The sequence below is a fragment of the Paenibacillus sp. FSL W8-0187 genome, from assembly GCF_037969755.1.
In the GTDB taxonomy this organism is placed as follows: domain Bacteria; phylum Bacillota; class Bacilli; order Paenibacillales; family Paenibacillaceae; genus Paenibacillus_AQ.
On sequence record NZ_CP150206.1, the window covers coordinates 606372 to 721714 of the forward strand.

Annotated in this window: 102 protein-coding genes and 1 pseudogene (2 of these 103 cut by a window edge); 68 read left to right on the forward strand and 35 right to left on the reverse strand. The window is 50.9% G+C overall.

The window, feature by feature from the left end:
- The 11 genes from MKY48_RS02655 to MKY48_RS02705 form a co-directional block, all read left to right on the forward strand.
- Window positions 1-1838 carry the 3' portion of an amylo-alpha-1,6-glucosidase gene (locus MKY48_RS02655; protein ID WP_339292237.1) on the forward strand. It extends 235 nt beyond the left edge of the window, so only the last 1838 of its 2073 coding nucleotides appear in the window; its start codon lies off the left edge, out of view; the stop codon is at window positions 1836-1838.
- 151 nt (window positions 1839-1989) lie between these two features.
- The gene (locus tag MKY48_RS02660; protein WP_339292238.1) at window positions 1990-2460 is read left to right on the forward strand and encodes a DinB family protein; all 471 of its coding nucleotides are present in this window, start codon (window positions 1990-1992) and stop codon (window positions 2458-2460) included.
- A gap of 546 nt (window positions 2461-3006) precedes the next feature.
- Window positions 3007-4527: a discoidin domain-containing protein gene (locus MKY48_RS02665; protein WP_339292239.1), complete on the forward strand. Its 1521-nt coding sequence runs from the start codon at window positions 3007-3009 to the stop codon at window positions 4525-4527.
- A gap of 452 nt (window positions 4528-4979) precedes the next feature.
- Window positions 4980-5534, forward strand: coding sequence for a glycerol-3-phosphate responsive antiterminator (locus MKY48_RS02670; RefSeq protein ID WP_076322389.1), 555 nt, complete (start codon window positions 4980-4982; stop codon window positions 5532-5534).
- 296 nt (window positions 5535-5830) lie between these two features.
- Window positions 5831-7174 (forward strand): ABC transporter substrate-binding protein, encoded by a 1344-nt coding sequence (locus MKY48_RS02675; RefSeq protein WP_339292240.1) that lies wholly within the window; start codon window positions 5831-5833, stop codon window positions 7172-7174.
- A 5-nt stretch (window positions 7175-7179) separates the two neighbouring features.
- The gene (locus tag MKY48_RS02680) at window positions 7180-8130 is read left to right on the forward strand and encodes a sugar ABC transporter permease (RefSeq protein WP_339292241.1); all 951 of its coding nucleotides are present in this window, start codon (window positions 7180-7182) and stop codon (window positions 8128-8130) included.
- On the forward strand, window positions 8120-8980 hold the full coding sequence (locus MKY48_RS02685; protein ID WP_339292242.1) for a carbohydrate ABC transporter permease: 861 nt from the start codon (window positions 8120-8122) through the stop codon (window positions 8978-8980). Before MKY48_RS02680 ends, MKY48_RS02685 begins: the two co-directional genes overlap by 11 nt.
- Before the next feature lie 248 nt (window positions 8981-9228).
- Complete coding sequence (locus tag MKY48_RS02690) at window positions 9229-9948, forward strand: glycerophosphodiester phosphodiesterase family protein (protein ID WP_339292243.1); 720 nt, start codon at window positions 9229-9231, stop codon at window positions 9946-9948.
- A gap of 280 nt (window positions 9949-10228) precedes the next feature.
- Window positions 10229-11683: an MDR family MFS transporter gene (locus MKY48_RS02695; RefSeq protein WP_215156746.1), complete on the forward strand. Its 1455-nt coding sequence runs from the start codon at window positions 10229-10231 to the stop codon at window positions 11681-11683.
- Window positions 11684-11711: 28 nt separating this feature from the next.
- Entirely contained in the window at window positions 11712-12311 is a 600-nt protein-coding gene (locus MKY48_RS02700) for a TetR/AcrR family transcriptional regulator (protein WP_339269848.1), read from the forward strand.
- 166 nt (window positions 12312-12477) lie between these two features.
- Entirely contained in the window at window positions 12478-13509 is a 1032-nt protein-coding gene (locus MKY48_RS02705; protein WP_339292244.1) for a copper amine oxidase N-terminal domain-containing protein, read from the forward strand.
- A gap of 49 nt (window positions 13510-13558) precedes the next feature.
- Here MKY48_RS02705 and MKY48_RS02710 read toward each other — a convergent pair.
- Window positions 13559-14274, reverse strand: a pseudogene (locus MKY48_RS02710) (DUF421 domain-containing protein).
- A 214-nt stretch (window positions 14275-14488) separates the two neighbouring features.
- Between MKY48_RS02710 and MKY48_RS02715 the strand changes: the two are divergent.
- Complete coding sequence (locus MKY48_RS02715; RefSeq protein ID WP_339292245.1) at window positions 14489-15811, forward strand: MFS transporter; 1323 nt, start codon at window positions 14489-14491, stop codon at window positions 15809-15811.
- Complete coding sequence (locus MKY48_RS02720; protein WP_339269856.1) at window positions 15783-16700, forward strand: polysaccharide deacetylase family protein; 918 nt, start codon at window positions 15783-15785, stop codon at window positions 16698-16700. The genes MKY48_RS02715 and MKY48_RS02720 overlap by 29 nt, the downstream gene beginning before the upstream one ends.
- 103 nt (window positions 16701-16803) lie before the next feature.
- Here MKY48_RS02720 and MKY48_RS02725 read toward each other — a convergent pair whose 3' ends face one another.
- Window positions 16804-17532 carry a hypothetical protein gene (locus MKY48_RS02725; protein WP_339292246.1) on the reverse strand — a complete coding sequence of 243 codons (729 nt, stop codon included), beginning with the start codon at window positions 17530-17532 and terminating at the stop codon, window positions 16804-16806.
- A gap of 160 nt (window positions 17533-17692) precedes the next feature.
- Here MKY48_RS02725 and MKY48_RS02730 point away from each other — a divergent pair, with 160 nt between their 5' ends.
- The 3 genes from MKY48_RS02730 to MKY48_RS02740 all read left to right on the forward strand — a co-directional run bounded on the left by MKY48_RS02730 (window position 17693) and on the right by MKY48_RS02740 (window position 21453).
- Window positions 17693-18412, forward strand: a complete 720-nt coding sequence (locus MKY48_RS02730) for a response regulator transcription factor (RefSeq protein WP_076322377.1) — start codon at window positions 17693-17695, stop codon at window positions 18410-18412.
- Window positions 18409-19773 carry a HAMP domain-containing sensor histidine kinase gene (locus MKY48_RS02735; RefSeq protein WP_339292247.1) on the forward strand — a complete coding sequence of 455 codons (1365 nt, stop codon included), beginning with the start codon at window positions 18409-18411 and terminating at the stop codon, window positions 19771-19773. The genes MKY48_RS02730 and MKY48_RS02735 overlap by 4 nt, the downstream gene beginning before the upstream one ends.
- A gap of 219 nt (window positions 19774-19992) precedes the next feature.
- Window positions 19993-21453 (forward strand): aspartate ammonia-lyase, encoded by a 1461-nt coding sequence (locus MKY48_RS02740; RefSeq protein WP_326093559.1) that lies wholly within the window; start codon window positions 19993-19995, stop codon window positions 21451-21453.
- A gap of 165 nt (window positions 21454-21618) precedes the next feature.
- On the opposite strand, the gene MKY48_RS02745 is transcribed toward MKY48_RS02740, so the two are convergent.
- Window positions 21619-22230 (reverse strand): hypothetical protein, encoded by a 612-nt coding sequence (locus tag MKY48_RS02745; RefSeq protein ID WP_339292248.1) that lies wholly within the window; start codon window positions 22228-22230, stop codon window positions 21619-21621.
- A gap of 237 nt (window positions 22231-22467) precedes the next feature.
- Here MKY48_RS02745 and MKY48_RS02750 point away from each other — a divergent pair, with 237 nt between their 5' ends.
- Window positions 22468-24099 (forward strand): ATP-binding protein, encoded by a 1632-nt coding sequence (locus tag MKY48_RS02750; RefSeq protein WP_339269866.1) that lies wholly within the window; start codon window positions 22468-22470, stop codon window positions 24097-24099.
- A gap of 128 nt (window positions 24100-24227) precedes the next feature.
- Here MKY48_RS02750 and MKY48_RS02755 read toward each other — a convergent pair whose 3' ends face one another.
- Window positions 24228-24686: an SAM-dependent methyltransferase gene (locus tag MKY48_RS02755; protein ID WP_339292249.1), complete on the reverse strand. Its 459-nt coding sequence runs from the start codon at window positions 24684-24686 to the stop codon at window positions 24228-24230.
- An 18-nt stretch (window positions 24687-24704) separates the two neighbouring features.
- Window positions 24705-25511, reverse strand: a complete 807-nt coding sequence (locus MKY48_RS02760) for a helix-turn-helix domain-containing protein (protein WP_339292250.1) — start codon at window positions 25509-25511, stop codon at window positions 24705-24707.
- Between the two features lie 203 nt (window positions 25512-25714).
- Between MKY48_RS02760 and MKY48_RS02765 the strand changes: the two genes are divergently transcribed.
- The 18 genes from MKY48_RS02765 (at window position 25715) to MKY48_RS02850 (ending at window position 47906) form a co-directional block, all read left to right on the forward strand.
- On the forward strand, window positions 25715-26167 hold the full coding sequence (locus MKY48_RS02765) for an SRPBCC family protein (RefSeq protein WP_076322371.1): 453 nt from the start codon (window positions 25715-25717) through the stop codon (window positions 26165-26167).
- A gap of 297 nt (window positions 26168-26464) precedes the next feature.
- Window positions 26465-27796 carry a hypothetical protein gene (locus MKY48_RS02770; RefSeq protein ID WP_339292251.1) on the forward strand — a complete coding sequence of 444 codons (1332 nt, stop codon included), beginning with the start codon at window positions 26465-26467 and terminating at the stop codon, window positions 27794-27796.
- A gap of 411 nt (window positions 27797-28207) precedes the next feature.
- Window positions 28208-29302 carry a DUF4349 domain-containing protein gene (locus MKY48_RS02775; protein WP_339292252.1) on the forward strand — a complete coding sequence of 365 codons (1095 nt, stop codon included), beginning with the start codon at window positions 28208-28210 and terminating at the stop codon, window positions 29300-29302.
- 131 nt (window positions 29303-29433) lie between these two features.
- Complete coding sequence (locus MKY48_RS02780; RefSeq protein WP_256720511.1) at window positions 29434-29568, forward strand: hypothetical protein; 135 nt, start codon at window positions 29434-29436, stop codon at window positions 29566-29568.
- A 309-nt stretch (window positions 29569-29877) separates the two neighbouring features.
- Window positions 29878-30894 carry an NAD(P)-dependent oxidoreductase gene (locus MKY48_RS02785; protein WP_339292253.1) on the forward strand — a complete coding sequence of 339 codons (1017 nt, stop codon included), beginning with the start codon at window positions 29878-29880 and terminating at the stop codon, window positions 30892-30894.
- Window positions 30894-31976: a dihydrodipicolinate synthase family protein gene (locus MKY48_RS02790; protein ID WP_339292254.1), complete on the forward strand. Its 1083-nt coding sequence runs from the start codon at window positions 30894-30896 to the stop codon at window positions 31974-31976. Before MKY48_RS02785 ends, MKY48_RS02790 begins: the two co-directional genes overlap by 1 nt.
- A gap of 39 nt (window positions 31977-32015) precedes the next feature.
- On the forward strand, window positions 32016-32699 hold the full coding sequence (sdaAB, locus tag MKY48_RS02795) for an L-serine ammonia-lyase, iron-sulfur-dependent subunit beta (protein ID WP_339292255.1): 684 nt from the start codon (window positions 32016-32018) through the stop codon (window positions 32697-32699).
- Window positions 32696-33628, forward strand: a complete 933-nt coding sequence (sdaAA, locus tag MKY48_RS02800) for an L-serine ammonia-lyase, iron-sulfur-dependent, subunit alpha (RefSeq protein ID WP_339269880.1) — start codon at window positions 32696-32698, stop codon at window positions 33626-33628. The genes sdaAB and sdaAA overlap by 4 nt, the downstream gene beginning before the upstream one ends.
- A gap of 510 nt (window positions 33629-34138) precedes the next feature.
- Entirely contained in the window at window positions 34139-35746 is a 1608-nt protein-coding gene (locus MKY48_RS02805; RefSeq protein ID WP_339292256.1) for an extracellular solute-binding protein, read from the forward strand.
- Window positions 35747-35825: 79 nt separating this feature from the next.
- Window positions 35826-36791, forward strand: a complete 966-nt coding sequence (locus MKY48_RS02810; RefSeq protein WP_339269882.1) for an ABC transporter permease subunit — start codon at window positions 35826-35828, stop codon at window positions 36789-36791.
- A complete protein-coding gene (locus MKY48_RS02815) occupies window positions 36785-37666 on the forward strand; it encodes a carbohydrate ABC transporter permease (RefSeq protein ID WP_339269884.1) in 882 nt (293 codons plus the stop codon). The genes MKY48_RS02810 and MKY48_RS02815 overlap by 7 nt, the downstream gene beginning before the upstream one ends.
- Window positions 37667-37731: 65 nt before the next feature.
- Window positions 37732-39972: an AraC family transcriptional regulator gene (locus MKY48_RS02820; RefSeq protein ID WP_339292257.1), complete on the forward strand. Its 2241-nt coding sequence runs from the start codon at window positions 37732-37734 to the stop codon at window positions 39970-39972.
- Window positions 39973-39993: 21 nt separating this feature from the next.
- Window positions 39994-41001 carry a zinc-binding alcohol dehydrogenase gene (locus MKY48_RS02825; RefSeq protein WP_339292258.1) on the forward strand — a complete coding sequence of 336 codons (1008 nt, stop codon included), beginning with the start codon at window positions 39994-39996 and terminating at the stop codon, window positions 40999-41001.
- A gap of 348 nt (window positions 41002-41349) precedes the next feature.
- The gene (locus tag MKY48_RS02830; RefSeq protein ID WP_339292259.1) at window positions 41350-42573 is read left to right on the forward strand and encodes a glycosyl hydrolase family 8; all 1224 of its coding nucleotides are present in this window, start codon (window positions 41350-41352) and stop codon (window positions 42571-42573) included.
- 285 nt (window positions 42574-42858) lie between these two features.
- Window positions 42859-45264 (forward strand): LamG-like jellyroll fold domain-containing protein, encoded by a 2406-nt coding sequence (locus MKY48_RS02835; RefSeq protein ID WP_339292260.1) that lies wholly within the window; start codon window positions 42859-42861, stop codon window positions 45262-45264.
- Between the two features lie 304 nt (window positions 45265-45568).
- Window positions 45569-45973, forward strand: a complete 405-nt coding sequence (locus MKY48_RS02840; protein ID WP_339292261.1) for a DoxX family protein — start codon at window positions 45569-45571, stop codon at window positions 45971-45973.
- 22 nt (window positions 45974-45995) lie between these two features.
- Window positions 45996-46622: a nitroreductase family protein gene (locus MKY48_RS02845; RefSeq protein ID WP_213646390.1), complete on the forward strand. Its 627-nt coding sequence runs from the start codon at window positions 45996-45998 to the stop codon at window positions 46620-46622.
- Between the two features lie 174 nt (window positions 46623-46796).
- The gene (locus MKY48_RS02850; protein WP_339292262.1) at window positions 46797-47906 is read left to right on the forward strand and encodes a hypothetical protein; all 1110 of its coding nucleotides are present in this window, start codon (window positions 46797-46799) and stop codon (window positions 47904-47906) included.
- 123 nt (window positions 47907-48029) lie between these two features.
- On the opposite strand, the gene MKY48_RS02855 is transcribed toward MKY48_RS02850, so the two are convergent.
- The 6 genes from MKY48_RS02855 to MKY48_RS02880 form a co-directional block, all read right to left on the reverse strand.
- Window positions 48030-48464 carry a DUF6376 family protein gene (locus tag MKY48_RS02855; protein ID WP_076322354.1) on the reverse strand — a complete coding sequence of 145 codons (435 nt, stop codon included), beginning with the start codon at window positions 48462-48464 and terminating at the stop codon, window positions 48030-48032.
- An 81-nt stretch (window positions 48465-48545) separates the two neighbouring features.
- A complete protein-coding gene (locus MKY48_RS02860) occupies window positions 48546-49043 on the reverse strand; it encodes a hypothetical protein (protein ID WP_339292263.1) in 498 nt (165 codons plus the stop codon).
- 260 nt (window positions 49044-49303) lie between these two features.
- Entirely contained in the window at window positions 49304-49954 is a 651-nt protein-coding gene (locus MKY48_RS02865) for an amino acid ABC transporter permease (protein ID WP_076322351.1), read from the reverse strand.
- Window positions 49955-49996: 42 nt separating this feature from the next.
- Window positions 49997-50650 (reverse strand): amino acid ABC transporter permease, encoded by a 654-nt coding sequence (locus MKY48_RS02870; RefSeq protein ID WP_179090632.1) that lies wholly within the window; start codon window positions 50648-50650, stop codon window positions 49997-49999.
- Window positions 50651-50791: 141 nt separating this feature from the next.
- Window positions 50792-51601, reverse strand: coding sequence for a glutamate ABC transporter substrate-binding protein (locus tag MKY48_RS02875; protein WP_076322350.1), 810 nt, complete (start codon window positions 51599-51601; stop codon window positions 50792-50794).
- Between the two features lie 157 nt (window positions 51602-51758).
- Entirely contained in the window at window positions 51759-52532 is a 774-nt protein-coding gene (locus MKY48_RS02880) for an amino acid ABC transporter ATP-binding protein (protein ID WP_339292264.1), read from the reverse strand.
- Window positions 52533-52679: 147 nt separating this feature from the next.
- On the opposite strand from MKY48_RS02880, the gene MKY48_RS02885 reads away from it, so the two are divergent.
- The 12 genes from MKY48_RS02885 to MKY48_RS02940 all read left to right on the forward strand — a co-directional run bounded on the left by MKY48_RS02885 (window position 52680) and on the right by MKY48_RS02940 (window position 65830).
- Window positions 52680-53861 carry an acyltransferase gene (locus MKY48_RS02885; protein ID WP_339292265.1) on the forward strand — a complete coding sequence of 394 codons (1182 nt, stop codon included), beginning with the start codon at window positions 52680-52682 and terminating at the stop codon, window positions 53859-53861.
- Window positions 53862-54088: 227 nt separating this feature from the next.
- Window positions 54089-55744 carry a cellulase family glycosylhydrolase gene (locus MKY48_RS02890; protein ID WP_339292266.1) on the forward strand — a complete coding sequence of 552 codons (1656 nt, stop codon included), beginning with the start codon at window positions 54089-54091 and terminating at the stop codon, window positions 55742-55744.
- Between the two features lie 20 nt (window positions 55745-55764).
- Window positions 55765-56229 (forward strand): pyridoxamine 5'-phosphate oxidase family protein, encoded by a 465-nt coding sequence (locus MKY48_RS02895; protein WP_339292267.1) that lies wholly within the window; start codon window positions 55765-55767, stop codon window positions 56227-56229.
- Window positions 56230-56533: 304 nt separating this feature from the next.
- The gene (gene cspD / locus MKY48_RS02900) at window positions 56534-56734 is read left to right on the forward strand and encodes a cold-shock protein CspD (RefSeq protein WP_006207896.1); all 201 of its coding nucleotides are present in this window, start codon (window positions 56534-56536) and stop codon (window positions 56732-56734) included.
- A gap of 96 nt (window positions 56735-56830) precedes the next feature.
- Window positions 56831-57067: a cold-shock protein gene (locus tag MKY48_RS02905; protein ID WP_071222231.1), complete on the forward strand. Its 237-nt coding sequence runs from the start codon at window positions 56831-56833 to the stop codon at window positions 57065-57067.
- Window positions 57068-57254: 187 nt separating this feature from the next.
- Entirely contained in the window at window positions 57255-57428 is a 174-nt protein-coding gene (locus tag MKY48_RS02910) for a hypothetical protein (protein ID WP_179090623.1), read from the forward strand.
- Window positions 57429-57769: 341 nt separating this feature from the next.
- Window positions 57770-58759: an ABC transporter permease subunit gene (locus MKY48_RS02915; protein ID WP_339292268.1), complete on the forward strand. Its 990-nt coding sequence runs from the start codon at window positions 57770-57772 to the stop codon at window positions 58757-58759.
- A 31-nt stretch (window positions 58760-58790) separates the two neighbouring features.
- Window positions 58791-59672 (forward strand): carbohydrate ABC transporter permease, encoded by an 882-nt coding sequence (locus MKY48_RS02920; RefSeq protein WP_339269909.1) that lies wholly within the window; start codon window positions 58791-58793, stop codon window positions 59670-59672.
- A 128-nt stretch (window positions 59673-59800) separates the two neighbouring features.
- Window positions 59801-61474, forward strand: coding sequence for an extracellular solute-binding protein (locus tag MKY48_RS02925; RefSeq protein ID WP_339292269.1), 1674 nt, complete (start codon window positions 59801-59803; stop codon window positions 61472-61474).
- A 182-nt stretch (window positions 61475-61656) separates the two neighbouring features.
- Window positions 61657-63582: a sensor histidine kinase gene (locus MKY48_RS02930; RefSeq protein ID WP_339292270.1), complete on the forward strand. Its 1926-nt coding sequence runs from the start codon at window positions 61657-61659 to the stop codon at window positions 63580-63582.
- On the forward strand, window positions 63557-65140 hold the full coding sequence (locus MKY48_RS02935; RefSeq protein ID WP_339292271.1) for a helix-turn-helix domain-containing protein: 1584 nt from the start codon (window positions 63557-63559) through the stop codon (window positions 65138-65140). The genes MKY48_RS02930 and MKY48_RS02935 overlap by 26 nt, the downstream gene beginning before the upstream one ends.
- A 135-nt stretch (window positions 65141-65275) precedes the next feature.
- Window positions 65276-65830, forward strand: coding sequence for a hypothetical protein (locus MKY48_RS02940; RefSeq protein WP_339269917.1), 555 nt, complete (start codon window positions 65276-65278; stop codon window positions 65828-65830).
- Between the two features lie 139 nt (window positions 65831-65969).
- Here the strand turns inward: MKY48_RS02940 and MKY48_RS02945 are convergent, their stop codons facing one another.
- Together MKY48_RS02945 and MKY48_RS02950 are read right to left on the reverse strand one after the other, a co-directional pair.
- On the reverse strand, window positions 65970-66122 hold the full coding sequence (locus tag MKY48_RS02945; protein ID WP_179090620.1) for a hypothetical protein: 153 nt from the start codon (window positions 66120-66122) through the stop codon (window positions 65970-65972).
- A gap of 184 nt (window positions 66123-66306) precedes the next feature.
- Complete coding sequence (locus MKY48_RS02950; RefSeq protein WP_339292272.1) at window positions 66307-67176, reverse strand: AraC family transcriptional regulator; 870 nt, start codon at window positions 67174-67176, stop codon at window positions 66307-66309.
- Window positions 67177-67332: 156 nt separating this feature from the next.
- Between MKY48_RS02950 and MKY48_RS02955 the strand changes: the two genes are divergently transcribed.
- The 13 genes from MKY48_RS02955 (at window position 67333) to MKY48_RS03015 (ending at window position 83250) form a co-directional block, all read left to right on the forward strand.
- On the forward strand, window positions 67333-68724 hold the full coding sequence (locus MKY48_RS02955; RefSeq protein ID WP_339292273.1) for an MATE family efflux transporter: 1392 nt from the start codon (window positions 67333-67335) through the stop codon (window positions 68722-68724).
- A gap of 154 nt (window positions 68725-68878) precedes the next feature.
- Window positions 68879-69421: a sigma-70 family RNA polymerase sigma factor gene (locus MKY48_RS02960; protein WP_339269923.1), complete on the forward strand. Its 543-nt coding sequence runs from the start codon at window positions 68879-68881 to the stop codon at window positions 69419-69421.
- Window positions 69411-70226, forward strand: coding sequence for a hypothetical protein (locus MKY48_RS02965; RefSeq protein WP_339292274.1), 816 nt, complete (start codon window positions 69411-69413; stop codon window positions 70224-70226). The genes MKY48_RS02960 and MKY48_RS02965 overlap by 11 nt, the downstream gene beginning before the upstream one ends.
- A gap of 345 nt (window positions 70227-70571) precedes the next feature.
- Window positions 70572-71792: an asparaginase gene (locus MKY48_RS02970; RefSeq protein WP_339293468.1), complete on the forward strand. Its 1221-nt coding sequence runs from the start codon at window positions 70572-70574 to the stop codon at window positions 71790-71792.
- 317 nt (window positions 71793-72109) lie between these two features.
- Window positions 72110-73150 carry a LacI family DNA-binding transcriptional regulator gene (locus MKY48_RS02975; RefSeq protein ID WP_339269926.1) on the forward strand — a complete coding sequence of 347 codons (1041 nt, stop codon included), beginning with the start codon at window positions 72110-72112 and terminating at the stop codon, window positions 73148-73150.
- A gap of 332 nt (window positions 73151-73482) precedes the next feature.
- On the forward strand, window positions 73483-74796 hold the full coding sequence (locus MKY48_RS02980) for a sugar ABC transporter substrate-binding protein (RefSeq protein ID WP_339292275.1): 1314 nt from the start codon (window positions 73483-73485) through the stop codon (window positions 74794-74796).
- Window positions 74797-74876: 80 nt separating this feature from the next.
- The gene (locus MKY48_RS02985; protein ID WP_339292276.1) at window positions 74877-75758 is read left to right on the forward strand and encodes a sugar ABC transporter permease; all 882 of its coding nucleotides are present in this window, start codon (window positions 74877-74879) and stop codon (window positions 75756-75758) included.
- Complete coding sequence (locus MKY48_RS02990; protein WP_339292277.1) at window positions 75751-76581, forward strand: carbohydrate ABC transporter permease; 831 nt, start codon at window positions 75751-75753, stop codon at window positions 76579-76581. Before MKY48_RS02985 ends, MKY48_RS02990 begins: the two co-directional genes overlap by 8 nt.
- 16 nt (window positions 76582-76597) lie before the next feature.
- Window positions 76598-77839, forward strand: a complete 1242-nt coding sequence (locus MKY48_RS02995) for a Gfo/Idh/MocA family oxidoreductase (RefSeq protein WP_339292278.1) — start codon at window positions 76598-76600, stop codon at window positions 77837-77839.
- Window positions 77836-80034, forward strand: coding sequence for an acetylxylan esterase (locus MKY48_RS03000; protein ID WP_339292279.1), 2199 nt, complete (start codon window positions 77836-77838; stop codon window positions 80032-80034). The genes MKY48_RS02995 and MKY48_RS03000 overlap by 4 nt, the downstream gene beginning before the upstream one ends.
- On the forward strand, window positions 80027-81301 hold the full coding sequence (locus MKY48_RS03005; RefSeq protein WP_339292280.1) for a Gfo/Idh/MocA family oxidoreductase: 1275 nt from the start codon (window positions 80027-80029) through the stop codon (window positions 81299-81301). Before MKY48_RS03000 ends, MKY48_RS03005 begins: the two co-directional genes overlap by 8 nt.
- A 36-nt stretch (window positions 81302-81337) precedes the next feature.
- Entirely contained in the window at window positions 81338-82075 is a 738-nt protein-coding gene (locus tag MKY48_RS03010) for a glucosamine-6-phosphate deaminase (RefSeq protein ID WP_339269936.1), read from the forward strand.
- Between the two features lie 14 nt (window positions 82076-82089).
- Window positions 82090-83250, forward strand: a complete 1161-nt coding sequence (locus tag MKY48_RS03015; RefSeq protein WP_339292281.1) for an amidohydrolase family protein — start codon at window positions 82090-82092, stop codon at window positions 83248-83250.
- A gap of 262 nt (window positions 83251-83512) precedes the next feature.
- Here MKY48_RS03015 and MKY48_RS03020 read toward each other — a convergent pair whose 3' ends face one another.
- On the reverse strand, window positions 83513-85513 hold the full coding sequence (locus MKY48_RS03020; protein WP_339292282.1) for a S9 family peptidase: 2001 nt from the start codon (window positions 85511-85513) through the stop codon (window positions 83513-83515).
- A 303-nt stretch (window positions 85514-85816) separates the two neighbouring features.
- On the opposite strand from MKY48_RS03020, the gene MKY48_RS03025 reads away from it, so the two are divergent.
- Both MKY48_RS03025 and MKY48_RS03030 read left to right on the forward strand, forming a co-directional pair.
- Window positions 85817-86401 carry a nitroreductase gene (locus tag MKY48_RS03025; protein ID WP_076322325.1) on the forward strand — a complete coding sequence of 195 codons (585 nt, stop codon included), beginning with the start codon at window positions 85817-85819 and terminating at the stop codon, window positions 86399-86401.
- Between the two features lie 101 nt (window positions 86402-86502).
- Window positions 86503-86874: a hypothetical protein gene (locus MKY48_RS03030; RefSeq protein ID WP_213646409.1), complete on the forward strand. Its 372-nt coding sequence runs from the start codon at window positions 86503-86505 to the stop codon at window positions 86872-86874.
- Between the two features lie 104 nt (window positions 86875-86978).
- Here the strand turns inward: MKY48_RS03030 and MKY48_RS03035 are convergent, their stop codons facing one another.
- Window positions 86979-87170: a hypothetical protein gene (locus MKY48_RS03035; RefSeq protein ID WP_339269944.1), complete on the reverse strand. Its 192-nt coding sequence runs from the start codon at window positions 87168-87170 to the stop codon at window positions 86979-86981.
- A 208-nt stretch (window positions 87171-87378) separates the two neighbouring features.
- Between MKY48_RS03035 and MKY48_RS03040 the strand changes: the two genes are divergently transcribed.
- Window positions 87379-88209: an aldo/keto reductase gene (locus MKY48_RS03040; protein ID WP_076322322.1), complete on the forward strand. Its 831-nt coding sequence runs from the start codon at window positions 87379-87381 to the stop codon at window positions 88207-88209.
- A gap of 96 nt (window positions 88210-88305) precedes the next feature.
- On the opposite strand, the gene MKY48_RS03045 is transcribed toward MKY48_RS03040, so the two are convergent.
- The 9 genes from MKY48_RS03045 to MKY48_RS03085 form a co-directional block, all read right to left on the reverse strand.
- Window positions 88306-88887, reverse strand: coding sequence for a PadR family transcriptional regulator (locus MKY48_RS03045; protein ID WP_339292283.1), 582 nt, complete (start codon window positions 88885-88887; stop codon window positions 88306-88308).
- A gap of 4 nt (window positions 88888-88891) precedes the next feature.
- Window positions 88892-90394, reverse strand: a complete 1503-nt coding sequence (locus MKY48_RS03050) for an MDR family MFS transporter (protein ID WP_339292284.1) — start codon at window positions 90392-90394, stop codon at window positions 88892-88894.
- A 247-nt stretch (window positions 90395-90641) separates the two neighbouring features.
- Complete coding sequence (locus MKY48_RS03055) at window positions 90642-91049, reverse strand: VOC family protein (protein ID WP_339269950.1); 408 nt, start codon at window positions 91047-91049, stop codon at window positions 90642-90644.
- A 299-nt stretch (window positions 91050-91348) separates the two neighbouring features.
- Complete coding sequence (locus tag MKY48_RS03060; protein WP_339269952.1) at window positions 91349-92410, reverse strand: glycoside hydrolase family 130 protein; 1062 nt, start codon at window positions 92408-92410, stop codon at window positions 91349-91351.
- 83 nt (window positions 92411-92493) lie between these two features.
- Window positions 92494-93438 carry a DUF1861 family protein gene (locus tag MKY48_RS03065; protein WP_339269953.1) on the reverse strand — a complete coding sequence of 315 codons (945 nt, stop codon included), beginning with the start codon at window positions 93436-93438 and terminating at the stop codon, window positions 92494-92496.
- 40 nt (window positions 93439-93478) lie between these two features.
- Window positions 93479-95119: an alpha-glucosidase gene (locus tag MKY48_RS03070; protein ID WP_339269955.1), complete on the reverse strand. Its 1641-nt coding sequence runs from the start codon at window positions 95117-95119 to the stop codon at window positions 93479-93481.
- A gap of 136 nt (window positions 95120-95255) precedes the next feature.
- Window positions 95256-96095, reverse strand: a complete 840-nt coding sequence (locus MKY48_RS03075; RefSeq protein ID WP_339269956.1) for a carbohydrate ABC transporter permease — start codon at window positions 96093-96095, stop codon at window positions 95256-95258.
- Window positions 96082-96960 (reverse strand): sugar ABC transporter permease, encoded by an 879-nt coding sequence (locus MKY48_RS03080; protein WP_235201867.1) that lies wholly within the window; start codon window positions 96958-96960, stop codon window positions 96082-96084. Before MKY48_RS03080 ends, MKY48_RS03075 begins: the two co-directional genes overlap by 14 nt.
- 5 nt (window positions 96961-96965) lie before the next feature.
- Window positions 96966-98285, reverse strand: coding sequence for an ABC transporter substrate-binding protein (locus MKY48_RS03085; RefSeq protein ID WP_339269957.1), 1320 nt, complete (start codon window positions 98283-98285; stop codon window positions 96966-96968).
- A gap of 346 nt (window positions 98286-98631) precedes the next feature.
- Here MKY48_RS03085 and MKY48_RS03090 point away from each other — a divergent pair, with 346 nt between their 5' ends.
- Window positions 98632-99663, forward strand: coding sequence for a LacI family DNA-binding transcriptional regulator (locus MKY48_RS03090; protein ID WP_339292285.1), 1032 nt, complete (start codon window positions 98632-98634; stop codon window positions 99661-99663).
- Between the two features lie 41 nt (window positions 99664-99704).
- Complete coding sequence (locus MKY48_RS03095) at window positions 99705-101432, forward strand: phospho-sugar mutase (RefSeq protein ID WP_339269959.1); 1728 nt, start codon at window positions 99705-99707, stop codon at window positions 101430-101432.
- 159 nt (window positions 101433-101591) lie between these two features.
- Here MKY48_RS03095 and MKY48_RS03100 read toward each other — a convergent pair whose 3' ends face one another.
- Entirely contained in the window at window positions 101592-104054 is a 2463-nt protein-coding gene (locus tag MKY48_RS03100) for a UvrD-helicase domain-containing protein (RefSeq protein WP_339269960.1), read from the reverse strand.
- A 290-nt stretch (window positions 104055-104344) separates the two neighbouring features.
- On the opposite strand from MKY48_RS03100, the gene MKY48_RS03105 reads away from it, so the two are divergent.
- On the forward strand, window positions 104345-104539 hold the full coding sequence (locus tag MKY48_RS03105) for a hypothetical protein (RefSeq protein ID WP_339269961.1): 195 nt from the start codon (window positions 104345-104347) through the stop codon (window positions 104537-104539).
- A 202-nt stretch (window positions 104540-104741) separates the two neighbouring features.
- Here MKY48_RS03105 and MKY48_RS03110 read toward each other — a convergent pair whose 3' ends face one another.
- The 8 genes from MKY48_RS03110 to MKY48_RS03145 all read right to left on the reverse strand — a co-directional run bounded on the left by MKY48_RS03110 (window position 104742) and on the right by MKY48_RS03145 (window position 112656).
- Window positions 104742-105992: an anti-sigma factor gene (locus MKY48_RS03110; protein WP_339269962.1), complete on the reverse strand. Its 1251-nt coding sequence runs from the start codon at window positions 105990-105992 to the stop codon at window positions 104742-104744.
- Window positions 105989-106390 (reverse strand): sigma-70 family RNA polymerase sigma factor, encoded by a 402-nt coding sequence (locus MKY48_RS03115; protein WP_339273378.1) that lies wholly within the window; start codon window positions 106388-106390, stop codon window positions 105989-105991. The genes MKY48_RS03110 and MKY48_RS03115 overlap by 4 nt, the downstream gene beginning before the upstream one ends.
- Window positions 106391-106693: 303 nt before the next feature.
- Window positions 106694-107455, reverse strand: coding sequence for a stalk domain-containing protein (locus MKY48_RS03120; RefSeq protein ID WP_339269963.1), 762 nt, complete (start codon window positions 107453-107455; stop codon window positions 106694-106696).
- Between the two features lie 55 nt (window positions 107456-107510).
- Window positions 107511-108137: a hypothetical protein gene (locus MKY48_RS03125; protein ID WP_339269965.1), complete on the reverse strand. Its 627-nt coding sequence runs from the start codon at window positions 108135-108137 to the stop codon at window positions 107511-107513.
- 170 nt (window positions 108138-108307) lie between these two features.
- Window positions 108308-109435, reverse strand: a complete 1128-nt coding sequence (locus MKY48_RS03130; protein WP_339269967.1) for a glycosyltransferase family 39 protein — start codon at window positions 109433-109435, stop codon at window positions 108308-108310.
- Window positions 109436-109586: 151 nt separating this feature from the next.
- Window positions 109587-109817, reverse strand: coding sequence for a hypothetical protein (locus tag MKY48_RS03135; RefSeq protein WP_098741711.1), 231 nt, complete (start codon window positions 109815-109817; stop codon window positions 109587-109589).
- A 99-nt stretch (window positions 109818-109916) separates the two neighbouring features.
- Entirely contained in the window at window positions 109917-111773 is a 1857-nt protein-coding gene (locus MKY48_RS03140) for a diguanylate cyclase (protein ID WP_339269969.1), read from the reverse strand.
- 265 nt (window positions 111774-112038) lie between these two features.
- On the reverse strand, window positions 112039-112656 hold the full coding sequence (locus MKY48_RS03145; protein WP_076322309.1) for a DUF5317 domain-containing protein: 618 nt from the start codon (window positions 112654-112656) through the stop codon (window positions 112039-112041).
- A 297-nt stretch (window positions 112657-112953) separates the two neighbouring features.
- Between MKY48_RS03145 and MKY48_RS03150 the strand changes: the two genes are divergently transcribed.
- The gene (locus MKY48_RS03150) at window positions 112954-113157 is read left to right on the forward strand and encodes a cation transporter (RefSeq protein WP_076322308.1); all 204 of its coding nucleotides are present in this window, start codon (window positions 112954-112956) and stop codon (window positions 113155-113157) included.
- 187 nt (window positions 113158-113344) lie between these two features.
- On the forward strand, window positions 113345-114085 hold the full coding sequence (nfsA, locus tag MKY48_RS03155; RefSeq protein WP_339269971.1) for an oxygen-insensitive NADPH nitroreductase: 741 nt from the start codon (window positions 113345-113347) through the stop codon (window positions 114083-114085).
- Between the two features lie 102 nt (window positions 114086-114187).
- On the opposite strand, the gene MKY48_RS03160 is transcribed toward nfsA, so the two are convergent.
- Both MKY48_RS03160 and MKY48_RS03165 read right to left on the reverse strand, forming a co-directional pair.
- A complete protein-coding gene (locus MKY48_RS03160) occupies window positions 114188-114664 on the reverse strand; it encodes a hypothetical protein (RefSeq protein ID WP_339269972.1) in 477 nt (158 codons plus the stop codon).
- A gap of 248 nt (window positions 114665-114912) precedes the next feature.
- A protein-coding gene (locus MKY48_RS03165; RefSeq protein WP_339269974.1) for a helix-turn-helix domain-containing protein crosses the window boundary here: on the reverse strand, window positions 114913-115343 show its final stretch. The gene runs 1888 nt beyond the window's last position; 431 of the gene's 2319 nt are visible here — the last part of the coding sequence; its start codon lies off the right edge, out of view; the stop codon is at window positions 114913-114915.

Genomic DNA, 115343 nt, shown 5'->3' on the forward strand with positions numbered 1-115343 from the left:
AAGTGCTTCGGGAGCGTTTTATCTATAATGGCATCCTGTACGAGCGCTGCACCTTGACCAATTATTTTGTGACGGATTCGAATATCGAGTTCACGGTTTCCTTTGATGCCGATTTTCAGGATATGTTCCTGGTGCGTAAATATCGTACCGGGGAAGTTGGCAAGATGGAGGGTATACGGACAGGCGATCAAGATATGACGCTGGCCTATGTCGGCGCCGACAACCTGAAAAGGCAGACACGCATTACTTGGGATGCGGATGGCGGCCAAGCGGATGAATCCGGGAATGTTTCGTTCCCTTTGTCCCTGAAAGCCAAAGAGCAGAAGGTTATTACGTTCTTTGTTTCGCCGATGACGGAGCAGCATTCCGCAGCGGAGCCTTTGACCTACGAAGAGGGGCTGAAGAAGCTCGAAGCCTCCTATGAAGCTTGGTACGCGAACAGCTCGCAGGTCCAGTCGGATTCCGCGCTGTTCAGCGGCTTGTACCAGAGAGGACTGCAGGATCTGCGCATGCTGACGACCGATGTAGGCTTCGGCGATACAACGGTCGCGGGGCTGCCGTGGTTCGCGGTTCCATTCGGCAGAGACAGCTTGATCACGGCCCTGTTCATGCTTCCGGTGAATCCGCTCCATGCCAAGGGGACCCTGAGAACGCTCGCAGCTTATCAAGGTGAAAAGACCGATCCTTGGCGGGATGAGCAGCCGGGCAAAATCATGCATGAGATTCGCTATGGTGAGCTGGTCACGACGAACCAATCCCCGTTCACGCCGTACTACGGCACCATCGACTCCACACCGCTGTTTCTGGCACTGATCGGCGAATATTACCGCTGGACGGGCGATCTTTCCTTGGCGGAGGAGCTTAAGCCAAACATGCTGCGGGCATTAGATTACATCGATGCCGCGCTTGAAGCGGGCTCCGGCTTCATGGCCTACAAACAGGAAGCGGAGAAAGGCTTTCCGAACCAGGGCTGGAAGGATTCCGCCAACTCGATCATTCATGAGAACGGGGAGTACGCGGAATCTCCGATCGCGCTGTCGGAGGTTCAGGGTTACGTGTATCAAGCGAAGAAATCGCTGGCACCCGTCTTCGCAGAGCTGGGCGAGCCGGATCTGGCCCGCAAGCTGGAGACGGAAGCCGAGGAGCTTCGCGCCCGTTTCGAAGCGGCCTTCTGGATGGAGGATCAGCAGTGTTATGCCATCGCTTTGGATAAGGACCTGCGTCAGGTCCGAAGCGTCACCTCGAACCCGGGGCATCTGCTCATGAGCGGACTGCCGGAAGAGAGCCGGGCGAAAGCCCAGTCCGAGCGGATGCTCCGAAACGATATGTTTAACGGATACGGTATCCGTACGATGAGCACAGACTCCACCGGATATTATCCGGCGAGCTATCACAATGGCAGCGTATGGCCGCATGACAATGCCATGATCCTGCTGGGTCTCGGCAAGCAAGGATTCAAAGCTGAGGCAGGCAAGGTGATCTCCGGCCTGCTGCAGGCTTCCGCACATTTTGAATATCAGCGTCTGCCGGAGCTGTTCTGCGGACATGATGCGAAGCTGGGCCATCCTGTTCCGTACCCGACAACCTGCTCGCCGCAGGCATGGGCGGCCGGAACCTCGATTGTCTTCTTACAGGCAATGCTCGGATTGTATCCGAATGCGGTGACCAAGGAAATCGCATTGTCCCCGTTCCTTCCGGAAGGGATGAATGAACTGAAGGCCGAACGGATTGCGATCGGAAGCGGCCATCTGTCCGTCAGCGTCGTGCGTGAAGCTGACGGCAGCACGTTCCGCGTGGAAGTGCTTGAGAATACAACCGGATTTAATCTCGTCGGCTGATCGGTCATAAGATGTATGGCGGAACAACCTGCCTCTTAGCATTTAAGGGGCAGGTTGTTTTTTTGTTGAAATATCAGGAACATATGTTCTATAATAATGAAGCGAGTTCGAACAACATATTAGTGTATACATATTGGATTGGAGAGAACATATGAATTCCTATTGTACATATGCATTACATCAGATTGAGGTTGCTATCGTTTCCATTGTTGCGATTATCGACAAGCTCGATGAAGCGGATTTGCTCGTTAAGCCGACAGAGGGTAAATATTCTGTCGGGGAACTGCTTAAGCATATCGCCGTCATCTGCCGAGCCGATTTCCACATATCCGGAGGAGCCACGCAAGAGGAGATGAGCACCTATTATGCAGGTGTATCGTTAAATAACCTGAAGGATTTACAGGCTGAATTATTAAGCAGCTATTCCTATCTGGAGCAGGCGTTTCGAGAGATGACAGAAGAAGAGCTCCATCAGGAGATGACGTCCTACTGGGGTGTCACCTATTCGAGGTATGAATGGCTGCTCGAAATCGTGGCGCATTTGTATCACCACAGAGGACAACTGCATGCGATGCTGGTTCATTGTAACGGGAAGGACCCGAAGGTACCGTTATTCGAGTAGCAATTGCGTGGAGGATTATCAGCCCTGGCCGGACAAGGATTTATTCTTGGTCGGCTTTTTTTCAGCATTTGAAAGCTCCTTCCTTTCCTCGCATAGAAATTCACATAAAAAACATACAATCGCGCATCGTCAATCCTTCTGGGAATCCTTTATAGTAATGACACAGCATGGAATGTGCTTGTCACCCACCGTTAACCCCCCGCAGATTTACTCACGGCAATATCGTGTTACTTATCTTACAGCAGCGCGTGAACCAACATACCCATTCATTATATTTTCCGGATGATTCACTACAAACATTGCCAGTACTCAAGATTTTACCTTTGTTAGGGCTAACCAACAAGGTTATTCGCGTTTGCGGCGTGACGTGGAGTACTGCGGCGACGGTTGACCGACACAGGGCACATAGGAGTTCGAAGGGAGGTGATCGGCACGAACGGAACATAAATGTAAGCGCATACTTTTTTCTTTTAACATGCGGCCAAGAAGGCGAGATTATGTATGCAATGTACAGAAGGAAAGCATTTGATATCGGGAGGTTGGATAATGAAATCCAGAAGGTTGATGAATACAATCAAGCCTGCTGTAATGAGCTTACTCGCATGGATGCTGATATGGACACAGCTGATCATCGTGCCTGACCCGGGCTTTGCGGAACAATCCCATACCGATTCGCACCCAGCCACTCAGATTGGAGATTGGCAGCAAGATGGCGATCCGGCGACGGGGGAACCCGTTGGTGATAATCCGGACACAGGGCAGCCTGGTTCAGGTCATGAGGAGGTGCCTGGAGATGGCTCAGGTAATGAAGGCACTCCCGGCAGTGGATCCGGAGAAGGTAAAGCTCCTGCATCCGGGGATGCCGTAATCGCGGTGGAGCCCGGCAATCTGGCGGCGGGCAAGAATATGACAGCCAGCTCCTATAACCAGACTTATGTTGCCGGGAATGCCAATGACTCTAACCAGGCCACCTACTGGGAAAGCAATAACAATGCCTTTCCACAGTGGCTTCAGGTGGATCTGGATGGCTCCTACAATGTCAACAAAGTGATATTGAAGCTGCCCGCGAGCGGGTGGGAGACGAGATCCCAGACCTTGACCGTACAGGCCAGCAGCAACGGCTCGACGTTCATTAACCTGGCTTCATCCGCTGCCTATACATTTAATCCGGCAGACGGCAATAAGGTTACGATCAATCTGACGGCACAATCGGCGCGATATGTGCGGCTGCTCTTCACGGCCAATACGGAATGGCCTGCCGGTCAGATTTCCGAGTTCGAAGTATACGGCCAGGCTCCAACCGGGGATACAGAGGCTCCGGCTGCCCCGGGTAACCTCGCTTATACTGAGCCTGCTTCTGGTCAGATTAAGCTGACTTGGTCGGCATCAGCCGACAATGTCGGTGTATCGGGGTACGATGTTTATGCCGATCATGCGGTGAGGGCAAGTGTAGCCGGCAATGTGCTGACGTATACGGATAATCAGCCTGCTGCTGCCACTGTCAGTTACTATGTGAAGGCCAAAGATGCTGCCGGTAATGTATCTGCCGCTAGCAACACGGTGACCCGCACGGGCAGTGGCAGCGGAGGCACCGGAACCAATCTCGCACTGAACAAACCGATCACAGCTTCATCGAACGAGTACATTTATGCCGCTTCCAATGCCAATGATGGCAGCTTGAGCACGTATTGGGAAGGTGGGGCAAACAGCTATCCGCATACGCTGACCATCGACTTAGGCTCAAATTCGGACATCTCCTCGGTCGTACTGAAACTGAATCCGGATAGCCAGTGGGGAACGCGGACACAGACTATTCAGGTGCTGGGTCATGATCAGAACAGTACCACCTTCACGAATCTGGTATCCGCTGCGCAGTATACCTTTAACCCGGCTTTGGGAAATACCGTGATCATTCCGGTTGCTGCGAAGGTTAGCGCTACGTGCAGAGCAGACCCGAATGGTGCATTTGAAGCATGGAACCGTATGCCGTCCGAACTTTTCGGGCGGCCTGTTCCATGTTCGATCTTAGCTTACGCTGCAGGAGACCTTTTTCTAGATGCACCGTAACTGCGGACGGGTGAAACATGATCACACCTTTTTACTCTCGTAAATCTCCAACAAGAGCATGCTCTATTGGGGTGTAGCGGTGTCATAGTATCGTCGTTCGCGCCATGATATTTGTTACATTGAGTTGATATTCTTTTAAATTCGACAAAATAATACAAATTTCGCTATAGACTATGGCTAAATCATTCCTCTATGATAGATATTAAATAGTTTGGCGAGCTATTCTGAAAGCGCTATCCTAACCTCTTCGCTGAACCGAATGATCCTAAGTCTAGGGGGAATCCAACAAACCAGGGATATAGCAGAATCTGTTGTTAACTGAATAGTAAGCGTATACATGATATATCGAAGCCTTGATGAGTGCCGTTAACACAGATTTTACATATCGTTAATACTGTCATGATCTTATCGCTTTATCATAAGAGTGTTCGGTAGAAGGGGGACACGCACTTATGGCAGATCAAAGGACACGGCGTCTTCCCGTAATCGCTTCGATTACCAAGCTGGAACAGATCGATGCAGCTGTGAACAGCACGGTGGAGCGTGTGAACCTGATGACAGGCGATATCATAAAACTCAGGGATATCGTTAATCGACTTCACTCCTCAGGAAAAAAAGTGTTTGTTCATCTGGAGATGGTAAGCGGCATTGGCCGGGATAATTCGGCTGTGCAGTATTTGGCGGATTCGTACAAGATCGACGGGATTATTACGACGAAGACGAATACGGTATTGGCTTCGCGCCAAGCGGGCATTAGCTCGATACAGCGAGTGTTTGCCATTGATACTACAGCTTTAAGAACCGCAGTGAAAATGATCGGACAAGCCCGTCCGGATGAGGTGGAATTAATGCCGGGACTCATACCCCGCGTGATCCGCGACCTGAAGAAGGAAATTCACTGTCCGCTTATTGTGGGAGGTTTTTTACGAAGCGAGGAAGAAATCGATGAGGCGCTGGCAAATGGTGCAGACCTCGTATCTACAGGAGATACGCGTTTTTGGACGTAAGATTCCCTGTACGGTTGATGGATTAACTATAATTACATATTTGCTAGGGGTGGAGACGATGAGATAACCCGAGTAGCAGCTACTTTAGCTTTTATAGGAGGTGGTGGCTCTTAGGTTGCGCTCTTTTGACGTCTCTATTTTTGTGCGCTTTTTAAGGGGTAGACGGGTTGATTGGATGGGGGAATCCCCCCATCTTAGGATCCGCGTGCCGTTGAACCGGCCATTTGATGAAGTGGATAGACAGCAGTGATGAAGATGAATGATGAATAGATTCGAGAGGGGACAACAGATCATCTATGAAAAAGAAATCATGGTTGTTAATGTTACTGACCATATTTATGGTTATTACCACGGCTTGCGGAGGCGGCGGTGGAAGTGAAAGTGAAAGTGCCGGAGGAGAGGTTTCGCTCGACGATGTGGAAGCTGCTTCGATGGATATGAAGAATGATACAACGCCTGTCAAAATCCAGTACTGGCATGCCCATGCGGATGCTCAACTGGAAGGTTTGAACTACATGATCGCAGAGTTCCAGAAGAAGTACCCACATATTACGGTAGAACCGGTGTTCCAAGGCGGCTATCCTGATCTTCACAAAAAATTATCGGCTGCAGTAGCAGCGAACGATGTACCGGCCGTTACTAATGTTGAGGTATCTTCACTCGCTAACTTTGCGGATAGCGGCGTTTTTGCCGATCTGGGTCCGTGGATTAAGCGCGACGAAGTGAAGATGGACGATTTCGCTCAAGGTATGCTGAACGCTTATGCATACAACGGGAAACAATTCGGATTCCCTCTGATCGTCAGCACCAGCGTATTCGTCTACAACAAAACGATGCTGGACGAGCTGGGCGTAGAGCCTCCTGCGAAATGGGATGAGATCGAGGATTTCAATGCGAAAGTAACGAAAAAGGAAGGCGACAAAACGACGCGTTATGCTTTCTCTGTTCCAGGTTGGGACACATGGTACTATGACCCGTGGAACATTAACGGCGGTGGACAAATTCTGACGGAGGACCTGAGTGCCTCGGCTGTCGAGAATGAGGATTCTCTCCGTTACCTCCAGAATTTCTACAAGTGGCAAAATGACGGCAGCATGCATATGGGCTTCGGTAAAGGGGCCTCCGATAATATGCGTCAAATGTTCCTGAACGGTGAAATCGCGATGGTACAGCATACTTCCGCGATGCTGAAAATGTACCGCGAGAATGCGAACTTCGAGGTTGGCGTATCCTTCATCCCTGGTGATAAAGTACGGACCTCCAACATCGGCGGTGCGGGGATCGTCATGATGGACGGTGCCGAGGATCTGGAGAAGGAAGCGGCTTGGAAATTCATCGAGTTCATGACTTCGGCGGAGCAAAACATTAAGTGGGCTGAATCCGTTGGATACCTGCCGACAAGAAAATCCGCAATCGAGTCTGAGGAAGGCGATCAATATTTCGAAAGATGGCCGCAATACAGAGCGGTATACGAGCACTTTGACGAAGTGACACCGCGCATGCAGCACCCGGCTTACCCTGAATTCAGCGAAGTTTACAAAGAAGTCGTAGGGGAAATGGTGCTGAACAAAAAAGATCCGACACCACTTATGCAGGATGCAGCCAAGAAGATCAACGATATTCTGGCTGACTATGAGTGATGCCTATGGAGACCAATAAACATATGACAAAGGCGGCGTCCAATCGGGCGACCGCTTCGGTCTCTAAACGGATCTCCCATACGTTGATCGAGAAGTGGAAGGACTTCTCGTTCGCGGTCCCGGCGTTGTTATTCATGGGCGTGTTCCTGTATTATCCTCTGGGTTATTCCGTGTACATCAGCTTTACGAACTGGAATATGACGCGGCCCATGAAGAAGTTCGTGGGCGTCGATAACTATACGCGCTTGCTGTCAAACCCGGATTTCTATCACTCCTTGAAGGTCACGTTCTTGTACACCGTTATGGACGTAGTGTTCACGCTTGTCATCGGGCTGCTGCTGGCGCTGCTGCTCAACGTGTCATCCTCACGGTTGTTCGGTTTCATGCGCGGCGTTATTTTCATGCCGTATTATGTCTCGATGGTTGTCGCCGCCATGGTATTTACCTGGATTTACAACGGGCAATATGGGCTGCTGAATTCCATTGTCTCCTGGTTCGGCATGGAACCGGTCGAATGGCTGAACAACCCTTCGACGGCATTGCCGGCGCTGGTTGCCGTTTCGGTCTGGAAGGGCGTCGGTTTTGCGATGATCCTCTTTATCGCGGGCATGCGCGGGATTCCGGCCGAGTATTATGAGGCGGCTTCGATTGATGGAGCCAGCAAGTTCCGGCAGTTCCGCAACATTACGCTGCCGCTCTTGTCGCCTATGACACTGTTTCTTGTCATCACGAGCTTTATCTCCTCCATGCAGGTGTTCCAGTCCATCGACGTCATGACGGACGGCGGCCCGCTCAAGGCAACAAACGCGATTGTGTACTGGATCTATACGATGGCCTTTGATGAATTCAAAACAGGAAGAGCCTCGGCGCTTGTCATGATTCTGTTTGTAATCATATTGCTGTTAACATTGGTACAATGGGTGGTCAGCAGGAAGAAGGTGCACTATGAAGGATAATTATATGGCTGGATCCGCCAAATACCGAAAGACCATGATGACGCTCCGCATCATCGGAGCCGTGATCGTGACGCTCGTCATGTTCTTTCCGGTGTATTGGCTGCTGATCAGCGCGCTCAAGACACAGTCTGAGATGCGGATGGCCGTACCTACATTCTGGCCGGAAACCTTTGCCTGGCAGAACTTTGCCGAAGCCTTCCGAGTTATCCCATATGCGCGATTTTTCGGCAATACGCTGCTGATGGCTGTCGGAACGATTATTCTGCAGCTGAACGTGGCGCTTATGGCGGCGTATGCATTTGCGAAGGGGAAATTCTGGGGACGGGACGCTCTATTCTTGCTCGTTCTCGCCGCATTGATCGTGCCGGAGCAGGTTATTTTCGTTCCGGTATACGTCATGATGTCCAAGCTGGATTGGCTGAATACGTTCTGGGCGCTCATCGTGCCTCACGGGGCTTCCGCCTACGCGATATTCCTGCTCAGGCAGGCGTTCAAATCGATTAACAACGACGTGCTGGAAGCGGCACGCGTGGATGGAGCCGGTCGTTTCTCCATACTGTACAAGCTTTTATTCCCGATGGCGATGCCGACGATCGTTACCATGGGCGTGTTGATCTTCATCTCGTCCTGGAACTCGTATTTCTGGCCGCTAATCATGACTAATAACAACGACATGCGCGTGCTAACGGTAGGTATTGCGATGCTGAGGGATTCCATCGCTGGAAATGAAGCCATGTTCTTCAATGTCATTATGGCGTCCAGCGTTATGGCGATTATCCCGATCGTGCTGGTCTTTACGGTCATGCAGAAGCATATCGTGGCCGCGATGGCGAATTCGACGTTTAAATAACCACATAACCGGATGATGCAGGTATTCTAGACGGTATGGATATGGTGGGTAAGCATACACCGCCATGCCGTCTCTCTGTTTTCTCCCGAAGGTTATGATCCGCTGCAGACAGCAGGGATCGGAAGGTTCATGGCGAACAGTCCTATAGAGCTTCAAATGGCATCCCGATTACGTAACTCAGTCCGTTAACGTACGGTATTGGCCGTGATCGAGGCCATCAATCGACTTAAGTTTGGAGGGAATGGTACATGGAAGTACGGGGATTGGCTCATAGAGGGTATCCGCTGAAATACCCGGAGAACACGATGCTGGGCTTTCGGAAAGCGCTGGAGCTTGGCTTCTCGCACCTGGAGCTGGATGTCCAGCTGACGAAGGACGGCGTGCCTGTTGTGATCCATGATCCAACGGTAAACCGGACGACCAACGGAACAGGGGCAATCAATGCCTTCACGCTGGATGAAATACGCAAACTGGATGCAGGTTCAGGAGAGGTCATTCCCACGCTGGAGGAAGCTCTGCGCTTTGCCAAGGATCGGATGATCGTTGACATTGAGCTGAAGCAGATGGGGGATACCTATCCCGGCCTGGAACAAAAGGTTGTTGACGTGATCAAGGATACAGGCATGGAGAAGCAGGTATTCCTCACCTCCTTTGATCATTATTCCATTGAACGAGCACGTTCCCTGGACCCTGAAATCGAGCTGGGCCTGGTGATATATGGAGCTACGCCATCGGTATTCCCTTACCTGGAGGAGATCGGCGCTCGTTATGTGTCCGTTAAATATGTGTACGTGACCCCTTCATTTATGGAGGAAGCGCGCAAGCGGGGGGTTCAGCTCATTGTCTGGACGCCGGATGATGAGGCTGTACTGGCATCTCTTGCCCAATACCCTGAGCTCTTGATCGTTACGAACAATCTGGAGGGCTGGGCCAGAGTATACAAAGAGAAGATTGCGCTGAACGCGTAACGGCTCACGAAGCCGACGTGCGTGAATACTAAAATCGAAGGATCTGTCCTAAGTTGCGGCGTAGGGCGGATCCTTTTTTTGTGAAGAAGATAACAACCCGTAATTCTATGTGTGTCCACTGTTATGACCCAGCGGATTCGTACCATGGACGGCATCGATTTTTCTTTTATTGAAAATTTAATGAAAATTTTCAGTTGACCTGCGGACAATTGTCCGTTACAATAAAAAACGCATTACCGGACAATTGTCCGTGTATACAGAGATAAGGGAGGATAAGCTCTTGGATATGGGAGTGGGGCCAAGTTCGGCCAAGATTGATTTAAGCAAAATAAAGAGAGGGCCGATTGTTGCCGCGCTGATTATTGGCGCGTTCGTTTCCATCTTGAATGAGACACTGCTGAACATCGCTTTCCCAAGCTTGATGGTGCAGTTTGGTATTGGAGAGTCTACGGTGCAGTGGCTTTCAACATCCTATATGCTGGTTGTCGGTATCTTGGTGCCGGTCACGGCGCTGCTGCAGCTGTGGTTCACGACAAGACAGATGTTTATAGGCGCCATGACGCTATTTCTTATAGGTACGATTATTTGCGGCTTTTCACCGGTATTTGGGGTGCTGCTGGTAGGGCGTATCCTGCAAGCGGTCGGAACGGGGCTTATGCTGCCGGTACTGATGAACACGATACTTAGTATTTATCCGCCTCAGAATCGCGGAGCCGCCATGGGGATGATCGGTCTTGTCATCATGACTGCCCCGGCGATCGGACCGACGCTGTCCGGCTTGATCGTGGACGCGCTGAACTGGCGCTGGTTGTTCTATCTGGTCATTCCGCTTGCTGCGTTCTCCATTGCATTTGCAGCGGTTTTCCTGAAGAACGTATCGATACTGACTAAGCCGAAGGTCGATTATATCTCGATTATTCTGTCTACTATCGGTTTTGGGGGTATCGTATATGGATTCAGCAGTGCCGGAGAAGGCACTTGGTCTGATCCGAAGGTCGTATGGTGCATTACGGCAGGGGCTATCAGCTTGCTGCTCTTCGTATGGCGCCAACTGAAGATGAAGGAACCGATGCTGGATCTGCGTACCTTCAAATTTCCGATGTTCTCGCTCGTGACCGTGCTGATGCTGGTGCTGATGATGAGCATGTTCTCCACTATGATCATGCTGCCATTGTTCCTGCAGAACGCACTGGGCTTAACTGCGCTTGCAGCAGGCTTGGTCATGATGCCGGGCGGTATCATCAACGGATTGATGGCGCCGATTACAGGAAAGCTGTTCGATAAATTCGGACCGAGAGTTCTGATTATCCCAGGTCTTGCTCTCTTGAGCGTCGCCATCTTCCTGTTCTCGGGCATCGACTCTTCATGGACCGGTGGTTATGTCATCTTCCTTCATGTTATGATGATGATAGGGATTTCGATGGTTATGATGCCGGCCCAGACTACAGCCTTGAATCAGCTGCCGCGCTTGCTGTATCCGCATGGAACAGCCATCATGAATACACTGCAGCAGGTAGCAGGAGCCGTAGGTATGGCGCTCTTTATCAGCATCATGACAGCAGGTGCTAAAAATTACGTTGAAACAACCGGGGATCTCAATCCGGTAGAGAGCATGGTTGCCGGTCTTCATAATGCTTTTGTCATCGGACTTGTTCTTGCAATCATCGCTTTAGTACTGGGCTTATTTGTTAAACGTACAACTTCACCCGTTGAAGAAGAACAGTCTGCTGCATAAGGTTCCCGTGTGTTCAAATTAGAAAGGGATGCGTGCATTGCCGAAAGAGAATGACGAGTTGGGTCAAAAGATTTTGGATACGGCTCAGGCTTTATTTAATAAATACGGAGTCGAGGACGTCTCCATGCATCAAGTGGCGAAAACGGCCGGGATCGGGCAAGGCACCTTGTACCGCCGTTACCCCAGCAAGAGCAAGATTTGCTTCACGTTGATGGAAGCCAAGATCGATCGGTTTATGGAGGGGCTGGACGTTTACCTTCAGAGCAGCGAAGGTGAACCGGTGGCTCATCGGCTGCGGACGGTGATGACAAAGGTCATTCTGCATTTCAATGAAGATTTGGAGTGGCTAAGGGTGATGCTGACCTCTGACCGTCTGGAGGAAACCAAGAACATTATGTGCGAGAACCCGCCCTTCACGTTTTTACGGTTTCAGATTAAGCGCCTGCTGGAGCGTGCGGCGGAGCAGGGAGTACTGATGCCGCTTGACCCTCAGTTTACCTCTGTGATGCTCGCATCTCTGCCGCGCGCGGATATCATTCTCTACATGCGTGATATGGGGTACAGCGCGGAGCAGATTGCGGAGGAATATTGCAGAAGCTTTGTTGACCCGCTATTTATCCATCGCTAAGTCAGATAAAGAGGCCGTTTCGGAAGACTTGATAAGTCTATCCCGGAACGGCCTTTCTGCGTACTATCTTGCACATTCGCTTATCATTTCATTGCAACATTTGGCTAATACGCCCGTCAGTATAGTAGTACATGATAATTTAAGGCACCTAGAAAGGATGATGAGCATGAATAAACAATGGAAGAAGCAAGCGGCGACATTGATGGTTGCGGCCATCGCTGTCTCTGGTGGCGCAGCGGCTTATGCAGCACCCCAGGCTGGAGGCAACCAGGAACAACAACCGGTCGTGATATCGGCTGTAATTGATTATGGGGTTCTGGTTAACGGTAAGAAAGTGGCCGGCGCCGGTTATATGAACGCCGATGCGAAGCAGGTCATGATCCCGCTGCGGAGCGTATCCGAGGCGCTCGGATTTGAACTGGGCTGGAATCAACAGGACCGCTCTGCGGAGCTGACTAAACCGGGATCCCCGATCTGGACCCTCGTGCAAACGGGGAAAGACCAGTATACGGTTAACAAAATGTACAAGTCCCTCGGCGCTGCGCCAGTAAATGTGAAGGGCACGCTTTATGTTCCGGCTAATTTCTTCAGCGAAGTGCTCCAAGCTAACGTATCGGTTGATGGCACGAAGGTGAGCATCTCGTCCGAAGAAGATGTTAAGAAGGAAACCGTGAGTGGTACAATCAGTGAAATTATTAATAATGAGGATCGTAAAGCCGTTCACATTAACGGCACGGGAACCGAAGGAATTGTTCTGAATGTGGATGAGAGCACCATCATCCGCGATGCGGAAGGCACGAAGATTGAGCTTAAGGATCTTGCGGAAGGGATGAAGATCGAAGCGGTTCATAGCTTGGCGATGACCATGAGCCTGCCTCCTCAGACCTATGCATTTGAAATCAGCGTTAAATTGGACAAGGAAGAGACGGACCAGCTCGCTACAGCTGGCGCCATCTCGGACATCAATGCCGATGGCGGCAATCTACGGGTAACGATTAAGGGTAAAGGGTTAACGGAACAATCGCCGAGCGAAGTGATCCTGAATCTGACACCCGAGACGGTCGTCGTGAATAAAGACGGTAAAACCTTGAAAGCTACCGAATTGACCGACGATGCGGAGATTATCGGTTATTACAGCCCCGTGCTGACCAAGAGCCTGCCTCCGATAGGCAATGCCATTAAAATCGTTCTTCAATAAGTCACGAACACAACAAGCCTGGCGGCAGCGCCAGGCTTGTTGTGGATCATTAATGATACAGGGGAGGGATCGGGATCTCCTTATCGTAGACGGTGATGTTTAAACGCTTCTGTTCATCGAGTGAAGCAAAGAACACCTGATCGAGCGGGATTCCCCGCTAATCCAGCTGAGTCTCCAGCCATTTCCCGGTAAGGTTTAATTTTTGGAGGGTGATCGTCTGAATGCGTCCTTCTTTGACGACGGCGTAAGACAGCCCGGAATTGGGCCGTTTTAACTTCAGGTCCTCCAGCGTGACGGCAGTCTTCTCCATCTTTTTCAGTATGGATAAGACGCCACTCGGCTCCAATACCGCCATATCGACTTCAGCTATGTCAAATATCTGCTCCTCGGGCAGCATTTGCAAAATGTTATCGATGGAGTATCGGGCTTTTTTCAAATTCGGATAAATGAACTGCCCGTCTTTAACGACAATCATCGGTTCGAACGTATCCACTTGCCGATGCGCCGGCTCTTCACATGAAGGACAGAGGCTATCTTCTGTAACACGCCGATGGCGACGATCGCGAAGGCGGTATGGATATGTTCGATTTTTGGATCTGCGATGTCTGCTCCGATCACGGAACCGAGCGACAGGATGATGATGTAGTCAAACACGGGAAGCTCGCCGATGGAACGGCGGCCCATGAATAAGGTAACGCCCAAGAGCAGCGGGTAGATGGTATAAATTCTTCCAAGCACTAACAGAAGATCTTTAAGGAGTTCCATGGCACAGACCCTTTCAGAAAATTTTACGGTCTTATTTAGAAGGGTTGGCCGATGCCATGAAAAATATGTATGCTCATCCAATTCTATGATCCCATCGTGGCTATTGTCCGGTTCCGTAGGCGTAATCAACTTAGCCTTCGCATAGGCAGGTATATTCGTGCCATCCGCAGAATACTGTACAACAAAATCGTCCATGACGGATGGAGGGAAACGGATGAAGCGCAGTTGGGTGAATTCGCCGTATTCATTTTCGCTTGGCATGTTTGCCATGATGGTCCCGAGCCAGGCGTTCAGCTCCTTTTACATCTTTTTCTACGTGGATACATTGGGTCTAGGCATTGGGCTTGCATCCCTGGCACGTACCGTATTTCTGATCTGGGATGCGGTTAACAATCCGCTCATGGGGTATTGGTCCGATCGAACCAATACCCGGCTGGGACGGCGCAGGCCGTGGGTGTTCGGCGCCATTCCGCTGTTCATGCTGACCTTCGTGCTGGTGTTCTCGCCGCCGGAAGGGTTGTCGCAGAACGGACTATTTATGTGGTTTTTGGTTGCCCTTATCCTGTACGAAGCTGTTGCAACCGTATTATGGGTCAATTATGGAGCGCTGTTCCCCGAGCTGTTCCGCGGAGACCGCATCCGGGCGAAGGCCTCGGCCATCCAACAGGGCTACCAGGTCGTGGCACTATTGATCGGTACCGCGTTGACCCCGATTATTTATGACGCCATGGGGTTCTCGAATATGGCGATTCTGTACGCACTGCTGTTCGGCGTGTTCATGTTTCTCTGCATGATGAGCGTCCGAGAGCAGGAGGCGTACACCGCAAGCGAGCCGCTCAAGCTCGTCCAGGCGTTTCGCGAAACCTTGCGCAATAAGAAGTTTTGGGTGTTTAACATCTCCAATTCATTTGCCCAGACGGTAAATGGACTGATAAGCTCGACGATCCCATTTTATGCAAAATACGTACTCAGCATCCCTGACAATCAAGTATCCATTCTGCTGGCAGCCGTGTTTGTATCAGTCATTCCGCTGGTATTTGTCTGGTATTGGATGATCCGAAGAATGGACGGTGTGAGAGCATGGCGGTTGTCGCTCGGCGTGTATGGCCTTTCGGTCATTCCGCTCTGGTTTGGTTACGATCTGATCAGCGGGATTCTGGCAGGCATCGGCGTTGGGTTCGGTCTGGCGGGATTTCTGGTAACGCCGGCCATGGTTAGCGGCAACATCATCGACGAGGATGCGGAGCGGACGGGGCTGCGCAGAGAGGGGATCTATACGGCTGTCAGCGGATTTATTACGCGTTCCAGCGGATTGATCTCTGCCCTGGCATTTTTTGTGGTAGGCATGATATTCGGATATGAAAGCGGTGACAATCCGGGAAGTGATCCGGAATCGACCTTCAGGTATTTGATCAGTGTCGTTCCATTGTGCTTGCTGGCTATTTCCTTTCTGTTATCGTTTGCAACCAAAATCGAATTTTCAAAAACTATAGGAGGCGGACACGACCATGGAGCGAAGACTGATCATCAACTGTGACGATTTCGGGCAAAGCAAGGCCATGAATGAGGCGATTCGCCATCTGCTGGAGGAGAACAAAGTCTCCTCAGCAACCATCATGACCGTGGCTCCCGGCTTTGAAGAGGCGGCCTCCTGGGCCGCACGCCGACGCCAATCCAATGTGGGGCTGCATCTAACCTTGACGAGCGAATTTGAGGCTCTGCGATGGCGCAGCTTGACGGGGCACTCCTCCCTTCATGACGCCAGCGGTCATCAATACCGGACCGTTCCGGAGTTTGAACGGGGGGCAGAGACAGGCGCCGTGTTAAAAGAGCTTGAGGCGCAGTACCGGCTGGCGAGCAAGGCCGGCATTCGGATCAGTCATGTGGATAATCATATGGGCAGCCTGTACGGGATGGAAACGGGGCGAAGCCTCATTCCGCAGATGCTGTGGAAGACTTCGCGTTGGCGCCTCCCCGCACGATTGTTCCGCTATATCTACCCGGAGGATCCGCTGCTCAGCTCGCTGCCGAATATCGAGCGTCCGGTTGCGCTCGCCTCAGGCCTTGCTGATACGTTTGGCGTGCCAATCCCGGATTATCTGCTCTCCCATCCGTTTCCCGTTGTCGAGGGAGAGACCTACGACAGCTTCAAGCAATCGCTCATCGATAAGCTGTACAGACTTCCTGAAGGAGTCAGCGAAACCTATGTCCATCCAGGAGCGGAAGATGAATGGATGTTGGCGAATATTCCAAATTGGGAGAAGCGGGTATGGGAGTATCGGCTGCTGTTCGATGACGATTTTGCTTACGGACTACGGGATGCCAAAGTGATCCTGACGGATTACCGCTATGTGGAAGAGCACTTAAAGCGGCCCCGCGTGCGCTCGGCTGTTAAGCTGATGAAGGTCATGACGAAAAAATCGTGATATAGGCCTATACAGAAGAACAACCCCTGCCGCGGCACCGGCAAGGGTTGTTTGTGCTTTAAGTAGGATCGGCTTGCGCCGACATATGCTGCTCCGTATAACCTTACTTCGCTTCAGCTTCCAGCTTGGCGATCTGTTCCTTGTATTGGTCCAGCAATTTCGTCAGCGCCTTTTTGATAGAGTCGGAGTCCTTGGAATCCACCGCTTTGAAGAGATCGATTTTGGCATGGATGAACGCCAGATCCTCCTCGTTGATCTTCACTTCCAAACTTGCTGCATCACTGATCTTCACTGCCGCGAAACTTGCTGCCTCGCCTTGGATCACGTCGTATTTCACTTCACCGGACTCTGCATTCACCAGTTCGGCCCTTTCCAGCGTTATGCCTTCAAGCGGCGTGATAACGTCCTTAATCTGGGTTGCTTTGAATTCCTTGATGTCCCCGCTGTCTATTAATTCCTGGATATCTTTTGCCGGAGAAGTCTTCATAGCAACGGAAACCTCGAATTCGCCTTCAGCCACAACCGGCTTCATCTCTCCGGCAACGGCAGTTGTAGCGTCGGAGAAAAAGAATGCTCCCTCAGCTCCGGCAAGCTTGCCGTACTTCTCAAGCGTCTCCTTCCAATCCTGTACCGTTTCCGGTGCGTATTTCTCAGCCAATTCCAGCGGATTCGGCAGAATGGAGATGGTTGCAGTAGTTTGAAGAGGCGCGCTTTTGCCTGTTTGACTCGGTACGTCACTTGGTGTATCAGCACCAGAGGCATGTACGGGCAGGGCGGCTGATCCCAGCAGGGCAGCGGATAGGGCAAGTTTACCAAACAGCTTGTGTTTCATCGTATAACACTCCTTATCGGGTTGGTTTGTCTTACAGTACCCAGTGTACGAATCAGCATTGGCAGAACATTGGTGTATTTGTGGAAAAATAATGGCATTCCCCTTCATCATCCCGGAGCTTGGTATACTGGGAGGAGACGAAGCTCGGAGGTACATGGATATGAACCAAAATTATCTCATCGCCGTGATTGACGATGATCAGCATATACGAAATTTAGTGGAGGCTTATTTGCGCAAGGAAGGCTATCGAACCGTGGGCCTTGGCACGGCTGAGGAAGGGTGGGAGATGTGGAGAACGAACCCGCCGGATATGTGGGTGCTGGATATTATGCTGCCCGGCATGGACGGTTTCGAATTGTGCCGGCGGATCCGTGCGGAAGCCGAGGTCCCGATCATCATGATCTCTGCCAAGGATAGCGAAGTGGATAAAATACTGGGGCTTGAGCTGGGAAGCGACGACTATATGGTCAAGCCATTCAGTCCCCGCGAGCTGGTTGCCCGAATCAAACGGCAGCTAAATCGATGGTACAAATTCAATCAGGCGGAGAGCGTTCCGCGGCTTGCGGCCGCTTCCCCGGAGCTTAGCAATGGACGGCTTCAGTTAATGCTGGAGGAGCGGCGCGTATTCTGGAACGGGGAAGAAGTGGATATGACGAACAAGGAATTCGAGATGCTAAAAGTGTTTGCCGAGCATCCGAACCGTGCGTTTACCAGGGACGAACTGCTGACCTCCGTATGGGGGGACGACTATTTTGGAAGCGACCGGGCGGTCGACCATCTCATCAAACGGCTGCGAAAGAAAGTGGAGCAGCTGCCGATCGAGGCCATATGGGGACATGGATACCGAATGAGAACGGATGGGGAGGAAACGTTGATATGAAGCTGGTGCATCAGATCAATCTTGCTTTTGCTTTATCGCTAATACTCGTGCTCTCGGTAACCGCGGTCGTGATTCATTATGTGCTGATGGACCATTTTATCGGTACGCAGAGAAAGGACATGCAGACCATAGGGGCAGAGCTGACGGCAAAACTCGAAACCGCCGCCGCCCAGAGCATTCCTATTGAGAGTGCGCCTTTGGCCGTTAGCGGCTTGACCTCGGCACAGGTTGCGGAGGTAGGCGTGATCATCCAGGACAACGAAGGGAATGTGGTCAGCTCGAGTCCGGTAACTCCCTCCGCCCAATTCATGGTAAGTCAGGCGATCCGTCCGGACTATGTGGCTTCATACTCATCCGCAGCGGGGAGCAGTCAATTCCTCACCGAGGTGACGGCGGTTCCCCAAGGAACGATGACACTGATCACTCCGATCAGCAAAATCAAGGCCATTGAGCAGGCGCTGCTGGGGCGCTTGATGCTCGTATTTGGCGTAGGGGCCGTGATCATGGTGATCTTAAGCCTGTTCATTACCAAGAGGCTGATTAAGCCGCTTATGCATCTGCGCGAAGAATTGAAGAAGGTGAAGGAGCGCCAGTTCTCCGAAGTCCGGCGTGTGTCCGCAAGCGGGGAGATCGGCGCAGTTGCAGAGTCCGTCTACGAAATGGCGGGTGAGCTGGAGCGGTACAATCATGTGCAGAAGCAATTCTTCCAGAACGCATCCCACGAACTGAAGTCACCGCTCATGTCCATCTCCGGATATGCGGAGGGAATTCGGGACGGGGTATTCGAAGGGGAAGAGATCCGGAAAGGGCTGGATATTATTATGAGTGAGAGCAGCCGCATGAAGAATATCGTAACCGAGATGACGCTGCTTGCGAAGCTGGATAGCGAGGATGATATATTTAAGGCAACGGCGGTCAATTTGAAGGAACTCGTGGAAGAAACGATCGAAAGAGTCAATCCGGTCTTGGTGAAAAAAGGACTGTTCGTGCATCCTTCATACGGCGATAACGAATCGTTAATGGTGTATGCTGACCGGGATAAGCTGCTGCAAGCGCTCCTGAACATCGTATCGAATGGAGCAAGGCACGCGAGCAAGCATATCTACATTCAAGCCGGTATCCAAAATGGCCGGGTATTGCTCACCGTTTCCGATGATGGCGAAGGCATATCCGAGGAGCTGCTTCCGTATTTGTTCCACCGTTTCGTGAAGGGCAAGAACGGGGAATCCGGCCTGGGCTTGGCGATTGCCCGCGCCATCGTGGAACGCTGTGGAGGGCTGATCACGGCGGGAAATCGGAAAGAGGGAGGAGCCGTCATCTCGTTAGGTTTTCCTCCGTATAGGAAGACAACCATGGTCTAGTTCATGTGTGCCCCAATCGGTGTCCATAGACGGAATCACCCTGGTTGGGTAAGAGGGACTTTTTCTGGGTATTTATACTTAAAGGAAGTCTCTTTTTTTGCGCATTCGCACATATCAATCAATATTCTCTAACAAAACGCGTAAGCTATAGAGGATTTCACGTGGGAAGGCAGAATTCTGTATATATCCGGGCAAGCTGGATGATAACAGGTGACAAGCATGATACAAAATAATCAAAAGGCGATGGTGATGTTGTCCATGGATATGCAGTATCGAATTGAAAAAGATTTTCTGGGGGAAAAACAGCTTCCTGTAGAAGCCTATTACGGCATTAATACGGTTAGGGCGGTAGAGAACTTTCCGATCAGCGGGGTACCCATTCATGCAGAATTGATTTCTGCACTGGGCGAGGTTAAGAAAGCCGCGGCGCTGGCGAACATGGAGCTTGGCCTGCTGCCGAAAAAGATAGGCAGTGCCATTATAGAGGCGGCAGACGAGATCATCGCGGGCAATCTCCGTTCCGAATTCATTGTCGATTCCATCCAGGGCGGAGCAGGCACTTCGATCAATATGAATATGAATGAGGTCTTGGCGAACCGAGCGCTGGAGATTTTGGGAAAACAGAAGGCCGAGTATTTCTACTGTAATCCTAATAATCATGTCAATATGTCGCAATCTACGAACGATGCCATTCCGACGGCGATCCGCATTGCGTCTTACCGTCTGACACAGGATCTGCTTGAGGTGTTCCGGACCTTGGTTGCCGGCATTCAGGAGAAGGCCAAGGAATTTGACGATGTCATCAAGATGGGGCGCACACATCTGCAGGATGCGGTACCGATTCGACTCGGACAAGAGTTCGGGGCTTATGCCAATGTTCTGACGCGTGACATCAATCGCATCGAGCGGGCGGCGCAAGGTTTGTTAGTCGTTAATATGGGGGCGACGGCCGTAGGTACGGGGCTTAATGCAACGCCTGACTATATGCACAGCGTTGTTCAGCATTTGATTGAGCAGACAGGCTTCTCCTTGAAGCAAGCCGAAGATTTGGTCGATGCCACCCAGAACACCGACGCGTATATGGAATTGTCGGCTGCGCTCAAAGTGTGTGCCGTGAACTTCTCGAAAATGTGCAACGATATCCGCTTGATGGCTTCCGGCCCGAGAGCGGGCTTGAACGAATTGAACGTACCGGCGAGACAACCGGGTTCGTCGATTATGCCGGGCAAGGTCAATCCGGTGATGGCCGAGGTCATGAACCAGGTGTCGTTTCAAGTTATCGGCAATGACCATACGATCAGTTTGGCATGCGAAGCCGGGCAATTCGAACTTAACGTCATGGTTCCGGTCGCAGCGAACAACTTGATGCATTCCCTCAAAATTCTGAAGAACGGTATGGATGTGTTCTACAAGAATCTGATGGTCGATCTTACAGCGAATAAGGAACGCTGCAAGTACTTCGTGGATAACAGCTACGGCATTATTACGGCGTTGAACCCGCATCTGGGTTATGACGTAGCCTCCAGACTGGTGAAGGAAGCCCAGAAGACAGGCCAAAGCATCAAGGAGATTATTCTGGAGCAAGGTCTTTTGACAGAGGAACAGATCCAGGTCATCCTGGACCCTTACCATATGACATCCCCAGGCATTGCCGGAGAAGAGTTTCTGCTAAACCAATAAGGTGTACCATTGTTTTATCGATACAAAGAGCCGACTAAGATGTAGATCTTGGTCGGCTTTTTTTGCGTTGTCGGTTATCTCGAATTGATGACATAGATAAGGTTTGTAAACCGTTTGAATCCGGTCGCAAGATGTTACCGGCAGGATAAGGGTGGTGTGTTGGTATTATGGATTGTTGAGTGCGTCTATAAGGGAGGCGATGACGTTCTTCTCGCGATCATCCAGCCCCTTATTCGTTTGCCATTGTTCGAGCTCTTGTTTCACCTGTGAAACATCCTGGTAACCAAGATGGTAAGCAATACTGGAAATGACACTTTGCCTGTTAGCATCGTCACTCAAATCAGCGAGTGCTTGAACCACGCCTTCCGTGTCTTTGGTAAACAATTCTCCTGCGATGGCGGCATATTGCTCGGCAGAGGCGCCGTCGAGATTTGTTGTTGCCAGGAACAGGCTTCTGTAATGCTCGGGTGTGATAAGGGAGCGGTAGGTATACAGCAGCTCAAGAGTCGCCAATGTTTGGCTATTACTCAGGCGGTTATATTCTGCCCAGTCTATGCCTTCCAATTGAGCAAGCATGTTCGTGACTTTATTCTCGGTACTCATGTCCTCCCCTTTATATAATGAAAATACGTTCTCCGCCGGACTGTTGTGGTCAATCACTGCAGTTGTCGCAGGTTCGGATGATGAAGTCGGCGCTTCAGCTTGATTGCTCGAGCAGGCTGTTACAAGAAATAGAACGGCCATGAGGAATAGGTAAGCAATATTGGGTTTGAACATGGATTCTCATCTCCTTTACATCCTAAACGGATATTTCCTGTAAAGAGTTACATAACGGGAGAAGAATAAAAGAATATGTTTCCAAAGTTCTGCTTATCCCGTATATATTCATAAATGTTAAGATGAAGGCTGCCAGTTCACTTTCTATTAAGTTTACCGGCAGGCTCCATCTGCCGATAAAAGTGATAGAATAAACGTTAGGTTACATTAAAGTGGCAGTATGATAAAAAGGGGTATGTGATTTTGGATAATCAATGTGGTGAAATAACTGATCTGGAGATCATTCAGCAAACTAAGCAGCAGTGTATAGACAAGGGGATGGACCCGGAGCTTGTTCCAACACATACGAATCGATTGAATGATGAGGTATTGGCCGCAAGGCGTGCAAAATATAAAGAGTACATTGAAGTGATACAAGTTTTCGTGAATAAGTTCCTTTCCTCCGGATCAGGAAACCCTGTCGTGATTACAATTACGGATAACGAGGGATTCATTCTTGATATGGAAGGGGACCCGACCATTATAGAAACAGCCCGGTATTTGGGTATTGCCGAAGGCAACGGCTATTCCCAAGTAGACGGTCCGAGCTCAATTGATCTGTGTCTCCGGTACGAACGGCCATTTACGTTGATAGGAGAGGACCATTTTCATCATATTCTTCATCGCATGGCATGTTATTCGGCTCCCTTTCACGGCGAGGATGGGAAGGCGATTATAGGAACGATCTCTCTAATGACGAACAGGGAGTTTGTTCACCCGCATTTGCATGCCTTGCTGTGCACGATGGCCGATTCCCTGGAACGGGAGATGGTTACCCGCAAACAGAACACGCAGTTGCAAACCCTGAATCAGGTGCTCCTCGGAACGAATCATTATGGCGTAATCATTACCGATGCAACGGGTCAAATTCTGGAGATGAACGAAACCAGCTTAAGCCTGCTGTGCAAAGGCGGCAGCGACCGAAACCGAGCCCAATATGTGGGTCGATCGGTCTTCGGAATTAAGCCGATTGGCGAGTTTTATGAGCGGGTGATACACCGGCAGCAAATCTGCATCGGAGAAGAGCTTTCGCTTGAGATTTCTGGAAACATGAATCACTATATACTTGATGTTCAGCCTGCTTATGACCGTGAGGGACAGCTCATGCGGGTGGTAGGTTTTCTTCGTGATATTACAGAGCTGAAGCGGACGGAGGAAGTGCTGCGGAATACGGAAAAGCTGGTATTTGCCGGTCAGGTTGCCGTAAGCATCGCTCATGAAGTGCGCAATCCTCTCACCACAGTGAAGGGAATGCTCCAGTTAGCGAATAAGGACGCCTGCCTTCGGCACTATGACCTGATTATGTCGGAGCTGGAGCGGGCTAATCTGATGGTAGGGGAATTTATGATTCTGGGAAAGCCCCAGGCTGCGGTTTTTAAGCTAGAGGACTGCGGTGAAATTCTGACAGAGGTGCTCCACTTGTTTGCCATTCAGGCGGAGCTTAGCGGGATCGACATGACCCAATGCATCGGGCAGCATGCAACGATTCTATGTGACCGGAATCAGATTAAGCAGGTATTTCTTAATATTCTGAAGAATGCGATGGAAGCCTTGCCGCATGGCGGGAACATTCACATTCATCTGGATGTGCAGGAAGGATATCAACGCGTCATTTTTACGGATAACGGCTCCGGCATGACGGATGACGTGCTTCAGCGGATTGGGGAGCCTTTTCATACGACCAAGCCGGACGGCAATGGCCTTGGTATTATGATCGTCCACCGGATCATGGAGAGCCACAATGGCCGGATTGTCATCCGGAGCGAGGAAGAGCGGGGAACATCGGTTGAGATAAGTCTGCCGATATCGAGTCAGAGCCCGTCTAGTTAAGCTGATTAACGATTAAGGTTATGCAGAATTATGCGGATCAACAGAAACAGCGCTGGCCACGCCGGTCCTTGAACCTCACAGGACTGGGCGCGGCAGCGCTGTTTGTTGTACGATGGATTGCTCAATCATTATTCCCAGTAACGGGACATGATGTCCGTAGCCCATTCGGGCTGCTTGGTCTTTGTCTTCGGCAAAAATTCCTCCATGACAGGCTTGATATCAACGACGGGAGTCCCGTCTATGGCATCCAGCCCTTTCACGAAAACGGACCGGCCCTCTCTGCTTACCAACTCCACCATGGTGGCTCCCAGCTTGTTGGGGCGGTTCTTGCCGCGCTGGGCGAAGATACCGACCTTAGGAAAGCTCGGATTATTTCGCGGATGTCTCGCCGCGTACTGGATGCTGTCGTCCTGGACGAGATGGAATACATAGATGATTTCAAGGTGGCTGAACGTTTCAATCCCATCCAGGGAGCATTCATCCCATTCTTTGCCCAGCTTGATCTCCGAGATAACATCCCCCCAGTAATCATCCTGAATCACCTTTCTTTCGTTATGGATCGTTCCGATCGCCTGTATCGTATACATGCTGTTTCCTCCTTCAGGTTATCGTTCCTTTATATAAACTTCCGGTGTTTTACCGATCACCGCTTTAAAATCCCGGATAAAATGCGACTGGTCATAATAACCCATATCCATGGCCAGCTCCAGCACATCCTGATGATCAAGGCCTTCAAGCATCTCGGCGACATTCTGCAGCCGGTACAGGCGAATCACCCATTTAGGGCTTACCCCGACGTATTGCTTGAACAGGCGCTGAAGTGATCTCGGGCTCATCTGGAACCATTCGCAAACCTGCTCGACCCGAATGATGTCCCGGATGTGATGAATCCGATTAATGATGGTATGAATCCGTTCGATCTGTTCGTCTTCTTCGGGGAGAACGCGGCGAATAAGCTCCTCCATGTACCTAACCTTTTGCTCCGGTTCCTCTGCGGTCAATAGCTGCTGCTCCAGCGTATAGGGCTCGATTTGGAGAACCTCCATGGTCCCTATGGAGGAATCCGTCAGACGGTCCATGGACGTGTTCACGAACGGATAGAATCCGCCGGGTCTGAACTTGATTCCGAATACTTGCCCTCTGCCCTCCAGATGGTGGGAGTGCCTGGTGCTGGATACGCCATAGAAAGCGGTTCGATGAGGCTGAACAACCAAGTTGGCGCAAGGATTAGGAACAACATCCTGCAGATGAGGCTCCTGATCGGTTAAATCCCAATGAATGATCCAGTAATGCTTGATGAAATAGGAAAGGTCCCTGGATGGGGGAACTCGCAGGAGCTGGAACTTCTCTTCGGCTCTTTTCATGTTCAAGATGCCGAGACTGGGCTGATGAGGATGCTGAATCATGGACATAAACACCTCCGATATCTCCGTAGCAGATCTAAATCGATGGACCGCTAGCCCTCGTATGGGACTTGAGCTTGAAGTGATTCTACAGGTTGCAGACTGTCGCATTTTTACAATACTTTGATCTCAGCTTCTTGATAACATCATCATATCACAGGAGGACAAGCCGGTCTTACTGCGTATTTCATGGATGGTAGGAGGAAACTAAAATGGAGCCGTTACATTATGAGTTCTATATCGGTGCTTCGCCGGAGAAGGTATGGGATGTCTTAACTTTGCCGGAGGGAACTCGGGCCACCTTTTTCGGGAGCGAGCTGAGATCTTCATTTGAAATCGGGGAGCCTTACGCTTATGTGGGTCCGGGGAATGACGGAGAGGAGACGGTTCATGTCTATGGGAAGGTTCTGGCTTATGAGCCGCAGAAGAGGCTGAGTCTGTCCGAACATCCGGGTCCGTCGTATTACGCGAATCATGAGGAGCTGGAGTCTCGGATTACGTTCACCCTCGAGCCGGTAGGGAATTGTACCAAACTGACGCTCGTCAATGATCAATACACGCCGGATCATCCGTCCCGCGCCAAGGCGGCGGACAGCTGGTGGATGGTCATGAGCATTCTGAAGACCTATGCGGAGACGGGGGAGACCCTGGATCTGGGCTGGTAGCCTCATGGTGAATAATCGGCATATGGTCGATCGCATCCAAGCATGCCCGGACCGCGCACTGTGCGCATGATTTATGGATTCGTTATATATTAAAGAAAGCCTATTAAAGAGCCGTAATGGCTCTTTTTTTTGTAGGGAATTATAGGTGGCAGGCAGCAGGGGTGGAATTGAAAAGTAATGAATCCCGCTGGCCAATTTCACTTGCCAAATATTCGATAGCGGGTATGATTTAAGTATCCATGCCGGCTTGCCGATAAGCGGCTTCTCGGCAATGGGAAAGATGGGAGTGAAGGAAACATGACGGAGCGGAGGCAACTCCCTGTCCAGCAAATTCGTATCGGTATTATCGGAACCCAGACGATCGTTGATAAAATCATGAAGGTCATTGAAACCTTTCCTTCCTTTGACCCCGTGCCGCTTGTTTTTCAGGATGATGACGAAGCGCCGGCACTGGCTGAGCGGATCGGAGGCGAGGTTGAGGTATTGTTCCTCTCGGATCCGCTGTCCCAGCGCAAGGTGAAGGAGCTCGGACAGGTCACAATCCCTGTGCATTATGTCCCCGTCACGGACGCGGGTTTATATAAAGCGCTGTTCCATGCCGGGCAGCGGGGAAGACTGGCTGGTGGCATATCGGTGGATACTTTAACCGAGACGATGGTGGTCCGGACGATAAGGGATCTGGGTATCCCGGCTGTACAAGCTGTTATTTACGATGGACCGGCTTATGCCCCGAAGAGGAATTTGATTGATTTTCACCGTCTTCAATATGAATCCGGCGGTTGCTCTGCTGCGTTCACGGGCGTAGAATCGGTGGCCCATGAGCTGACGAGGCTTGGGGTCCCTAATGAATGGCTGCTGCCTTCCGATCAGGATATCGTGGTATCGCTCGAGCGGGCTTTGCTGTCCACGGCATCCCGCCGTAGCCGGGAAGGCCAGATCGTGGTCGGGATGATTAATATAGACGATTTCGGAACCCAGGCGTTAAGACGGAATAATGAGCACGAGGTGCAGAAGCTGAAGCTGGATATTCACCGGATGGTGCTCGATTATGTGGAATCGCTGGATGGCTATCTGACCCATCTGGGCGGTGACGAGTATCTGTTCTTCACGACGCGCGGCATCTTTGAACGGGAAACCGGAGGTTACAAAACGATTCCCTTGGCTAAAGACGTGAACAAAACCTATGGTATTTCGCTCAGCATCGGCATGGGATTCGGCCAGTCGGCCAGCATGGCGGGAACCAATGCGCGCATCGCGATGCGGAAATCCAAGGAAGTTGGCGGCAACGCCTGCTTTATTGTCCGGGAGGATGGAACGCTGATAGGACCGCTGGAGATGGCCGACCCTGTGCAGGAGGTGCTGTCCTTTACAGATGCAGAGCTGATCAAGCGGGCAGAGGACGCGGGGATGACGAGTGCCTATTTGAGCAAGCTGCTGAACCAGCGTGCCCGTTCGGGTAAATATGAATACAAGGTCCACGAGCTCGCTCACCTGCTGGACATTACCGTCCGCAGTGCACATCGGCTGCTCCAGCTGTGGACCGACAACGACTTGGTCGAGATTGCCGGAATCGAGAAGGTGCCGAGGGGGAGACCAAGGCAGATTTTCAGATTTACGTTTTTGGAATAGCGCTGTGAAATTGCTTTGGAACGGGCGCCCCTTTCGTTACGCGACGAAAGGAGGCGCTTTTTCTGCGCTGTTTTGAACGAAAAGGGCAAGATGGTGCCATACGACATGGCGAATACGGTCCAGGTTCCACAATGCGGGGATATAAAGTGACTTTTTAAGGTATTCCGCGAAATGACAGGCTATCTGCCGGGAGAGTTCCGGAAAAGCAGCAGGCCAGATTGAACCTACCGGTGTGCATTGACAATGACGTTCGTACTTACCGTGTGCGGCGAAGCGATGCATGGAGAGGGCAAAGGTTTCTCGGAGCAAAGGCCCCGCCTTGATAAATTTCTTTAGCGCGCCCGCAACCTTCCAGATGATGGAGCCGTTAGTAGATAAAACGGAAAATATTTATCTTCAGGGGGTTGAAGTATGAGAAAGCGGGGTTCATGGATTGCTGCTTTGATGCTTATCGTATTGCTGGTCAGCGGCTGCTCTTCGGGTTCTCAAGACAAAGGCGCTGGAGGTGCCGCGGCCGTCGAATCGCAAGAAACAACGACGGATCAAGCCTCAAACAAAACAGATGGAGGTGAGGCGGAAGCCAAAAACGAAATGGCGGTGACGAGCAAGAAGAGCGTCGAGGAGCCGGCATCGGCGGATGCCGAGCTTCCGAATATGCCATCGCCTGCCCAGGCTTCCGGCGCAGGGTTTAATTCGCAGGATTTATCAGCCGGGCTCAACCAAAAGCTAATGTACAAAGCGAATATCGTGATGGAGATTCAGGACTATGGAAAAGCGCAGTCGGAAGTCCGGAACACAGTGACGCTTTCTGGCGGTTATATTGTTAATTTCAGCGAAACCCAGTCCAGCAGCGAAAAAGGCGGCACGTTTATTGTGAAAGTTCCTGCAAACGATTTCTCCTCCTTTTTAAACCGTTTGGAGAACATTGCGCATGAAAACCTGCAGCGAAGCATCGAAGGGCAGGACGTGACTGAGGAATACGTCGATTTGGAATCCAGGCTCAAGGCCAAGCAAATCATGGAGGAGCAGTACGTCGCCTTCATGAAAAAAGCGACCAAAACGGCCGACCTTGTCGCTTTTGCCAACGAGCTGGAGCGCATCCAATCGGAAATCGAGCAGATGAAAGGCCGAATGCGTTACATTGACCAAAACGTGTCTTATTCCACGGTAGAAATTAGGCTTTACGAGATGCCACAAAAAAAGGATGATCCCAAAACGTCCGCCATTCAGGCACCGCTCGGGCAGCGGATTTCCCAAGCTTTTCAGGGCAGCATCGACGTGATCACCATCATCGTCCAATGGATTATCGTCATCCTTTCCGGCTCGCTTCCCGTATTGTTCATCGCGGTCTTTGTTATGCTCATCCTATGGCTGGCGCGAAGATCGGGGCAGCGGAAACGGGAAGAGGTAGTCCGTAAACGAAAGCTGCTCAATAACGGGCCGGCATCTGAGCAAGGGCATCCGGAAGACCAAAAGGGCAAGGAAAAACGAATGAAAGACGAATAACGGCAGGAGCAGACCCGGATGCATCAAAAAACGCACATAAAATCCAGAGGAAGGCCAAGGCAAATCTTCAGATTTATGTTTCTGGAATAGAGTATCATATTTGTACTATAATGGAAGTCGAGGTGATTGTGATGAATAAAACGAAGGTCAAATTTACTCGCGTTGAGAAAATCGTCATCTTCACGATGCTGGGGCTGGCAGCCTCCTTTATCATTGCCTTCCTCGTGCTTCGACACATCGTGCTGAACGTTTCGTTTGCTCCCTGAGATCAGGGGGCTTTTTTTTAAGAGATAAGAAAGTATAAACATTCAAGGCTTAGCATCCTTATCACGCAAGAAAAACTTCCTCTAAACGCGGTCTGTCTACTGAGAAAGTACGTCGATAGACGTTTTTTCTTATGCTGTCATGAAGATGGTTGCAGACCGCCGGGGGGTGAAAGTCCCCGTTTCCCGGAAGCAAGTCTGCGAGTATAATGGCACATCGCTGCCTATTTAAAGACGATTTAAAGATTTGTCTTTATATCAAGCGAGGCCGTATGATGAGGATGAATCATCAATCGGAGGAGGAGATTGTTCATGTTAACCGTTGCAGAATTAGAAGCGAAGCTGGCTGAGCCTTCAGCACAGCTTGTTGCCGACCTGGCGTCTTTGGAGGGGGATATCCTTGTGCTGGGTGTCGGCGGGAAGATGGGTCCCAGCCTTGCAAGGCTGGCAGCGAACGCCGTACGTGAAGGCGGTGGTGGCAAACGGATCATCGGAGTATCCCGGTTCTCGAACCAAGAGGCCAGACGCGAGCTGGAGGAGGCGGGCGTCCAAACGATTTCGTGCGACCTGCTGAACGATGGGGAGCTGCAGCAGCTGCCCGAGACTCCTAATGTGATCTATATGGCGGGCAATAAATTCGGCACGACCGGTCGTGAATATTTTACTTGGGCAATGAATTCGTATTTGCCGGGCCGGGTGGCCGAGAAATTCAAGCAATCTCGCATGGTGGTGTTCTCGTCAGGAAATGTGTATCCGTTCTCATCGGTGGGCAGCGGCGGAGTCAACGAATCGGTAGCGCCGGAGCCGGTCGGAGAGTATGCGCAGTCCTGTCTCGGCAGAGAGCGCGTCTTTGAATATTTCTCCCACCAGAATGGTACGCCGATGGCGATCTACCGCCTGAATTATGCTATCGACATGCGTTACGGCGTTCTGCATGAGCTGGCCAGATCGATCCACGAGGACCGGCCGATTCACCTGGCGATGGGGCATGCGAATATCATATGGCAAGGGGATGCCAACGAGATGGCGCTCCGTTCGCTCCTGCACTGCAGCTCGCCTCCTGAAATCATCAACATTACGGGACCGGAGACGATGTCGATCCGCTGGGCGGCACAGGAATTGGCGGTACGGATGGGCAAGGAAGTGACCTTTACGGGTACGGAATCCGAGACTGCACTCCTGAACAATGCTGCGAAATCCCACCAGCTGTTCGGTTATCCGAAGGTGTCTCTGCTGCAGATGCTCGACTGGACCGCAGCATGGGTACAATCCGGCGGCGAGAGCTGGAATAAGCCGACTCACTTCCAAGAGAGAAAGGGGAAATTCTAATGAGCGGACAGGTTCCTACAACTCAACGTTTGGCCCCCGAGAAGCTTAAAGCTCTGCATGAAGGGCTCGTTATACCGGCTCACCCGCTGGCATTGGATGAGAATCGGAAGCTGGACGAACGACGCCAGCGGGCATTAACGCGTTATTATGCGGCATCCGGTGCAGGCGGTATTGCGGTCGGCGTTCATTCGACTCAATTCGAAATCCGCGACAAGGGCATCGACTTGTATGAACCCGTGTTGCGACTTGCGGCAGAAGAGGTTCGCAGGGCGGAGCTCGATCGGCCGTTCATGATGGTGGCCGGTGTCTGCGGCCCCACGGAGCAGGCTGTGGAGGAAACAGAGATTGCCCGCAAGCTTGGCTATGACGCCGTCCTTCTCAGCATGGGCGGTTTAAGCGGCTGGAGCGAAGAAGACATTCTAAAGCGCACGGAGGAGATTGCACAAAGGATGCCGGTGATCGGTTTCTATCTTCAACCGTCGGTTGGCGGTAATATCTTCTCCTTCGATTTCTGGCGGACCTTCGCCGAAATTCCGAATATCGTGGCGATCAAGATGGCTCCCTTCAACCGCTACCAGACGATGGACGTCGTTCGTGCCGTCTGTTATTCGAGCCGTAGAGATGATATTGCGCTGTACACGGGGAACGACGATAACATCGTCAATGATTTGCTGACGACGTATCAATTCCAGGTGGACGGGACGCTGGTCACCAAGCCTATCGTCGGCGGTCTGCTTGGTCATTGGGCAGTCTGGACGAAGAAAGCGGTGGAGTTGCTGGAAGAGATCAAGGAGGCACGCAAGCAGGATCGATTCGCGAAGGAATGGCTGACACGCAACGTGGAGATTACTGACTCCAATGCAGCCTTCTTCGATCCTGCACATCAGTTTGCAGGCTGTATTCCGGGTATCCATGAGGTGCTCCGCAGGCAGGGACTGCTGCAAGGCATATGGTGCCTGAATCCGCATGAGACGCTGTCTCCCGGCCAATCCGAAGAGATTGACAGAGTCTACAGAGACTATCCGCATCTGAACGATGACGATTTTATTCAAGAGCACTTGGAAAGATGGCTGGCGGACTGATACAATGAGGGCAGAATAGTTGAAAGTGGGGAATCGCGCATGCGGTTTAAAGATGTGTTTTCTATTATTGGGCCCAGTATGGTGGGGCCGTCGAGCTCTCATACCGCTGGGGCCGTGCGGATCGGAAGGGCTGCGCGGCGCATATTTGGAGCATTCCCCGATCAAGCGGAAATTGTGTTCTACGGTTCTTTTGCTGAAACCTACCGCGGCCACGGCACCGATCTGGCTGTCGTGGGCGGATTGCTCGATTTTGCCACGGATGATATGCGTATCCGGAATTCGATCGAGCTTGCCGAAGCGGCAGGCATTGAACTTAAATTTAAGACGGCACAGAATGTGGCCTTTCACCCCAATACCGTGGAGTTGAAGCTGACGGACGGCGATCATACCGATGTCATTGCAGGCGCTTCCATTGGCGGAGGCAGCGTGGAAATGCTGCGCGTGAACGGCTTCGACGTCAAGTTTACGATGAATTATCCGGTGCTGCTGGTCTTCCATGACGATACGCCGGGCATGGTCGCGCATATCACCCGGCTCCTGGAGGCCGGCGGCGTCAATATTGCCTATATGGATGTCGACCGCAAGGGAAGAGGCGGTGATGCCATGACGGTGGTGGAGTCGGATGAAGCGGTTCCGGCTGAGTTGATGAAGCATATCGAAGGGTTGCCGAGCGTGCACCGTGTCGTCGTTGCGGATTTGACAGTAGAGGAGGCGCAGTCATGAAGTTTTCTACGTTGGAGCAGATCATCGCATGTTGCCGGGAGGATCAGGTTACGATTGGCCAGCTGATGCTGAATGAACAGATCAAGGAAACGGGGAAAAGCCGGGACGAGACGTTCAAGCAAATGGCCGATTACTACGGCATCATGAAGGAAGCTGTGCACCGGGGGATCCATGAACCCGTCCCTTCCAAAAGCGGCCTGACCGGCGGCGATGCCGTACGCGTCCATCAATACATGAGCAGCGGGATACCCGCGCTCGGTACGGACGCCTGCACGGCACTGGCCTACGCCCTGTCCGTGTCTGAAGTGAATGCCTCTATGGGGCGCATCGTGGCAACGCCGACGGCAGGCTCCTGCGGCATTATCCCCGGGGTGTTCGTCAGCACGCAGGAACGCTTCGGCTGGGAAGACGAGCATTTGGTGATGGGGCTGTTCAGCGCAGGCGCGATCGGCTATGTTATCGCCAACAACTCGTTTATTTCCGGTGCGGAGGGCGGCTGTCAAGCCGAAGTTGGCTCAGCCATCGGTATGGCGGCAGGCGCTTTGACTGAACTTCGAGGCGGCACGCCGGAGCAGGCAGTTCATGCTGTTGGACTTGCACTGAAAAACTCTTTGGGGCTCATCTGCGATCCGGTTGGCGGACTGGTTGAGATCCCTTGCATCGTGCGCAACGGCTTTGGGGCCGTGACAGCACTGGCGGCATCGGATATGGCGCTTGCCGGCGTGCGCAGCGTCATTCCATCGGATGAAGTGATTGACGTGATGCTGGAAGTCGGCACGGCCATGCCGTCCAAGCACAGGGAAACAGCGAAGGGTGGTCTTGCGCAGACGCCGACCGGCAAGAAAATCCTGAAGGACTTGTACGGTAAGGAAGGCAAGAAATTGCGGGAAAAGGGTGCCAAAGCAAGGAAAGACGAAATGGGTGAATGAGTTCACACTCGTTTTCATAAAAGCCCAAGGCGTCAGGCTTCTCTAATGTACGATGAGGAGGAGAAGAAATTTAACATGCTCCGTGAGGGATTTCATTATGAAATCCCTCATTTTTTTTAGATATTTCTACCGCTTTAGCATTTTCCACATGTCTGAAAAGCCTGATACTACGCGGTTTTTTGGCATTTTAATGGCTTGGGTGAGAAAAAACAGCATCTCGCCGAAATACGCTTCTTTACGAAACGTGAAAGCGTTTTTATGATGTGGATGGATAGAAAAATCCGTGCCGGAGGATCGGTATCGGCTGCCGAGTGATTTTAGAATATTCCCTGCGCTGAGCTAGGGATCGTCGCCAACAAGGAGGAGTGGTAGGGAGCATCTTGCTATTTGAAACGTAGTCCAGATGAATAAACCAACACGCACAGATGAGAAGAAATAACGGGGGTAGAGTAGCGATTACACAGATTCAGTCAGCAGCATGTAAATGATCTTTTTAAAGGAGGAACGAAAATGATAAAAAAGTGGTTTCGTATGGCACTCGCATTCACACTGATAGTTTCGATCCTGGCTGCATGCAGCGGAGGGGGTAAAGAGGCAGCTCCCAAAACGGACGGAGACAAAGCCCCTCCAACGGCACCGGCAGATCCGGATCAATATGGGGATACTGGGGGTCTCGCGCTTCCTTTGGTTGATAAACCGACAACGATCAATTGGATGGTCGTCAGCGAGAAAACCAACCTGAATGATTCCCTGCTTGCAAAGGAAATCGAGAAGCGAACCGGCATCAAGGTGAATTTCCAAGCCTATTCTTCGGCTACCTTTCAAGACAAACTGAAAGTAACCGTTGCTTCCGGCAAGCTCCCGGACATTATCCACGGGCTAACGCCTCCGGAGCTGAAGAAGATCGGCAAGCAGAAAGCGGTCGTTGCCATCAACGAATATCTCGACATGCTGCCGAATTTTAAAAAGATGTATGTCGATGAGAATCCGTGGGTCATTCCGTCCTACGGAGACGAATCCGGAAACATCTATACCTGGCCCGTTGCGAACATCAACCGTGATGTGAACCACGGCTTCCTGTACCGCAAAGACATCTTCGATGAGCTGGGCATCAAGGAATGGACGAATACCGATGAATTCTATCAGGCACTCAAAAAGTTGAAGGAAGCCTATCCGGATTCCTATCCTTACGCCTCCAAGACGAAAGAACATATTTTCCGCGATTGGGCCTTCGGCTGGGGAATCGGCGGAGCCAACTATCCGACGTATTACGACGAGAACGCCAAGGTGTGGAAGTACGCTACCATACAGCCCGAGCATAAAGAAATGCTCGATTTCATGAAGAAGCTGTACAACGAGGGACTCCTCGATCCGGAATTCATGACGGACACCGACGATTCCTGGACGGCGAAAATGACGTCAGGCAACAAATCCTTTGTGACCTATGACTGGATCGGACGTTTGGACCTGTTCTACAACCAGGTCAAGGACCAAAACCCGAACTATGATCTGAGATACGGCAACCCGGTCGGACCGACCGGCAACGGCAAGACGATCGAGAGCATTACGAACGGCTTCAGCATCGCGGTAGCCAACAACGACAACAAGGAAGCTGCCCTGAAGCTCCTCGACTACCTGACGAGCCCGTCCGGCGCAACGCTGGTAACGATGGGCGTGGAAGGCGAGACATTCAAGATGGAAGGCGATAAAGCCGTCTATCCGGAGCTGACCGACGTGCCGCTGGTGGACATCAGCGTGCTGGAGGACCGTTATGGTCTGTGGCTGCAAGGTCTGTATGTCAACTCCGATAAGCGCAGCGTGTACTTCAACTACACGGAGAAGGAACAGGAGGCTCAGGATAAGCTGCTGAACGGTAATAAATTCGAGCCGCTGGATCCGGTCGTGAATTTTACGGATGATGAAACCGCAACAATTGCGGAGATTCAAACCTCGCTGAAGAAATTGGCGGATGAATTTAACGCGAAATACATTCTCAACAAAAATTACGGCGATGCGCAGTGGCAGCAATGGCAAGCGCAAGCCGAGAAGCAGGGAGCCAAGCAGATCGTCGATATTTTCAACGCAGCCCAGAAGAGATTGGATGAAGCCACGAATTAATCCGCGGAAGAAATAGGACTGATGGCGGCATCCGGGTACAACGCTCGGGTGCTGCTCATCATCTTAAGGAGGGAACACCATGTCAAGTGCAGGGACAGAGACAAAACTGGCCAATCCCCGCGGCGGGCTTGGAAGAAGAATGGCTTCGGCCTTTCAGCATATGAAACGGGACAGACAACTGTTGATTTTGTTTATCCCGTGCCTGTTATTTTACATCATTTTTCGTTACGGGCCCCTGTACGGCTTAATCATTGCCTTCAAGGACTACAGCGTATTCACTGGTATCATGGAGAGCGACTGGGTAGGGCTCAAGCATTTCGAGAAATTCTTCAACAGTCCAGATTTTTGGCTGTTGTTCAAGAATACGCTGCTTCTCGGCGTATATAATCTCATTTTCGGGTTTCCATTTCCCATCATTCTGGCGATTCTCTTAAACGAGGTCAGAGTCAAATGGTTTAAAAAGTCGGTTCAAACGCTCAGCTATCTTCCTTCGTTCCTGTCGGTTGTCATTATCAGCAGTATGATTATCGACTTCCTGTCGCCCAATCAAGGAATCATTAACCAGCTTATCGCCGCGCTAGGCTTTGAGAAGACGTACTTTCTCATAGAACCGAGCTGGTTCCGAACCATCTATGTTTCATCGGACATCTGGGCAACCGTCGGTTATGAGGCCATCATCTATATGGCTGCGATCGCAGGGATCAGCCCGTCGCTTTACGAAGCGGCCAAGGTGGATGGTGCCAAGAGGCGCCATATGATCTTCAGAATTACGATTCCCGCCATTCTGCCTACGATTATAATCATGTTTGTCTTGAAGACGGGATCGATGCTCCGGATCGGATACGAGAAGGTACTGCTGCTTTACAATCCGATGACCTATGAGGTAGCGGACGTATTCTCGACTTATGTCTACCGAAAAGGGCTACTGGAGAGCAACTACAGCTATGGTGCAGCCGTGGGCTTGTTTGAAGCCGTTGTCGCCATGATATTGCTGCTGTCCTCTAACTACTTCAGCAAGAGACTGGGAGGTAGCGGACTATGGTAAACAACAAACGATTCGGCCTTCGGAACATCTCGTTATTCGGCATCATCAATACGCTGATTCTGACGTGCCTTGCCATTATTACCGTGTACCCCGTCGTATATATCACCGCCGTTTCCCTCAGTGCGACTTCCGAAGTGGTGCAAGGGAATATCACCTTGTTTCCCAAGGGATTTAATCTGGACGCCTATGCCCAGGTGCTGAACGATGACCGGGTGCCGCGCGCCTACCTGAACACGATTTTTTATACCGCGCTCGGTACGGTCATTAACTTGCTGCTTACGGCAGTAGCGGCATATCCGCTCGCGCGCAAAAATTTCTTCGGGCGCAAGTTTTTCCTGTTGGCGATCATCATGACCATGTTCCTGAATCCGGGGATCATTCCGAACTACCTGATCGTATCGGAGCTTGGCCTGCTGGATAGCGTATGGGCACTCGTGCTTCCGAATGCGATCTGGACCTTTGAACTGTTAATCCTCAAAAGCTTCTATGAGAATATGTCGGAGTCCCTGCGCGAGGCAGCCGTTGTCGACGGTGCTTCCGAGTATCGCATCCTGTTCCAGATCGTGCTTCCGCTGTCCAAACCGGCGCTGGCCTCGATCGGATTGTTTTACTTCATGGGTCATTGGAACAGCTTTTTTATCCCTCTGATTTATCTGAACGATGCGAATATGTATCCACTCCAGGTTGTCCTTAGGGATATGCTGATTTTCAGTGAGAACGGAAGCAACCCGAGTCTGGTGGACGCGTCGGCGCTGGCGCCTCAAGCTATGAAGAATGCAACAATCGTGTTGTCCATGATTCCGGTGCTGCTGATTTATCCGTTTGCTCAGAAGTATTTTGCCAAAGGAGTCATGCTCGGTTCCGAAAAGGGATAACGGGAAGGTGCCGGGGGCTTTCATGTTGAATATGAAGGGATGACATCCAAGAGAGGTGAATCCGTATGAATCGATTGATCGCCAACAGAGGATTGCTCCAGATTTTCTTCGCTCTGCAACTGGTCGTCGGCATCATGTTCATATTCAATTACATCGTGTACAAGAATTCCATTACGGGAATTTACGACAAGGTGAGCGAGAACAACCGGATGGTGATCAGAAACATTATTCAGTCGTTTGATACCAGTTTCTCCTCCGTCAACAATTTAATTTTTAACATTCATGCGCTTCCTTCAGACCGGATGCAATTGGATAACGGCATGCTGGACATGGAGAAGGTCATTTCCCTTCAGGATAGCGTCACCAGCATAGTGTCCAATGTGGACATCGTGGAAGATGTGGTCGTCTCTTTCGACAATCATGATTTGGCCATTACGACACGCGGGACCAGCAATCTGGACGCTCTGTTTGACAGACGGTACAAATCCCAGAAGTTCAACTCGATGTTCTGGAAGACGTTTACCCGATCGGAGCACGAGCTTACGATCTTTCCAGCAGAGGTTTATGCGGATCAGAGCAGCGGGTATGGCCGGAATTTGATGATTGCCGTGGACGGCAACAAGGTCAGGATGTCGAACAAAAACCTCATGGTCATGATCAACGTGAACCGGCTGCTTAAAGGGATCGATTTGAACTCGATGATTCCCGGTGCCTCGCTCATCGTGCTGGATGCGAACCGGAACGTCATCTTGAGCACCGAGAAGGATCTGGATTTGGTAGGCATTCTGAACGACGTATACTTTAACCCGTCGCAGGAAGCCTCCCTCACACACGATGATTTTGAGTACAATTTTTACAAATCGGATTATAACGGTTTTATTTATATCAACAAGCTGCCTTACAAGTTTCAAAATATCGATTCCGTCACCAATGCCAATACGTGGATCATGTACGGCGCGATTGCGTTAAACGTCATTCTGTCGGTGCTGCTCAGCATTTATCTGTACCGGCCGGTGAAGAACATCGTGCAACTGCTCGGAGGCAGTTCGCTGAAAGGGAATGATTTTGTAAAAATCCAGAGCGGCATCATCAAGGTCCAGCGGGAGAATGAATCCCTGAAGAAGCAGATGGACCTGGTGGATGAAGATATTCGCCGCGGCGTGTTTCTGCAAACGCTGGACGGCCATCACCATTCACGAGAGCAGGAAATGCAGATGCAGAAGCATTACACGCATTTTTTCCAGTGTCGGCATTTCATGATGGCGGCCGTGTATTTGCAGCCTGCCGGCAAGGGGGCAGCCAAGGCGGATTTTGTCCTGGAAGAGTTGACGGCCCAGATCCGAAACGGCCTGCAGGAACGCTATGAACATGTGGTGGTTTATCATATCGAAGAGCTGAGATTCCTCGCGCTCATCGGTTTGGATCAGCCGTCGGACCGCAAGCAGCTGGTATGGAAATTTAAAGAGTATATCGGCCTGTGCAACCAGGACTTTACAGATACGTTTATGGTGTGGGGCTGCGTTAGCCAGACGTATGAATCCAAGATCAGCAATTGTTGCGAGGCATACCGGAACATTAAGGATGGCCGATTATACCGGAATGTGAATGCGGACACGGATATGGTTGATACGGAGCAAATCCGTTACGTCCCGGATATTTATTATCCGCTTCAGAAGATTGAGAAGCTGAGCAACTGCATGCTGAGCGGCAAGGTGGATGAAGGACTGCAGATTGTGAGTGACATTTTTCAGCAGAATGCGGACCTTCATATTCATCATCATCAGATGGTGCACATTGCGAAGAGCATGTTCTTTCTTGTCATGAAGCAGGCGGATTCGCCGTCCGTTGATCGCAATGAGCTGTTTTTGCTGGAGAGTGATTTCATCCGCAAGGTTGATCAAGCCTTTACCTATGAAGAGATCCAGAAGGCGCTAATGGAAGTGATGCGCGTGGTGGCCAATACGCGAAACCATGATCCGCGGAGCAAGCTGAACCCCGCCTTCATCTCGCAATATATCGAACTGCATTATATGGAGAATTTGTATTTGGACCATATGGCCGAAGTGCTGGATACCAGCTCGAAATATTTCTCGAATTATTTCAAGAAGACTTTCGGCGTGAATTATGTGGAGTATTTGAACAAGGTCCGACTATCGCACGCACGTGAATATCTCCGGAACACGGATCTCAGCATTGCCGAAATCGGAGAGAAGACGGGGTATTCGAACTCTTCCACATTTACGACAACGTTTAAGAAGTATAGCGGCGTCTCGCCGAGCGAATATCGGAAAGCATCGGGAAAATAAGGTGGAGCAGGAGGGTTCATATTGAAGGCTGTTGCCACGATTCATGGAAAAGTGATCGTTGATCAAATCGAGAAGCCGGCCGGATTGCCGGCAGGCCATGTGCTGATTCGTACCGAATACTCGGCGGTCAGCCCGGGCACGGAGATGATCTTTATACGAAGAGCATCGGATCAAAAAGTCATTATGGGTTACAGCGCCGTGGGGATCGTCGAAGACTTGGGAGAAGGCGTGAAGGGACTTGCCGTCGGTCAACGGGTGGCCTGTTATGGGGCTCCTTACGTCCGTCATGCCCAGTGGCTTACGGTGCCTTCCAATCTAACGGCGATTGTACCTGATGGAGTGGACCCGCAGGAAGCGGCATTTGCGGGACTGGGAGCGATTGCGATCCATGCCCTGCGGGTTGCGAATCTGCGCTTCGGCGAATCGGCCGTGGTGGTCGGGCTTGGCATCCTGGGGCAGATGATTGCCCAGATCGCTCACGCGGCGGCTTGCCCCGTTGCGGGATTTGATCTGAATCCGGAGCGAGTCCAGGGATTGAAACGGCATATTCCTTATGCCTATGACAATCAGGAGCAGCTTGAGCAGCAGATTCAGCGAATGACCGGTGGTCATGGAGCCGACAGCGTTATTCTGTGTGCAAGTGGCCCCGGGGAAGAACTCATTAACTCTTCGATGACATGGATTAGGGATAAGGGGAAAATCGTCATTGTCGGCGATTTGTCCATGACGTACGCGCGGGACCGGATGTTTGGCAAGGAGGCGCAGGTGCTCATTTCGCGAGCAGGCGGTCCGGGCCGGTATGACGCAAGTTATGAGCTCCGCAATACGGATTACCCGATCGGCTTTGTGCGCTGGACGGAAGGCCGCAACATCGCGGAATATATTCGTTTGTTGGCCGAAGGGAGAATCTCGGTCAAACCGCTGATTTCGCATGTGGTCCCCGTGGATGAAGCGGGCAAGGCTTATGAGCGGTACGGTCCCGGGTCAACGACCCTGGGGACGATATTTAACTACGCGGACAACGCGTGAATTCCGGGAATGGGATTCCCGGTAGAGGAACGAGAAGAGGAATCGTTATAGCTGTCTTTCCGAGCAGTGATGCCACTGCAGAAAGACGGCTTTTTGCGTGCGACGGGATCCGATCTGCCAAACTATTAATTTACAATAATATACAATTAAATTATACTAGTAGTAGATATGGATAATTTATCATTTTATATAGAGATATTTACATATCTAATCTTCTTAGGATTTATACATATAAGCAGCATTCCTCGTTTCCATCGATTTTGGAAGGGTGGTGGTTTATTCGAAACCGTTTTACCAAACTGTAGCGGTAATGGCTTTCCAATTCGAAAAACAAAGGAGCGAAGCGTGATGAAAGTATTCCGAAATTCGATCATCCGTAAGTCGGCTGTGTTGTTCTGTGCTGTTCTACTGATCTTGCCAGCCGGATTGTCTCTGGCGGCCAACAAGCCGTTTCCCCAGCATACATCTTATACGAGCGGTTCGATTAAACCAAACAATGTGACGCAGTCAGCGATGGACAGTGCGGTCAAGAACAAATGGAACAGCTGGAAAGGGTCTTTCCTGAAGCCTGCAGCAACAGGGCAATATTACGTAAAATACAATTCGGCGGGTGAGACAGTGTCCGAGGCTCATGGCTACGGGATGCTCTTCACCGTTCTGATGGCGGGATACGACAGTAATGCCCAGTCGTATTTCGACGGACTTTATCGATATTATAAGGCGCATCCGAGTAATAACAATCCATATCTGATGGCTTGGAAGCAAAACAGCAGCTTTCAGAATATAGGGGGAGCCAATTCGGCAACGGACGGCGATATGGACATTGCTTACGCACTCCTGCTTGCGGACAAGCAGTGGGGAAGCAGCGGATCGATTAATTACCTCCAGGCAGCTAAGGATATTATCAATGCTATCATGAGCAGTGACGTTAATCAGTCCCAGTGGACGCTGCGCTTAGGCGATTGGGCAACAAGCGGCATCTTCGACACAGCCACGCGGCCATCGGATTTCATGCTGAACCATATGAAGGCATTCCGTGCGGCTACTGGCGATGTCCGTTGGGATAATGTCATTAACAAAACCTATACCATCATCAACTCCATCTATAATGGCTACAGCTCCAATACTGGCTTGCTTCCGGATTTCGTAGTCAAGTCGGGCAGCAATTATCAGCCTGCGGAAGGGGGATTCCTGGAAGGGGCGAATGATGGAAAATACTATTACAATTCATCCCGGACTCCTTGGCGGATTACGACTGACTATCTGATGACCGGTGATACGCGTGCGCTGAATCAATTGAACAAGATGAACACGTTCATTAAATCAGCCACAAGCAGCAATCCTGCCAACATCAAGGCAGGGTATAACCTGAACGGCACCGCGCTGGTAACTTATAATAGTGGGGCGTTCTATGCTCCTTTTGGCGTAAGTGCGATGACTTCGTCCAGCCACCAGAGCTGGCTGAATTCGGTATGGAGTTACACGGCGAATGCATCCGCAGAGGGATATTATGAGGAAAGCATCAAGCTGTTCTCGATGATCGTGATGTCGGGGAACTGGTGGACATATTAAACATCACGCCCTTTAAGTTTAAGGAATCATAAAATAAAACCCTGATCCGTTACGGATCAGGTTTTTTTAGTTTTTCCTACCAATAATTGATTTATAGTAAAAAATAATAAGGATTTGCATTGATATTTCACATAGAGCAATGTTAATATCTTATTAAATGTAAAATAATTTATATTAATATGAATTAAATTCAGGCTGATGGCTTAACTAAGGGCATTGACATCTTGGTTTTTCTTTTTGTGAAAGGGTTTACAAGAATGAAATCGGGAACGAAGGGAGAATCGTATGCACAAGAGCATGGTGCGTAAGATGGCTGTGGCAGGGATAGCGGCAGTTTTACTGGTTGGAGGTTTAGGCTCTGCAGGTCAAGGACCTTCGGCGAGCGGTCCGGAGGTAAACGCGGAGGCAGCGCCGCTAAAGAAGGGGGAGAAGGCGCCTATATTCCGAGAGGCATCCGTTCATGATCCGTCCGTCATTAAAACAGGGGATACATACTATGTGTTCGGTTCCCACCTGGCCGCCGCCAAATCGAAGGACCTGATGAGCTGGGGCATGGTGGCGTCGGGGGTCTCGAATGGCAACCCGCTGATTCCGAACGTGACGGAGGAATTGAAGGAAACGCTGGAATGGGCACAGAGTGATACCTTGTGGGCAGCCGATGTGATTCAGCTGGCAGACGGCAAATTCTATATGTACTATAACGCCTGTAAAGGGGATTCTCCGCGATCTGCCATGGGGATTGCGGTTGCAGATCAGATTGAGGGGCCTTATAAGGATACGGGCATTATTCTGAAATCCGGCATGTGGGACGAGATCAGTGAGGATGGAACCATCTATGATGCAACGAAGCACCCGAATGTGGTGGATCCGGATGTGTTCTTTGATAAGAACGGCAAGCTGTGGATGGTATACGGCTCCTATTCCGGCGGGATTTTTATCATGGAGCTGGATCCGAAGACCGGAAAACCGCTGCCTGGGCAGGGATACGGCAAGAAGCTGCTCGGCGGCAACCACAGCCGGATTGAAGGGCCGTACATGCTCTACAACCCGGTGACGGATTATTATTATCTGTATCTGTCCTATGGCGGATTGGATGCGGTTGGCGGCTACAATATGCGGGTCGTCCGCTCCAAAAATCCGGACGGTCCTTTCTACGATGCGGAGGGTAACGATATGAGAGAGGTGAAGGCGGATCCTTCCCTTCCGCTCTTTGATGACCGGTCGATTGAGCCGTATGGCGTGAAGCTGATGGGGAACTATTTGTTTAAGCGCTTGATCGGCGATCCGGGAACGGGAATTGGCACGGGGGCCGTATCGCCGGGCCATAACTCCGTCTATTACGATGAACGGAGTGGAAGAACATTCCTTATTTTTCACAGCCGCTTCCCGCAGCGGGGGGAAGAGCATGAAATCCGGGTGCATGAATTGTATATGAACCAGGACGGCTGGCCGGTATCCGCTCCATACCGCTATGCGGGTGAAGAAGCCAAGGAATCCAAGAAAATCACGCCGAATGATGCGGCAGGAGACTACAAGCTGATTCAACACGGAAAAGATATTTCGTCCGTCATCAAAGAATCGGTGCCAATGGAGCTTCATAAGAACGGCAAAGTTACGGGCGAAGCAGAAGGCACATGGAAGATCAGCGGAAAGCGGGATGTGTTGCTTACCCTGGATGGAAAGAGTTATAAAGGCGTATTAACTCCGCAGTGGGATCCGGAAGCGAAGCGGCAGGCGATGACCTTTACGGCCCTCGCGGCCGATGGAACCGCCGTGTGGGGTGTTCGTCAGTTTGATCGGAGCGACAGGGAACTTGTGGATGCCGTGCAGAAGGACCTGTTCCTCGGGGATGTGAGCGGTGTGTTCTACGATCTTGATTTGCCGTCAGAGGCTTCCGGCGGTGCGGTCATTCGCTGGAGTTCCTCTCATCCCGAGGTTGTATCAGCCGAAGGTAAGGTCCATCGTCCTGCTGCCGGGGCCGGGGACGCGAAGGTGACGCTGACCGCTCAGATAACGAAGGGTAAAGTGAAGACTTCCAAAGCCTTTGACGTGACCGTGCTGCAGCAGTCGGCAGGGCCGTTGCTGCTGAATTATCCATTCAGTGAGAATGAGGGTGGCTCGGTATTAGACAGCTCGGATAATGGATTTCACGGCAAGGTCCTTGGAGGGGCCCAGTGGAATGAGAAGAGCCGGCAGAGAGGCGGAATGGACTTTGGCGGGACAGACGGCTACATTGAGCTGCCGAGTCGGGTTACGGATACAGAGGACTTTACCTTTGCGGCTTGGGTATATTGGAAGGGTGGAGCGCCCTGGCAGCGAGTGCTGGACGTAGGGAATGGACTTGCCAGGCATATGTTTCTGACACCATCCCAGCATTCGGGCGTTCTTCAATTCACGCTGCATGGCAGTGAGGGAGACCAGAGTCTCTTGTCAAAGGCACCGCTGCCGAGCCATGAATGGACGCATGTTGCGGTCACGCTGCAAGGGAATACCGGTAAGCTGTACGTGAACGGTCAAGTCGTTGCATCTGGTGATCATATGAAACTGAATCCGAATGAACTACTGGCAACGGAAGCTTATTTAGGTAAAAGCCGTTTTGCGGCCGATCCTTATTTTAACGGGAGCTTGGATGAGGTGCGGATTTATAACGAGGCGCTAACCGACAGCGAAATCAAGAAGCTGGCGGAATGACTTACACAGTGCAATCATGAGTTATGGGTTTTGAGTTTTGCGTGCAGACTACCGTCTGCACGCTTTTTTGTATTGGCGTTTAAAATAACGGTTGACAGAAGGGTGTATATCAGATATCTTAATATTAAGTTAAGTGACTATATAAAAGTTAGTTGGTTGAAAGGAGTAAGTTTAAAGTGTTTAAACGTTAGCGAAGATGAAGCAGGTTAATCATTCTATATGTATATATCTTTAAATTAAGATATCGATGAATGGTATCGATGAATTTCTATAAATAATAAAAATGAATATGGAGGCGTATAAAATGGCTATAGATATTGGATTGTTGTTACTTCGTTTGGTGGTTGGGTTGTCGTTCATGGCGCACGGTGCACAGAAGCTGTTTGGATGGTTTGGCGGTTACGGGCCGAAGGGGACAGGCGGCTGGATGGAATCGGTTGGCATTAAGCCTGGTGTCGCAATTGCGGTGTTGTCAGGTCTGATGGAACTGGTTGGCGGGCTGTTGTTTGCTGCCGGATTTCTCACGGTGCTTGGCGCAGCGCTGATCACGCTAACGATGCTGGGTGCAATTGTGAAGGTGCATGGCCGGAACGGGTATTGGTCTACAGCGAATGGATATGAGTATAATCTGCTGTTGATCGCAGTCGCAGTTGGACTGGCACTCACGGGTGCAGGTGCATATTCACTGGATGCGGTAATCTTTAACTAATCGATAATGGGGGCGCGCAGATATGAGTGATCTGACAACATTAATTAAGAGCCGGAGATCGGCTAATCTGTTTATGGAAGGGATTGAAATCCCGGATAAGGATTTGAATGATATATTTAATGAAGTTAAATATGCACCTTCGGCTTTTAATTTGCAGCATACACACTATGTTGTAGTTAAGGATCCCGATATCAAGCACAAAGTTTATGAAGCCGCCAACAAGCAGCATAAGATACTCACTGCATCGGCCGTTGTCGTTGTGCTGGGGAATAAGCAGGCCTACCGGGAAATCGGGAAAATGAACGAGGGCTTTCTAAATTTGGGCGTGATCGACAAGCTCGAATATGACATGACGGTTGAATCCGTCACGAACTTTTATGAAGCGGGTGGAGAATCCTTTATGAGGGATGAAGCCATTCGCAATGCCAGTCTATCCGCGATGCTGATGATGATGGTGGCCAAGGACAAGGGGTGGGATACCTGTCCGATGATCGGTTTTGATCCCGTGGCTCTGCAGAAGGAACTGGATATCCCTGATGCTTATGTGCCTGCCATGCTGATCGCGATCGGCAAGGAAGATGCAAGAAAGCCACGTCCCCGGGGTTACCGCAAGCCCGTACTGGAATTTGTAAGCTATAATCAATTTTAAATGATGCATGATATGAGAGGGAGCTCCCGCTGCAGGTCTTTAGATCTGACGGGAGCTTTTTTTCATCCGCTTTGATAAACATTCCTCTCCGTTTTGACGATGATGAATATAAAGAGATCGGTGCAGCGCCAATCCTAAATACGAGTGTATTCATTATATATGGGGGTGAACGAAATGAAGACGAGGAAGCGGGCGTATCAGCGATTCGGACAGATCATAGTGCTGGCTGTCATGACAATTATGTTACTGGTGGCATGCACGAAGGAGGTACCGGGATCCATACCGCAAAATAGATCGACTGCCGCGGAGCCGAGCGCAGGAGAAGCTGGGAATCCATCGGAAATGCCGGCAGCGGCAACGGTAAGCTCGCGTACGGCATTCCAGCCGGAAGATCAAAGAAATCACCAGGTTAAGCAAGAAGCGGAGTCGCCAGAAGGGGAGTCCAATTATGACCCGATTGAAGCAGTTCTCAATATGTATGAGGCGCTTCAGGCTAACGATTCTACATTATATTTCCGTTATGCTGACATTCCGAGCGTTCGTATGTCCCCCGCCAAGCTGAAGGTGTTATTCGAAGAGGCTGGCAAGCGTGAAGTGAGACCGGAACGGTTCAAGCTTTTTGATAGAGAAGGGCTGGATCGGGAGAGCCGTCAGATGTTAGCTCTTACGTACGGCAGCCAAGCCGAAATTGTGCTGGAAGAGCTTAGTCAGGGCGATCATAACCTGTGGTTTGTGACGGCGTTTACGGATGGACTTAAAGTGGTAGAGCAATCCACGGTCTATCCCGGAGCCTACGAGCTTGGAAGAGAGGCGACAATGGAAGAACTTATCGCGATAGAGATCCAGCATACGGCTGAAGATAGGGAATTTCTTGCGGCAAAAGCGAAGCAGCCTGTATGGAACCCGGTGCAGACCGTTTCCTTACTGTACCAGGCAGCGCAGGCGGAGGATGCAGAAACCTTTTATGAGATGTCCGGTGGGGGCGAGGGATACTTTTCGGGTCAGTACGCCCGGGACATGGTGGAATTTACGGAATGGATGAAATCTTTTGAAAGCGTGCAGCATATTTCAATCGAATCGGTTCCGCCGGAGAATATGGCCGGGAGTTATAGAGAAGAATATAATAAAAGCTTTGGCGACACATGGCAATTCATTGTGGCTTGGGACCCAAAGCATGAAGCAGGCTACCAAGGGACATACTGGATTATGGCGCCTAGCGAAGACGGAATTCAATATGTGGTAAAGCAGACGCTTACCGCCAATCTGGAATCTTTTTTCAAGTGAGGAATGGAATACATACATAGCGAAGACAAATATAGCAGCGCCGCTCATGAAGTGAACGATGACCAAATCGGGTCACAGTTCAAGAGCAGGGCTGCTATATTATCGTCAATGGGCTTGGTTAAATTACGGCTGAAGATTTTGGAGCATATCCATCGTTTCGTTTATTTTAGTAATGGTTTGAACGATGTTGGAATTCTGGAAGTCGGTCACTCCGTTTTGAATTTGATCCATGTAGCCGTTGATGTCAGTCAGCAGCGTGTCATTTAAACCGACCAGCTGTTCATGGATGTTCTGCGCAAAAGCAGGGGCTTCAATGCCGTTAAACTCCGAGATCCGGGTTTTCATCGCTTCGAGTTCCTTGGTCAGCGTTTCCTTGGCATCTGTATTCGTAGCGGCTTGTTGGGCAAGCTCCGGAATAGACTCGGCAAATTGAGATGTTTCATTAATAAACGTGGTAGCTTCTTTTGTATAATCCAAAGAATTGTTCACGCTGTCCACCAAGGAGCAGCCGGAAAGAACTCCCAGTACAAGTGAAATCAACAATAATCTTTTGATCATTCTCATCCTCCTGTCGTCTAAACGCAGTTCTTATACGTTGTATACGTATGGCCAGGAGAATGGTTGTATTTTTTTCGCGGATTAATATTTCCCCAGCAGCCAGCGAATAAGCTCAATCAAACCCGCCAGGATGCCGCCGGACCAGGGGCTTTCGACTGAAGGAGCGGGCTGCTCGGGCTGGATGCCTTTCCCCAGCGAAGTCACGTCAACGGAAGAGGAGGAACCGGTATTTCCGCATAGATGGGGCTTGAGCTTCTGCCCGTTTTTGTCGGCGAACACGATATATTCCTTGCCTGTTTCAAAGGATTCCCAGCCATTGGAATAAAGGGTGACGGTAGGGGAATCAGAATCTCCTTTCCACCATTCGGCAACCTGAAATACATAGCTGCTTTTGGATATATCGGCTTTAGGGTTGGACGAGGCCAACGTGCCCCTGAATACCGCATCCGAGGTTTTTAATTCTTCGGTAACCTTTCGAGGCTCCGCGCATGACAATGCGGATGCCGTGGAGTGATCTGCGCCTAGCCATAATCCGACAGTAAGGGAAAGAGCGATCATGGCGAGAAACCCTTTATTCATATCGACGCCTCCTTTCGGGATGATTATGTATTTAGACGAGGAGGGTTTCACCATTGTTGCAGCGTTACTTGGAAATAAATTCGACGCAAAATGGCTCCGAGGAGGATTAAGTATTGAATTCTTAGTTTCTGCCAGAAGCGCAAATACCCCGCAAGCCAAAATGGCTGCGGAGCAGAATTGAACCTGGGCGCGCGTATCGCGGGTCGATTGCTTTTTTCACGATCATGATTAGCGTTCCAGCATGTGAGCGGGAATAGCAGTTAGATCTGCTTTGCTTCCAGCCGTTTGGCGATGATGGACAGAAGATAATTCAGCGTGAAGTACAGCAACGACGCAAAAACAAGGGCGGGAATAACATAGTCATAGCTGGAACCGCTAAGAATTTGTACGTTGCGCATCAGCTCAGGCAGCGAAATGATCACGGCGAGCGAGGTGTCTTTAATGAGCGAGATGAACTGGCTCACCATGGGCGGGGACATCCGGCGCAGCGCTAGCGGGAGAATCACGTGCCGCAGTGTCTGCATATAAGAGAGACCCGACGCCCGGGCCGCTTCGATCTGGCCTTTATCCACCGATACGAGGCCGCTGCGGACAATTTCGGCGATCATGGCTCCTTCAAAAATGCTCAGGCCGACGACAGCCGCCCAGAAAGTGGGGATTCGAATCCCGGTCTGCGGCAGAACCATGCCGATAAAGAAAATGATCAGCAGCAGCGGCAGATTGCGGATTATATCCACCAAAAAGGCCGTTGTCCTCGACAGGAAGGGCGTTTTCGTATATCTCACGGTCCCGAGCACGGTTCCAATGATGAAGCTGAACACAATGGATAAGCCGGCAACCTGCACCGTGATCCAAAAGCCTTGAAGGAGATATCGCAGATTCGGCCAGGAGTACGCACCGATAAAATCCATCTCATGCCACCTCCTGTTTATTGGGCAAACTTGCGTTTAACGTCAATTGCTTCTCGCAAAGCGGCGCTCCATATAATGGACGGCCAGGCTGAGCGGTATGGTCAGGAGCAGGTAGAACAGGGCTACAAACGTATAGACGGGAATGCCTTTGAAGGTGCTCAGGTTAATCAGATCGGCATAATACATCAGGTCGAGTCCGGCGATAACGCCGAGGACCGAAGAATTCTTAACCAAATTGATCAATTGGTTGCCGATGGCCGGCAGTACGATTTTGATCGCCTGCGGAAGTATGATGTAGCGCATATTCTGGATATAACTCAGCCCGGAAGAGCGGGCCGCCTCCGACTGTCCGGAGGGCACCGCTTGAATCCCCGCCCGAATGGCTTCGGCAATGAAAGCAGCCGTGTACACCATCAGCCCAAGCGTACCCGAAGTAAACGGGTCAACCGGTATGCCGAGAGAGGGCAGGCCCAGGAAAAAGAAAAAGACAACCACCAGGAGTGGAATGTTGCGGATAAACTCTACATAGATGGCGCCAATGGCTTTCAGTATGCGGAATGGGGCAATCCGCAGGATCGCGATCAAGGTGCCTAGCACCAAGCTGCCGATCAGCCCAAGCAGGCTGGCGAGAATGGTCTGGCCCAGGCCAGCCATAAATTGATCCCAATGCTGGACCAGGATGTTAAAATCCCACAAGGTCAAAATGCCTCACCTCCAATGGGGGATGATGATCGGGTGGCCGGTCAAAAGAAGCCAGGCAGTTCCGCCCCGCAAAAGGGAGGAACCTGATTGGAGCCATGATGCCTTAGGACCGGCCCGACCATTACATGCTTGCGGTTATTCCGGTTTCACGCCCATCCATTGCTCATACAATTTGTCGTATTCGCCGCTATCCTTCAGCTCCTTCAACAGCTCATTGACGGTTTTCACAAACTCCGGATTCCCTTTTTTGATGGCCATGCCGTATGGTTCATCCGTAAAGTTTCCGCCGACCAGCTCGAAGCTGGGGTCCTGCTGCTGCATACCGAGGAGGATGGAATTGTCGGTGGTCAGGGCATCGCCCTGTCCCGCCTTGAGTGCGGTGAAGGCGTCCTGATAATTCTCGAATTCGAGAATGACGGCGTCGGGCGCTTTCTCACGGATATTTTGCGCAGAGGTAGAGCCCTTTACCGTGAGCACCTTCGTATCCTTGTTTAAGCTTTCCAGACCCGTGATCGGGCTGCCCTTCTTCACCAGCAGGGATTGGCCGGCTTCAAAATACACATCGCTGAAGTCCACCTGCTCCTTGCGCTCTTCTGTTATGGTCATCGTGGCGATAATGATGTCGATGTCCCCGTTCTTCAGCATGTCGATCCGGGTTTTGGAGGTAACCTCCTTCAGCTCGACCTTGGTCTCGTCACCGAGAATCTTTTTGGCCAGCGCTTTGGCGATGTCGATATCGAAGCCCTCTACATTGCCGGTGGCAGGGTCCTGCAATCCGAACAGCTTCGTATCATATTTCACGCCAGCTACAAGCTTGCCGCGTTTTTTGATCGCCTCGAGGGTATCCGTATTGCCGGAACCCCCGCACCCTGATGCGACCAGCATCATCACTAACACCAGAAGGGCCGCACTCCACCTGAAAGGCCTTGTAAATCTTTTCTTCATACACCAGATCCCCCTTAAAGATATGAATTCTCTGAACAAGCAAACTCCTAACGGCGCGTTGTCCGAGCGTGGACTCCTTGTCTCTTGCGGCAGCCATCATGACAATCCTAAAAAGCAAGCGGCAATTCCTTTTCCACCCCTACGAACCAAGTCCAGGTTAGTGATGCAGCAGGCGGCTCAGGAACGCCCGTGCTCTCTCTTCCCGCGGCTGATTGAAAAAATCGGAGGCGGGTGTATCCTCGATAATCCGGCCTTCATCCATAAAGACGATTCGATCTGCGGCTTCGCGGGCGAAACCCATCTCATGGGTAACCACGGCCATAGTCATGCCTTGATGAGCGAGTGAACGCATGACATCCAGCACTTCGCCGATCATCTCCGGGTCGAGTGCGGACGTCGGTTCATCAAACAGCATAATCTTCGGATTCATGGTCAATCCGCGGGCAATCGCCACCCGCTGCTGCTGACCACCGGAGAGTTGGGAAGGATAGCTATCCGCTTTGTCCGCAATTCCGACTCGCTGCAGGTACGTCATCGCTTTTTCCGTCGCTTCCGCTTTGGACATCCCCAGCACCTTCATGGGTGCGAGAATGATGTTGTCGATCACCTTTTTGTGCGGGTACAGGTTGAAATGCTGGAAGACCATCCCGATATCCCGCCTAAATGTATTGATGTCGATCTTTCGGTTATGCAGCTTGACGCCATTCACGACAAGCTCGCCATCCGTAATGCTTTCGAGCCGATTGATACACCGCAGCAGCGTGCTTTTACCGGAGCCGGAAGGTCCAACGATGACAACGACTTCCCCCTGGGAAATGGTTAGGTCGATTTCTTTCAGAACATGGAAGGTTCCGAAAAATTTGTTGACGCGGCTAAATTCAATCAGTAGAAATCCCCTCCTATTCATTTCGAATTGGACGCTTGCATGCATGTAAGCTTGTGACCTGTCTTGGTGCCAGGCCCTTTTTACACTGGTATGGCAAAGGGAGCTTGTTCCATGCCACTTTTAGGAAAATTTAGTATCCAAGCGGTGGGGAGTGAGATATAATAGGGGGCGTATTCATATGAAGGAGGCCACATGGATAAACGTGCAAAAATAACTGAAATCGACCTGGTTCGGGGCTTTGCGATGATGGGCGTGCTGATGGTGCATGCGACGTCGTTCGCCACAGTTCAGATGCGCGGGGACGATTTTTTTGGCTTGTATAACTTCCTGAACATATTCTCGAAGGTTGGAACGACGACTTTCATATTTCTGAGCAGCTTTGTGCTGTTCTATAACTATTATCACCGCCCGTTCAAAGGCCGTGACTTGGCACGGTTCTTCAAGAACCGGCTGATGTATATTCTGGTACCGTATCTGCTGTTCTCGGTGTTATTCTTTACGGTGGCCTGGTATCATCGCGGGGGGGAGTCAAATCTGGCGGCAATGCTGGAAAGCTTCTGGCCCAAGCTGGCGACGGGGAAATCCTACACGCACTTATATTTCATCTTCATTAACATCCAGTTCTATCTGCTGTTCCCGCTCGTGCTGATGCTGCTGAAGCGATTCCGCGGCTTCGCGGCGGTCTGCGTGCTGGTCGGCATTGTACTGCAGTGGGTGTTCTATATCGGCAATGATGCCTGGTGGGACGTAACGAACCGGAACAGCTGGTCGCTGTCGTTTCTGTCGTATTATTTTCTCGGGGCATGGATCGGCATTTATTATGACCGGGTCAAGGATTGGCTGACTTCAGCGCAGCATGCCGCAAGACCGGCCCTGCGCAAGCTGGGCTGGGTCGCGCTCTGGGCGATATGGCTGGGGGCCGCCCTGGTGCATATCGGCCTGCGATACAATCAGCGGCTGCTAGGGACGGAATATCATCCGCTGCTCTACGATGCCTTCTGGAATGTGCATACGTTAACCACTGCCCTGGTCTTGCTCCAGGTCGCGCTGGTATTTGGGAATAAGAGGGTATGGTGGTTGAACGGATTCAGACGGCTCGGGGTGTATTCCTTCGGCGTTTATCTGGTGCATCCGCTGGTCCTGCTCTTCTACCGGGACTTTCCTCCGCAGACGGAGAATTCCTGGCTGATGCTGGCTTGGTATGCCGGCGGGCTCGTCTGCGCACTGGCGGTTTCGTATGTGGTGGTCTACAGCATTAGCCGTCTCGGGGGCTGGACCTGGATCTTTTTCGGCAAACTGCCGGGCAGCTTGTGGACGGGAAGATCACCAAATCCTCCTGTTCCGGCTCAGCCGGTTACGGAGGCATCATCGTAAGTTCGATAAAGTGGAAAAGGCGCAATCTTCGCTAAGAGGAGAGCGCCTTTTCTTTTTGCCCGAGTGGCGATATTTCAGAATGATTCCCTGATTTTCGGAATGAGGCTTATCATCTGGGATGTCATGCTATATTTGGTTTGATACTCGGTCTGTGGGTGGTACGAAGACGTTGCTAAGTACAGGTCAATTACATTCGTTACAGACATGAAAAGCGAGGGAGTGCCAATATGAAGGATAGCAGAGATTCCTTAGTAAACGGTTTCATAAAGGCGGACGGCAAGCGCATAGTTAATGGAGATGGTCAGGAAATTCTGCTGCAGGGAGTCGGGCTTGGCAGCTGGCTGCTGCCGGAAGGGTACATGTGGAAGATGCCGGAGCAAGGAGACCGACCTCGGCGCATCGAAGGCATGGTTAGGGACCTGATCGATGAGGAAAAGGCGGCGGCTTTTTGGGAAGCCTATTATGAGCTTTATATCGCGGAAGCCGATATCCGGCAGATCGCTGCCGAGGGCTTTAACTCCATCCGGGTGCCGATCAATGCCAGGTTTATGATGGCGGAAGGACAGCAGCCGCCTTTTGTATATCACGAAGGCCATTTGAAGCTCATCGATCGGGTGATCGATTGGTGCAGGACGTATTCGCTGTATGTTATTCTGGATTTGCATGGCGCGCCAGGCGGACAGACCGGCGCGAATATCGATGATTCCGAGCGGGATTTGCCAGAGCTGTTCACGGATCGGCTGAATGTGGAGCGAACCGTGGCGCTGTGGCGTATGCTGGCAGAACGCTATAAAGACGAGTGGATCGTGGCCGGTTACGACCTGCTTAACGAGCCGCTGCCTGACTGGTTCAGCGAGTATCATGATCGGGTGATGCCGCTGTATAGGGAAATCACCGCGGCTATACGCGAAGTGGACAAGCGCCATATGATCATTTTGGAAGGTGTCCACTGGTCAACGGACTGGAGCATTTTCGACGAGAAATTTGACGATAACCTGATGCTGCAGTTCCATAAGTACTGGAATAATCCCGACACGGAGAGCATTCAGAAGTATCTGGATCTTCGCGAAGAATGGAATGTGCCGATCTTCATGGGTGAAGGCGGCGAGAACAACCCGCAGTGGTATACGGGCGCATTCCGGTTGTTCGAGGATCATAACATATCCTGGAACTTCTGGACCTGGAAGAAGATGAACACTCAAAACTCGCCGTTCTCGATCCGCATGCCGGAAGGCTGGGAGAAGCTGACGGGTTACCTGGAAGGCGGAGAGAAGCCCTCTTCAGCCGAAGCGGAAGCGATTCTGGGCGAATATCTGGATCATCTTCCACTGGCAGCCTGCGATGCTTATCCGAACGTATCCCGGTCATTGCTGCGCCGGCTGCCCATTCAGATTCCGGCAGAGTTTTACGGATATCGGGGTGAGGGTGTCTCTTATCATATTGAGGCGAAGGCCAGTCAGGATATCGGGTTCCGGGTTCATGACGGTGTTCCGATGCGGATGATGACGGGCAAGGCGGAGAAACCAAGCTACGCTCCGGAAGGCGGCAAGCCATGGATAGAGGATAACCTGGTATGCGTGCAGCTCCGGGAGGGAGATTGGCTCGCTTATGCTGCGAATTGCGCTTCCGCAGACGTTTTTCATCTGGACATTCGGGGACGCATTCCCGAAGGGACGGTGGATTTGATGCTCCAGATCGGGGACCGGGAGCCTGAGCTTATCTCCTTGTCTGACTCTGACTCTGGCGAAGGACAGTGGGACATCCATAGGGTGGCTGAGGCTATGCCGATTGAGGAAGGCCCTGTGAATCTGGTGTTCATGGTAAATAAGGGCCGAATCGAGCTGGATTGGCTGGAATTTATTGAAGCGCGTATAAATTTATAAGGTGAAGGGAAGATAGAGCTATGACGAAACAAGCTGCAATATCAGAAGGGTTGTACCAATGGCTGGATGGCTCGGATCTGGAGTCGAAACAGCACGAAGCGATGATGCTATTGAGCGCAACGGAAGATGGATGGCCGCATACGGCCATGCTCAGCGTGGGGGAGGTTTTGGCCTTAGACCGCAACCGGCTACGACTTGCGTTATGGCAGGGGACGACTACGACTGGCAATCTTCTTCGGTCCGGACAGGGTACGTTGGTGGCGATTCATGATGGAGCGGCCCATTATGTTCGGCTGCGTCTTCAAGGGCTTCCCGATCTGCCGGATGCCCGGCATCCGCTGCAGCGTTTTGAGGCCGAGGCAGTGGCTGTTCGCGAAGATACCGCCAACTATGCGGATATTATTTCGGCCGTGAAGTTTCAACTGCACAACCCGGAGGAAGTCTTGCAGCGCTGGAAGGAAACGCTGGAGGAATTACGAAAGTAAACGTTTACGGCGTGAAAAACCTGCTCAAGATCTAGCTCCCGGCATATGCCGGGAGTTGTATATGCCTACTCATGCCTAATCGGAATGATGCCGAAGAAAATAACTTTAATTTTTCCGCAGAATCTTTTGCATTGGTATTTGCTATCGGCAGTAAAATGTGTTAAGATATGAATATCGAAATCGACCTGAATTCACATATTGTAGAGGGTTGTCATTTCTGGTAACCTTGTGCAATATGTGAATTTTTTTATTCCGTCTGCGAAGAAAAAAGGTCATGTAAATATATATCAAGGAGGATTCCCCCATGCAAACAGGAACTGTTAAATGGTTTAATGCTGAAAAGGGCTTTGGTTTCATCGAAGTTGAAGGCGGTAACGATGTATTCGTTCACTTCAGCGCGATCCAAGGCGACGGCTTCAAAACGCTTGACGAAGGCCAACGCGTTGAATTCAACATTGTTGAAGGAAACCGTGGACCACAAGCTGAGAACGTTGTTAAATTGTAATTACAATTGAAGACTGCCCTTAATGTGTGACATTAAGGGCAGTTTTCTTTTATACGGCGTTTCTATTTTCTAAGACGAGAATAAGGAGGAGCGTTCATGTATTCGCGTAAAAACTCGATGGAGAGTATTCCTGAAGAAATAACAGAAGTATGGGCATGCACGAAGGAAGACTGCAAAGGGTGGATGCGGGACGATTTTGCGTTCGACACGGAACCAGTATGCCATTTGTGTCAATCCCCTATGGTCAAAGAAACGAGAAGCCTGCCGCAGCTAGTTAATACCAATAAACAACAGAAATCTCTGGCTAAGGGGATTCAGATCGAGCGCAAATAGCAGCTAATACCTAGAGAAAGCGCTGGGCAAACACAAATTCTTCTTGAAGCTACCTTCGGATTTTATGGTAAATCCGTCTATTTCTGTTTCATTGGAAGGAGAATGGTTAGTAATATGTGTACCCTTTCGTTCTCATTCAGAATGATTTACAGCATAAGGGACGCAAAATTCAAAGGAGTGAAATGTATTGAACACGCAAACCGAGGTACTGAAGCGAAACATTGACAACATGATCAGCCAGGATAACCAAGGCGGCTTGAACGATCAGGAGAAATTCATCATGCAAAAGCTGATGCGTGAGAAATACCAACAGGAACACGAAAGCAAACAGGAACAACGTGAGGAAGACAAAGGGGAATAACTGGGGAACCGTTTGATATACTTGAGGATATAAACGATAAACGTCGCCGCGTCGATCCAAGGGATCGCTTGTGGCGAACAATCGATAGCAAGAGGGAAGGCATGAATGGCAGCTATGGAGGCTGCTGTTCATGCCTTTTTTTGTGCCAGGAATGAGCACGCACAGGGCGCAATATTTCGTTTTTAGGATGCATTTTTTCGTAAATGCCGAAGCCTACCCGAAAAATGAGCCCCTTGAAACGAAATCTGAAACCTTTCGTGCAGAGAAAGGACGATCTACAATATAAACATAGAGAATGTAAAGGTTTTCAAAATGATAGGATCAACTTGGAGGTCATAACCATGCAAAATCAACTTCATGCCGATGTTTCCGAAACCGGTGTCGGTCCCGCAATGGAGCCTTCTGTACAGAAGAAGCTTGACAGAAAAAGATGGCTCAGAAAGCTCTATGGCCAACGACATCTTCAAATTATGGCGCTGCTCGGCGTTGCGTGGATGATCATCTTTAACTACATTCCGATGTACGGTGTCATCATTGCATTTAAAGAATTCAATATCGTGAAGTCCATCGGCGAAGCTCCATGGGTTGGATTTGAGCATTTCAAGGAGTTTTTCTCAGACGAGGACTTTACGAACGTGATGCGGAACACGCTCGGGATCAGCTTGCTGAAGCTGTTTATCGGATTTCCGCTTCCGATCATTTTTGCACTCTTTCTGAACGAGATCCGGTCCGTTCGCTACAAGAGGACCATTCAGACGATTTCTTATTTGCCTCACTTCTTGTCATGGGTCATTCTGGGCGGCATTCTGATGACCTGGCTTGCGGATATCGGGATTATCAACAATCTATTGCTGGCTCTGCATATTATCGATGAGCCGATCACCTATCTGGCCGAACCGAAATACTTCTGGGGAATTATTATTACTTCGGATATATGGAAGGAGCTTGGGTGGTCCGCGATTATCTATCTGGCGGCCATTGCCAGCATTTCGCCTGAAATGTACGAGGCGTCGACGATTGATGGCGCAGGTCGGTTTCAGAAGATGTGGTACATCACCCTTCCCAGTATCAAATCGACCATATCCATTCTCTTCATTCTTGCGGTTGGTGGTGTGCTGAACTCCAACTTCGATCAGATTTTGGTGCTCCGAAACACGCTGAACGAAAGCGCGAGCAACGTCATCGATATTTTCGTCTACCACACCGGGATGCAGAACGGACGATACTCCTACGCGCAAGCCGTTGCATTGTTTAAGTCCGTCATTGCGATTATCCTGCTGTTGATCGCGAACAAGGTGACCAAAAAACTGAACGACACATCACTATTCTAGCGAGACCAGCGAGAAGGGAGACGAATAATCCATGTTTAAACGCAGAACCAAAGGCGAAGCCTTCTTCGATATATTCAATAATTTCGGCATGCTGATCGTATGTTTTCTGACGATCTACCCGATTTGGTACGTGCTGGTGAATGCCTTCAACGACGGGCAGGACGCCATGCGCGGAGGGATCTACTGGTGGCCGCGGATGTTCAGCCTCGAGAATTTCAGCGCGGTGTTCCAGAGCTCCGGCATCATGACGGCGATGGGCATTACCGTAACCAAAACCGTGATCGGCGTGTTCATTCACGTCCTCTTCACCGCCATGGTGGCTTATGCATTTTCGCGGAAGGGTCTTATTGGCGGTAAAATCTATATTTTGCTGGGAACCGTAACGATGTTTTTCGGCGGCGGACTGATTCCTACTTATCTGTTGATCAAGGATTTGAATATGCTTGACAGTTTCCTGGTTTACATCATACCAGCCATGTTCAGTTTCTTTGATCTTATTATCTTCATGACCTTCTTCCGAGAAATTCCGGACGGTCTGGAGGAAGCTGCGAAGATCGACGGGGCCAATGATTGGTCGATCTTCCTAAGGGTGGTGCTGCCGGTATCGATGCCGGTTATTGCGACAATCGCGTTGTTTCATGGGGTGTTCCAGTGGAATGACTATTTCACCGGCGTCATCTACATCAACAATACGGATCTGCAGCCGATCCAGACGTATCTGTATAAGGTCGTCGCACAATCCAGCTCCAATCAGATGATGGCCCAGGTGCCGGGCGGCGTTGCCAAGACGGTCACCTCCCAATCGATCAAAATGGCAACCATGGTTGTAACGACGGCGCCGATCGTATTCGTCTATCCGTTTCTGCAGCGGTATTTCGTCAAAGGGATGATGATCGGCTCCATTAAAGGTTAATTCTCGGTGTCTGATCATGCAGCTTCCCTCTCCCGGGGAGAGGGAAAGTTCTTACAGGTAGCTTCTCTTGCCTAATTTGGCGGGAGTTCTATATAATCATATTTTTAAATAAGAAAAGGGGTAAACACATGAGCAAGATGCTTAAGCCAAAGAGCCTTCTGTTGTTGATGTTCGCACTGGTCATGGCCTTTACAACAGCATGCTCGTCCGGCGGTGATAATAGCGGCGCGTCGGAAAAAGAAAAAGAGGAAGAAAAGCCGGCAGAAGAAGTAAAATTGACTCAGGATCAGCCGGGATGGGAAGTCGACACCTCCCCGATTACATTTGACTGGTACATCAACTTTGCCTGGTTCCCGAACAAATGGGGCGAGGACATTACTTCTCAATACGTAACCAAAAAGACGGGGGTTAATCTTAATCTGATCGTACCTGCGGGGAACGAAGCCGAGAAGATGAATACGATGATCGCTTCCGGTACATTGCCAGATTTTATTACGCTAGGGTGGTATGAAGACGCTGTCAAAAAGATGATTGAAGGTGACCTGGTCCTGCCGCTGAACGAATTGGCTGATCAATATGATCCGTATTTCTATAAGGTAACGGACCCTGCGAAATTGTCATGGTACACCAAGGATGATGGTAACATTTACGGTTATCCGAATGCTTCCTCATCACCGAAGGACTATGAGAAGTTTGGCGACAACATCACTTCGAACCAAACCTTCTTGGTACGCAAAGACATGTATGAGGCACTGGGAAGCCCGAATATGCGCACACCGGAAGGTTTCCTGAAAGCGCTTGAGGACGCCAAGAAAATGTTCCCGGATGTGAACGGGCAGCCGCTCATTCCGTTTGGATTGCATGATTTCCATGAAAAAGGAAACAGCTCTTTGGAGGGTTACCTGCAGAACTTCCTTGCCATTCCACAGGATAAAGACGGGAAATTGAATGACCGTTCAACAGATCCGGAATATGTAAAATGGTTGAAAACCTTGCGTCTTGCTAATGAAAAAGGATTGATGTCTAAGGATATTTTCGTGGATAAACGTCCGCAGATGGAAGAAAAAATCGCACAGGGACGCTATTTCGCGATGCTGTACCAACGCAGCGATATGGCGAACCAGCAGAACGCGTTGTATGCAAACGATCCGAATTCCGTCTATATCGCTGTGGATGGGCCGGCTAACACCAATCTGGATCAGCCGACGCTGTCGGGTCCTTCGATCTCCGGTTGGACGGTAACCTTGATCTCGAAAAACGTAAAAGACAAAGCGCGTGCCATTCGCTTCCTGGATTACCTGATCTCCGAAGAAGGTCAGCGTGATACTTACCTTGGCGAGAAAGGCGTGACATGGGATACCATCGATGGCAAAGACCAATTCCTGCCAGAAGTTGCAGAGCTGTTGAACAGCGACCGCGGCGCATTCGACAAGAAGTATGGAGCATCCCATACCTTCTGGATGATGATGGATAACAATGTTACGCAGCCTTGGGCGCCTCCGGCCGTGGAACCGTTCAAGCAGATGGAAGACTGGACTCGTGGAAAGACCGAGAGCTTCTCACAATTTGATCAACTGGATCCGGATGCAAGCTCCGAGGAAGGCATCATCAACGACAAGGTGTTGAACGAGTGGGGTAAAATCCTGCCGAAGCTGATCTTTGCCAAAACGGATGCCGAGTTCGATCAGATTTGGAACGATTACCAAGCGAAGCGTGAATCGCTGGGATTTGCGAAAGTGCAGGAATACAGACAGAAAGAATACGAAGAGAACGTGAAGAAGCTTGAGGAATTCTTGAAGTAAGGATGATCCGCTCCGGCGGATGAACAAAATGAAGACTCAAGGTACCCTATTATCGATTTTGTCGAAATAGGGTGCCTTTTGTCGCATCACGAGCTAATATAGGAGGGTATCCGATCGGCTGATGCAGCCTTACCATTCATGGCTCGGCTGCGGTCATACATAGAAAACGGGAAGTGACAGTCATGGTGACACGAATAAGATCGCTTATTCAATCGTTTACTTATTGGTTTGGCCGCAGGTCGATGCAGAGTCGTTTGGTTGCTGCGTATATCTTGATTTTGCTCATTCCGAGCATTATCGTATCGAACTATTTTTTCAAGCAGATCCGCGATACCTATATCAGCGATGCGCTCAACCAGAACTCGTTCCTGTTAGAAATTGAGAAGATGAACATGCTGAACCAGATTGAGGCGATTGAGATGGCCGCTCAGCTGGCAATTTCGGATGACGGGATCAAGGATTATCTCCGGATCAATGAAGAACCGGAGCCGGCGTGGTTAATCGATTTGGCTTGGGGGCCCTTCAAGGATATCCAACGGATCCAAACCAACAATCCGAATATCACGCACCTACGGTTATATACGAATAATTCCAATGTAACGGAAATGTGGCCGATCATTTTCCAGGAGAAACGGATCGCAAGCGAGCCGTGGTTCCCTAAGATCAAGGATTTGAACGGTGGGGAACTCTGGGTATTCAACTACAGCGATCCCGATATTCTGCAGCGTTACGCTGCCGATGCCTCCGAGGAGCTGCCGAAGGTGTCCTTGATTCGCCAAGTCCATAGCGGGAGTTACCGTGGCGTGATCCAGGTGGATATGCTGCTCAAGCACTTTGCTCCGAAGACCTTTGCCGGTATCGTGGATGACAGCTCGCAGATGGCCATTGTCGATCAGGAAGGACAGCTGTTCATGGACAGAAGCCAATCGTTTATGACCAGTCACGAGGGACTCCGAGATGAGGTGGCGATCCAATTCGCCAATCTGAAGCAGCAGGCGGGTGACTTCGAGGAAACAGTACATGCCCGGTTCAGTTTAAACGGCTCTTCGTTCCTGCTGATTGCGACACCGATGGAACGGCTTCATGCCCATGTGCTGAATGTCGTTTCACTGGAAGGGGCGCTAAGTAACGTATCCAAAGCCCAGGGGCAGATTATCGCGGCGAATATCGTATTGATTTTTCTGCTGTCGATCATTACGTATTACCTGAATTCCATTATCCTGAAGAGTTTACGCCGTTTAACGGAGACGATGAAGAGAGTCCGCAAGGGTGAAGTGACCGCGACGATTGCCATCCAGGGCGGCGGCGAGGTGGGAGAGCTGGCGCATCATTTTAACAAATTGATCCGCACCATCAATGAACTGATTGCCCAGGGTGTACGCAAGCAAGCGGTGACCAAAGAAGCGGAGCTGCGAACGCTGCACAGCCAGATTGACTCTCATTTCCTATACAATACGCTGGAAAACATAAAGATGCTGGCCGAAATCGAGGGGCAGCGCACAATTTCAGACGCGCTGACCTCCCTTGGCGGGATGATGCGCTATAATTTCAAATGGTCGGGGGAGTACGTCAAACTGAAGGATGAAATTCGCCATATTCGCAATTATATTGATGTCATGAATATCCGGTTTGACGAGCCGATCCGGCTTGAACTTAACATTCCGTCTGAATTCATGGAGCTCGAGGTATTGAAAATGTCGCTGCAGCCCATCGTGGAAAATGCCGTCAAGCATGCCTGGCCCGAGTTCCCGGATCAGGAGAAGCGGATCAAGATCGATGCTATTGCCTGGGAAGAGAACCGGATCACGATTAACGTCACGGATAACGGCATCGGGATGGAGCCTTATCGGCTGGGCAGGCTGAGCGAGATTCTGCGAACGGCGGACAACGAGGAACTCCCTTCCGTAGATTACGGGCGAGGTGGAGTGCAGGCTGGAGGAATCGGTCTTCGGAATGTGCACCAGCGAATCCGGTTGTTCTACGGGAATGAATATGGAATCGAAGTGAAGAGTGAAGAAGGGGAGTTCACGCAGGTGACCATGACATTCCCTAAGGTTCTGTTAACAGGAGGAGGCAGTGGACATGAGAAGTCTGATGATCGTGGATGATGAGAAGAATATCCGGTATGGGCTGAAAACGATGATTGAACGGGAATTCCCGGATCAATACGAGATCCGCTTGGCTGCCCAGGGGCAGGACGCGCTGGATTCCTTCCGCGAGGAACCGGCCGAGATCGTCATTACAGACATTCGGATGCCGGTCATGGACGGGATACGCCTCATTGAGGCACTTGCTGGACTGGAAGAAACAACGGGTGTTAAACCCGTCGTTCTAATCCTGAGCGGATATGACGATTTTGAATATGCGAAGGCGGCGATCCATTACCAGGTGAAGGAGTACCTGCTTAAGCCGATTCGACGGGATGAGCTGTTCGCTGCCCTCCGAAAGACAGAAGAAGCCTTGATTCGGCAAGCGGAAGTGCACAACCAGGTGGCCGCCAGTGAATTATATCTTCAGCAGTTGCAGACCCATCGGCTGAAGGAGCTGCTGGAGCTGCCCCAAGGGCTGGGGATGGACATGGAGGCTGTCGCGAGCGAAATCGGGTTTGAATCATTCGTGAAGCCATTCCGGGTAGCGGTGATGAAATACAAGTACGAAGACGGCAATTCCATGAATAAGGATGAGCTGAAGCAATTGATTGATAACATGAGGGCTTCAGTGGAAGGACGGATCAACGCTTGCTTTCTGGACAGCAAGGGGAGGGTTGTGCTCATCGGCAGTCCGGACGGGCAATTCGAGAAGCTGGCACGGCAGTTTACCGAGCGGGAGATGGACGGGCTCTTCGTTGGCATTAGCCGGGAAGGCTTCCGGATCGAAGATATCCGCATCTGTTACATTCAGGCGCTGACCGCCCTGAGCTATACATTCATCCATCCCAACGTCAAGCTGATGAGCCATGATGATATTCAGGGAGAACTGCGCACGTATCCGGTGCCGGAAGATAGTATCCGCAAGCTGGGCAATATGCTCGGCACAGAGCGGGAGCGGGAGATCCAGGCGCTGCTGCTGGATATTTTTCATATCGGAGATATGCCGCATGTGGCCATCGATTATTTGGAGTTTGTCAGCAAGCGGATCAATGAGCAGGTGCTGGATGAGGTATTCCGTGTGTACGGGGAATCCATGGTGGAAGTGTTGAAGCTGTACCGAAAGGTGGGAACGATGGACAATTACCGTCATTTTCACACCTATTTCAGAAATCTGGAGCATTTGCTGCTGCACGTGAATGAATATGTTAAAGGGATTCGTTCCGCCCACAGTGAGCATTCCGAGATCAAGGCAGCGGTGAGTTACATGGAGGAGAATTATCACAGGCCGCTGAACATGGCGATGGTCAGCAATTATGTGTCTTTGAATTATTCATATTTCAGTGAAGCGTTTAAGGCCCATACGGGTGAGAACTTTGTGGTATATCTTAAGAAGCTGCGGATTACGAAGGCCAAGGACCTGCTCCAGGATGGTGCCATGAAGCTTGCTGACATTGGCAAAGCGGTCGGCTTCGAGAACACCAAACAATTCTCGCGCGTATTCAAAGAGCTGGAAGGGATCTCGCCGCATGAATATCGGATCAAGGTACAAACGGGTGCGGGATTGCAGCATGAATAGTCCGGCTAACGTTTTGGCATGGTCCCGCCGCATATCTTGAATTGGCGGGATCGATTTTATTTTTTGCGCTGGCGACGATAGATCGCATCTCGTTTTATCCTTAATATGGTAAAATAGAAAAGTCGGAGGTGCGTTATGTCGAATGCAGCGAAATGGATCTGGGTATGGATTGTGGCATTGGTGCTGGTATGCACCGTGTTTCTGATTGAACATCAGAAGAAGATCGAACAGGGGACACAAATGACCTTGCAAAGCATATTGGGCACATCTCTATTTCAAATATGGAGTCATTACACCGACATTCTGGAGTTGAAGTCCATGCCCCTTCATGAAGCGCGCCTTGCAGAAGTACGGCTGAAGCTGGCAGCTATCGAGGCGTATTCCAAGACAGCGGATGAAGCCGTCCGTTCTCAGCTGCTTAACCCCATCGCTGCAAAGTTCCTGGCTCTGTCTGATAGCATAAGGGAGAGTTATGTGGAGAACGGGCGCTTCTCGGACGAAGATATCGAGAAATACGCGATTATTATGCGGGATTCGGAAGCATTGATTCCTCTCATGTACAAGGTCTATTACGTTTCGGAATCGGTTGAGGGGGGCGAAGTCAACCTGGACATCTCCGATTACGGCGAATTGGTAGCGCTTAACAACCGGTTAAAGCAGGATCTGGATGGTTTTACTACGAAGAAGTAATTTAGTGAATCCAAGGACCCAGAGAAGAACGATATGGATGACAGAAAAAAAAGACACCGGATCGGCTTTCCTGGGACATACCTGGAATTCGCGATCGGGTGTCTTTTCTATATGCAGGATTATGTAATCCCCATGTTATTTATTGAGCTGCAGTCTCTAATGTGGACAGCGTCATTTCCATTTTGCGGGTGATTTCTTTCTGCCATTTCACATCTCCAAGCTGGATCGCAAGGTTCAGCAGGTCCAGATAATCATCGATTTGCAGAGAACAGCGGCGGGAAGTCGTCTTCATAAGTCAATCGGCTCTCCTTTATATATAAACTTTCCAAGCGAAGCGTGTAGGAGCTCAAACGTCCATTCTCAACACATTCTCACTTGTCCGGTAATGATAATCATTATCATATGGCTAATTCTCATTATAAAGAGTTCCCGCACAGGTTGCAAGTCACTTTCTTAGATTTTTGCGTAAAAATGAATTAATTCATAAAGAACCGCTGCCTGTATTTACGCGGCGAGATCCCTTCCTGCTTCGTGAAACAGGAGGTAAAGTACGCTGCATGATTGAAACCGACCTCTTCAGCAACACGGCTGATGCTGAAGTCCGTCTGCATGAGGAGCATTTTGGCCTGCTCGATCCGGTAGCGCTGCAAATATTCAACAGGCGAACAGCCGAATTCCTTCTGCATGCAGCGTGCGATATAAACAGGGTGGAAGTTAATGCGTTCGCCAAGATCCTGCACCTTGAACTCCTCACGGTAATGCTTCCGCAGATACGCCGCGGCCTGCTCGGCACAGGCAGAGGAAGGGGAGGACACCGGTGTATCCAGTGCGGCGGCCAGCTGTTCGATGAGCTCTTGGAACACCACCTGCTGCCGCCATAGAAATTTGGCCTGGTGACCGTACTGAACGAGCGAAGACATGGTAGCCAGGAGCTCCAGGGCCTTTTCCGGTTGAGGAAGGGTGCCAAATTGGGGGATATTAACGGAAAAATAGTTCGGCGTCATCGCCTTCAGCTCCGGAGCCTCTTCTCTTCTAGGCGTTTGGCAGGCCTCGTCCGCATGCCACTCCCCGGAGGTTTGGAAATGAAGCCAGTAATAATCGGTCTCCACCGTGCATCCCTTCGTGCCGAAATGATGCGTATCGGGACGCAGGATGAGGAACATGCCGGGTTCGATTTCATAAGGAATGCCATTCTCTGTGACATGGAGCTCCCCCTTCATGACCACGAGCAGGTCAAAGATACCGATGTTTTTACGGTTGGGATGTCCGCTATGAATAGGAGCGCGGGTGAGCCCGCTATTGATATATTCCGGCAGCGGCGGAACGGTAAAATTCAGGATTGTCATAAGAAAGCCCTTTCGTGATTCTCGAGGTTTGAATTTTGATAGTTTTCGTTCGGAAAATGATATTATAACTCCAGTATACCATCTATAATTTGAGAAGGTTAAAGACCGTTTCATCATGAATTGTGTTTAACCCTTACATCATGGGCGGAGGTTGGAATGTTGGATAAAAACACAAACAAATTTACATTATGGGTTCTCGCATGGCCCATATTCATCGAGCTGTTCCTGCAGTTTTTGCTGGGAGCGGTGGATACATTGATGGTCAGCCGGATTTCCGATGATGCGGTTGCGGTGGTTGGCTTCTCCAATCAGTTGTTTCAGGCTATGACAACGTTGTTCATGACGGTTGCCAGCGGTGCCGGCATTCTCATCGCTCAGAAGATCGGTTCGCATAAAACGGGCGATGCCCGAACGATCGGCATCATGGCGGTGAGTGTCACCACGATCATCGGATTGGTGTGCAGCGGGATATTATTTGCGATGCCGGAGGCCATCGCTTCGGTCCTCCAACTGCCGGACCATTTGCTTCCGCTTGCCGGAACGTATATCTCCATTGTCGGCGGCGGGATGGTGCTGATTGCCATGATGGCTACGATGAGCACCGTCATCCGAAATACCGGCAATACGCGTGCACCGATGTATGTCGCGATCGGGATGAATATCATTCACGTTGTTATGAACTATGGGTTTATTTTCGGCGCTTTCGGGTTCCCGCAGTGGGGACTTACCGGTGTCGCGATCTCGACGGTGGTCAGCCGTCTGCTCGCTGTGCTCTTACTGCTGTATATATTCCTTCGTTCATTTGAATATCGGATCAAATGGAAGGAATTCCGTGTGTTCAACCGTCCGCTGTTCGGCGAAATTCTGAAGATTGGATGGCCGCTCGGCATCAATATGTCTTGCTGGGTGTTCACGCAGCTGATCATCTATTCCTTCATTGCAACGCTGGGCGCTGCCGAGCTGGCTGCCCGTACGTATATGAATACACTGGAATCCTTCTGCTTCTTGCTGGGTTCTTCGATTGCGATGGCTGCCCAGATTCAGATCGCGCATCTGTTTGGCGCGGGCCGGATCAAGGAGGCTTATCGGAGCGCGTATCGCGCGCTGGGCGTCGGGGCTGTTTATGTTGTAGTCAATGCCTTCCTTCTGTATGTGTTCGGGAAGCAGCTGCTAGGGCTGTTTACGGACGATAAGACGATCATTGCGATAGGCGCATCGCTCCTGGGCATGAATCTAATTCTCCAGCCGGGCAAAATGCTCAACATGGCCCTCGGCAACTCGCTTAACGCCGTCGGAGACACGAGGTTTACGATGTATATTTCCCTGGGCTCGATGTGGCTGGTCGCGACCGTGCTCTCTTATGTACTTGGCATTCACATGGGATGGGGGCTCATCGGCATATACTCCTGCATGATTGCCGACGAGTATTTGCGGGGCGTGCTGTCCTTCTTCCGCTGGCGCGGGCAGAAGCACTTGAGAAAGGCAGAGCAGGTAGAGCCGGCGAGCCATCAGGCAAAGCCAATGGAACCGATCCCGGCGCAAGCGTAATGACGGTCTATAATATAGAAAAAGGATACTTCGGCCATGCGGCATCGGGGTATCCTTTTTTTGCCATACTATAAAAATAACGCATTCGAAAACTTTTTATCCGCATGGCGGGGTATTGTAAGTGATTGGCCAAGTGAAAGGAGGCAAGCACGGTTTGGTAAACGACCTTATACAACGATTAAAGATGGAATACAGCGACGAACTGTTTGAACAACTGTATCGGTTATATGCGGATCGGGCGATTCGAACGGCAACCGCAATCACCGGGAGTCCGGCAAGCGCCGCCGATGTGGTCCAGGAAACGTTTATCCGGGTTTACCGCAATCTGGAGTCCTATGATTTGAGCAGGCCCTTTGATCCGTGGTTCAACCGGATTCTCTATAACGAGTGCAACCGGTATTTGAAGAAACATGCGAGGGTGGTGCCTTCCGAGATTTCGGAGGAGAGGGATATTCCCTCGGAGAACGACACCTACGATTTTGACCGGCACGGCGAGGTATATGAGCTGGTGCAGCGGCTGGATGACCAGCACCGGATTCCCGTCATTTTGAAATATTTGAATGATGTTACCGAGAAGGATATCGCGAACATGATGGAGCTGAACGTCAACACGGTGAAGTCCAGGCTGTTCAAAGCGAGAAAGAAATTAAAGGAATGGATGCTGCAGAATAGGGGAGGGAATCAGCATGGGACGTGATCCATGGGATCAAGAGATTGAAGACGGCCTGAAAAAGGGTACGGATGACGCAATGCAACATAAAGACGAGATTTGGATGGCGATCAAGGAGCGGATTCATAGCGAGCAAGCCCAGCGGCCTGCGGAAGCGGACACTCCCTTGGCACCGCGGGAATCGAAAGGGCGCCGCCGTTCGGGACGAAGAGCGGCAGGGTGGATTGCGGGAACCGCCGCTGCGGCAGCCATTGTGCTGACCGTCAGCTTCCAGACGGCACCGGTTCAGGCGTTTATTGATCAGGTGAAGGAATGGTTTGCTCCCCAGAAAACGGTCGAGCAGGAGCTTGAGGGCACGCCGGAAACAAGCGTAGATCAGCTGCATGAGGGTGCGGATTACGTCATTTACATTGATGAGAGCCGGTTTAAAATGGTTCATGAATCGGGCGTGGACCGCATTGAATTGAAGGAGAAGCCGACGGATGATCGCTATCCGGAAGTGTTCATGGAAATTTCGCAGGAGGGCATCGATCCAAAGACCGCCGCGGAGCGGATCCAGGCGGAGCTGCAAGCGTATCCGAAGGTCGAGGCGAATCCGGTGGATGAACCGATTCAAGGCTGGGAAGTGCGTGCCGTTGGCGGAACCGGCGGCAAAGAGTGGGATGATCCGGTTATACGGTATTATGTATTTGATAACGGGCAGGGCGGCAGCTTTGTCGTGAAGCAGCAGTATTTCCTGGAGGCTTCCGAAGGCTTCGGTGCGCGTTTTCATAACATGATGAAGGAATTCCATATTACGACCAATACAAATGCAGAGTCTGACAGTAAGTAGATAGCTTCAGTTCACGATATAAACAAGGATAGTCCAATCGAATGATGAGAGGCTATCCTTTTTAAGCGATTAAAGATCGGTTAGAAGTGCTACAGATAACTATATGTAAAGTTATATAACATTATCAAGGTCTAATGAATATATTGAGCACTCCCTAATTCTGGGATATATTATTTTTAATTTATTGAAAATGCCCATAAATCAAATGATAATGATGGATATCTTTAATTGGAAACGCTTTTCCTATTGCATGTTCGATTTGTTATATTAAATAACATTAAATAGAATAACTCTAACGAACACATATTTTAATGTTATGTATTATGACATAAAAAGGAGAGTGCCATAATGAAACCAAAGTCAAAACGTCCTTTAGCGGTCTGGAGTACCGCTGCATTCACCGCTTTTGTTATTTCTTTATCTCCTCTTGGAACCTATGCGGCACATGCTGCCACAGTGACGGAAGTGAAAGGAACGGTTAGTACGGCTGCACCCGCACAGACTCCTGCAACGCCGGGAAGGAATACGACGGTACCTCCTCTATCGGAAGCTTCTAAGCAATCGACCAAGCCGAACGTGCTGGTCATTGCGACAGGCGGGACTTTGGCAGGCCAATCGACGGATGCCACCAGTTTTCAATCTTATCGGGCGGGTACGCTGAAGATTGAAGATATGGTGGGCGAGCTTCCGAATACGGACAAGATTGCGGATATCAGCACGCTCCAGTTCGGCAACTCCGGGTCAAGCGCCTATACCATGGCGGATTTATACGATCTTTCCCGGACCGTCGACAAAGCGTTGGAGGTATACGATGGCGTCGTTGTGACGACGGGGACGGATACGATGGAAGAGATCGCGTACTTCCTCGATCTGACGGTGCAAAGCGACAAACCCGTCGTTATCACGGGTTCCATGAGACCTTGGACGGTGATTGGTTCCGATGCCCAAGCGAACCTGTACAACGCGATCAAGCTTGCCGGAAGCGGCCGTACGGAGTCCTTCGGCACGGTGCTGATGCTGAATGATACGATTCATCTGGCACGCGGCGTAACCAAGACCAATGACTACCGTACCGACACGTTCGAAACGCCTATGCTGGGCGCGGTCGGATATATCGATGACGAGAATATCCGTATCTACCGGGCTCCCCTCCGTGCAATGAAGGGGGAAGGTCAAGGCAAACCGGTGTTTGACCTGAGCAAAATCTCGAAAGGGGATCTGGCGAAGGTCGAAATTGCGATCTCCTATCAGGAAGCCGGCGGCGGTGCGATTAAAGGCTTTGTGGCAGACGGAGCCAAAGGCATCGTCACTTCCGGCACTGGTGCAGGCGGCATCTCGAAAGAGATGAGCGCGGCCCGCAAGGATGCTATCGAGAAGGGGGTGGTTTTCGTAACAACGACCTGTACAGGCTCCGGCAGCGTATACGGCGGCGGAGAGGGTATCATTTCAGGTGACAGCCTTAGCCCTCAACAAGCCCGCGTTCTGCTGCTGCTCTCCTTGTCCTTTACGGATGATTTCAATACCATTAAGGGTTGGTTCGCAACCTACGGAACACCTGAAGTGTAATCTTAGTTACTCCATTTGGCTACTCCTTATTCCTACTGAACCATGAAATTCCTTCCACCAATATATTTGCCGCCAGGGATAACCTGGCGGTCTTTTTTTGTTCGCAAGCACGAAGGGACAAATGGCTATTTGTGGCTGTCAGATTCAGCGACTGAAAATAACATTCCTGCCAATCGGATTATAGCCGAGGAGTTCGGGATCAACCGGATGGTTACAGGGGCGTGAGCGTTGAGGATATTTTCATCGATTTATTGCTTTCTATGTCAGCTATTTGTATACTTTACAATAGTAAACGATTACTATAAGTGAGGGATCCTATGAAGAAGCCGACCACGATACATGATATAGCGAAGATGGCAAATGTTTCTTCGGCGACGGTTTCGCGCGTGTTAAGCAACAGTAGTTATCCTGTCAGCAAGGAGCTTAAAGAGCGCATCCAGCAAATCGCGAAGGAGTCCAATTATATTCCGAATATGCTCGGCAAACAGCTGAAGAAGAATAGCAGCAATACAATCGGAGTCATCATACCTTCTATTGTGAATCCATTCTATTCCTCCGTCATATTCGGGATCGAAGAGGTGGCTCGGCAGAATAGTTTTACGGTTATCGTATGCAATTCCCTGCAAGACCCGGCGCTGGAAGATGAATATTTAAGGACGATCATGGAGAAACAGGTCAAAGGCCTGATCATCTCCTCGATCTCCAAGGATAAGAGCCAGTTGACTCAGTTGATGAAGCTTGGACTGAACGTCATCGCCATCGATCAGAAGATCGACGAGGATAACATTAACCAGATTGAGTTCGACTATCACAAAGCCGGTTACATCGCAACCAAGCATCTGCAGGAGAAGGGGCATGAACGCATCGGTTACGTTACTTCCAAGCTGGATCGCCCAAGTCGCCGAAGCATCCATCAGGGTTATATGTCGGCGATGAAGGACGCGGGTCTCAAGCCGCTGGTGGTCGAGTCACCGACCGAAGAAGTGTATAATGCGATTACCGAATTCGATACGGGCAAGCAGCTCACGCAGAAATTGCTGGAGCATTCTTCGCCGCAGCCGACGGCGATTTTTGCATGCAACGACATGATGGCCTTCGGGGTGATCAACGAATTGTCACAGCGTAATATCCAAGTGCCGGAGCAGATTTCAGTTATGGGCTTTGACGGCATTGATGTGGGGCAGATGATTCATCCGCCGCTTACAACGATTAAGCAGCCCGATTACGAGATGGGGAAGATGGCCTGCAAAATGCTGCTGGATATGATGCAGGGCGACGATAGTCCGATGTTTGATGTTATGCTGCAGCCTAAATTGCTGGAGAGAAAATCGGTCCGGGATATCCGGGAAAACAAGTGAATACAAGGATGGCATAAAGCCCGGGCATCATTGCTCGGGCTTTATTTGTTTTCAGAATAAAAGATATCGATTACTAACTTTTTGTCTATCCTTCTCTTGATTTTACAAGTGGAAAACAATGCCTGTTAAACCTCGGAATACCTTATGTAACGCTGGAATTCAGACTTTTATAATAAAAAAACATCGAAGGGAGCATAGAAAACTCTATTCAAGAAAGGGCTTCCATGCTATACTCTTTACAGAAATCGATTACTATAAAAATAATGCCTTTTGGAATGAGTTGGAGCAGAAAACACGCAATCCTGTTTTTTAAACAAAAAGGAGGGTTTTCAATGTCAAAAAAGGTAAAGGTATTCACCCTGATGCTGGCGTTTATGATGATTTTCACGGCATGCTCCTCATCGGGAGGGTCAACCGACGGGGAAACTCCGCCGGGCGAACCGGGAGGCAGCAAAGACAAAGTGACGCTCAAGATTGGGCTTCCCGGCAGTTATGAGGTGACGAGTAAGGAAATTATCGATGGCTTTATTGCTTCCCATCCCCACATCAACGTTGAAATTCAAGAAGCGCCATGGGGGGACTTTACGTCCAAGATCGCCACGCAGATTGCAGGCAACACCATGCCGGACGTCTGGTTCCAAGAGAACGCCACCATACTTAGCTACGGACAGCGCGGTGTAGCAGAGGATTTATCCTCTTACATTGAAGCTGATCTGAAGGCAGACGAATACATCGATGGCTTGTTCTCGGCCAAAACGCCTGAAGGCAAGATCTGGGGTGTACCTCACGGTATTAACCCGATTGCACTCGCGTATAACCAGGATGTTTTTGAGAAAGCCGGCGTGCCAGTGCCGACCGACGATTGGACCTATGACGACCTGATTGAGGCCTCCAAGAAGCTGACGATCAAAGAAGGAGACAAAACGAGCCAATTCGGATTTATTGGATCCTTCTCCATAACCAATGGCTGGTTCCCTTGGATCAAGCAGGCAGGCGGCTCTGCCCTGGACGATACCCTGACGAAATCGCGGTTTGACGATCCCAAGACTGCGGTCGGTTTACAGCAGCTGTATGATGGGCTGGACCAGGGATATTTTGCGGATATCGACTTTCTAAAAGCGAACGGCGGCGAGCTCGAAGTATTCGCAAGCGGCAAGGCTGCGATGTACTTCCTCCAATACAGCTTGCAGGTGAATATGAACGAGAGTTTTGCCGATACGAACTGGGATGTTGTCAAAATTCCGAAAGGCGTTGACGGCAAACGTTATGTTCCGATGGTAGCCAACACGTGGCTGGTCTCCTCCAGAGCGAAGCAGGAATCGAAGGATGCCGCCTGGGAGTTCCTGAAATATTACCTCGGCGATGAAGTGCAGGACATGATCGTCAAGACAGGTTCCACGCTTCCCGTGAAGAAGTCGGCACTGGATCAATTGAAGGACAGCACAACCAAACCGCTGAACAAAGAGGCTTTCACGGACGGCATTAACGAAGGCGGCGTTACCCTGGATGAAAATGCTACTTGGAGCGAATGGCGCATTCTGGTGCAGCTGGTGGTCAATGAAATCATGGTAGGCAATGTCTCGGTTGAAGACGGCGTGAAAGATATTCATACCAAAGTTCAGGACGTACTGGACTCCAGTAAATAGCTTCATGGGATAAGAGCGGTGCAGTCTTGACGACGTATCGGGCTGCACCTCTCTTCCCGCTATCGAAAGGTAGGTGTGTCATGCAGAAACAAGGGTACTGGGGCTATATATTCACATTGCCGTTTGTCATTAATGTCGTGGTATTCCTCTTATTTCCGATTGTATTCTCCACATATATTTCCTTCACGGAGTGGGACTTGTTTAACGCACCGCGCTGGATCGGACTGGATAACTGGGTGCGCGTATTGAACAAACATGAATTCTGGGTATCCATCCGAAATGTCTTTATGTTTGCACTCATCTTCGTGCCGATTCAGACGATCATGGCGTTTGTGATCGCCTTTATGCTGAATCAGGCCATTCGGGCCAAGGGGTTGTTCCGCTTGTTCTATTTCCTGCCTGTCGTTACTCCGTGGATCGCCGGCGGCGTGGTCTGGGTGTGGATGTTCAACTACCAATACGGCGTCATCAACTGGGTGTTGGAATCCATCGGCCTCGATCCTGTGAAATGGATAGATAGCAGCAATTGGCTGATGGTCGTCTCCAGCATCGCGATTGTTCAGGTATGGAAGGGCGTTGGTCAATCCATGATCATGATCCTGGCCGGGATGCAAAATGTTCCGAAAGAGGTGCTGGAAGCCTCGCAAATCGACGGTGCCAACGGCTGGAAGCAGTTGACGAAGGTGGTGTTCCCGATGGTAACGCCGATGGTATATCTCGTTATGATTCTGTCCACCATCTCGGCGTTTCAGGCATTTGATGTGTTCCTCGGCCTGTTCGGTTCCATCACCACGGGAATTCCGGAACGGAACATGGTTCCGAACCTGCTAGTGTACCGGGATGCGTTCCTGCTCTTCAAAATGGGACCGGCATCCGCAACGGCCTGGCTGCTGTTTGCCATTATTCTAGGCTTCACCTTGTTCCAGAAGTATTTTGAGAAGAAGTGGGTGCATTATGACTAAGACTACTCACCCCTTACTTAAGATGCTCATGTACCTGCTACTGATTGTCGGTGCGGTATTCATGGTGTTCCCATTCATATGGATGCTGTCCACATCGCTGAAAACGGTAGGCGCCATCTCGCAGATGCCGCCGCAGCTCATCCCGAATCCGTTGAATTGGGATAACTATGTGACGATATGGAATAAAGTCGACTTCGGTCGATACACCCTGAACAGTTTTTTCATCGTCTCGATCGAGATGGTTGGATCCTTGATCTCCTGCGCGTTTGTGGCCTTTGGACTTGCGATGTTCACCTTCCGGCTGCGGGGGCTCATCTATATGATCATGCTGGCAACCTTAATGATTCCGTCTCAAGTGACCATGATCCCGAGCTATTTCATCTGGAAGGAATTTGGCGCATTGAATTCGTATTACCCTTTGATCGTGCCCAGCTTTCTGGGCGGGGCGTTCGGTATTTTCCTGATGCATCAGTTTATCAAATCTTTGCCTAAAGAGCTGTATGAATCGGCTACGATTGATGGCTGCAGCCCGCCGGGCATATTCTTCAGAATTTATTTGCCGCTGTGCAAGCCGGCGCTGGCGGCGCTAGGGGTATTCACTTTCATGGGGGCGTGGAACAACACGCTGGGACCGCTGATTTACTTGCAAGACAAGGAATTATATACATTGCCGCTCGGCTTGCTCTACTTGAAATCGGAGAACGTTAACCAAGCGCTGCTGATGGCAGGGGCCGTCATTACGACGCTTCCAGTCGTCATCGTCTATCTGTTCGCGCAGAAGCAATTTGTTCAGGGTATCGCTTCGACAGGGATGAAGGGCTGAAGGAGGAACTTACGACATGAAGAAGTACGTACTGGTCGGCGCTGGGTCAAGAGCGCTGTATATGTTTGCTAAACCGATGGTAACCGATTGGAAGGGGAGCGTTGCCTTTGAAGGCGTGTATGATGCCAATCCGGTGCGGGCGCGCTTTCTTAGCGAGGAATGCGGGGGAGTTCCCGTATATGATGATTTCCACGGCATGCTTGCGGCTGTGAAGCCGGATGTTGTCATTGTGGCGAGTACGGATTACACGCACCATACCTATATCGTGCAAGCCTTGAGAGCCGGCTGTGATGTCATAAGCGAGAAGCCGATGACGATTGATGAAGATAAATGCCGTGAAATTTTGCAAGCGGAGCAGGATAGCGGTAAGAGGGTGACGGTCACGTTCAACCTCCGGTTTGCGCCTTATTTTGCGACCGTGAAGGAATTGCTGCTGCAAGAGGTCATCGGGGATGTCTACCATATTGATTTGGAGTGGTTTCTGGACCGCCGGCATGGCGCGGATTATTTCCGCAGATGGCATGCCGAGATGAAGAACAGCGGCGGACTGCTGGTTCACAAGTCCACGCATCACTTCGACATCATGAACTGGTGGATGAACAGCCGTCCCGTGGAGGTCCATGCCTTTGGAACGAGACGGGTGTATGGGGACGATCGGCAGGATCATGGAGAACGATGCCTTACTTGCCATCGGAAAGACGAGTGCGAGTTCTATGTGGATATCGAAAAGGATCCGTTTCTTGAAAAATACTATCGCCAGGCGGAAGAAGCGGACGGATATTTCCGGGACCGGTGCCTGTTTGACAGCCGGATCGACATTTATGACACGATGTCGGTCAATGTCCGGTATGACAATAATGCGATGCTGACCTATTCCCTCGTCGCCTATAGCCCTTATGAGGGCTGGCGCGCTGCGATCAACGGCAGCAAAGGCCGGATCGAGGTCTCGAATGTATACAGCAACGCGGATATGAAGCAAGGGGAAGCGAGCAGGATTCATATCTTCAGAACCGATGGCACGGAAGAGGTGGTCGAGGTCAATACATCGGCCGCCGGTCATGGCGGCGGGGATGCAAAGCTGCGCAAGGCGCTGTTCGAAGGCGGAATCGAAGATCCTCTAGGTCAACAAGCCGATAGCTCGGTAGGCGCCGAATCCCTTCTGATTGGTGCCACAGCCAATCGTTCCATTGCCGAAGGCCGGGCGATGAAGCTTCCGGACGTTTCGCCGAAGTTCGTCAACGGGAGTTCATCGAGATGAACAGCGTTCAGGAACTGGAGCAGTATATCTGCACATTATACGACACGAGGGATCAGTTGAAGACGCATGTGTTTGAACGTTCCGATGCCGCTTTTGCCGCCGGGGATGCCATTCGGGATGCCATCGTCACGCCCGAGGCGGCGAGAAAGCGGCAGGAGGAGATCAGGGGGGCTTTCCTGAGGTCCATCGGCGGTCTTCCCGATGCGTTTGCGAACCCGGAAAGGGAGGAAGGGCCGGCTTTCGGGGAGAGGGTACAGCGTGGTGTTTCTTTGCCGAATGTATACACGACCAAGGCGGCAGGGCGAATCAGTACAAAGGCAGAAGGGACTTCAGAGGGCGCGTCGCTCGTCAGGCTCCGTTCCGGGCGCGCAGTGGGAGAAACAGGTGATGATGGAGCGCAAGCCAAACATCAGCCTCCGCTTAATGCATATACGACGGGTGTCGTTAGCGGAGCCGGCTTTCAGGTGGAGAAGGTCGTGTTCGAGTCTAGTCCAGGGTATTGGGTCACCTCGAATCTGTACCTGCCCAACCACCGGGAAGAACGTTCCGCGGCCGTCCTGTTTCTGAGCGGACACGAGCAGGGGGCGAAGCATGATGCCTATTATCAGCGCGTAATCCAGCACTTCGTCCGGGCGGGCATGATCGTGCTGGCCATCGATCCGATCGGGCAGGGCGAACGCCTTAGCCTTCATGATTTCGAGGATCGGGTAGGGAGCGTCATATGGGGAACGAAGGAGCATCAGCAATACGGCGTTCAGTGCCATATGCTCGGCGACAGCGTAGCCCGTTATTTCGTTCACGATGCCATGCGTGCCATCGACTACTTATGCGAGCGGCCCGAGGTCGATCCGTCGCGGATCGGCGTAACGGGAAACTCCGGCGGCGGAACGCAGACGGCCATGATGATGGTCTGCGATGAACGCATTGCGGCGGCGGCTCCGGCCACCTTCATCATGAACCGGCAGTTGTATCTGCATGCCGGCGGCGTACAGGATGCCGAGCAGGTATGGCCGGGTCTGTCTGGGCTGGGCTACGACCATGAGGATCTGCTCATCGCTTTTGCGCCGAAGCCGCTGATCGTGCTGGCAGCGGAATACGATTTCTTCCCGATCGAAGGCACGCGGCGCACCGTTGATCGCTGCAGACGCTTCTGGGAGCTGCTGGGTCATCCAGGGGACCTTCAGCTTGTAACCGATGCCTCGACGCACCGCTATACGGACCGGCTGGCCGAGGCGGCGGCGGCTTTTTTCGTCCGGCATCTTGAGGTGAAGGTTGCCGCCAGTCATGCAGTGAAGATAGAGGCACTTCCGCCGGAACAACTGTGGTGCAGCCCCAGCGGTCAGCTGTACCGGGATCAGGTGGGTGCAAGATCGATCCGGGACTTCAATGCCGATCGCTGCGACCAATTGGCCGCAGCCCGGTCGCTGCTTCCGACGCAGCAAAGACAGGATCGAGCAAGGCAGTGGCTACAGGAGAGAATCTACGCCTCCCGCAAGCCTTGCGAATTGAACCCGCGCATCATTCGGTTGGGCGCATTGGAGGGCCTTGAGGCTGATTATCGCCTGTGGTGGTCACAGGAAGGCATCATGAACAGCGGTTATGTATTCCGACTGGCCGAGGATATAACCGAACGAAAGCAGCCGCTGACCGTTGCGGTTTGGCGGGGAGGGACCCGGCGGTTGAAGGATCACTGGGCCTGGATTCAGGAGACCTGTCAATCCGGCCGCGCCGTACTGGTGCTGAATACGTCCGGGGTCGGTCCTCATGAGCCTTATCCGATATACGAAAAACCTGCGCATTCCTATTTTGGCGTGCTGCATAAGCTTGCCGATGATTTGATCTGGCTCGGGGACAGTCTGGCTGCGCTGCGCACGTACGATGTCCTCCGATGCATGGAGGTCGTCTCCCACTTTGATGAGTGGCAGGGGGGAGCGATCCCGTTCTATACCGTGGGTCGGGAAGGGCTTTACGTGCAGCTTGCCGCGGAGATTGACCGAAGAATCGGTGCGATCACGGCCATTCATCCTTTGAGCAGCGCAGCCGATCTGGTCAGGGAACGGCAGCTTGAGGAGGAAGAAGCGATGAGCATTGTGTTTCCCGGCATTTTGAAGGTGCTTGATCCCTCCGAGCTGAACGAATCGTGGGGAGTATATCGCGGGCAACTAGAGGGAAAGGAAGTGGAAGGACATGAGTAAACCAAAACCATTAACGGTCACGCTGGTCGGAGCCGGCCTTCGCGGCATGATATATAGCGGTTATGCGCTCCAGCGACCTGAGGAGATGCAGATTGTTGCCGTTGCCGATCCGGATGAGGTGCGGCGAAGCCGCTGCCAAGCGAAGTACGGGATAGCGGATGAGCGATGCTTTACGAGCTGGGATGAGCTTTTTGCTGGGCCCCGTCAATCGGATGCGGTCTTCATCTGCACGAGGGATCGGGACCATTATGAGCCGACGATGAAGGCGCTGGCCGCCGGGTACCATGTGCTGTTGGAAAAGCCCATGTCGCCGGAATGGCAGGAATGCATCGATATGGGTCGGCAGGCAGAAGATTACGACCGTACATTAACGATTTGCCATGTTCTCCGTTATGCGCCTTTTTTCCAAGAGCTTAAACGTTTGATTGATGAAGGGCGGATCGGTCGTCTGATGTCGATCCAGCACAATGAGAACGTCGGCTACTGGCACCAGGCACACTCGTACGTGCGGGGATATTTCAATAACAGTGAGTCATCCAGCCCGATGATTCTGGCCAAATCCTGTCACGACCTCGACATTATGCAATGGCTGGCGGGAGGACAATGCCTGAGCGTTGCCTCCTATGGCCACCTGTCGCATTTTCGTCCGGAATCAGCTCCGCCTGGCGCGCCGAAGCGCTGCCTGGATGGATGCCCGGTATCCCATGAATGCCAGTACTATGCGCCGAATACGTATCTGATCGAGAATGCGGGTTGGAAGGGCGAGGCCGCGAGCAACGATCCGAGTTACGAAGCGCGTTACCAAGCGATGCTGGAGGGTCCTTTTGGCCGGTGCGTGTACCATTGCGATAACGATGTCGTGGATCACCAGGTCGTGAGCATGGAATTCGAGCATGACATTACGGCGGTGTTCACGATGAGCGCGTTCACGGAGAAATGCAACCGTACCATCAAGCTTATGGGGACTAAGGGCGAGATTCGGGCCACGATGGAAACCAACGAGATCGAGATCCGCCGCTTTGGCAGCGGCAAGCAGGAAATGATCCAACTCGTCGATCCGGAAGGACATGTAGGACATGGAGGTGGGGATATGCGCTTAATTGAGGATTTTGTGAAGTCGGTCAGATCCCAGGGGCAGCATAACAGCTCAACTTCTGCCCAAGCGTCGATACAGAGTCATCTGATGGCCTTTGCCGCCGAGCGTTCCCGCGTAGAGAAGCGCATGGTGAGGCTGGAGGAATTTATGAATAGCGACGTTCTGGCTTAAATTTACAACGCTGTACAACAAGGAGGAATTATCATTATGCAATTGAACATATTGGAACATGCGGATCAAGCAGGTTTGGAGGCAGCCCGCGCTTGCGAGGCGATTCTCCGCGACACGATCGCGGAAAAAGGAAAAGCGCGCATCGTCCTGTCAACGGGCGCGTCGCAGTTTGAGTTTTTGTCGCAATTCGTGAAGCTGAATATGGAATGGGATAAGATCGAGATGTTCCATTTGGATGAATATATCGCGTTGCCGGAATCTCACCCCGCGAGCTTCCGTAAGTATTTGAAGGAGCGTTTTCTGAAATATGCGAACGTCGGCCAGGCATGGCTCATTGACGGGGAAGGAGATCCTGAGGAAACGGTGAAGCGGTTGAATGAAGAGATTGCCAAGGCTCCTGTGGATCTGGCCCTGATCGGCATTGGGGAAAATGCGCATATTGCCTTTAATGATCCGCCGGCCGATTTTGATAATGAGTCGCCTTATACCATCGTGAACCTGAGCGATACGTGCAAGAGCCAGCAGGTAAGGGAAGGCTGGTTTGCATCGAATGAGGAAGTGCCGAAGCAAGCGATAACGATGACAGTCCAACAGATTTTGAAGAGCCGCCATATCGTCTCGGTCGTGCCTCATCAGGCCAAAGCGGCTGCCATTCAGAATACCATTCAAGGCGCGGTGGACAACCGGGTGCCAGCTACCATCTTGAAGACGCATCCCAGCTGGATGCTATATCTGGATAAAGCATCGGCAGCGCCGATTTATCAATGGGCGTAGTTAGGGGGACGCCTATGTTGTGGCGTGGAAAGCTCCCGCATACCGGCGAATCGGTTGAGGTAGAGGCGGCGTTAGACGGACGGATCGCGGCTATACGCCGGTTGGGACAGAACGATAAGACGGCGTTACCTTGGATCAGCAGCGGCTGGATCGATGTGCAGGTCAACGGCTTCGGGGGATACGACTTGAATGGGACCGTGACGTCGCAGAGCGATATTGAAGGCGTGACGCGTGCGCTGCATCGGCGAGGGGTTGCCGCATACTTGCCAACGGTCATCACGGGCAGTTATGACCGGATGCGTCAAGCATTTAGCGGGTTGTCCCGGTATGTCCAGTCCGGGGAGTTCGGAAGTGCCTCTATTGCCGGCATTCATATGGAAGGTCCATATCTATCCGGTGAAGACGGCAGTCGAGGGGCGCATCCGAGGGAGTATATCCGGAATCCGGATTGGGATGAGTTTCAGCGGCTCCAGGATGCGGCTGGCGGGCTTATCCGGATGGTGACGCTCGCGCCGGAGCGCGAAGGCTCGGTTCCTTTTATAGAGAAGTTAGTCAAGGCGGGCGTGGTTGTGGCGATCGGGCATACGATGGCTACAGGGGAGCAGATCGATCGGGCGGTGCAGGCAGGAGCGACGGTATCAACTCATCTGGGGAACGGTTCACAGACCGTTCTGCAGCGCCACCCCAACTATATCTGGCATCAGTTGGCGGACGACCGGTTATGGGCAACCTTTATACCGGACGGTCACCATCTGGCGCCCCCTGTGCTGAAAGCGATGCTGCGGGCGAAACGGGACAAATCGCTGCTTGTCAGCGATGCCGTCATGTTCGGCGGCATGGCTCCCGGACGGTACAGCAGCCTCATCGGAGGCGTGGTCGAGCTGACGGCAGACGGGCGCCTGTATACGGTAGAGAATCCGGAGATACTGGCCGGATCCGCTTCTTCGCTGGACATTGGCATTGCGAATGCGATCCGCTATACGGATATGACGCTGGCGGAAGCGGTAAGCGCGGTCACCATCCGCCCGGCTGTGGTACTGGCTATGCCGCAATTGGGCGGGCTTAAGATCGGGAATCCGGCGAACTTGACGCTGTTCGACTGCGATTCAGACGGATCGGGTATGGCTGTCCGGGAGACAGTTGTGGCGGGCGAGACGGTGTACGGTCCTATTTGATATGAGGGTGTAGGAGGCTGCGGGAAAATGAACAGCGTCCGCGAACAACACGTCCTGATTCTTGCAGGGGACTTGGAGAAGTGCAAAGAGTCACGCTCACCGATCGAGAAAGTCCTTTTATGGGACTTTGGGCAGCAAATCTGCTGCCCTCCAGCAGACTACAACTCTCTTTGGCCATCGTCTGGCGGAACCAATACAAAAAACCATCCTTATGCGAGCGATCATTGCGTTAGCTCGCACAGGGATGGTTTTTCTTTTGTTTTTATTTTTCGATATGCTCCACAAACCAACGGACGATATGACTCAAGCGTTTCACCCGCAGATGCGGATGGCCGCTTCGGGACAAGTTGTGATCCGCACCCGGGAAACGGATGAACTGAGTTTCCCGGCCGAGTCGCTTCAAAGCGATAAACAGCTGTTCTCCCTGTTCGATCGGGCAGCGGAGATCCTGTTCTCCGTGAAGGATGAGAAGCGGCGTATTGACGTCCTTCACGTAAGCGAGAGGGGAATGCTTCCACAGCTTCTCCAGATCGTCCCACGGATTGCCCCAGATCTGATCCTGCGTAAAGGTGTAGCCGATATCGCTGACGCCGTAGAAGGAGATCCAGTTCGATATCGAGCGCTGGGTTACCGCTGCCTGGAACCGGTCGGTATGACCGACGATCCAGTTGGTCATGAAGCCGCCGTAGCTGCCGCCGGTTACGCCAAGACGGGAAGCGTCGACATAGGTGTAGGTATCCAGCACATAATCTACAGCTTCCATCAGATCCTGGTAATCCCGTCCGCCGTAATCACCTCTAACGGTATTGACGTGTACCTGACCGTACCCGTGGCCACCCCGAGGGTTGGTGTAGAATACCGCATAGCCGGCTGCAGCAAGCAGCTGGAACTCATGCATGAACGTATGTCCGTACATGGCTTGCGGACCGCCGTGAATCTCAAGCACGGCTGGGACCTTGGTGCCTTCCGTGAAGCCGGCAGGCTTCATGATCCACCCTTGAATCGGCCAGCCGTCCGACGTCCGGAACGTAAAGGACTCCGGCGTGCTTAACGTAAGCTCGTTCCACAGCTCCTCGTTGCAGTTTGTCAGACGCTTCTCCTCGTTCTTAGCGATAGAGAAGCTGAACAGATCGCCAGGCTGCAGCGGGTCGGCAGCGGCGAACACCACGTTCTCCTCCGGTGTCAGAGCGAATTGGTACACCTCTCGTTCGCCCGATACGACCAGCTCATAGGATGAACCGTCCAGAGCAAAACGTCCAATATGAACACTGCCATCCTGGCTGAGCTGGATGTATACGGATTGGCCGTCCTTACTGAACAGCGGAGGCGTTCCGGCTCCAGCTCTCATGTCGCTGACCGCGGCGTGCCCCAGCTGAATATCCATGTCCGTGAAGAGCACGCGGGATTTTCCGCCCGATAGCGGAACCAGGTGGATTTTGGTCAGGGTGGCAAAACCGCAGCTGAGGTCGCTGGCAAGCATGAGCATATACTGCCCGTCCGGGGTGAATGCAATGGAACCAATCGAGAGGGTTCCATCCGTCAATTCGGTTACGGATCCACTATCGAGGTCCATGACAAACACATCGCCCGTCAAACGAAAATCCGGATCCGGGAATTGCTCCGTGGCAAGGCAGGTGCTGTATGCGATGCGGGTGCCGTCCGGTGACCAGGCGAAGGCATGTATATCAAAATCTCCTTCTGTAATTTGCTTGCATTCTTCCGTTGCCGGATTTACGAGGTATAGATGATGTCGACGTTCATTCCACAATCCTGCGCCATCGGCTTTATATTTAATGCGATTAATGATTTTTTCCTCAGGGAGCTTGTTTTTGTCGTCTTTGTCTGATTCTTCGCTTTCCGTAGATTCGGCTGCTTCCGCCTCACTTCTAACAAGTAGGCGTGCGCTATCCGGGGACCATTTAAAAGTGCTGACACCGTGCTTCAAATCGGTAACCGGCCTTGCTTCCCCGCCGTTGGCAGGCATGATCCATACCTGCGGCTTATCGCCCTTTTTGCGCAAGAAAGCAAGCTCCGACCCGTCAGGGGACCAAGCGGGTGCTGTATCCGCCTCGCCGGACGTGAAGGGAACATCCTGGTCTCCTTCTGCAGGAAGCAGGCGGATATGGGAACGGTAACCGTCGTACTTTTCGCTGACGGATTTATGTACATAGGCTATGGCTCCACTAGCTGGAGATACGACAGGGTCATTCACCCAGTGCATCCGGTACAAATCCTCTGGCGTTATGAGTCGCTTATCAGTCATGAATCATCCTCCTAATCTTCTTGTGTGAGTTAAACATCATTATCCCAGATAATGGTATGGAAATCTAGATGAAAAGTGAAAGGGGAAATGTGAACGTTTCGTACCAAATGCTAGTAAAACAGAGGGGAAATTACAATAATTCTAGATTGTAAAATGAAGCTCTAGAACTGAAAACAGCTCATTAATTTTCAACTGGTCAATTTAGAAGCGATACGGTGTGCTTTTTGTTATAATTGAGACAGGCTCTCAATTAGGAGTATGTAAAATAAAACCAACTATATATAGCTCAGGAGGAAATAAGATATGAACGTAAGTGAAGCTATCCGCACGCGCCGCAGCCTTGGCAAGGTCAAGCCTGACGCTGTACCGCAGGAATGGATTGAACAAATCGTAGAAGCGGGAACCTGGGCGCCGAACCATAAGCTCACGGAGCCGTGGAAATTCTTTGTCATGCAAGGGGAGGGCCGCGACGTGCTCGGCAACGCACTTGGTGACATTCAGGCGGCAGGTGGTGATGATACAAGTGAAGAGGCTGTAATTGCAGCACGTGAGTCAGGACGTACAAAGGCGTACCGGGCTCCGGTTGTTATCGGTGTGGCGGTCGAACCGTCCACGGACCCCAAGGTGATTGAACTTGAAGAGTACGGAGCGGTGTTTGCCGCTATTCAAAATATGCTCCTGCAAATTCATGAGCTTGGCTTGGGTGCAGTGTGGAGAACGGGCGAGCCGTGTTTCCATTCGCTGATGAATCAAGCGTTCGGATTGAAGCCTGAAGATAAAATGCTGGGTTTCCTATACATCGGATATCCGGATATGGAACCTAAGCAGGGGAAACGTCAACCGGCAGCGAACAAAACGGTATGGCTGAATAGCGCTGCAGACCTGTAGTTGATCTACCCTCCACCGCAAAAATCCGGTATAATGAACCCTAAGTTTGTCTTAAGGGTGTTACGGCATCCGGGCGATTGACACTAGGGGAGTGTACGGGAATGAAATTTCGGTTCAAGCAGTGGGATCTGGGGAGCAAGTTTATTTTTATAGCCACCTGTTTAGCGATAGCCTCTTTCTTTTTTAAATGGCTGGATATCGGCGTGGCTGCAGAGAATGGTTTTTTGCAGGGCGGCGTGTTTTTCATCGTATGTTTCATCTATCCATTTTTGAAAGTGGTCCGCGAGAAGAAGATGAACAAGCTGATTGCCTACATTTTTGCGCTGGTCGCTATATTTTTGACGATGACGTACGTGTCATCCAAAACCGTAGATTTCTTCGGCCAGACAATAAGAGGGGCGGCGGCAGGGCCGTATTTGTTCTTGGTGTCATGCGGACTGCTGAGCTTCGGTATTTTTAGACGCAGGTACTAGACTCGCTGCGCATGCTTTTGTATATGGCGTGATAGGAATGAAGGGCTGAACCCGGAGGCGACATGCCTCTGACAGGGACGGCCCTTTTTCTATTTTGAGACAGATCACCACTGGGTGAGAAGGACAAAGCCGCTGATCGACACCGCATAAATGATTAACAGCACCACGGCGTACTTTTTGGCACGGATGTTCAAGTTGAAGACGGCGGAGAGTCCGTTGTTGATTATATTTCCGATGAATAGAATGAGCATGAGCGCGAGTGCAGTGATCGCAACGATGAGCGTAGCGGTTTCCATGGGTTCGTGAATCCTCCTGTTTTAGCTGCTAGTAACGTATAAGATATATTCCATTGTAACGGACGAAGTTTAAACCCCGGTTAAATGAAGTTAAAAAATGAATGGCACCTGGCAAGTGGTGTAACGTTGAGCGGGATACTGGGATTTTGATATACTGGAGAAAGCGACTTTACAACCGCTGCATTACATCAACAGGAGGGATTTCAGAATGGCCAATCAAACTTTTACCGATGGACCTACTTTGAATGACGGCGTAAAAATGCCGTGGCTGGGCCTTGGCGTATGGAAGACCAAAGAAGGCGAAGAGGTTATTCAGTCCGTAAAATCAGCAATCGCTGCAGGGTACCGCAGCATCGATACAGCTGCCATCTACGGCAATGAAGAGGGCGTAGGGCAAGCCATTCGCGAATCCGGAGTTTCGCGGGACGAGCTGTTCATCACCACCAAGGTGTGGAATGATGACCAGGGGTATGAGAAGACGCTGCAAGCTTTTGAGACGAGCCGCAAGAAGCTCGGGCTGGATATCGTTGATTTGTATCTCGTGCACTGGCCGGGAAAAGATAAATACCTCGATACGTGGAAAGCATTAATTCATCTGCAAAAGGAAGGACTCGTGCGTTCCATCGGGGTCAGTAACTTCCAGATCCGCCACCTGCAGCATATCATCGAGGAAACGGGCGTCGTACCGGTTGTCGACCAAGTCGAATTGCATCCGCTGCTCTCCCAGAAGGAGCTGCTAGGGTATGCACGCGAGAATAATATCGTCCTGGAGGCGTGGAGTCCGTTGATGCAGGGCAATCTTGATCAACCAGTGCTCGCGCAGATCGCGGAGAAATACGGAAAAACCACGGCGCAAGTCATTCTGCGCTGGGATATTCAGAACGGTGTCATCGTCATTCCGAAATCGATTAAAGAGCATCGCATTCGCGAAAATGCGGGCATCTTCGATTTCGAGCTTTCGGCGGAGGATATGGCAGCCATTGACGGCTTGAACCAAAACAAACGTTTTGGCTCCAATCCGGATGAAGTCCTGTTCTAAATTTCGCTTCCATATAAAAAGAGCGAGCACAACCCGGAATGAGGGAAGTGCCCGCTCTTTTTTACGTTATTTATCAGGATGGAGTTCCTCTTGCAGTTATCGTTCTTCGAGCCCATCCGCAGGCAACAAAGGTTCACCAATCGTACCGAGCTTTCCCTGTATTAGATCTTCGTGCAATCTTTTCAGCCAGTTCAGGTCGGTCTTGGCATGTTCATACATCCCGATCATCAGATGCTGGGCGCTGCGGGGGACGATATGTTGGTGTTCCACGTATAATTGATATGCCTGGTTCACCCGATGCTCTGTTTCCCGGATACGGGACTGCAGGATCGGGGCCAGAACGGCCGGGTCCGCGAGTTGCGAGAACGGCAGCGCAATATAGAGCGGGTGATGCACGGGCTCGATGTCCCTGAATTTTTTGAGCAGCAGTTGCTCAAAAAGCTTGCGTCCGGCATCCGTGATCCGGTAGATGGTTTTGTCCGGGCGGCTATCGCTCTGTATGGTTTCCACTGCTTTGATATATCCGTTCTCGGCAAGCCGGTCTACCGCGTAATAGAGAGAGCCCATCTGAAGCTTCGTATACTGATCCATGCCGCGATCCTTCATTTTGATCCGGATCTCGTACGGATGATGGTCTCCTTCCAGCAGCAAGCCCAGGATGGCCAGCTTCATCGACATGACATTAGGCTCCCTTAGCCTTGGCAGGCACGGTCACCCGCTCGTTGCCCATCATGAGCACAAACACGAGAGCCAGTACCGCCGGCACAAGCGCCCACAAGAACGTATTCGCAATGGAATCCGCCAAGGAAGTCGTAATCTGTTCACGCACGTTCGGCGGAAGCTGCCCCATCACTTCAGGTGAAAGAACGGCATCCGCATTTAACTCGGCACCAGCCGGCGCGTTTCCTCCGGCTTCAGCAAGTCGGCTGTTCAGGCCGTTGCGCTGGATGATCCCGAAGATCGTAATCCCCACCGTCATGCCGAAGGAGCGAAGGAAGGAGTTCGTCGATGTTGCCGCGCCACGCTGTCTGGCATCAAAGTTATGGATGGAGGCCATGCTGAGCGTGGAGAACGAGAACCCGACGCCAAAGCCGGTCAGGACCATGAAGATCGTCAACAGGTAGCGCGGCGTATCTGGGCTTATCGTGCTCAGGCAGAAAATGCCTGTGATAAAGCACAAGACGGACAGAATCATGATGTTTCTAAACGAAGTCCGGGTCGTCAGTATGCCGCCGCCTTGGCTGCCGAATACGCTGCCGAGCATCATCGGCATCAGAATGAGGCCCGAATTGGTTGCTGATCCACCGTACACGCCGCTAACAAAGATCGGGATGTAGATGGTTGCCACGATAAAGGTTGCTCCATAGAACAAGGCAACGATATTGCTCGAAGCAAACAGGCGTTTACGAAACATTTGGAACGAAATAATGGGTTCGGCTGCCCGGGTCTCTGCGAACAGAAACGCAATAAACAGAGCAATGAATCCCCCGAACAAGCCTAGAATTTGCGGTGAGTCCCATGCATAGGTTTGCCCGCCTAGTTCCAGACCGAACATCAGGCAGATGATTGCCCCTACAAGCGTTGCGGCTCCCGTCCAGTCAATCTTTTGCTTGGCATGGGAACGGGTCTCCTTATAGGAGGTCATGATGAAAATAAAGGATACAATCCCGATTGGAACGTTGACATAGAATATCCATTCCCAGCCAACGCTATCGGTAATAAAAGCACCCAGCAGCGGTCCCATAATGCTGGAGGTACCGAATACGGCACCGAGCAAACCCGTCATTTTACCGCGCTTCTCCGGCGGGAACAGGTCAAACACGATGGTAAACGCAATCGGCATTAGAGCACCGCCGCCGATTCCTTGAATCGCCCGGTAAATAATAAGCTCTGTCATGTTGTTGGCCATCCCGCAGAGGGCGGAACCGATCAGGAAGACAACCAATCCGAATATAAAGAACCGTTTCCGCCCGTACATATCGGAAAGCTTGCCGAAGATCGGTGTGCCGGCCATTACGGCAACCATGTAGATCGAGGTCACCCAGACGACTTGGTCAAAGCCCTGGAGATCGCGGATAATCGTCGATAAAGCCGTGGCTACAATCGTGTTATCGATGGCGGCCATGAAGATGCCGAGCAGCAGACCGGCCACGACCAATTTGATGTTGCTTTGTTGTGCATTCATGTTAAGAATACTCCTTTTCCATATTCAACTATGTACATATTATTCAAATTTGAATAATTCGGTGGTTATATTGTAGCCGGATTAACAGATGTTGGCAAGATGTTTAATGGCACTGTCTGTCTCTACATTCTGGACAAGAAAAAACAAGGCCAACCCAAAGCTTACGGGATGACCTTGCAATAATAGGGAATCGGCTGCCGGGATGCCTTCGCGTCAAGACGCGCTGCTAGCAGCTTCCAGTTAATACTTAACAGTTCATCTGCGGCGATTTGGGATCCAACTGCATAAATTCGATCCGATTGCCGTCCGGGTCCCTGGCCCAGCACTGCCAGTTGAAGTCTTTTCCTTGGACCGGCGGGACGTCGAGTTTCACGCCCTGATTGCGGAGATGATCCGCGATGCGCTCGATATGTTCCACCTCGAGACAGAGATGGGAGAATCCGACGGGCCGTTCTACTTGCTCCGGTTTCTGTTGCCCACCATAAAACAATTCGATAAACTGTCCGTCACGCACCTTAATGTACTCGATCCAGGGTTCACCTTGATCGTTAGGAATATCAAAAGCACGGGTGAAACCAAGAATATCACAGTAAAAATGCAGAGACTTCTCCATATCGGCGACATCGAACGCCAGGTGGGCGATTCCTTTAATCATGACAGCATTCCTCCTTGGTATGTATCAACGCTTAAGGATCAGGCGAGTTCATAAATCTATTGTAGCTTATTCTGTATACGCTTCCATATATATTTGCAAAATCGGAGGAATAAAACCGGCTGTTATTCTTCGCTGAGTCAGCGCCCGGTTGAGTCAATCCGGGATACAACCGTAGCCTGCTATTGTTATGCCCTCATGCAGATGCCAAAAACCCAAGACCTGCTAAAACAGGCCTTGGGTTAGGGTAATCATCGTATTACGCAGTCATTGTTAGCATTGCCTACACGCAGGCAAAAATCTTATTCGTAGGTCAGGCTGTCCAGAATTTCCTTCACGCTCAGTTCAGCGCAAGCCATGGAAGTATCGGCAACGCCATAATACATCTTCACGACATCGCCATCGACCAAAGTGCCGCAGGAGAAGACAACGTCTCCGAAGAATCCGTTCTTCTCATAATCGGCTTCCGGCTCCATGATCGGTTGATTGGAGCGGGCGATGACTTTGGAAGGATCGTTCAGATCCAGCAGCAGGGCACCCATGCAGTAGCGGTGATCCAACGTTGCGCCATGGTACAGCTCCAGCCAGCCTTTTTCCGTGCGGAATGGTACGGCACCGCCGCCCATGCGGCCGCTGTCCCACATGCCGTTGCGCAGGCCTGCGAGATGTTTATGGTTGCCCCAGTATACGAGATTATCGGATTCGGCGATCCACATTTCCGGGTTGCCTGTGCTCTTGGTCGTAGGACGGTGCAGCGCATAGTATTTGCCGCCGATTTTCTCAGGAAAGATCAGCACGTCCTTATTGTCCGGTCCGAAAATCATCCCGTGATGCGTAAAGTTCACAAAATCCCGGGTCGAAACCATGGATTCACCTACGCCTACCGGAGATACAGCGGAGAAGTAGATGTAATACGTATCGCCGATCTGTGTAACGCGCGGGTCTTCTATACCGAAGGTTTCCAGCGACTGCGCGGGATATACCAGCGGCTTGTCGTCGATGGTAAAGCGATGCCCGTCCGTGCTGCGTGCCACTCGAATATAGGATAAGGAAGTCAAATATTCGAAGGTAGCGCTGTGATTCACATTGCGAATGACACGGGGGTCGGAGAAATCATAACGAGCATCGTCGGTACGGAATTCCAAAATGTCCAGCTCCTGTGTTTCTGCATTGAATACAGGCGCTTTGACAATCATCGGATCGGCGCTGATCGGGCGCTCCGCGACCCGAAGCAGCAGCAGCACTTCGCCGTTATATTCGGCAACGCCTGCGTTAAAGGCGCCAATCACTTCAAAGCCGGCATGATACGGCTTCACGTCGGCCGGTGTAATCAGAGGGTTCTCCTCATATCTGTATATATTCATGGTTGTTTACCCCTATCCAATATTCTTATTTATTTTGAGCTTGTCGTCGCACCCTGAAAGGCAGGAAACGGAAACCGATCTGCTTACTGTTCAAATTGGAGGAACGGATCCCGGATGGTTATGCGATGCGCTTCCGCATCGCTGATGCCGGCATAGAGATCGGCGGTTCCGTCTGCATGGCGAACGAGTCCTCCGCTAAATACAACGTCAACCAAATCCGGACGCTTGGTTTCACCAGGCAAGAATTCGGCACGTACGGCAATCAACTCCATATCGCTAAACTCGCCTGTCTGCGGGTCTAGCGCAAACACCATCGGATAATAGTGGCGCTCCCCGGCTTCGTCGAAGCTTGCCACATGGCCGAGCACGCCGACAAGCCCATTGCTCAACAAGTGCAGCTCGTTGGCTCCGCCCCATTCCGCATCGATGAATTGGTCAGCCAGAAGGGGGGCCTCGTTAACGAGTTCTACCGTCACATCCTCCAGCGAGCTCACCTTAGTAAACCCGATTTTACCTCGGCCGCCTTTTTCGCCTTGGGGACGGGTGAACACGCCGATTTCGCCGCCGGCCAGCTCCGTGAGGCGTAGATCCTTCATTGCATCGGGACCCGTGAAGAATAGGGAGAGCTCATTCAGCGTTTTGCCTTTCCAGAATACGGTTCTCCACATCAGTGCATTCTCCATCGTGGGGTGAGGAAAGATTTCAACGCCACCCAGAACCAGTTCGCCATGGATAAAGGTGAAGAACGGATCCTGAAGCGTAAAGACTGGGGCTCCTTCATTCGGTACCCAGATGCCGTCCTGCTCCACGAAGAAGCGGATTTCCGAATGCTCGCTGTCTCGCGATTCCACCCGGCCCGCAATGACGGTGACTCCATCAATCCGGAAGGGCGCCGTGATATTATATACATCTTTGTCGCCTACACCTGAAAACGAAAGCTTGACCGGGTTCTGAGCCGTGGATTTCTTGTTTTGATATTCTTGCAACAGGGTTGCGCATGTTTTTACAGAGGATTTATGCAATGCCACCGTATGATGCCTCCTTATATGAATCATAAATAATTGCGTGTTAGGATACCCAGACCGCAGCTGTGTGCGGCGGGATTTCGATTACTGATCCGCCGAGGGATGCCATCTCGCCGCTTGCAGCAGCCAGCTCCAACCTCTGGGAGGACCAATCGGATAGGTCCAGCTGAAGCGGCTGATCAGCGAATTGAAGGACAATGACGGCTTCCTCGCAGCCGGATCGTCTGGTATACGCAATTGCCGATCCCTCCAATTGCTCCAGCTTTACGTAATCACCGGAGGAGAGGGCAGCATGTTGGACTCGAATCGAGAGCAGCATTTTATAAAAAGAATACATGGAATCCGGCTGCTCCCGTTGCGCTTCCGCATGGATGTGTTCGTGCCCCGGCCCCATCCCGATCCAAGGAGCCTGATCAGAGAAGCCACCGTATCGACCGCCATTCCATTGCATGGGGGAACGGGAATAGTCGCGGCTCTTGACCCGGGCCAAGTCCAAAGCCTCCTCTTCCGTTTTTCCATTCTGAAGTGCGGCTTCGTAGTGGCCGAGGCCCTGGATATCTCTCATGTCCTCGATCCGGTGCGCGATATGGTTCCTCATCCCGATCTCGTCGCCATAGTAGATGAACGGAATGCCCTTCGCCGTTAACATGAGAGCTGCCATCAGTTTGGCTCTCTGCTCCTCAAGCTCCGTATCGCCTTTGCCAAATCTCGAGATGTGGCGCTGCATGTCATGGCTGCTGAAGAACAAGGTAGGGAGCTGATCGGATGCGTGCTGGTCTTCCATGCGTTTAATCTCGTTAAATAAATCCTCCGGCCGAAATTGCTCCTGGCTTCCCAGGTTGAAGTTGAACACCACATCGAGAAGGCCGCTGCCGCTGTAATGGCGCAGGATGTCCATATCCTCAGAACCGACCTCACCTACCATAAAAATGCCTTCCCGCTCATGCACATAACGGCAAATGTCGCCGATGGCTTCCACAATCCCGTCTTGGTTCTGATCGTACCGGTGAATCTGTTCGCCGTTGTCATCTACCGGATTATCCTGGAAATCGCCAGAGACCTTAAGGAAATTGATGACGTCCAACCGGAAGCCGTCGATTCCCTTATCCAGCCAAAATCCCATAACATCCTTCATGGCCCGCCGGACTTCCGGGTTGGCCCAATTCAGATCCACCTGTTCCTTGGCAAAGGCATGGTAATAATACTGTCCAGTGCCTTCATCCCATTCCCATGCGCTGCCACCAAAGAAGGACTCCCAGTTATTCGGTGTCCCTTGATGAACGGGAGACTTCCAGATATACCAGTCGCGCTTCGGGGAAAGGGTAGAGGATTTGGACTCCTGGAACCAGGCATGGGCTGATGAGGTGTGATTCAGCACGAGATCCACAATGACCCGGATGCCCCGCCGATGGGCTTCATGAATGAAACCATCGAAATCTTCCATCGTTCCGTATGCCGGATCGACGGCGTAGTAATCCGAAATATCGTAGCCATTATCGATCTTGGGCGATGGATAGAAGGGAGTCAGCCAAATACCGCCGATGCCGAGTTCCTTCAGGTAATTCAGCTTGGAAGTGATCCCCTTAAAATCTCCGAGGCCATCCCCGTTGCCGTCGCAGAAGCTTGGCATGTAAATTTCATAAAAGACGGTTTCTTGCCACCACTTTTTTTGGTTTCTGTCCATACGTTTCCACTCCCAGATGAAAGCTGTTTTCATCCCTTTATTTAAGAGAAGCCAGGATAGGGAGGTTGTAAAGTACAGACCCTCATATTCGAGCTTCCTGCAACGTTCCGATGCGCCTTTTGAAGCCAACGGCGTTTTATTTGAGACTGAACTGCATGCCTTCCTTGAATTTTTTGCCGAAGATCGCGAACATGATAATAATCGGCACGGTGAGCAGGACGGATGCCGCATAGAGCGGACCCGGGTAACTGCCGTATGGCCCGAACATCTGGGACAAGAGTACGTTGAGCGTCAGCATGTTGTCGCTGCGGACAACGATCATATCCCATAAAAGCTCGGTCCAGCGCTCCATCAGCAAGAAGAGGAAGATCACTGCAGTGATGGATTTGGACATGGGCAGCATGATTTTGTACAAAATCTTGAAGTCCGATGCCCCATCCAGCTTCGCTGCTTCGATAAAAGCATCCGGCACGGCTTTGAAAAAGTTGGTGTACATGAAGATCGCCCATAAACTGATGGCTTTTGGAATGATCATCGCCCAGTACGTATCGTAAAGTCCGACCTTCTGGATAATGAGAAAGTTCGGAATCAAGAGAATGATCGCCGGGAAAAACATATGGAACAACACAAAGTTATTCACGGTGTCGCGTCCCCGGAATTTCAATTTGGACAGCGCATAGGCCACCATGATTCCGAACAGCATCATAAGGAAGGTGGAGGCTACCGAGACGATGACGCTGTTGAAGAAGGCGTTCATCCATGGCCGGGCAATGCCAACCTCGCCCCCGGTAAGAAGCCATTCATAAGATTTTAAAGAGAATTTGCTTGGAACGAGCTGCCTGTCTACCTGCGCCCAATCGGCAAAAGAGTTGAGCACCATGTACAAGTAGGGGTACACCATGACGAGAAGCAGAAGGGTTGCCAGTACATAGCGGCCCGCAAGACGACGTTTACTATATTTCTTAGACCCAACCATTTCGTTTCCCCCAGCTTTCCAGCAGTTTACGAATCACGAAGATGGAGATGAACGTTACGATGGATGCCATAATGGCAATCGCAGACGCATATCCGGCTTGCAAGTTCGTAAAGGCTTGATTAAAGATTTCCATCTGCCATGTATTGGTTGCAAAGTTCGGTCCGCCGCCTGTCAGCTGGTAAACTTCCGTGAAGATGCCGAAGGTTACGCCGAACGAGAGAATGAGTGTTGTATACAAGGCAGGGTACAAGAGCGGCAGCGTGATTTTCCAGAATCGCTGCCTGTCGGTTACCCCATCAATGGCAGCTGCTTCATAGACTTCCTTATCAATGCTTTCAAGTCCCGAAGTCAGGATTAAGGCGTAATAACCCGTGAACTTCCAGGCCAAAATCAGACCGACGATAAACAGCGCCGAGAACGGTGAGCCGAGCCAGTCGATATTGATCCCGAAGGTGCCTCTCAAAAATTCATTGACCGGACTGTTGTAGGACAAGAAGCCTTGTACAATCAGGGAAGCAACAACGCCTGAGGACAGATACGGCAGGAAGAAGCCGATCAGGTACACGCTTTTGAACTTGGGCAATCCCTGAATAACAACAGCGACGGCGAGCGACATGGCGGTTACCAGTGGAACAAACAGCATCATGAACTTGTAGGTAACCCAGAAGGCGGATTGCACCCCGGGTGCGGCCATGGCCTTCCGGAAATTATCCAGCCCTACAAAATCAAATTCAGGAGCAATCAGGTCCCAATTCGTAAAAGAAAGGTATAAGGACCAAAGGAGCGGTCCCAGGAAAAATACCAATCCGAAAATAATGTAGGGACTGGCAAAAAGCCAGCCCAACTTATTGTTTTGCTTATTAATCATGATTAAAGTTCACCTTCAATCGCTTTCTTCATGTTATTCCAACCGGTTTGCGGATCGATTTCTCCGCGGATGACCTTATTAAATGCTTCTTGTCCAATCAAGGTTTGAAGCTCATTAAACTTCGGATTATCCATGGCTGGAACGCCTTTGGACACCGCTTCTGCATAAGGAGCCAGTTCCGGTTTCTCGGCGAGGATCTGCTTGAAGCCTTCCACTTCGTTCAGATCATCGCGCGCCGGAGGCAGGTTGGTTTGCTTGAACCATTTCACGTCATTTTCCTCGTTGGAATAAACCCATTTCAAAAATTCGGCGGCAGCCTGCTGCGATGCTTCCGGAGCTGCGGAGAAGATAACCAGGCCTTTTGCATCCGCGTAGGTTTTTGCATCTGCCGGATCCATATGATCCGGTACCGGAGGCAGGGTCAGGGTGAAGTTTTCTCCGTATTTAAGTTCAGGATATTTCGTTGCCCACATATCGAATGTCCAAGGACCGATATCAGTGAATACCCCCGCACCGGTTTCGAATGGATCGGTTGCATTCTGCGCCAATACACCGCCAGCTTTACGAAGGTCATCAACGAAAGTCAGCATTTCCACCCCAGCTTTATCGTCCGCGACAAGGTTTTGGCCTTCGATAAATTTGTTGCCGTCCGAAGCTGCGTTGTAGAGCAAGAAGAAATCGAACCAGCGTTTCCAGGCCGTAGGGTCTGCAAGGTCGGCGCCTTTAGCCCACATATATTTATCCGGATATTTCGCTTTCAGCTTCGTTGTGGCTTCCAGAACTTCACTGTACGTTTGAGGCGGCTCATTATATCCGATCTCTTTCAGGAAATCCGTACGCCATCCGATCAGCATCGGGTTAGAGTAGATCGGCAATACATATTGGTGGCCGTCCGCGAATTCCCAAGGAGCGATCGTTTCGGTCATGTTACGGGACTCGACCATTTCCTTAAATTGCGGCAGTTCATCAAGAGCTACAAGCGCTTTACTATTGGATAGCTGCGCGGCGAATCCGCGGTTAATATTCTCAGCTACCGTCGGTGCATTCCCGCCTGCGATGGATGCCTGAATACTTGCCTCAGAGCTTGGTGATTCTTTAATCGCGCTAACGTTTACCTTTACGTCCGGATTCACGGTTTCGTACTCTTTGGCCATCTCTTGCCAAAATGCTTGCTGCGGCGGGTTAGGTGCCGCCCAGAATTCGACGGTGGTTACGCCGTCTGCGCTTTGACCGCCATTGCTGCCGCCGTTGCCGCAAGCGGCGAGTACCGTTCCGCCTACCAATGAGATTGCTAGAAGCAAAGAAATTCTTGATTTTTTCATATTGACCCTTCCTCCTAAATGCAAGATGTCTACCAAACGTTGACACTGCTATTTTTGTAACGTTACAAAATAGGATTACTAATTACTGAAAGCGTTGTATTCACATTATTATTCATGACTAATAGTTTTGTCAACGCTTTAACCTGCGAAATACAACAAACAATTAATTCCTGTGAGGTAGATCACATGAATATATTACTTTACATAATTATTTTGTAACGTTAAAATAATGTTTGTAATGTTCGGGCGAGAGCTTTCAAATCTCTGTTTGTTTTCGGTATAGTATGATGAGAATCCATTCGTCCTATACAACTATTCTTACTATAAAGAGAAAGGAACGTTATCCTTGACCAAGCCAAAAGTTACGATGCAGGACATCGCAGACCACTTGCAAATCTCCAAAAATTCGGTTTCGCAAGCACTATCAGGTAAAGGCGGTGTCAGCGAGGAGACGCGCAAGCTCATCATGCAAACGGCCGATGAGCTGGGCTACATCTATACCGGAAATCGCAAGCGATCCTCGGATCAAGAGGACAAGGAAGAATCTACAGGCAGTATTGCTTTAGTAGCAACGGATTTTGCCTTCTCTATGCGGGGCTTTTTCGGGGAAATCTACCTTACTATAGAAAATGAAGTGCAGAAGAGAGGGAAGAAGCTGCTGATCCAATCCATTTCCCAGCAGATGATGAAGGATCAGACGCTGCCCCCTTTTATCGAGGGAAGGGAAGTTGACGGGATCTTGATCCTTTCGCATCTTAGTACCGAATATATGAACACCTTGATCGATACCGGTATTCCTACCGTGCTCATCGATCATCACCATCCGGATGTGCAAGCCGACGCTATTCTTACGAACAACCGGTTCAGCGCCTATCATGTCGTTAAGTACCTCTATGAGCTCGGGCATACACGCATCGGCTTTGTCGGCAATACTTCCTTCTCCCCGAGCTATTATGAACGTCTGGAAGGGTTCCGGCTTGCCCATCATGAACTCGGCATTGAGCTGCACCCGAAATGGATTCTTAGCGACGCGCTGGAAGATCAGGAATTTATGGAGAAGCGGCTGCAGGGGCTGGACGAACAGCCTACTGCCTGGTTCTGCGTGAATGACGGTCTCGGGTTTATCGTGAATTCGACCATTTATAATATGGGCTATCAGATTCCGGGCGATATTTCCATTGTCAGCTTTGATAACGGACAGCTTTCCAGGTTGGCTACGCCCAAGACAACCACCATGGGAGTGGACCTGAGACTATTCGGCAAAACGGCGATCCGGCAGCTGTTCTGGCGAATGAAGCAGCCGGACGCGCCGCATATGGAGCTGCTGCTACCAACAACACTTATTGAACGCGATTCGACATCGGCTCCGCGCAATTAACATAAATGATTCGATGATTTCGAGATGGAGGCATTCACAATATGACCACTCAAGCACAAGAACAAGCTGTACAGGCATATGACCGATGGCTGAACAGCGGGGTGATTGACGAAGCGTCCAAGGATGAGCTTCGCGCTATTGCACATAACAAGAGCGAAATCGCAGACCGTTTCTATAAGGAACTGGAATTCGGAACCGGCGGACTGCGGGGCGTGATCGGCGCAGGCAGCAATCGTATCAATATCTATACCGTGGGGAAAGCAACCCAAGGGCTTGCTGCTGCGCTAAAGCAGGAGTACGAATCGCCTTCGGCGGTGATTGCGTACGACTCTAGGCATTTTTCTCCCGAATTTGCGCTTGAAGCGGCACGGGTGCTCGCAGGGAATGGCGTTAAGGCCTATGTATTTCAAGCTCTCCGTCCGACGCCTGAATTGTCTTATGCCGTGCGGCATCTGAACGCAGAGGCGGGAATCGTGATTACCGCAAGCCATAATCCACCGGAATATAACGGATATAAGGTGTACGGTCCGGACGGTGGGCAGATTACGCCCGATACGGCAGCCAGAGTGATTGAGGAGATCGGGCATGTCGCTTCTTTTGAAGAAATCCGTAAGTTGGACCGGGCAGAGGCGGAAGAGAGCGGCCTGCTCGTATGGCTCGGCCAAGAGATCGATGATGCTTATACCCTCGCCGTTGCAGGCATAAGCCAAAATCCCGGAATCCTACCTGAAGCCAGCATCAATTACCGAATCGTATTTACGCCGCTGCATGGAACCGGTAACGTTCCTGTACGTGCTGTTCTAAAGCATCTGGGTTTTCAGCATGTGGATATCGTGCCGGAGCAAGAACAACCGGATGCCAATTTCTCAACCGTGCAATCGCCTAACCCCGAAGAACATGCCGCATTTGAGATTGCCATTGCCCAGGCCAAGGCATGCGCGGCTGACCTCATTCTGGGAACCGACCCGGATGCGGACCGCATGGGGGCTGCCATTCAGAATGATCAAGGACAGTATTTCATCCTTAGCGGCAACCAGTCCGGTGCCATCATGGTGCACTACTTGCTGGAATCCATGAAGAAAAAAGGAACGCTTCCGGAGAATGGTGCGATCATCAAGACGATTGTGACCAGCGAAATGGGAGCTGCCATCGCGGCTGCATACGGCATGACCGTCTTCAACACGCTGACTGGATTTAAATACATCGGGGAGAAAATGACGCAGTTCGAGAAGACCGGAGCGTTTACCTTCATTTTTGGTTATGAGGAAAGTTACGGTTATCTTGCCGGCAGCTATGCTCGCGATAAGGACGCTGTCGTTGCAGCCATGCTCATGGCCGAGGCGGGTGCTTACTATAAAACGCAAGGTAAGTCTTTATATGAAGTGCTCCAAGAGTTGTACCGAACCTACGGCTATTTCGCCGAGAAGCTGGAGACGAGAACGCTTAAGGGCATTCAAGGTATACAGCTGATTGCAGGCATCATGAGCGCTTGGCGTGAATCGGCACCAAGCGAAGTGGCGGGGATTGAACTCATCGGAACCGAGGATTTCAGCCGGGGACTGCATGGTCTGCCGCAAGAGAATGTGCTGAAATTCCATCTTGCCGACGGCAGCTGGTTCTGCCTTCGTCCGTCCGGCACGGAGCCGAAGATCAAGTTGTATTTTGCTGTTCAGGGCAGCAGGTATGAGGATGCACAGGCTAAGATCGCTGCGCTTACGGAAGATGTAATGGCTCGAATTGATGTTTATATCGAACAGCATCAGACATAGAAAAAAAAGGACTGGACCTGATCGTTCGCTGAAGAACGGGAAAGGTTCAGTCCTTTTTGGATATCGGCCAGCGGTTGGAAGGCAGGTGGGTATCATACTGCGTAAGAATTGCAAAAGCTGCGATAATCGTTTGTATTAATGATTCCAGGAACTACTGGTCTAACGCCTCTGATGCACCGGAACTTCTTTACGCCCCTGTTTCATGGGCGACTGGCATAAAGGACAGGCCTTGCTCTCCCGATCCCGTGCGCCAGCGGCGATTCTCGCGTTGACTCGCTGCCAGCCTTTGCAATTGGCGCTGGTGCACAGCCACACGTCGACGATCTCCGTTGCAGCGGGTGCAGTCTGATGCTGTAAGCTGGGAGCGGAGCCTGATCCTGAACCGATGCGTTGGCTCCTCTGGCTGGCAGTGCTTACCGTTGCCCGCCCAGCAGGTGAAGGCAAGGATGAGCGCTTGGCTGAGGTTGAGGTCTCTATGCGGACCGTACGCTTTGCCGTAAACGTCGATCGCGGCGTTGACCCGCCGCCCTTGCTTGGGACGCTGTTGCCTTGCTTGCTCTGCTCGTCCGTAACGAACACATCGCGGAAGAAGCGGGAAACCTCCGCTTTTCGCCCCCGATAAAAGCCAGGCGAACTGACAATCAATTCATCCCGCGCCCTAGTGATAGCGACATAAGCCAATCTGCGCTCCTCTTCGAGCGCATCCAGCGCCTTATCTTCTTTGTCCGATAGCGGACGCTGATCCTCCCTGCGCTCGGCGTCCAAAGCGGACGTATGCGGCAGAATGCCCTCGCTTGCCCCGATCAGGCATACTGAGGGAAACTCCAGCCCTTTGGATTTATGGATCGTCATTAACCGGACGGCATCGGCATGTTCGTCCCGTTTCATGGCCGCCATTTCCTTATGAATGATGATCAGTCGATCGACAAATTCGACGAACTCAGCGATATCGCCAAAGCGCTTCGCCGAAGCCTCCAACTCATCCAGACCTTCCTGTATGAATTCCTTATGGAGGGTGATTTCCTGGCGCTCGTCTGCCTCCAGAAACTTGTCATAGAATTGGCGCCTCATTTCCTGTACCGCCTGAAGGGGCTCCATCGCCTTTAGTCCCTTAATGAGCTTTGTGCGATCTCTAATATTCTCGATCTGAAAATCCTTCAGGCCGGGAAAGGATAGAAGATGCGATAGAGGCCCTTTCTTGGGACGCGGAGCATCCTGCTGCCGGATGAAAGCCATGCCTTTATCCCGGTTCATGTACAGCGTATGGAGCATGCCCTCCATGGCCGTGAAATTGCGTCGGTCCAGCGACAGCCGCAGATGGTCCATGAGCGGTTTGACGATCCACTGTTCGTAGAACAGATCTCCATTCTCGTAATGAATGAACGGAATCTCCCGCATCACGAGCTGTTCAAAGATAGCCCGGCTGTTGTTCGCGGTCCGGTACAGAATCGCATGATCGCGGTACTGCTTTCCGTGCTCCCGGACCTGCTCGGTAATATGGGTCAGCAGTTGCTCCGCTTCTTGGTCGGGATCGCCTGGACGAAGGTATAGCGGTACGCTGCTGCTTTTGCGGGTCGAACGCAGCTGCTTGGGGCGGCGCCGTTCATTGACGCGGATAATTTCGTTCCCCAGCCCGACGATCGAGGAGAGAGAGCGGTAATTGATATCGAGCGTCACGACCTTAGCCCCGGGAAACGTCTGGTCGAATTCCAGGATGAATTCGTTGCGTGCCCCGTTGAAGCCGTAAATGGTCTGGTCATCGTCACCTACAACCATTAAATTGCGGTGCGGGGCGACGATTTTTTTGAGCAGCTCATAAGGCAGCAGTCCCGTATCCTGGAACTCGTCGACCATGACATAACGGTACCGCCTTTGTAGGGAGGCCAGCAAACCGGGATCTTGAGACAGCAGACGGTGGGACATGACCAGAATATCATCAAAATCCATCTGGCCATGGTCTTCCTTCCACGCTTCATAACGGGTAAAAATTTGCCTTTGCTCGACTTCTGCAGGTGTTTTGACAGGCAGCTCGTCAAGTCCGGTCATACTCATTCGATGGGCAGACCAGAGCGATAGCAACGTCTCAGCTTCGTAGCTATCCTGCAAGCCCATTTCCCGCAGGATGCGCTTCATAATAAATTGCTGATGTCTGGAATTGCTTAGGATTTCCTGCCTGTAGCCGCGGGTACGCAGCAAGTATAAGAAGAAGGAGTGGAAGGTTCTTGCCGTTACTTTGGCGGTTTCGCTAGCCCGTAAGCCGGGAAGCGCCATGATGCGTTCCTTCATCTCGGCTGCCGCCTTGGATGAGAAGGTGACAAGCAGGATGGAAGACGGATCGATCTTCTTGGCCGCAATGAGGTAGCCTGTCCGGCTGACCAGCACGGAGGTCTTCCCGGAGCCGGCGCCTGCAAGCGTAAGCAGCGGTCCTTGGGTATGTCGTACAGCTTGGATTTGGGCGCGGTTCAGCAGCATTCCCCGGGATTCCAAGCCGCGAAAAAAAGCCGCATCCGGCGCGTCATCGCTGATCAGGTCCTGGCTGTTCTCGAAGGAAGCCAGCTTGGCAAACGGAATATCCTGACGCTCTCCGCCGTATGGGCGTTTATAGAAGGGTATGGATGTCATGAAATTCACCAATCATTTCGTATTTCGATTATCGTCCTACCAGTTTACCGGATTCTCGGAAGTCTGGCAAAGCGCAGGATATGGATAAGAACCCCGGGATGCGAACACTTATGAATTCATGATGTGAATTTCAGAGGCGCACGCCAGAATTGCACTGATTTGCTCCGACACGTTTAGCCTACTAGACACGCGGATACGAACCAACTTTACCCCTGAGGAAAGTGTTATATTATTTGGGAATGTTTTTAGAAGAGCAAAGAAGAGAAGGACCATGTTCAAGGAGGAATCCCATGCTGGTTGTTATTGCTATTCTGCAGCTTATTATGATCGGCATTTTGCTGAACATCAACGGCAAGCTGAAGCCGCGAGACTATATTGCTGAAGCGATGGAGAGGGACCGCCGAATCCGGGAGGAGCGGGAGAGGAAGCGGCAAATGGAGCCATGGTCACATGAGGCAAGTGCTGACAGCGCAGATCATTCATGACCTGAATCATTTATATGAATAACAGCTATCCCGGGCTCAAAATAGGGGAGTCCGGGATAGCTGTTGCCCTTATGTGATTTTGAACATCGTGAGCATGGCTTCCTGTGGTGCACGGTGCGTAGTCCGGGGGAGGCCTGGATGGCTGTTGACATTATTCATGTCAGCAAGCCTGTTGAAGTATACGGCATTCGCCAAAAGACCATCACTCGGTCCAATTCCACAGCCGCACTTCTCCGACCCGCAGGTCGCGGACCCAGGATACCTCACGCAGGGTCAACAGCTCCTTAACGGGGCCGGTAATGACAGCACCATAGAGACGAACGCCGTTCTTTTCCACGTAAGCTAACGAAGCATCTACGTCAACAAACGGAGCCACCCGGTCGGCAATCAGGTCATACTCTTGCAGCAGCCGCAGCGATTTGATGAAGTGTTCATTCCGCAGTTTACCGTCCCCATAGGTGTCTATTGAAGGGTAATGTCCGCCGCTGGATACGATTTTGCCAAACCAACCGCGTTTTTCCTCCTTATAGGAGGTCACTGTCAAATCGTCATGATGCCAGACGGGATAAGAAGGAAAGCCGACAGGATGGGAGATTACACCGTCTCCGCGGCCGAATCGGTCATCCGGCCCGGTATCGACGGCAAACCAGACGGCCTCCATATCCCGGTTCTCGAACTGCTTCAGCAACTCGTCGGTCGAGAAGAAGCGGTTAAACGATACATAAGCCTCGGCCACGGTACCCTCTGGGAGTTTTTCAAGCCTGGACCAATCACCGCTCTTGGCGGAAGAGGTGCTAGCGTTCTGTTTTTTTGACTGTTCTTTGGGATCTTCGTCTTGATTCGAGGAAGAAGTCTCCAATGGGCTATTCGGCCGGTAGAAAATCCGTGATGGACTAGTGCGTTCGTTCCAGTCCATGTCGACGGACGGCAGCCCGAACAAGAAGTTCACGGTATATTCGCCGACGGTCACTCGTTCTTCCCCTACTTTCTTGTCTATATCCCCATACATCTCCTGCATGAAGAAGACTTTGCCCTGACTGTTGAGTCGAACGTCGATGTTAGGCTGGGATATCGAGATAGCGGAAGCGATGGCATCCCGATATTTATCGTTTCGGCTTGGGTCGCCGACACCGTAGAATAACGCTGTACCAATTGAGCTAAGGATGGATACAACTAGAAACACAGAAATAACCGTCAGCGTATTCGAGATTCGGGCCTTCCATTTGCCCCTGCGCACGATTCGCTTTTCTTTCTTGGGCGAGAGGCCGGTCTGATCGTCAGCGCGCTTGTGCATAGCGCTATTAGAAATAGAGCTTGTGTTATCCATCATTTCATCCAGGTAAGCCTGGTATTCCTCCAGCTTTTCCATTTCCCGCTCTACTTCGATTTTTTCCTCGTCACTCAAATTGCCATCTGCGTAATCCTTCAGCCGCTGTTTAAATTCTTCGCTCATAGTGTCCCTTCCTTTCGTTTCATTTCCCGCAGCCGTTGCCTGGCCCGAAATAACGTGATTTTGATATGGGATAAGGTGATGCCCATAATATCCGCCGCCTCCTGGTAGGAGAATTGATGGAAATCCACCAAGATAACCGCCTGCCGCTGCTTCTCCGGAACATCCGTCAGCATTTGCCCGATTTCTCTTTGGGCTTCTTGCTGAAGCAGGATGTTCTCCGGGGTATTGCGGTCGATCATCTGATCGAAAAAACCAGCGTCCCTCACGATGCTGCGGCTGGCCTTCCGCTGATAATCCACATAAGCGTTATGGGCAACCCGAAATAGCCATGGCTTGATTCGTTCTTCCTTCCAATCCTCGAGGTACAGATATGCCCGGTAAAAGGTTTCCTGTACCAGGTCTTCCGCCGTATGGTGATCCTATGAGAGGGAGTACAAGTAACGATAAACGTCTTTCACGTAATATTGATAAATCGATTCCAGACTGTTCAGTTTCATGTCCTCCCCTCTGTGTAACACACGTTTAGCCAGAGCATAAAGTTACACTTTCGGCTATAAAGAAATTGAGTTCAGCGATTTAACCCCTAAACCGCAAAAAACAAAGCCCGCTAGATGAGCGGGCTTCCGATAGAATATGAAGTGCTGTAGAAAAGGGGGTTACCGTAAACGGTGGGACTCACGCGCCTCTGCAGCATTCGGAAATCACTTGCTATTCTTGTCTATATAGGCCGTCAGCGTTTTGTATTGCTTGCTGTCTTTTTCGGCATAGTCCAGCGCTGTTTTTCCGGACGCGTCTTGGATGGAGGCATCCACTTTGTGCTGGTTCAGCAGCTTGTCGATGAAAAAGTCATTCTTGTGGATGACAGCCAGATGAAGCGGTGTCTGACCATCGAAATTTGGCAGGTTGTAATCAAGCTCACCAGCTTTTCCGTCCATCTGTACAAACGGGTCGTAGAGGGAGGAATCGCCGTTTAGAATCAAATAGTGCAGCAGGCCGTTGCCGGTTGCTTCGTCTTGGGAATACAACTTCGCTTCACCGGCAGCGATAACAATATAAATCTTTTGCATATTCAATTCGCCGTTCACTTCGATCAGCTTGCCAAGGTTTTTCACCAAATGGCGTTCTTGAGCAGGTGCTCCTTCGGACTCGGAAGGCGTAGTCGGGCCAACCGGGATTGCCTCTCCATTCGAGGATTTGGGAATAATCCCGATCTGATCGGCACCAACAGAGCCGACCTGATATCCAAGCGCTTCCGAGAAGTCCCGGACAGGGACATAGAGCTTGTTCTGAATGACAACGGGGGACTCGGACAGCTTGGCCTCCGAACCGTTGACCAGGATCTTGGAATGGGACGGTACGGCCTTCAGATAAACGGCAGCGCCAACAACCGTACCTACTGTCAGTGCCACGCCGACGATTGCGCCGAGTGCAAAAGCAGGAATAGAAGAGAAACGTTTTTTCATAATATCCTCCCATGGCGGTATATGGACTTTTACACCATTATATACCAATACAGCGTTACCTCAATTGAATACTCGGATCCAACACGATAATTCGCTGTTCATTTAGCGCGGTGTGTAGCAGATCATCCTTCAGTTGCTGCGTGCTGGTTATGACCTCAGGCTGGTTTGTCTTGATATCCGTTGTTAGTTTGTTCACTAATCGTTCGATCGATAGCATATCCCGATATTCTGGCGGGGAGTAGTCTTCCCAGTACTGATCTTCGCTGATGCCCATCGTATCCAGAATGCGCGAGTGCTGTTCTTGCACCTGCTGCGGCTGGGTCTGGAGCGTCTTCCGAAGATCCTTGGCCCTTTGAATTCCATCTTCCAGACTCGCCGCAACGCCTTGTTCATCGGCCAATTGAAGCATTAATTCCTTTGTTGCCATTTCTTTAAGAAGCGCAGAGTCATCAGGAAGGGGCGCGGTGCTATGCGCGAGGTTATTCTTATAGGTCGTTAAATGGGTATGTGTGATGTAGGTGGAACCAACTTGAATCAGCGCCTGTCCGTTCATGTTGTCGTTCATGCGATGATTCCGGCCCGAGCGATTCGAAGCATCCGTAAAGAAGAGTATGATGCTTACCGTCAGGACGCTTGCCACAGCGATGCTGAGAATGGTGATATACTTACGGTTTATTTTCATACCTGACACCTCTCTTGGCAGGGATATATGAAAACGAAGATATATTATAGACGTTTCGTCAGCCTGAAAGGTTCTAGAAAAATGCAAAAAAACGCCTAAAGGCACAAGGTATAAGTGTTTTCAGGCGCAGAAGTTGCATGATGATGGAATGACAGGCTTCACGTTGAAACTTACTTACGAAGCAGTCGGGTTTTATGTGCATAGATAATCGCTTTGTCCGCGAGAAAGGCAGCGTAGAGGAGCAGGAAGACCGAATAAGGAAATCCGGTACCGTCGAGGCTCGGAACCAACCATTCGGCGGCAATAAAGTACAGCAGGGTCAACAGCACCGGGAGCTGCCGTTTCAGGTGGTATTTCCAAACCGACCAGATGACACCGGCAGTCCCGGCAAACAGCATGAGGAGACGGACGGCGTCCAATGCGGATTGCACGACCTTTCGGGCTTCCTCATTTCCGATCGCAGCCGCATATTTGGAGGTGCGGCCAGCAAATATGCTCCGGAAGAGATGAACCAAAGGGTTGCCTTCGATGTATCTCGATTCGAGCCACAGCGAGGCAAGGTTCCACGGACCGGACATATACATCAAACGATTGAAAAGCGGGATATTCAGCCACCATGGGGACAAGATGAGTAAATAACCCGCGCTAATAAGAATGAGCCCGCCGGTTACAATTTTGACCGGACTGCGGTACTTGACCCAAAAGGCAATGAACAATACCGGGTACAGCAGCGCCTGAAGGTTGTAGCAAGCCATAAGCGCCGTAAGCGCGCCAGCAGCCGCGTACCAGCTAGCCTGCTTCAATTCAAGCGCTCCGATGACGGCGCAGACCAGAAGAAGCATTAGGGTCTGCATGGTCGTATCCGGCAGGATCAGCCGGACAGCGCCGTAAGCCGGCCAGAATAGAGCGTAGATCATGCATGACAGAAAAGCGATTCGCGTATTAAACATGTAGCGGGACAGCACAAAAACCAAGTAGACGGAAAATGCATGGAAGAGACATTGGAGCAGCTGGTAGGCGATCAGGGCAGCATCCATGCTTCCGAACAAGGCGGTAAGTCCGGCAATCATAAGCGGCACACCGGGCATGACGCTGGAGGCATGTTCTTCCAGGTCTCCACCGGGGTGGCTGATCATGGCCGCACTTTGGATATATCGTTCTTCGATTACGCTGCTTATGCTCGGGGAACGTTCATGAAGACCGGTAAGAACCAGCAGACATGACATAACCAGAACGGCAGCAATCAGTACCAGCAGCATCCTTCGCTGCACACGGTTTAACGTCCATATGGAAAACAAAGGGTCCACTCCACTCTGTATATAATCTCTAGGGTTCAAATCAGAATTTATACCCTTATATATTAAAGAATAAACGGTGAAATAAAAAGGCTCCGCCAAAACGGAGCCCATAAGTTCAAGTTACGCTGCAGCGACAAGATCTGTCCCACGATTAAAAGCCGCTGTGATACTTATCGTTACTGGATGAACGATCCTTTGACGTCCCGTCCCGCTGCTTCTCTTCCTGGCGCTCCAGCCTGGCGTCTTCCATCGGAATCGGGTCCACATGCTGTTCACTCTCAAACTTATCGAACAGGCTTTCTTGTTCCGTCGGGTATTGTTCAGGGTGATCCATGTTGCCGGGACCGTTGTGAAGCGGAAGATCCTTTTTCTTGTCAGCCACCGTTTCTCACCTCATTTTATCGTTGTGATACTACCTTTATACCTTATTTGGGGAAGTATCAAACATGAAGAGGCGATAAAGGGGAGGGGATTGGTTTCTTTAAGATGTCTCCGAACTGGCTGCAGGCTGCTGCTGCGCTTCTGCCTTAATTCTTAAATAACGGATAAACAGCTCAACAAGCTCCGGATCGAATTGCGTGCCCGAGCAGCGGAGCAATTCTTCAATTCCCTCCTCGAAGGATTTCGTTTGCTGGTAAGGCCGTTCCGTTGTCATCGCGTCAAACGAATCGATAATGGTCAGCATCCGGCACAGCTTGGGGATTTGGCTGCCCTTGAAGCCGTGCGGATACCCACCGCCATCATATCTTTCATGGTGCAATTCGATGTAAGGAACCAGTTCCTTGAACTTCTCGTTCGTTTCTGCAATGCGTTTCCCCCAGCTGACATGCCGTTTGACGGTTTCCCATTCGCCGGCCGTGAGCTTGTCCCGTTTGTTCAAGATCCCCCAAGGAATCTCAAGCTTGCCGATATCGTGAATGAGTGCGCCGAGTACGAAATTGCGTCGCTCCACACTATCAAGCTCGAGCACTTCGCTGATATCCATGGCATAGCGGAATACCCGTTTGGAGTGTTTGAACGTATCCACATCTTTATACAAGAACAGCTTCAACTGCTGCTCGATATCGCGGACGTCTTCCGCGAAGTCGATCTCGGATTCTTTTTCGGCGCCGCTCCCGTATACATGCACATTATTCTTACCCTGCTTCTTGGCATAGTACAGCGCCTGATCGGCAAGCTCGACGAGTTGTGACTTGTCATGGATGTCAATCCGATAGGACGCAACACCAGCAGAGAATGAGAGACACCCCGAGGGAAAAATCTCGACGCCGTCAAAATAGGTATCGTTCAGTTTTTTGCGAAGCCTGTTAATGAAGGAGCGTGCTTTGTTGTCATCGTAACCCGGCATGAGAATCGTGAATTCCTCGCCGCCGAAACGGGAGGCTACCACCTCGGCCATTTCGGATTCTACCTTGAGGTAATTGCCGAGAAATCCGAGCAGCATGTCGCCTTTCAGGTGTCCGAATTGATCGTTGTATTTTTTGAAATCATCAATATCGATCATGGCCAGTGACAATGGCGTCTCATTGGTCTTGGCTTTCTTGATCTCGTCTTCCAGCAAATTTTCGAAATAACTGTGATTGTACAATCCGGTTCGTTGATCCTTGATGGCTTTCTCTTGTACCTGTTTATACATCGTGAAGAGCTGCTTGAAGGAATAGGATAGCATCACGCTGAGACCTATAAACAAGGTTAGTCCGAATACGCCGTTATGTACGATGAGTATGGAGAGAACCAGCGAAAGAATGAGCGTGCTGAGGTAAACTAGCAGTGTATCTTTCATGAAGGTTTTCAAAATATCATATAACGATCCCTTGTATAGAAGGTAGTAGTAGAAACCGACAAGGAAGACGTTGATAACAAAATAAACAACCAACGCTGCAACATACGCGCCAAATTGATTATTGTGAATAGGGCCTGCTTGTCCGCCTGCCATTTTGAAAATGAAGGAGGATCCGACGATCATCACGGTATACACGGAGAAATTAACAAAATGCTTCCAAAAGGGGATTTTTCTGTCGTAAAGCGCCATGGCAAGGGAGACGAGCAGGATGACGGACAGCGCAAAAGGTGCCCCATAGATAAAGATGCATGCCAGGTAAACAGAGGAATCCATGGACTGTAAATTACCCTCTGGCGGCAGCTGGAAGGTGAAGTAATTTAAGATGAGGGCGGCGCCTAACATCGCATAGACCCATACCCACTGTGAAGGAGTATAATGGAGAATTTCCCCTTGATGCACCAGCAGGAAGATGGAACAGCCCAGAAGAGAAAGAAAAACAAAATACAGCTGTCCCGCAAAGCCTTGAGAGAACCTAGGACGCTTAAATATGGACATAAATGATTTCTCCTCAATAAAAATCAATGGTGTATTCTCCACATTTTAAGGTATATTGCGATGCAAAACAACGAAAAAGATGTAAAAAAACAGGCTGAATTTTCCAGCCTGTTTCTTATGGAAGTCTATTATCCGAATCTGTAACCGGAAGTCAGAGCGACAACAACAGAAGCAACGATGATGGCATTCAATACGATGCGGGAATACTTGATTTTATCAGTTTTCTTCACAGTTCTCCCTCCTTTCCAGGTGGTATGATGTATGATTAATTTTGTGGTTCCACACGTTCATTGGTATCGGATTTGCGTATTAAGGTTTGAACAGGGGTATTCTTCCCGGAAGTCATTAGATGGACGATGTAGAAGAATATACCGACATTCATGATGATATCTCCGATACTGATCACCTGTGTTCTTGGGTACGGCGGGGATAACGGTATAATGTCTCCCAGGAACGGCAGGCGGGTAGAGGCGTCCATCAGATAGTGTTTGGTGATGACGGTGCTGTTGCTCAGCATGTCCACGTAATAAGGATCCAGAACGGAAGTGGCGCTCATCGATACGGGCATTCTGCCACCGTTCACTGCCATGACAAGGAAATTCAGAAAGACACCTGCCAAGATGCTGCCAAAACCTTTCTGATCCCGGTTTATCCAGAGAAAGATCATACCGGCAACGTAGATGAACATAAAGACGTAGCCACTTGCGGCTGCCAACCAATCAGAGTTCACTTGAAAGCGGAATATCAGCAGCTGCACAATCAGGAGTATGGGGAAGATTAAGCCGCCCTTCAGACGGATCTTACTGAATTGCTGCAGTCCATGACGGAGTCCGCCACGTATCAGTCCGACAATTAATCCGAGTATAATGCCGTCAAATACCATGATAGAATTCCTACTTTCATAGTTCATTATCTCTGTAATTAATAGTTCGACAGCGAATTGGTAATTCCTTCAACAAAAATCAAATTTTATGAAAAAAATTAGAAGGTCGGATGAAAAGCTTGTCCCTTCCTGTATGAATCTAATGATTTATGTATATTATAGCAGATAAAAAGGATAAATCTTCCTACTTTTTTCGTGTTTCTGTTGCAGAAAAGAGCAAATTATCGAACTTTACATACCTATGGGGGGTATAGTAAAGTTAAATGGTACAATATTATATGATAGGAGGACGACAGCATGAAACAAGTGACATTGACAGTGGAAGGCATGTCCTGCAACCATTGCGTGAACTCGGTGGAAGGCGCGCTGAAGAATGCGGGAGCTTCTGGTAAAGTCGATCTTGCATCCAATACAGTGGCCGTCGAATACGACGAAACCAAGGTCAGCCTTGAAGCATTGAAAGAAGCGATTGAAGAGCAAGGCTACGATATCGTGTCCTAACGAAAGATTCCCTGGAACAATCCAAAGCCGCGAGCTTTGGCTAAAATAGGAGCCGGCTGCTGAAGCGATCGACAGCAAGCCGGTTTTTTTGCGCTGCCAATCACCTTCCGCGTGAACTTGCACTGCTCAAGCCGAAGTTTCATAATAGATGAAACAATTCTTTCAGAGCCTAAGGAGTGGAAACTCGATGAATGATACCCTATCACTTCTGATGAACCATCGATCGATTCGTAAATATTCGGATCAGCCCGTGTCCGAGGAGCAGCTTAGGGCAGTTGTGGCAGCAGGTCAGATGGCATCAACCTCAAGCAACGTCCAGGCATACAGCGTGATTGCCGTTACCGATCCAGAGAAGAAGCAGCGGTTGGCCGCTTTAGCGGGAAATCAGGCGTATATTGTGGAATGCCCGGTATTTCTTGTGTGGTGCGCGGATCTGTATCGTTTGAAAAAAAGCACAGAGTCGCACGTGGTTGATCAAGAGACGTATGAAGATTCGACCGAGAATTTCATCGTGGCCACGGTGGATGCCGCTTTGGCTGCGCAGAATGCCGCGATCGCCGCGGAATCGCTCGGTCTTGGCATCGTGTATATAGGCGGGGTCCGCAACTCCATTGCCGAGTTCTCCGAGGCTTTGGAACTGCCGGAACTGGTCTATCCGGTATTTGGCATGTGCCTGGGCTACCCGGATCAGGAGCCGGGGCTTCGCCCTCGGCTTCCGGTGGAGGCTGTTTTGCACCGCGACAGCTATCATCGCGCGGCTACAGAGGAAGTGAAGAATTACGATCGAACCTCTTCCGAATATTTGTCTAAGCGTACCCATGGCAAAAATAACACGCCGTGGTCGGCGCTTATGGCTAAACGCCTGGCAGAGCCGGTAAGGCTGCACATGAAGGACTTCCTGAAAGGGAAGGGTTTCATGGGGCGTTAGACATGAATAGAGAAAGCCGGTACGGCGCTCTCGTAAATCAATAGAGAGAGGCGGGTACGGCTGCTCTCGTGGGAATACTCTTCGAGGGTACGGTGCTAGGAACTAAGCTCGGCCGCCTAACCGAACCCGGCCGCGGAACCAAGCCCGCCTCGGAACCAATCCCACGCCAGCGGGCTTTCGGAACCAAGCTCGGCTGGCGTGGGATTGGTGGAGTCGGAGACGCAGTGCACCGTAAGTTTGCACCGTAGCTTCCAAGCCGTGCAGTGCACCGTAAGTTTGCCGTAGCTTCCAAGCCGAGTAGTGCACCGTAAGTTTGCCGTAGCTTCCAAGCCGCAAGCCGGAACGAGTTACGGCCCGCCCGGCAGTAGCAGTATCGGACAGCAGATCCGTTATTTTCGCTATGGGCTCGTTTTTGCCGGATCTATCGGACACACGTTCCGTTAAGTAGGGTATAAGCCGAAATATGAGAGCCTTATTCGGTGAATAACGGACCTCATGTCCGCTACCATTCGAAAAATGGCGCTTTTGATCAAAATAAGGTCCGCTGAGTCCGCTAAATTGTGCAACTATTTTGTACATCGTGCGCACTGCTCCCTGTGCGCGATGCGTTGTTCGGGGCATGCTTGGATGACTGGTCGGCGCTAAACGTGCCGCCATGTACGACGCTTGAACGTAAGCTATAACACAGAAACGGGGCTGTCCCAAAAGGTCATGAAATACGGACCAAGGGACAGCCCTTTTTCAGTAGTCTCCTTTTATATGGAGATTACTGATCAGGATCATGTGTTGGCAAATCCATCTTCTCCGCATGCTGAACCCAGTCTGATCTATTTGCCAATGCCCTGCTGACGGTATTGTCCGGGCGTGATCCCTTCAAGCTTCTTGAACATTCGATTGAAGTAGGGAGGCTGATATCCTGCAGCTTCCGCAATCTCGTGAATGCGAAGATCCGTGGTCAGCAGCAATTCTTTACAGCGGTTCATGCGCACGGTTGTCAGATAGTCTATATAATTCGTGCCCGTCATCTGCTTAAACGCTTTGCTCAGCTGGGATACGCTGACACCGGCTTCCATGGCCATGGTATCCAGGGACAGGTCTTGCATCCCGTTTTGCTCGATTTGCTCCAGTACGTTTTCGACCAGCGATTTCATGGAGCTGTTGAAATTTTTTGTTAACTGATCGAGGTAGGGTTCGATGATTTCTTTCTGGAACCAGGTCACGCAGGCCTTCGGATCCCGAAGCAGGGAAAGCTGCTCCT

Coding starts and splice junctions, on each gene's coding strand:
- MKY48_RS02660 (WP_339292238.1), top strand. CDS start 1,990: ATGAATTCCTATTGTACATATGCATTACATCAGATTGAGGTTGCTATC.
- MKY48_RS02665 (WP_339292239.1), top strand. CDS start 3,007: ATGAAATCCAGAAGGTTGATGAATACAATCAAGCCTGCTGTAATGAGC.
- MKY48_RS02670 (WP_076322389.1), top strand. CDS start 4,980: ATGGCAGATCAAAGGACACGGCGTCTTCCCGTAATCGCTTCGATTACC.
- MKY48_RS02675 (WP_339292240.1), top strand. CDS start 5,831: ATGAAAAAGAAATCATGGTTGTTAATGTTACTGACCATATTTATGGTT.
- MKY48_RS02680 (WP_339292241.1), top strand. CDS start 7,180: ATGGAGACCAATAAACATATGACAAAGGCGGCGTCCAATCGGGCGACC.
- MKY48_RS02685 (WP_339292242.1), top strand. CDS start 8,120: ATGAAGGATAATTATATGGCTGGATCCGCCAAATACCGAAAGACCATG.
- MKY48_RS02690 (WP_339292243.1), top strand. CDS start 9,229: ATGGAAGTACGGGGATTGGCTCATAGAGGGTATCCGCTGAAATACCCG.
- MKY48_RS02700 (WP_339269848.1), top strand. CDS start 11,712: ATGCGTGCATTGCCGAAAGAGAATGACGAGTTGGGTCAAAAGATTTTG.
- MKY48_RS02705 (WP_339292244.1), top strand. CDS start 12,478: ATGAATAAACAATGGAAGAAGCAAGCGGCGACATTGATGGTTGCGGCC.
- MKY48_RS02715 (WP_339292245.1), top strand. CDS start 14,489: ATGAAGCGCAGTTGGGTGAATTCGCCGTATTCATTTTCGCTTGGCATG.
- MKY48_RS02720 (WP_339269856.1), top strand. CDS start 15,783: ATGGAGCGAAGACTGATCATCAACTGTGACGATTTCGGGCAAAGCAAG.
- MKY48_RS02725 (WP_339292246.1), bottom strand. CDS start 17,532: ATGAAACACAAGCTGTTTGGTAAACTTGCCCTATCCGCTGCCCTGCTG.
- MKY48_RS02730 (WP_076322377.1), top strand. CDS start 17,693: ATGAACCAAAATTATCTCATCGCCGTGATTGACGATGATCAGCATATA.
- MKY48_RS02735 (WP_339292247.1), top strand. CDS start 18,409: ATGAAGCTGGTGCATCAGATCAATCTTGCTTTTGCTTTATCGCTAATA.
- MKY48_RS02740 (WP_326093559.1), top strand. CDS start 19,993: ATGATACAAAATAATCAAAAGGCGATGGTGATGTTGTCCATGGATATG.
- MKY48_RS02745 (WP_339292248.1), bottom strand. CDS start 22,230: ATGTTCAAACCCAATATTGCTTACCTATTCCTCATGGCCGTTCTATTT.
- MKY48_RS02755 (WP_339292249.1), bottom strand. CDS start 24,686: ATGTATACGATACAGGCGATCGGAACGATCCATAACGAAAGAAAGGTG.
- MKY48_RS02760 (WP_339292250.1), bottom strand. CDS start 25,511: ATGTCCATGATTCAGCATCCTCATCAGCCCAGTCTCGGCATCTTGAAC.
- MKY48_RS02765 (WP_076322371.1), top strand. CDS start 25,715: ATGGAGCCGTTACATTATGAGTTCTATATCGGTGCTTCGCCGGAGAAG.
- MKY48_RS02770 (WP_339292251.1), top strand. CDS start 26,465: ATGACGGAGCGGAGGCAACTCCCTGTCCAGCAAATTCGTATCGGTATT.
- MKY48_RS02775 (WP_339292252.1), top strand. CDS start 28,208: ATGAGAAAGCGGGGTTCATGGATTGCTGCTTTGATGCTTATCGTATTG.
- MKY48_RS02780 (WP_256720511.1), top strand. CDS start 29,434: ATGAATAAAACGAAGGTCAAATTTACTCGCGTTGAGAAAATCGTCATC.
- MKY48_RS02785 (WP_339292253.1), top strand. CDS start 29,878: ATGTTAACCGTTGCAGAATTAGAAGCGAAGCTGGCTGAGCCTTCAGCA.
- MKY48_RS02790 (WP_339292254.1), top strand. CDS start 30,894: ATGAGCGGACAGGTTCCTACAACTCAACGTTTGGCCCCCGAGAAGCTT.
- sdaAB (WP_339292255.1), top strand. CDS start 32,016: ATGCGGTTTAAAGATGTGTTTTCTATTATTGGGCCCAGTATGGTGGGG.
- sdaAA (WP_339269880.1), top strand. CDS start 32,696: ATGAAGTTTTCTACGTTGGAGCAGATCATCGCATGTTGCCGGGAGGAT.
- MKY48_RS02805 (WP_339292256.1), top strand. CDS start 34,139: ATGATAAAAAAGTGGTTTCGTATGGCACTCGCATTCACACTGATAGTT.
- MKY48_RS02810 (WP_339269882.1), top strand. CDS start 35,826: ATGTCAAGTGCAGGGACAGAGACAAAACTGGCCAATCCCCGCGGCGGG.
- MKY48_RS02815 (WP_339269884.1), top strand. CDS start 36,785: ATGGTAAACAACAAACGATTCGGCCTTCGGAACATCTCGTTATTCGGC.
- MKY48_RS02820 (WP_339292257.1), top strand. CDS start 37,732: ATGAATCGATTGATCGCCAACAGAGGATTGCTCCAGATTTTCTTCGCT.
- MKY48_RS02830 (WP_339292259.1), top strand. CDS start 41,350: ATGAAAGTATTCCGAAATTCGATCATCCGTAAGTCGGCTGTGTTGTTC.
- MKY48_RS02835 (WP_339292260.1), top strand. CDS start 42,859: ATGCACAAGAGCATGGTGCGTAAGATGGCTGTGGCAGGGATAGCGGCA.
- MKY48_RS02840 (WP_339292261.1), top strand. CDS start 45,569: ATGGCTATAGATATTGGATTGTTGTTACTTCGTTTGGTGGTTGGGTTG.
- MKY48_RS02845 (WP_213646390.1), top strand. CDS start 45,996: ATGAGTGATCTGACAACATTAATTAAGAGCCGGAGATCGGCTAATCTG.
- MKY48_RS02850 (WP_339292262.1), top strand. CDS start 46,797: ATGAAGACGAGGAAGCGGGCGTATCAGCGATTCGGACAGATCATAGTG.
- MKY48_RS02855 (WP_076322354.1), bottom strand. CDS start 48,464: ATGATCAAAAGATTATTGTTGATTTCACTTGTACTGGGAGTTCTTTCC.
- MKY48_RS02860 (WP_339292263.1), bottom strand. CDS start 49,043: ATGAATAAAGGGTTTCTCGCCATGATCGCTCTTTCCCTTACTGTCGGA.
- MKY48_RS02865 (WP_076322351.1), bottom strand. CDS start 49,954: ATGGATTTTATCGGTGCGTACTCCTGGCCGAATCTGCGATATCTCCTT.
- MKY48_RS02875 (WP_076322350.1), bottom strand. CDS start 51,601: ATGAAGAAAAGATTTACAAGGCCTTTCAGGTGGAGTGCGGCCCTTCTG.
- MKY48_RS02880 (WP_339292264.1), bottom strand. CDS start 52,532: ATGCATGCAAGCGTCCAATTCGAAATGAATAGGAGGGGATTTCTACTG.
- MKY48_RS02885 (WP_339292265.1), top strand. CDS start 52,680: ATGGATAAACGTGCAAAAATAACTGAAATCGACCTGGTTCGGGGCTTT.
- MKY48_RS02890 (WP_339292266.1), top strand. CDS start 54,089: ATGAAGGATAGCAGAGATTCCTTAGTAAACGGTTTCATAAAGGCGGAC.
- MKY48_RS02895 (WP_339292267.1), top strand. CDS start 55,765: ATGACGAAACAAGCTGCAATATCAGAAGGGTTGTACCAATGGCTGGAT.
- cspD (WP_006207896.1), top strand. CDS start 56,534: ATGCAAACAGGAACTGTTAAATGGTTTAATGCTGAAAAGGGCTTTGGT.
- MKY48_RS02905 (WP_071222231.1), top strand. CDS start 56,831: ATGTATTCGCGTAAAAACTCGATGGAGAGTATTCCTGAAGAAATAACA.
- MKY48_RS02915 (WP_339292268.1), top strand. CDS start 57,770: ATGCAAAATCAACTTCATGCCGATGTTTCCGAAACCGGTGTCGGTCCC.
- MKY48_RS02920 (WP_339269909.1), top strand. CDS start 58,791: ATGTTTAAACGCAGAACCAAAGGCGAAGCCTTCTTCGATATATTCAAT.
- MKY48_RS02925 (WP_339292269.1), top strand. CDS start 59,801: ATGAGCAAGATGCTTAAGCCAAAGAGCCTTCTGTTGTTGATGTTCGCA.
- MKY48_RS02930 (WP_339292270.1), top strand. CDS start 61,657: ATGGTGACACGAATAAGATCGCTTATTCAATCGTTTACTTATTGGTTT.
- MKY48_RS02935 (WP_339292271.1), top strand. CDS start 63,557: ATGAGAAGTCTGATGATCGTGGATGATGAGAAGAATATCCGGTATGGG.
- MKY48_RS02940 (WP_339269917.1), top strand. CDS start 65,276: ATGTCGAATGCAGCGAAATGGATCTGGGTATGGATTGTGGCATTGGTG.
- MKY48_RS02945 (WP_179090620.1), bottom strand. CDS start 66,122: ATGAAGACGACTTCCCGCCGCTGTTCTCTGCAAATCGATGATTATCTG.
- MKY48_RS02950 (WP_339292272.1), bottom strand. CDS start 67,176: ATGACAATCCTGAATTTTACCGTTCCGCCGCTGCCGGAATATATCAAT.
- MKY48_RS02955 (WP_339292273.1), top strand. CDS start 67,333: ATGTTGGATAAAAACACAAACAAATTTACATTATGGGTTCTCGCATGG.
- MKY48_RS02965 (WP_339292274.1), top strand. CDS start 69,411: ATGGGACGTGATCCATGGGATCAAGAGATTGAAGACGGCCTGAAAAAG.
- MKY48_RS02975 (WP_339269926.1), top strand. CDS start 72,110: ATGAAGAAGCCGACCACGATACATGATATAGCGAAGATGGCAAATGTT.
- MKY48_RS02980 (WP_339292275.1), top strand. CDS start 73,483: ATGTCAAAAAAGGTAAAGGTATTCACCCTGATGCTGGCGTTTATGATG.
- MKY48_RS02985 (WP_339292276.1), top strand. CDS start 74,877: ATGCAGAAACAAGGGTACTGGGGCTATATATTCACATTGCCGTTTGTC.
- MKY48_RS02990 (WP_339292277.1), top strand. CDS start 75,751: ATGACTAAGACTACTCACCCCTTACTTAAGATGCTCATGTACCTGCTA.
- MKY48_RS02995 (WP_339292278.1), top strand. CDS start 76,598: ATGAAGAAGTACGTACTGGTCGGCGCTGGGTCAAGAGCGCTGTATATG.
- MKY48_RS03000 (WP_339292279.1), top strand. CDS start 77,836: ATGAACAGCGTTCAGGAACTGGAGCAGTATATCTGCACATTATACGAC.
- MKY48_RS03005 (WP_339292280.1), top strand. CDS start 80,027: ATGAGTAAACCAAAACCATTAACGGTCACGCTGGTCGGAGCCGGCCTT.
- MKY48_RS03010 (WP_339269936.1), top strand. CDS start 81,338: ATGCAATTGAACATATTGGAACATGCGGATCAAGCAGGTTTGGAGGCA.
- MKY48_RS03015 (WP_339292281.1), top strand. CDS start 82,090: ATGTTGTGGCGTGGAAAGCTCCCGCATACCGGCGAATCGGTTGAGGTA.
- MKY48_RS03020 (WP_339292282.1), bottom strand. CDS start 85,513: ATGACTGATAAGCGACTCATAACGCCAGAGGATTTGTACCGGATGCAC.
- MKY48_RS03025 (WP_076322325.1), top strand. CDS start 85,817: ATGAACGTAAGTGAAGCTATCCGCACGCGCCGCAGCCTTGGCAAGGTC.
- MKY48_RS03030 (WP_213646409.1), top strand. CDS start 86,503: ATGAAATTTCGGTTCAAGCAGTGGGATCTGGGGAGCAAGTTTATTTTT.
- MKY48_RS03035 (WP_339269944.1), bottom strand. CDS start 87,170: ATGGAAACCGCTACGCTCATCGTTGCGATCACTGCACTCGCGCTCATG.
- MKY48_RS03040 (WP_076322322.1), top strand. CDS start 87,379: ATGGCCAATCAAACTTTTACCGATGGACCTACTTTGAATGACGGCGTA.
- MKY48_RS03045 (WP_339292283.1), bottom strand. CDS start 88,887: ATGTCGATGAAGCTGGCCATCCTGGGCTTGCTGCTGGAAGGAGACCAT.
- MKY48_RS03050 (WP_339292284.1), bottom strand. CDS start 90,394: ATGAATGCACAACAAAGCAACATCAAATTGGTCGTGGCCGGTCTGCTG.
- MKY48_RS03055 (WP_339269950.1), bottom strand. CDS start 91,049: ATGATTAAAGGAATCGCCCACCTGGCGTTCGATGTCGCCGATATGGAG.
- MKY48_RS03060 (WP_339269952.1), bottom strand. CDS start 92,410: ATGAATATATACAGATATGAGGAGAACCCTCTGATTACACCGGCCGAC.
- MKY48_RS03070 (WP_339269955.1), bottom strand. CDS start 95,119: ATGGACAGAAACCAAAAAAAGTGGTGGCAAGAAACCGTCTTTTATGAA.
- MKY48_RS03075 (WP_339269956.1), bottom strand. CDS start 96,095: ATGGTTGGGTCTAAGAAATATAGTAAACGTCGTCTTGCGGGCCGCTAT.
- MKY48_RS03085 (WP_339269957.1), bottom strand. CDS start 98,285: ATGAAAAAATCAAGAATTTCTTTGCTTCTAGCAATCTCATTGGTAGGC.
- MKY48_RS03095 (WP_339269959.1), top strand. CDS start 99,705: ATGACCACTCAAGCACAAGAACAAGCTGTACAGGCATATGACCGATGG.
- MKY48_RS03100 (WP_339269960.1), bottom strand. CDS start 104,054: ATGACATCCATACCCTTCTATAAACGCCCATACGGCGGAGAGCGTCAG.
- MKY48_RS03105 (WP_339269961.1), top strand. CDS start 104,345: ATGCTGGTTGTTATTGCTATTCTGCAGCTTATTATGATCGGCATTTTG.
- MKY48_RS03110 (WP_339269962.1), bottom strand. CDS start 105,992: ATGAGCGAAGAATTTAAACAGCGGCTGAAGGATTACGCAGATGGCAAT.
- MKY48_RS03120 (WP_339269963.1), bottom strand. CDS start 107,455: ATGAAAAAACGTTTCTCTTCTATTCCTGCTTTTGCACTCGGCGCAATC.
- MKY48_RS03125 (WP_339269965.1), bottom strand. CDS start 108,137: ATGAAAATAAACCGTAAGTATATCACCATTCTCAGCATCGCTGTGGCA.
- MKY48_RS03140 (WP_339269969.1), bottom strand. CDS start 111,773: ATGTCCATATTTAAGCGTCCTAGGTTCTCTCAAGGCTTTGCGGGACAG.
- MKY48_RS03145 (WP_076322309.1), bottom strand. CDS start 112,656: ATGGTATTTGACGGCATTATACTCGGATTAATTGTCGGACTGATACGT.
- MKY48_RS03150 (WP_076322308.1), top strand. CDS start 112,954: ATGAAACAAGTGACATTGACAGTGGAAGGCATGTCCTGCAACCATTGC.
- nfsA (WP_339269971.1), top strand. CDS start 113,345: ATGAATGATACCCTATCACTTCTGATGAACCATCGATCGATTCGTAAA.
- MKY48_RS03160 (WP_339269972.1), bottom strand. CDS start 114,664: ATGTACAAAATAGTTGCACAATTTAGCGGACTCAGCGGACCTTATTTT.